Source organism: Lutimonas saemankumensis (genome assembly GCF_020171465.1).
GTDB classification, from domain to species: domain Bacteria; phylum Bacteroidota; class Bacteroidia; order Flavobacteriales; family Flavobacteriaceae; genus Lutimonas; species Lutimonas saemankumensis.
Genome location: NZ_JAIUZR010000001.1, coordinates 1 through 115,343 on the forward strand (window position 1 = coordinate 1; position 115,343 = coordinate 115,343).

General features: G+C 39.1%; 92 protein-coding genes and 1 tRNA gene (1 of these 93 running past the window's edge). 66 read left to right on the forward strand and 27 right to left on the reverse strand.

All coding sequences use genetic code 11. From position 1 onward, the window contains the following. The first annotated feature begins 382 nt into the window (after window positions 1-382). Together LCM02_RS00005 and LCM02_RS00010 are read left to right on the forward strand one after the other, a co-directional pair. Window positions 383-1,789: an MATE family efflux transporter gene (locus LCM02_RS00005; protein WP_224926253.1), complete on the forward strand. Its 1,407-nt coding sequence runs from the start codon at window positions 383-385 to the stop codon at window positions 1,787-1,789. A gap of 41 nt (window positions 1,790-1,830) precedes the next feature. Further along, a complete protein-coding gene (locus tag LCM02_RS00010) occupies window positions 1,831-2,949 on the forward strand; it encodes an amidohydrolase family protein (protein WP_224926254.1) in 1,119 nt (372 codons plus the stop codon). A 17-nt stretch (window positions 2,950-2,966) separates the two neighbouring features. Here the strand turns inward: LCM02_RS00010 and LCM02_RS00015 are convergent, their stop codons facing one another. Beyond that, window positions 2,967-3,545, reverse strand: a complete 579-nt coding sequence (locus LCM02_RS00015; protein ID WP_224926255.1) for a hypothetical protein — start codon at window positions 3,543-3,545, stop codon at window positions 2,967-2,969. Between the two features lie 110 nt (window positions 3,546-3,655). Here LCM02_RS00015 and LCM02_RS00020 point away from each other — a divergent pair, with 110 nt between their 5' ends. Genes LCM02_RS00020 through LCM02_RS00030 form a run of 3 tightly spaced genes read left to right on the forward strand, consistent with a single transcriptional unit; the run spans window position 3,656 to window position 5,727 of the window. Beyond that, window positions 3,656-4,597, forward strand: coding sequence for an NAD-dependent epimerase/dehydratase family protein (locus LCM02_RS00020; RefSeq protein WP_224926256.1), 942 nt, complete (start codon window positions 3,656-3,658; stop codon window positions 4,595-4,597). A gap of 52 nt (window positions 4,598-4,649) precedes the next feature. Then, on the forward strand, window positions 4,650-5,255 hold the full coding sequence (locus LCM02_RS00025) for a thioredoxin family protein (protein ID WP_224926257.1): 606 nt from the start codon (window positions 4,650-4,652) through the stop codon (window positions 5,253-5,255). Window position 5,256: 1 nt separating this feature from the next. Next, entirely contained in the window at window positions 5,257-5,727 is a 471-nt protein-coding gene (locus tag LCM02_RS00030; protein ID WP_224926258.1) for an ABC transporter ATPase, read from the forward strand. Here the strand turns inward: LCM02_RS00030 and truB are convergent. The 5 genes from truB to mce all read right to left on the reverse strand — a co-directional run bounded on the left by truB (window position 5,720) and on the right by mce (window position 8,875). Further along, on the reverse strand, window positions 5,720-6,421 hold the full coding sequence (gene truB / locus LCM02_RS00035; protein ID WP_224926259.1) for a tRNA pseudouridine(55) synthase TruB: 702 nt from the start codon (window positions 6,419-6,421) through the stop codon (window positions 5,720-5,722). The two genes, LCM02_RS00030 and truB, sit on opposite strands and share 8 nt — an antisense overlap. Next, complete coding sequence (uppP, locus tag LCM02_RS00040; RefSeq protein ID WP_224926260.1) at window positions 6,418-7,218, reverse strand: undecaprenyl-diphosphatase UppP; 801 nt, start codon at window positions 7,216-7,218, stop codon at window positions 6,418-6,420. The genes truB and uppP overlap by 4 nt, the downstream gene beginning before the upstream one ends. A gap of 30 nt (window positions 7,219-7,248) precedes the next feature. After that, window positions 7,249-7,512, reverse strand: coding sequence for a DUF3098 domain-containing protein (locus LCM02_RS00045; protein WP_224926261.1), 264 nt, complete (start codon window positions 7,510-7,512; stop codon window positions 7,249-7,251). A gap of 1 nt (window position 7,513) precedes the next feature. After that, window positions 7,514-8,392 carry a cell division protein FtsX gene (locus tag LCM02_RS00050; protein WP_224926262.1) on the reverse strand — a complete coding sequence of 293 codons (879 nt, stop codon included), beginning with the start codon at window positions 8,390-8,392 and terminating at the stop codon, window positions 7,514-7,516. A 69-nt stretch (window positions 8,393-8,461) separates the two neighbouring features. Continuing rightward, window positions 8,462-8,875 carry a methylmalonyl-CoA epimerase gene (gene mce, locus LCM02_RS00055; protein ID WP_224926263.1) on the reverse strand — a complete coding sequence of 138 codons (414 nt, stop codon included), beginning with the start codon at window positions 8,873-8,875 and terminating at the stop codon, window positions 8,462-8,464. 88 nt (window positions 8,876-8,963) lie between these two features. Here mce and rbfA point away from each other — a divergent pair, with 88 nt between their 5' ends. Next, complete coding sequence (gene rbfA, locus LCM02_RS00060) at window positions 8,964-9,353, forward strand: 30S ribosome-binding factor RbfA (RefSeq protein WP_224926482.1); 390 nt, start codon at window positions 8,964-8,966, stop codon at window positions 9,351-9,353. A 1-nt stretch (window position 9,354) separates the two neighbouring features. After that, a complete protein-coding gene (locus LCM02_RS00065; RefSeq protein WP_224926264.1) occupies window positions 9,355-10,557 on the forward strand; it encodes an ABC transporter permease in 1,203 nt (400 codons plus the stop codon). 16 nt (window positions 10,558-10,573) lie between these two features. Here LCM02_RS00065 and dusB read toward each other — a convergent pair whose 3' ends face one another. Continuing rightward, a complete protein-coding gene (gene dusB, locus LCM02_RS00070; protein ID WP_224926265.1) occupies window positions 10,574-11,554 on the reverse strand; it encodes a tRNA dihydrouridine synthase DusB in 981 nt (326 codons plus the stop codon). Between the two features lie 160 nt (window positions 11,555-11,714). Between dusB and LCM02_RS00075 the strand changes: the two genes are divergently transcribed. The 3 genes from LCM02_RS00075 (at window position 11,715) to lepA (ending at window position 15,686) form a co-directional block, all read left to right on the forward strand. Beyond that, window positions 11,715-12,821: a TolB family protein gene (locus LCM02_RS00075; protein WP_224926266.1), complete on the forward strand. Its 1,107-nt coding sequence runs from the start codon at window positions 11,715-11,717 to the stop codon at window positions 12,819-12,821. A 14-nt stretch (window positions 12,822-12,835) separates the two neighbouring features. After that, the gene (locus LCM02_RS00080) at window positions 12,836-13,822 is read left to right on the forward strand and encodes a Gfo/Idh/MocA family protein (RefSeq protein WP_224926267.1); all 987 of its coding nucleotides are present in this window, start codon (window positions 12,836-12,838) and stop codon (window positions 13,820-13,822) included. A 67-nt stretch (window positions 13,823-13,889) separates the two neighbouring features. Continuing rightward, window positions 13,890-15,686 (forward strand): translation elongation factor 4, encoded by a 1,797-nt coding sequence (gene lepA, locus LCM02_RS00085; RefSeq protein WP_224926268.1) that lies wholly within the window; start codon window positions 13,890-13,892, stop codon window positions 15,684-15,686. Between the two features lie 3 nt (window positions 15,687-15,689). Here the strand turns inward: lepA and LCM02_RS00090 are convergent, their stop codons facing one another. The 4 genes from LCM02_RS00090 to LCM02_RS00105 all read right to left on the reverse strand — a co-directional run bounded on the left by LCM02_RS00090 (window position 15,690) and on the right by LCM02_RS00105 (window position 22,132). Further along, complete coding sequence (locus LCM02_RS00090) at window positions 15,690-17,459, reverse strand: mechanosensitive ion channel domain-containing protein (RefSeq protein WP_224926269.1); 1,770 nt, start codon at window positions 17,457-17,459, stop codon at window positions 15,690-15,692. 129 nt (window positions 17,460-17,588) lie between these two features. Next, a complete protein-coding gene (locus LCM02_RS00095) occupies window positions 17,589-18,002 on the reverse strand; it encodes a HEPN domain-containing protein (RefSeq protein WP_224926270.1) in 414 nt (137 codons plus the stop codon). A gap of 18 nt (window positions 18,003-18,020) precedes the next feature. Then, window positions 18,021-21,551 carry a pyruvate:ferredoxin (flavodoxin) oxidoreductase gene (gene nifJ / locus LCM02_RS00100; RefSeq protein WP_224926271.1) on the reverse strand — a complete coding sequence of 1,177 codons (3,531 nt, stop codon included), beginning with the start codon at window positions 21,549-21,551 and terminating at the stop codon, window positions 18,021-18,023. A 230-nt stretch (window positions 21,552-21,781) separates the two neighbouring features. Continuing rightward, window positions 21,782-22,132, reverse strand: coding sequence for a 4Fe-4S dicluster domain-containing protein (locus tag LCM02_RS00105; protein WP_224926272.1), 351 nt, complete (start codon window positions 22,130-22,132; stop codon window positions 21,782-21,784). Between the two features lie 230 nt (window positions 22,133-22,362). Between LCM02_RS00105 and LCM02_RS00110 the strand changes: the two genes are divergently transcribed. From LCM02_RS00110 to LCM02_RS00215, 22 genes are all read left to right on the forward strand, one after another. Then, entirely contained in the window at window positions 22,363-24,228 is a 1,866-nt protein-coding gene (locus LCM02_RS00110; RefSeq protein ID WP_224926273.1) for a 2-oxoacid:acceptor oxidoreductase subunit alpha, read from the forward strand. A gap of 1 nt (window position 24,229) precedes the next feature. Then, window positions 24,230-25,243: a 2-oxoacid:ferredoxin oxidoreductase subunit beta gene (locus tag LCM02_RS00115; protein ID WP_224926274.1), complete on the forward strand. Its 1,014-nt coding sequence runs from the start codon at window positions 24,230-24,232 to the stop codon at window positions 25,241-25,243. Window positions 25,244-25,330: 87 nt separating this feature from the next. Next, window positions 25,331-25,681, forward strand: a complete 351-nt coding sequence (locus LCM02_RS00120) for an NADH-quinone oxidoreductase subunit A (protein ID WP_224926275.1) — start codon at window positions 25,331-25,333, stop codon at window positions 25,679-25,681. Continuing rightward, a complete protein-coding gene (locus LCM02_RS00125) occupies window positions 25,672-26,271 on the forward strand; it encodes an NADH-quinone oxidoreductase subunit B (protein WP_224926276.1) in 600 nt (199 codons plus the stop codon). The genes LCM02_RS00120 and LCM02_RS00125 overlap by 10 nt, the downstream gene beginning before the upstream one ends. Before the next feature lie 20 nt (window positions 26,272-26,291). Then, a complete protein-coding gene (locus LCM02_RS00130) occupies window positions 26,292-26,753 on the forward strand; it encodes an NADH-quinone oxidoreductase subunit C (protein WP_224926277.1) in 462 nt (153 codons plus the stop codon). An 8-nt stretch (window positions 26,754-26,761) separates the two neighbouring features. Then, a complete protein-coding gene (locus LCM02_RS00135; RefSeq protein WP_224926278.1) occupies window positions 26,762-27,883 on the forward strand; it encodes an NADH-quinone oxidoreductase subunit D in 1,122 nt (373 codons plus the stop codon). Between the two features lie 19 nt (window positions 27,884-27,902). Next, window positions 27,903-28,967, forward strand: a complete 1,065-nt coding sequence (nuoH, locus tag LCM02_RS00140) for an NADH-quinone oxidoreductase subunit NuoH (RefSeq protein WP_224926279.1) — start codon at window positions 27,903-27,905, stop codon at window positions 28,965-28,967. A gap of 20 nt (window positions 28,968-28,987) precedes the next feature. Continuing rightward, complete coding sequence (locus LCM02_RS00145; protein WP_224926280.1) at window positions 28,988-29,464, forward strand: 4Fe-4S binding protein; 477 nt, start codon at window positions 28,988-28,990, stop codon at window positions 29,462-29,464. A 4-nt stretch (window positions 29,465-29,468) separates the two neighbouring features. After that, window positions 29,469-29,975 (forward strand): NADH-quinone oxidoreductase subunit J family protein, encoded by a 507-nt coding sequence (locus tag LCM02_RS00150; protein ID WP_224926281.1) that lies wholly within the window; start codon window positions 29,469-29,471, stop codon window positions 29,973-29,975. 12 nt (window positions 29,976-29,987) lie between these two features. After that, the gene (gene nuoK / locus LCM02_RS00155; protein ID WP_224926282.1) at window positions 29,988-30,305 is read left to right on the forward strand and encodes an NADH-quinone oxidoreductase subunit NuoK; all 318 of its coding nucleotides are present in this window, start codon (window positions 29,988-29,990) and stop codon (window positions 30,303-30,305) included. 20 nt (window positions 30,306-30,325) lie between these two features. Continuing rightward, window positions 30,326-32,245 carry an NADH-quinone oxidoreductase subunit L gene (nuoL, locus tag LCM02_RS00160; RefSeq protein WP_224926283.1) on the forward strand — a complete coding sequence of 640 codons (1,920 nt, stop codon included), beginning with the start codon at window positions 30,326-30,328 and terminating at the stop codon, window positions 32,243-32,245. Between the two features lie 7 nt (window positions 32,246-32,252). Then, a complete protein-coding gene (locus LCM02_RS00165; RefSeq protein WP_224926284.1) occupies window positions 32,253-33,740 on the forward strand; it encodes a complex I subunit 4 family protein in 1,488 nt (495 codons plus the stop codon). Between the two features lie 76 nt (window positions 33,741-33,816). Next, window positions 33,817-35,232, forward strand: coding sequence for an NADH-quinone oxidoreductase subunit N (locus LCM02_RS00170; protein ID WP_224926285.1), 1,416 nt, complete (start codon window positions 33,817-33,819; stop codon window positions 35,230-35,232). 4 nt (window positions 35,233-35,236) lie between these two features. After that, entirely contained in the window at window positions 35,237-35,563 is a 327-nt protein-coding gene (locus tag LCM02_RS00175; RefSeq protein ID WP_224926286.1) for a hypothetical protein, read from the forward strand. Between the two features lie 225 nt (window positions 35,564-35,788). Further along, window positions 35,789-36,592 (forward strand): glycogen synthase, encoded by an 804-nt coding sequence (locus LCM02_RS00180; protein WP_224926287.1) that lies wholly within the window; start codon window positions 35,789-35,791, stop codon window positions 36,590-36,592. Beyond that, window positions 36,592-37,794, forward strand: a complete 1,203-nt coding sequence (glgA, locus tag LCM02_RS00185) for a glycogen synthase (protein WP_224926288.1) — start codon at window positions 36,592-36,594, stop codon at window positions 37,792-37,794. The genes LCM02_RS00180 and glgA overlap by 1 nt, the downstream gene beginning before the upstream one ends. Beyond that, window positions 37,794-38,447: a glycogen synthase gene (locus LCM02_RS00190; RefSeq protein WP_224926289.1), complete on the forward strand. Its 654-nt coding sequence runs from the start codon at window positions 37,794-37,796 to the stop codon at window positions 38,445-38,447. The genes glgA and LCM02_RS00190 overlap by 1 nt, the downstream gene beginning before the upstream one ends. Before the next feature lie 2 nt (window positions 38,448-38,449). Continuing rightward, the gene (locus LCM02_RS00195) at window positions 38,450-39,715 is read left to right on the forward strand and encodes a glucose-1-phosphate adenylyltransferase (RefSeq protein WP_224926290.1); all 1,266 of its coding nucleotides are present in this window, start codon (window positions 38,450-38,452) and stop codon (window positions 39,713-39,715) included. 10 nt (window positions 39,716-39,725) lie between these two features. Further along, window positions 39,726-41,663, forward strand: a complete 1,938-nt coding sequence (locus tag LCM02_RS00200) for an alpha-1,4-glucan--maltose-1-phosphate maltosyltransferase (protein WP_224926291.1) — start codon at window positions 39,726-39,728, stop codon at window positions 41,661-41,663. Between the two features lie 3 nt (window positions 41,664-41,666). Continuing rightward, complete coding sequence (locus LCM02_RS00205) at window positions 41,667-43,295, forward strand: trehalose synthase (RefSeq protein ID WP_224926292.1); 1,629 nt, start codon at window positions 41,667-41,669, stop codon at window positions 43,293-43,295. A 4-nt stretch (window positions 43,296-43,299) separates the two neighbouring features. Beyond that, the gene (gene glgB, locus LCM02_RS00210) at window positions 43,300-45,210 is read left to right on the forward strand and encodes a 1,4-alpha-glucan branching protein GlgB (protein ID WP_224926293.1); all 1,911 of its coding nucleotides are present in this window, start codon (window positions 43,300-43,302) and stop codon (window positions 45,208-45,210) included. Window positions 45,211-45,371: 161 nt separating this feature from the next. Beyond that, window positions 45,372-47,777, forward strand: a complete 2,406-nt coding sequence (locus tag LCM02_RS00215; protein WP_224926294.1) for a glycoside hydrolase family 31 protein — start codon at window positions 45,372-45,374, stop codon at window positions 47,775-47,777. A gap of 68 nt (window positions 47,778-47,845) precedes the next feature. On the opposite strand, the gene LCM02_RS00220 is transcribed toward LCM02_RS00215, so the two are convergent. Continuing rightward, window positions 47,846-48,181 (reverse strand): DUF6249 domain-containing protein, encoded by a 336-nt coding sequence (locus LCM02_RS00220; protein WP_224926295.1) that lies wholly within the window; start codon window positions 48,179-48,181, stop codon window positions 47,846-47,848. A gap of 137 nt (window positions 48,182-48,318) precedes the next feature. Between LCM02_RS00220 and LCM02_RS00225 the strand changes: the two genes are divergently transcribed. The 8 genes from LCM02_RS00225 to LCM02_RS00260 all read left to right on the forward strand — a co-directional run bounded on the left by LCM02_RS00225 (window position 48,319) and on the right by LCM02_RS00260 (window position 54,512). After that, a complete protein-coding gene (locus tag LCM02_RS00225) occupies window positions 48,319-48,894 on the forward strand; it encodes an RNA polymerase sigma factor (RefSeq protein WP_224926296.1) in 576 nt (191 codons plus the stop codon). Beyond that, the gene (locus tag LCM02_RS00230) at window positions 48,891-49,394 is read left to right on the forward strand and encodes a hypothetical protein (protein WP_224926297.1); all 504 of its coding nucleotides are present in this window, start codon (window positions 48,891-48,893) and stop codon (window positions 49,392-49,394) included. Before LCM02_RS00225 ends, LCM02_RS00230 begins: the two co-directional genes overlap by 4 nt. A 146-nt stretch (window positions 49,395-49,540) precedes the next feature. Beyond that, window positions 49,541-49,614: transfer RNA gene (locus LCM02_RS00235), tRNA-Asn, on the forward strand. 227 nt (window positions 49,615-49,841) lie between these two features. Continuing rightward, window positions 49,842-50,075, forward strand: coding sequence for a hypothetical protein (locus LCM02_RS00240; RefSeq protein WP_224926298.1), 234 nt, complete (start codon window positions 49,842-49,844; stop codon window positions 50,073-50,075). A 152-nt stretch (window positions 50,076-50,227) separates the two neighbouring features. Next, on the forward strand, window positions 50,228-51,256 hold the full coding sequence (locus LCM02_RS00245; RefSeq protein ID WP_224926299.1) for a sugar phosphate isomerase/epimerase family protein: 1,029 nt from the start codon (window positions 50,228-50,230) through the stop codon (window positions 51,254-51,256). A gap of 156 nt (window positions 51,257-51,412) precedes the next feature. Further along, complete coding sequence (locus tag LCM02_RS00250) at window positions 51,413-52,189, forward strand: DUF6174 domain-containing protein (RefSeq protein WP_224926300.1); 777 nt, start codon at window positions 51,413-51,415, stop codon at window positions 52,187-52,189. 132 nt (window positions 52,190-52,321) lie between these two features. After that, on the forward strand, window positions 52,322-53,419 hold the full coding sequence (locus tag LCM02_RS00255) for an alpha/beta hydrolase (RefSeq protein WP_224926301.1): 1,098 nt from the start codon (window positions 52,322-52,324) through the stop codon (window positions 53,417-53,419). 238 nt (window positions 53,420-53,657) lie between these two features. Then, on the forward strand, window positions 53,658-54,512 hold the full coding sequence (locus LCM02_RS00260; protein ID WP_224926302.1) for a glycoside hydrolase family 16 protein: 855 nt from the start codon (window positions 53,658-53,660) through the stop codon (window positions 54,510-54,512). Between the two features lie 27 nt (window positions 54,513-54,539). Here LCM02_RS00260 and LCM02_RS00265 read toward each other — a convergent pair whose 3' ends face one another. Genes LCM02_RS00265 through LCM02_RS00275 form a run of 3 tightly spaced genes read right to left on the reverse strand, consistent with a single transcriptional unit; the run spans window position 54,540 to window position 60,224 of the window. After that, on the reverse strand, window positions 54,540-54,878 hold the full coding sequence (locus LCM02_RS00265; protein ID WP_224926303.1) for an STAS domain-containing protein: 339 nt from the start codon (window positions 54,876-54,878) through the stop codon (window positions 54,540-54,542). Further along, window positions 54,875-58,963, reverse strand: coding sequence for a SpoIIE family protein phosphatase (locus LCM02_RS00270; protein WP_224926304.1), 4,089 nt, complete (start codon window positions 58,961-58,963; stop codon window positions 54,875-54,877). Before LCM02_RS00270 ends, LCM02_RS00265 begins: the two co-directional genes overlap by 4 nt. 19 nt (window positions 58,964-58,982) lie before the next feature. Further along, window positions 58,983-60,224, reverse strand: a complete 1,242-nt coding sequence (locus tag LCM02_RS00275) for an OprO/OprP family phosphate-selective porin (RefSeq protein ID WP_224926305.1) — start codon at window positions 60,222-60,224, stop codon at window positions 58,983-58,985. Window positions 60,225-60,680: 456 nt separating this feature from the next. Here LCM02_RS00275 and LCM02_RS00280 point away from each other — a divergent pair, with 456 nt between their 5' ends. From LCM02_RS00280 to LCM02_RS00300, 5 genes are read left to right on the forward strand one after another with little or no spacing between them, the layout of a single operon-like run. Further along, window positions 60,681-65,912 (forward strand): ATP-binding protein, encoded by a 5,232-nt coding sequence (locus tag LCM02_RS00280; protein ID WP_224926306.1) that lies wholly within the window; start codon window positions 60,681-60,683, stop codon window positions 65,910-65,912. Between the two features lie 21 nt (window positions 65,913-65,933). After that, complete coding sequence (locus tag LCM02_RS00285; RefSeq protein WP_224926307.1) at window positions 65,934-69,629, forward strand: sensor histidine kinase; 3,696 nt, start codon at window positions 65,934-65,936, stop codon at window positions 69,627-69,629. A 3-nt stretch (window positions 69,630-69,632) separates the two neighbouring features. Further along, window positions 69,633-72,110 (forward strand): ATP-binding protein, encoded by a 2,478-nt coding sequence (locus LCM02_RS00290; protein WP_224926308.1) that lies wholly within the window; start codon window positions 69,633-69,635, stop codon window positions 72,108-72,110. Between the two features lie 26 nt (window positions 72,111-72,136). Then, a complete protein-coding gene (locus LCM02_RS00295; RefSeq protein WP_224926309.1) occupies window positions 72,137-72,508 on the forward strand; it encodes a response regulator in 372 nt (123 codons plus the stop codon). Between the two features lie 2 nt (window positions 72,509-72,510). Beyond that, on the forward strand, window positions 72,511-73,551 hold the full coding sequence (locus LCM02_RS00300; protein WP_224926310.1) for an adenylate/guanylate cyclase domain-containing protein: 1,041 nt from the start codon (window positions 72,511-72,513) through the stop codon (window positions 73,549-73,551). 54 nt (window positions 73,552-73,605) lie between these two features. Here the strand turns inward: LCM02_RS00300 and LCM02_RS00305 are convergent, their stop codons facing one another. Next, on the reverse strand, window positions 73,606-74,310 hold the full coding sequence (locus tag LCM02_RS00305) for a fasciclin domain-containing protein (protein WP_224926311.1): 705 nt from the start codon (window positions 74,308-74,310) through the stop codon (window positions 73,606-73,608). A gap of 186 nt (window positions 74,311-74,496) precedes the next feature. Here LCM02_RS00305 and LCM02_RS00310 point away from each other — a divergent pair, with 186 nt between their 5' ends. Genes LCM02_RS00310 through LCM02_RS00330 form a run of 5 tightly spaced genes read left to right on the forward strand, consistent with a single transcriptional unit; the run spans window position 74,497 to window position 79,024 of the window. Further along, window positions 74,497-75,636: an MFS transporter gene (locus LCM02_RS00310; RefSeq protein WP_224926312.1), complete on the forward strand. Its 1,140-nt coding sequence runs from the start codon at window positions 74,497-74,499 to the stop codon at window positions 75,634-75,636. A 55-nt stretch (window positions 75,637-75,691) separates the two neighbouring features. Continuing rightward, window positions 75,692-76,468, forward strand: a complete 777-nt coding sequence (locus LCM02_RS00315; protein WP_224926313.1) for a DUF1295 domain-containing protein — start codon at window positions 75,692-75,694, stop codon at window positions 76,466-76,468. Then, window positions 76,465-76,737 carry a hypothetical protein gene (locus LCM02_RS00320; protein ID WP_224926314.1) on the forward strand — a complete coding sequence of 91 codons (273 nt, stop codon included), beginning with the start codon at window positions 76,465-76,467 and terminating at the stop codon, window positions 76,735-76,737. The genes LCM02_RS00315 and LCM02_RS00320 overlap by 4 nt, the downstream gene beginning before the upstream one ends. A gap of 39 nt (window positions 76,738-76,776) precedes the next feature. Continuing rightward, entirely contained in the window at window positions 76,777-77,328 is a 552-nt protein-coding gene (locus tag LCM02_RS00325; RefSeq protein WP_224926315.1) for a gluconate 2-dehydrogenase subunit 3 family protein, read from the forward strand. A gap of 13 nt (window positions 77,329-77,341) precedes the next feature. Next, window positions 77,342-79,024, forward strand: a complete 1,683-nt coding sequence (locus LCM02_RS00330; protein ID WP_224926316.1) for a GMC oxidoreductase — start codon at window positions 77,342-77,344, stop codon at window positions 79,022-79,024. A 91-nt stretch (window positions 79,025-79,115) separates the two neighbouring features. Here LCM02_RS00330 and LCM02_RS00335 read toward each other — a convergent pair whose 3' ends face one another. Genes LCM02_RS00335 through LCM02_RS00360 form a run of 6 tightly spaced genes read right to left on the reverse strand, consistent with a single transcriptional unit; the run spans window position 79,116 to window position 85,616 of the window. Beyond that, on the reverse strand, window positions 79,116-80,483 hold the full coding sequence (locus LCM02_RS00335) for a hypothetical protein (RefSeq protein ID WP_224926317.1): 1,368 nt from the start codon (window positions 80,481-80,483) through the stop codon (window positions 79,116-79,118). Further along, window positions 80,477-82,198 carry a VWA domain-containing protein gene (locus LCM02_RS00340; RefSeq protein WP_224926318.1) on the reverse strand — a complete coding sequence of 574 codons (1,722 nt, stop codon included), beginning with the start codon at window positions 82,196-82,198 and terminating at the stop codon, window positions 80,477-80,479. Before LCM02_RS00340 ends, LCM02_RS00335 begins: the two co-directional genes overlap by 7 nt. Continuing rightward, entirely contained in the window at window positions 82,198-83,190 is a 993-nt protein-coding gene (locus tag LCM02_RS00345) for a VWA domain-containing protein (protein ID WP_224926319.1), read from the reverse strand. Before LCM02_RS00345 ends, LCM02_RS00340 begins: the two co-directional genes overlap by 1 nt. Beyond that, entirely contained in the window at window positions 83,183-83,722 is a 540-nt protein-coding gene (locus LCM02_RS00350; RefSeq protein WP_224926320.1) for a DUF4381 domain-containing protein, read from the reverse strand. The genes LCM02_RS00345 and LCM02_RS00350 overlap by 8 nt, the downstream gene beginning before the upstream one ends. After that, window positions 83,719-84,648: a DUF58 domain-containing protein gene (locus LCM02_RS00355; protein ID WP_224926321.1), complete on the reverse strand. Its 930-nt coding sequence runs from the start codon at window positions 84,646-84,648 to the stop codon at window positions 83,719-83,721. The genes LCM02_RS00350 and LCM02_RS00355 overlap by 4 nt, the downstream gene beginning before the upstream one ends. Before the next feature lie 5 nt (window positions 84,649-84,653). After that, entirely contained in the window at window positions 84,654-85,616 is a 963-nt protein-coding gene (locus tag LCM02_RS00360) for an AAA family ATPase (protein ID WP_224926322.1), read from the reverse strand. 154 nt (window positions 85,617-85,770) lie between these two features. On the opposite strand from LCM02_RS00360, the gene LCM02_RS00365 reads away from it, so the two are divergent. The 3 genes from LCM02_RS00365 (at window position 85,771) to LCM02_RS00375 (ending at window position 88,363) form a co-directional block, all read left to right on the forward strand. After that, on the forward strand, window positions 85,771-86,937 hold the full coding sequence (locus LCM02_RS00365) for a glycoside hydrolase family 53 protein (RefSeq protein WP_224926323.1): 1,167 nt from the start codon (window positions 85,771-85,773) through the stop codon (window positions 86,935-86,937). 69 nt (window positions 86,938-87,006) lie between these two features. Continuing rightward, on the forward strand, window positions 87,007-87,588 hold the full coding sequence (locus LCM02_RS00370; protein ID WP_224926324.1) for a hypothetical protein: 582 nt from the start codon (window positions 87,007-87,009) through the stop codon (window positions 87,586-87,588). 10 nt (window positions 87,589-87,598) lie between these two features. Continuing rightward, window positions 87,599-88,363: a creatininase family protein gene (locus tag LCM02_RS00375; RefSeq protein ID WP_224926325.1), complete on the forward strand. Its 765-nt coding sequence runs from the start codon at window positions 87,599-87,601 to the stop codon at window positions 88,361-88,363. 91 nt (window positions 88,364-88,454) lie between these two features. Here LCM02_RS00375 and LCM02_RS00380 read toward each other — a convergent pair whose 3' ends face one another. Then, complete coding sequence (locus LCM02_RS00380; RefSeq protein WP_224926326.1) at window positions 88,455-89,177, reverse strand: hypothetical protein; 723 nt, start codon at window positions 89,175-89,177, stop codon at window positions 88,455-88,457. A 173-nt stretch (window positions 89,178-89,350) separates the two neighbouring features. On the opposite strand from LCM02_RS00380, the gene LCM02_RS00385 reads away from it, so the two are divergent. Then, complete coding sequence (locus LCM02_RS00385; protein ID WP_224926327.1) at window positions 89,351-90,931, forward strand: L-serine ammonia-lyase, iron-sulfur-dependent, subunit alpha; 1,581 nt, start codon at window positions 89,351-89,353, stop codon at window positions 90,929-90,931. Between the two features lie 88 nt (window positions 90,932-91,019). Here the strand turns inward: LCM02_RS00385 and LCM02_RS00390 are convergent, their stop codons facing one another. Further along, window positions 91,020-92,165 (reverse strand): saccharopine dehydrogenase family protein, encoded by a 1,146-nt coding sequence (locus tag LCM02_RS00390; RefSeq protein WP_224926328.1) that lies wholly within the window; start codon window positions 92,163-92,165, stop codon window positions 91,020-91,022. Between the two features lie 258 nt (window positions 92,166-92,423). Here LCM02_RS00390 and LCM02_RS00395 point away from each other — a divergent pair, with 258 nt between their 5' ends. Beyond that, the gene (locus LCM02_RS00395; protein WP_224926329.1) at window positions 92,424-93,380 is read left to right on the forward strand and encodes a hypothetical protein; all 957 of its coding nucleotides are present in this window, start codon (window positions 92,424-92,426) and stop codon (window positions 93,378-93,380) included. A 16-nt stretch (window positions 93,381-93,396) separates the two neighbouring features. Here the strand turns inward: LCM02_RS00395 and LCM02_RS00400 are convergent, their stop codons facing one another. After that, window positions 93,397-96,729 carry a VCBS repeat-containing protein gene (locus LCM02_RS00400; RefSeq protein WP_224926330.1) on the reverse strand — a complete coding sequence of 1,111 codons (3,333 nt, stop codon included), beginning with the start codon at window positions 96,727-96,729 and terminating at the stop codon, window positions 93,397-93,399. A 381-nt stretch (window positions 96,730-97,110) separates the two neighbouring features. Between LCM02_RS00400 and LCM02_RS00405 the strand changes: the two genes are divergently transcribed. From LCM02_RS00405 to LCM02_RS00455, 11 genes are all read left to right on the forward strand, one after another. Continuing rightward, the gene (locus LCM02_RS00405; RefSeq protein ID WP_224926331.1) at window positions 97,111-98,757 is read left to right on the forward strand and encodes a CRTAC1 family protein; all 1,647 of its coding nucleotides are present in this window, start codon (window positions 97,111-97,113) and stop codon (window positions 98,755-98,757) included. A 10-nt stretch (window positions 98,758-98,767) separates the two neighbouring features. Next, window positions 98,768-100,171 carry an HzsA-related protein gene (locus tag LCM02_RS00410; protein ID WP_224926332.1) on the forward strand — a complete coding sequence of 468 codons (1,404 nt, stop codon included), beginning with the start codon at window positions 98,768-98,770 and terminating at the stop codon, window positions 100,169-100,171. 4 nt (window positions 100,172-100,175) lie between these two features. Then, entirely contained in the window at window positions 100,176-102,209 is a 2,034-nt protein-coding gene (locus tag LCM02_RS00415) for a YncE family protein (protein WP_224926333.1), read from the forward strand. 10 nt (window positions 102,210-102,219) lie between these two features. Beyond that, entirely contained in the window at window positions 102,220-103,374 is a 1,155-nt protein-coding gene (locus tag LCM02_RS00420) for a ligand-binding sensor domain-containing protein (RefSeq protein ID WP_224926334.1), read from the forward strand. A gap of 32 nt (window positions 103,375-103,406) precedes the next feature. After that, window positions 103,407-104,000, forward strand: coding sequence for a Rid family hydrolase (locus tag LCM02_RS00425; RefSeq protein ID WP_224926335.1), 594 nt, complete (start codon window positions 103,407-103,409; stop codon window positions 103,998-104,000). A 10-nt stretch (window positions 104,001-104,010) separates the two neighbouring features. Further along, window positions 104,011-105,321, forward strand: coding sequence for an ABC transporter substrate-binding protein (locus LCM02_RS00430; RefSeq protein ID WP_224926336.1), 1,311 nt, complete (start codon window positions 104,011-104,013; stop codon window positions 105,319-105,321). Between the two features lie 33 nt (window positions 105,322-105,354). After that, window positions 105,355-106,422 carry an ABC transporter substrate-binding protein gene (locus LCM02_RS00435; RefSeq protein ID WP_224926337.1) on the forward strand — a complete coding sequence of 356 codons (1,068 nt, stop codon included), beginning with the start codon at window positions 105,355-105,357 and terminating at the stop codon, window positions 106,420-106,422. A 44-nt stretch (window positions 106,423-106,466) separates the two neighbouring features. Further along, complete coding sequence (locus LCM02_RS00440; protein WP_224926338.1) at window positions 106,467-110,027, forward strand: CRTAC1 family protein; 3,561 nt, start codon at window positions 106,467-106,469, stop codon at window positions 110,025-110,027. Then, the gene (locus tag LCM02_RS00445; RefSeq protein WP_224926339.1) at window positions 110,017-111,672 is read left to right on the forward strand and encodes a CRTAC1 family protein; all 1,656 of its coding nucleotides are present in this window, start codon (window positions 110,017-110,019) and stop codon (window positions 111,670-111,672) included. Before LCM02_RS00440 ends, LCM02_RS00445 begins: the two co-directional genes overlap by 11 nt. A 71-nt stretch (window positions 111,673-111,743) precedes the next feature. Then, on the forward strand, window positions 111,744-113,075 hold the full coding sequence (locus LCM02_RS00450; protein WP_224926340.1) for an asparagine synthase-related protein: 1,332 nt from the start codon (window positions 111,744-111,746) through the stop codon (window positions 113,073-113,075). Then, window positions 113,065-114,006 carry a radical SAM protein gene (locus tag LCM02_RS00455; protein WP_224926341.1) on the forward strand — a complete coding sequence of 314 codons (942 nt, stop codon included), beginning with the start codon at window positions 113,065-113,067 and terminating at the stop codon, window positions 114,004-114,006. Before LCM02_RS00450 ends, LCM02_RS00455 begins: the two co-directional genes overlap by 11 nt. On the opposite strand, the gene LCM02_RS00460 is transcribed toward LCM02_RS00455, so the two are convergent. Both LCM02_RS00460 and LCM02_RS00465 read right to left on the reverse strand, forming a co-directional pair. After that, on the reverse strand, window positions 114,003-115,043 hold the full coding sequence (locus LCM02_RS00460; protein ID WP_224926342.1) for a DUF481 domain-containing protein: 1,041 nt from the start codon (window positions 115,041-115,043) through the stop codon (window positions 114,003-114,005). The genes LCM02_RS00455 and LCM02_RS00460 overlap by 4 nt on opposite strands. A gap of 90 nt (window positions 115,044-115,133) precedes the next feature. Beyond that, window positions 115,134-115,343 carry the 3' end of an ABC transporter permease gene (locus LCM02_RS00465; RefSeq protein ID WP_224926483.1) on the reverse strand. It continues 2,289 nt past the right edge of the window, so 210 of the gene's 2,499 nt are visible here — the last part of the coding sequence; the start codon falls outside the window, past its right edge — the gene reads right to left on this strand; the stop codon is at window positions 115,134-115,136.

The following is a 115,343-nucleotide window of genomic DNA, read 5'->3' on the forward strand; positions in this document are numbered from 1 at the left end:
CCGAACAGAGAAGTTAAACCTATCAGCGCTGATGGTACTGCCACTGGTGGGAGAGTAAGTCGTTGCCTTTCTTTTAAAACCTCTGATACAATCGTATCGGAGGTTTTTTTTTGGTAAAAAACAGGATGTCATAGCCAGTATCTTCCCCTAAGAAAAATTTCAACACCTGGTATCTTCATGACTATATCCTTTTAAAGATTGGGATTCAAGAATATTTTAGAAATAATAAATGGTTTGGCAAAATATTTTGAACATGTTCAAAATAAATTGTAACATTGCAACTATGATTGTATAAATATTCATTTTCTAAATTTTTAGATTCTTCTGTTGAATCCAGGGACAAATTTTAGTTTGTCTAATCCTACAATCAAATACCTCTATCATGCAATCATTTAGCACCAAGCTTAAAAAATTATTTTATTATTTAAAACTAGCCGTCTCCGGTAAGGAGAAAGAATTCACGTCAGGAAGTATCAACAAAGCAATTTTTTTACTTTCAATACCGATGATTCTCGAAATGCTCATGGAATCCATTTTTGCGATCGTTGACATTTATTATGTTTCAAGAGTTAGCGTAAATGCTGTGGCAACCATAGGACTGACAGAATCCATGATCACCCTGGTCTATGCTGTGGCCATAGGCTTAAGTATGGCAGCAACTGCAATTGTAGCCAGAAGAATCGGTGAAAAAGATGCTGAAGGAGCCTCGAAAGCTGCAGTTCAGGTCATTTTTCTTGGAATTGCGGTTGCCTTTATAATAATGATCATCGGAATCCTGTATTCAAAGGAGTTATTAGCTTTGATGGGGGCTGAACCTGACCTGATTGAAGAGGGTTATGGCTATACAAAGGTATTAATGGGTGGTAATATGACGATCATGCTCCTTTTTTTGATCAATGCCATTTTTAGAGGTGCAGGTAATGCTTCTATTGCTATGTGGACCTTGATTTTATCTAATGGGTTAAATATTATTCTCGATCCGATTTTTATTTTCGGATTTGGTCCAATCCCTGCCTTTGGGGTTGAAGGAGCGGCAATTGCCACAACTATTGGAAGGGGCACAGCAGTGTTTTTTCAGCTGTTCATTCTTTTTAAGGGCTATGGAATTATAAAAATTCGATTCAGGAATTTGATCTTAGACCTAAAGGTTATGCTCAATTTAATAAAGGTATCCCTGGGAGGAATTAGTCAGTTTCTGATAGGTACTTCAAGCTGGGTATTTTTAATGCGTATCATGAGTGAGTTTGGTAGTGAGGTACTCGCCGGCTACACAATTGCTATCAGGGTGATGATGTTTACCTTGATGCCTGCATGGGGATTGAGTAATGCGGCAGCAACTTTGGTAGGACAAAACCTTGGGGCTAATGAACCAGGGAGGGCGGAAATTTCAGTTTGGAAAACAGGAAAGTATAATGCATGGTTTATGGCCATGGTTTCAATTATCTATCTGGTATTTGGAGCTGAAATAATTTCTCTTTTTAACGATACGCCACGTGTAGTAGAATACGGGAGTCTTTGTCTGAGAATTATCGCAGCAGGTTACGTATTTTATGGATATGGTATGGTGATCATACAATCCTTTAACGGAGCCGGAGATACGAAAACCCCAACGTATATTAACTTTGTATGTTTTTGGTTAATTCAGTTACCCTTTGCATATTTAGTTGGATTAAATTTGAATGCTGGACCAATTGGTGTATTTTGGGCAATAACATTGGCTGAGATTTTGATTGCTGTTATTGGGGTGATCTGGTTCAGGCAAGGGAAATGGAAAATGGTTAAAGTATAATCAATCGGGAACACTTATACTGAATTAAATAAAAAAAATTTATGAATCATTTAATAAAGTTTTTTGTAATGAAATCAGGTTATATTTCCTTGATGCTGGCATTATTGCTGGTTGTCACTATTCATGCACAAAAGGATATTAGTTTTGAAGCGTACGACCCAATTTCTACACTTGTGGTGCCGGAAAACCCTGTAATCAAGGCTAAATTTCCTTTTATAGACATTCACGGGCACCAGTACAGGATGCCCGAACAGGACTTAGGGCCTGTAATTGAGGCCATGGATACATTAAATATGGGTATCATGGTCAATCTGAGCGGACGATCAGGAGAAAAGTTAATCAAGTCGGTTCAGAATATCAAGGAACATTACCCTAACCGATTTGTGGTTTTTGCCAATATTGATTTTGAAGGAGTTGGATCAGATAACTGGACGGCCAATGCGGTTAGACAGTTTGAAACCGATGTTAAGAATGGTGCCAGGGGGTTGAAAATATACAAAAGCCTTGGGATGAGATATAAGGATAGTGAAGGGAATAGACTTGCCATTGATGATGAAAGGCTGGATCCGATCTGGGCCAAATGCGCCGAACTGGGTGTCCCGGTATTAATTCATGCGGCTGATCCAAGATCATTTTGGGATGATTTTGATGGAGATAATGAACGCTGGCTGGAGTTAAAAACACATCCCAGAAGAAAGAGAAGTGATACTGATCCCGCTCCTTGGGAGCAGATCATTGGAGAACAACACAATATTTTTCGGAAACACCCAAATACTACCTTTATCAACGCGCATATGGGGTGGTATGCCAATGACCTGGGAACTTTGAGTGATCTTATGAATGAAATGCCAAACATGTATGTTGAAATAGGTGCTATAATAGCTGAGTTGGGAAGACAACCCAGAAACGCAAGAAAATTTTTCGACAGATATCAGGACCGAATACTTTTTGGAAAAGACAGCTGGAAGCCCGAGGAGTTTCCTACTTACTTCAGGGTTCTTGAGTCAGATGATGAATATTTTCCTTATCACAAGAAATATCATGCATTTTGGGCCATGTACGGCTTAAACCTTTCAGATGAGATTCTAAAAAAGGTATATTATAAGAATGCACTTAGAATTGTTCCGGGTCTGGATAAATCTTTGTTTCCCGATGAATAGAAAGATAAAAGGAGTCTTTAATTCTCCTTATTCTCAACCTCAGTATCCAGGGAGTCATTTTTATTTTCTTCAGCGACCTCATCGATGAATTCACTCAATTCTTGATTGATTTCTTCACGTAAATTCATGTTATTGATTTTAAGGTTCAGGGCAGAAAAAGCATTGATGATATTATTGTTTTCCTCTGCTACCAATTCTTCAGTAATCGTTGGAATGGTTGACATGTCAGCCAATCGAAGTGTCTCACTGTACAAAACGTTTAATCGAATTTTTACTTCGGGAATATTTAATTTTTCCACTCTGACCGAGTCCCTTAGCTGTAAGGCAAGTTCAGATAATTCCACGCTGTTTAACAGGGCTTCACTCATTGAAATCTCCTGATAGTCAATGATGAGATCATGGAATTTTTTATACTCGGGCCAGCTGGATACCAAAGAATCTGCTTTGGTATTGAGTTGTGCGATGGGTTGATCTGATTTAATGATACTTGAAGATCCAATCTGCGTGATTTCCTCCTTTTTGGGAGTACTCTTTTCTTTTTTGCAGGATATTAGAACTGATGCCAATAATATTAAAACGATAAAATTTTTAAACATTAGACTCATATTGAAGGTCAAAAATAAGAATTAAAATCAAGCTATTCGAGAATGTGTGAAGTGATTTTAAGCTCGAAACCGTTATCTTTGGTTTATCAAATTATGTGTATATGGCTTCCAAAATTCTGGTCATTGGTTCAAGCGGACAAATAGGTACCGAACTGGTATTAAAATTAAGGGAAATTTACGGGAACAAGAATGTGATAGCTTCGGATATTCGAAAAGGAAATTACGAAGTTATGGAATCAGGACCCTTTGAGTATCTGGATGTGATGAATAAAAATGAAGTTAAAGGGGTGTTGGAAAAACATGAGGTCACAGATGTTTATATGATGGTAGCGATTCTTTCTGTGATTGCGGAGCAAAACCCGCTTAAAGCCTGGGAACTTAATATGAATTCCCTGTTCAATATCCTGGAACTGGCTAAAAACGGTCATATAAAACGTTTGTTCTGGCCTAGTTCCATTGCTGTTTTTGGCCCAGACACTCCTAAAGAAATGACTCCTCAGGATACGGTGATGAAACCTTCAACGGTCTATGGAATAAGTAAACTGGCAGGAGAAAACTGGTGTTCTTATTACAGCAATAATTACGGGGTGGATGTAAGAAGCATTAGGTATCCGGGGCTGATAAGCTATAAAACCACTCCGGGAGGTGGCACCACCGATTATGCCGTAGAGATTTTTTACGAAGCTATAAAAAGAAGGTCTTATACCTGTTTTCTTGAGAAAGACACTGTGCTTCCAATGATGTATATGGATGACGCTATCAATGCTACGATAGGTGTCATGCAACCAGAGTCTCTCCCTTCCTATGTATCCTACAACCTCGGTGCTTTTAGTTTTTCACCTGAAGAGCTTGCAGAGGCGATTAAAAAGAAGATTCCCGAATTCAAAATTAGTTATAAACCCGATTCCAGACAGGGAATTGCCAAAACCTGGCCTCAAAGTATAGATGACTCTGAAGCCCGTAAGGACTGGGGATGGAAACCCAAAGTAGGTCTCGAGGAAATGGTAAAAACAATGTTACAGGGGTTACACTTCACTATTTAGTTAGTTTTTATTTTTGTTACGTCTAAAAGGTATCAAAGAAACAAACTTTATCATGAAAAACATATTAGAGAAAAGCTTACAGACAGCTAAAAGTTATACAGAATATAAAGCGTTGATCCTTGATCTTTTAAAACAAGGGAAGTCAACCGGACCAAATCAAAATGAGTCTTTGTTTCATTTTAGCAAATTGAATAATCAAAGAATGAAGCGTTTGGATAAACAAACCAGACTTGAAGACAAAACCTTGAGCAAAACTCAAAAAATTAACAGAGATTTTACATGGCTCGTTTTAACGGAGGGCTGGTGTGGTGATGCGGCGCAAACCCTTCCTGTTATTAATAAAATTGCTGAAAGCAATAAAAAGATTGACTTAAAAGTTGTTTTAAGGGATGAAAATGAGGAGTTGATGAATCAATTTCTTACCAATGGAAATAAGTCAATTCCAAAGTTGATAGTAGTTGATAAGGCATCAAATGAAGTGGTTGGTTCCTGGGGTCCAAGATCGGAAAAGGCTTCAAAAATGGTGAGTGATTACAAGGAAAAACACGGTAAAGTCGATGCTAAACTTAAAACCGATCTTCAGAACTGGTATAACCAGGACAAGGGTAAAAACATTGAATTCGAGATGGTCGAATTAATTGACGAGTTACTAGTTTAAAATGATCTTATCTTTAGAGGGCATGGGCCCCGAATCGAAAGTATATATCTTTCCTTCAAGCAGGAAATTTTATAGGGATGAACTTCCTGTTTTAAATAAGAAAATCTTAAATTTTTGTGAGGAGTTTAAAGGAGTCGATATCTTTTTTGAAATACGTTATGGCCGGTTTCTGGTTTTCGTGGTATCAGAAGGAACTTCCTTGGACCTGGACCAACACAATGAATTAATAGCATTTATTCAAGGCCTGGAAGAGGGTTTTAAGCTTGTTTTGCTCGACAAAGTCAATGTATCCTTCAAGCAAGGGGAATACATCCAAATGAAGGAAATCCCTGAATTCAAGAAACTGATTAAGAACAGAGGGGTATCTCCTAAAACGGTGGTTTTTGACCATATGATAAATACCAAATACGAGTATGAAAATGTCTGGGAATTGCCTGCGGGACAAAGCTGGCTATCCCATTTTTTTAATTAGAAGCTTTTTTGTTGAGCTTCTCTACGAAAGATTCAGGGGTTTCTGCACCCGAAAGATCAAAATTACCACTTTTAGTCCTGCGAAGCGATGAAAGATGAGCCCCGCTGTTGAGCCTTATTCCAAAATCACTTGCAATTGACCTTATGTAAGTTCCTTTGCTGCACTTAATTCTGAAATAAACTACAGGAAACTCAATCTTTTCGATTTCAAATTCAAAAATTTCTATTTTTCTTGATTTAATTTCTGTCTGCTCACCTTTTCGAGCCAATTCATAAAGCCTGACTCCGTCCTTTTTGATTGCAGAGTAAAGTGGTGGTTTCTGTTCAGAAATTCCTAAAAACGAAGCAGCAGTTTCTTTAATGGCTGGGTCCGTTATATGATCCGTTGGAAATTCTTTATCAATCTCAGTTTCGAGATCAAAAGAAGGAGTGGTCTGACCCAGGGTTATAGTGCCTTTATATTCCTTTGCTTCTGCTTGAAACTGATCGATTTTTTTTGTCATTTTCCCTGTACATATCACGAGCAAACCTGTTGCGAGGGGATCGAGGGTGCCTGCATGTCCCACCTTAATTTTTTTAAGGTTGAACTTTTTTCGAATTGCCCAGCGAATTTTATTGACCGCCTGGAAAGAGGTCCAATGCAGGGGTTTGTCTATGATGAGTATCTTTCCTTCTTTAAAATCTTCAACTTTCATCGCATGTAAAAATAGGCGTAACCAATTGCAAAACTTCCAACGATAAAACAGTAAACAGAAAAATAATATAGTTTACTGTTTTTTACAAGTGATATCATCCACTGGCAGGCTAAAAGGCCTGATACAAATGCCGCTATAAAACCAACCGACATGATACCAAAATTTTCATTAGCAAAACTGATCTCTCCCCCCATGAAATCCTTCGCTACTTTTCCAAAGATCAAAGGGACCACCATGAGAAACGAAAAGCGAGCGGCCTTGGTTCTGTCGATTCCAAGTAAAACAGAAGTAGAAATCGTTGCTCCGGATCTTGATATTCCCGGAAGCATAGCAATGGCTTGTGAAATTCCGATAATAAAAGAAGTCTTATAGGATACACTCTTTTTTGTGTTTTTAGCTTTATCTGCCAGAAAAAGCAATAATCCTGTTATCAAAAGCATAAAACCCACAAGTAAAACGTTTCGATTGAAAAATGCCTCAAGCTCTTTTTCAAACATCAGACCAATAATAACGGCAGGGATCATTGAGATAATAATCTTTATCGAAAAGAGAAACTCTTCATTTTTTTTAAACTGAAATAATCCTTTAAGAATTTCAAATACTTCCTTTCGAAAAATGACTATGGTGCTTAAAGCTGTTGCGAAATGTAAAACAACTGTAAATGTAAGGCTTTCTTTTGGTAAAGATTGATCGCCAAACAGGACTTTGGCCAATTCTAAATGCCCGCTTGATGATACCGGTAAAAATTCTGTAAGGCCCTGGACTATACCAAGGATAATCGCTTCTAGATAATTCATTTTTTCGCTTTAAATAAGATCAGAAAATTCTTATTTTTTTTCTCCCGGGTTCGCCACAATGGCATAAACTTCAATGGCCAGTCCTAGCAGTACAATTGCGGGAGCCAGCCTGATCCTTCTAAAGCTGTATATTTCCTCATTGAAAACTGCAGGATCCTCACTTCCTCCTCCCATCATCAAGGCAAATCCGATCAGAATGACAATGACGCCAAGGATCATAATCATATAATTTTTTTTGCCAAAGAGAAATTCTCCTTCCCTTTTCTGCTGCAGATCTTTATTTTTTTTTGCCATATTAATAATATAATTCTTCTGTACGTAAATTCAGGAATCTTTGAGTTGCTAAAAATGTACTCATCCATGTTATTAGAATTCCCAAACAAAAAACAATGGCAAATAAACCAGCCATTTCAACTCTGTTATCGATCATTCCAAATTCAGGAAAGGTACTGTTCAGATAATAGAGAAGTACCCCAAGTTCTATAACGGCGAGAAAGGCACCTATAATACCAAGTTTGACACTATTCCATATGAAGGGTCTTCTGATAAAGCGTTTGGTTGCACCAACCATCTGCATGGTCTTGATAGTAAATCTCTTTGAATAGACTGAAAGCCTTATGGAGCTGTTAATCAGAACCACCACTACTAAAGTGGCTAATCCGGAAAATACAAGTATGAAAATACTTATCCGTTTCACGTTTTTGGTTAACAGATCAACAAGTGGTTTGTCATAAGAAACCGTTGAAACAAACTGATTGTTTTTATATATCGCCTCAATTTCTTCCATTTTTTCAGGAGAAACAAAATCGGCTTTAACGTATATGTCTATTGAATTTTCCAGAGGATTATACCCAAGGAAATCCATGAAGTCTTCTCCATTCTCTTCTTTGTAAATCTCAGCAGCCTCTTCCTTGGACACATATTTGGTCCTTTTGGTAAATTCCTGTTCATCAATTGATACCTGAAGGTTTAGAATCTGATCCTTTTCAACTGAATTTTTCAGATAAAGAGTAATGGCAGCACTCTCCTTGAAATAATTTGAAAGTTTCTTTGTATTCAGAACTAATAGCCCGAGAATTCCAAGTAAAAATAATACTAAAGAGATACTGATTACCACCGATACGTATGAGGAACGCAAGCGTCTTTTCTGGTATTTTTCAAAAGATTTACTCATTGGTTTTCTCAGCTTTTTGAGATTTGCAAGGTAATTATTTCTACCTAAAAGGCAAACTAAAATTACATGTCATATAGATCGTTTTTCTGAGTCCTGACAGAGTTCGATTAAAACCCCGTTGCTACTTCGGGGATGTAAAAACGCAATGATTTTATTGTCAGCACCTTTTTTGGGTTTCTCGTGAATCATTCTAAATCCTTCCTTTTTTAATCGGTCGATCTCAGCATAGATGTCATCAACATCTATGGCAATATGATGAACCCCTTCACCGCGTTTCAAAATAAATTTTGAAACAGGACTTTCATCGTTCAGGCCTTCAAGAAGTTCAATTTTGTTAGGGCCAACCTGAAAAAAAGAAGTCGAAACGCCCTCACTTTCCACGGTTTCGGTTTTGTAGGGAGGCCCCCCAAGCAATTTAGAAAACAATTCGTTGGATTCCTTAAGGTTTTTAACCGCAATCCCAATATGTTCTATTTTATTCATTTCCTCGATCTTTGGAATCAAAAATAAAGATTTTAGACAAACTGAATTTTGACGCCCTGTTAACATGAATAATACTATTTTTGTAGACATGGAAACAAACAGACAAAAAAAGATCGCCGGAGTTATTCAGAAAGATCTTGTTGATATTCTTCAGGGTGCCGCAAGAGATGGAATGAAGGGGGTTGTCATTTCGGTTACCAAGGTTCATGTAACAACTGATCTTGGACAGGCCAAAGCGTATTTAAGCATCTTTCCATCAGATAAGAAGGATGAAATTATGGAAGGTATTGCGGCCAATAGCGGAATGATCAGACATGCCTTGGCGTTAAGAACAAAGAATCAGTTAAGAAGGATGCCTGAGCTTATATTTTTTATTGATGATTCGCTTGATTACATTGATGACATTGATCAGGCACTAAAAGGCGAAGATGATCCTATCAAAAATTTTGATTCTTTAAAACAAAAGAAAAAGAGATAGCTTGAATTTTCCTTTGTACATAGCAAAACGTTACTTAAGGTCGAAAAGCAGCAACAACGCCATCAATATTATCACTCTTATTGCTACTTTAGGGGTTATTGTCAGCGCCATTGCATTATTTATCGTCTTATCCGTTTTTTCGGGATTGAAGGATTTCAGCCTGAGTTTTATCAGAACCGCTGATCCGGACCTGAAGATCACCACCGCAGAGGGCAAGTCGTTCTATTTTGATCAGGATCTTGAAAAAAAGCTTATGGGTGATAAAATCAAAGCCTACACAAGGGTTATTGAAGAACGTGTATTTCTGAGCTACGGTGAAAAATCCCATATTGCAAGTATAAAAGGAGTTGATTCAAATTACCTCAATGTAAACCGGCTGGATACAGCCGTCTATTTTGGAAACTGGGTCAATTATGACGCCAAGTATACCGTAGTGGTTGGTAGTGCAATTTCTTCTTCGTTGTCTATTGGCACGTATGATTTTTTGGACTATTTAAAGATTTACGTTCCAAAACCGGGCAAGGGATACATAACAAATCCAAAAACGGCATTTAATCAGGTTGCAGCCCAAACCATTGGGATCTATCGTCTTACGGATGACATTGATAAGAAATTTGTTTACAGTAATTTGGTACTTGCCCAGGATCTGTTGAATTACGAAGAAAATCAGGTATCGGCTGTAGAAATTAAAGTGGCTGAAGGGTTTGATTCAAGGGAGGTGCAGCATGAACTGAAGCAAAGTCTTGGAAGCGATTATAAGATAAGGACAAGGCAGCAGCTTAATTCTGTTTTCTATAAAATGCTCAATACGGAAAATCTGGTTTCTTACCTGGTATTCACCCTAATTCTTGTCATTGCCCTGTTTAATGTGATCGGGGCAATAGTGATGATGATCATTGACAAAAGAGAGAATTTAAAAACGCTTTTTCATCTGGGAGCAACGGTTAGGGAAATCAGAAGGGTATTTGTTTTACAGGGCTTTCTATTGACTTTGTTCGGTTTGTCCGTGGGCCTTTTTCTGGCAATTCCTTTTGTGTTGCTTCAAAAGAAATATGGATTTATCATGATCACTCAATCCCTGGCTTATCCGGTGGAGTTCCGGCTAACTAATGTGCTTGTTGTTGTTTTAACCATAGTTGTTCTGGGCTATCTGGCTTCAAAAATCGCGAGTGCCCGGATATCCAGAAAGCTTGTTGCGGACTAATAGAACAGCGAATAAATTAATCTCCGAATTTGTCCAGAACTTCGTCGAAAACCTGAAAAACTTCTTCCTTGGTATCAGAGGTCACCATACGAAGCCTGTATTCTTTGAAGTGAGGAATCCCTTTGAAATAATTGGTATAATGTCTGCGGGTTTCAAAAAGTCCGGCCCTTTCCCCATTCCAGCCAATAGCCATTTCAAGATGTCGTTTTGCAGTTTTGGTCCTCTCTCGGATTCCGGGAGATTCAAGATGCTTACCCGTGCTGAAATAATGCTTTACCTGATTAAAGAACCACGGGTTGCCTATGCTTGCCCTTCCAATCATAGCGCCATCCAATCCGAATTTATCTCTCATTAACATTGCTTTTTCAGGGGAGTCAACGTCGCCATTGCCAAATACGGGAATATGCATTCTTTGATTGTTTTTCACATCTGCAATTGGTTCCCAGTTTGCCACACCTTTATACATCTGGGCTCTTGTCCTTCCATGGATGGCTATGGCCTGTATTCCCACATCCTGCAATCTTTCTGCTACATCCTGAATGTAAATTGAATCATGATCCCAGCCTAAACGCGTTTTAACCGTAACAGGCAGATGTGTATGTTTTACCATGGCCTCACTTAATTTGACCATTAGTGGAATGTCTTTAAGGATCCCGGCACCAGCTCCTTTACTCACCACCTTTTTCACGGGGCAGCCAAAATTAATATCGATAAAATCAGGGTTCGATCTTTCAACGATCTCAACCGTTTTGAGCATCGAGTCCAGGTTAGCGCCGAATATCTGAATTCCAACGGGTCGTTCCTTGTCGTAGATGTCAAGTTTCTGAACGCTCTTGGCGGCGTCTCGGATCAATCCTTCGGAAGATATGAATTCTGTATATACAACATCAGCACCATTTTCCTTACACAAGGCACGAAATGGCGGGTCACTCACATCCTCCATAGGAGCGAGCAATAAAGGAAAATCTCCAAGATCTATGTTACCTATTTTTGCCAAACCTTCTGTTTTGGCTGCAAAATTACATAAATTTTAAACATTAAATTTCATGCGAAAAGCGGTTTAAAATGATTTTTAGTTTGAGCAATGAATCCACCTGGTTTTATAGGCCTGTATAATTGCAAAAAGTGTATTTTTGATTTCAGAATTAAATCAAACTATGAAATTAAAATTATATACCTTAATTATCTTTATTGTGTTTGCAGCTTGTAAATCTTCAAAAAGCAAACATGGATATGACGGATATTCAGGAGCTACAAAAATTGAAAATGTATTGCATTACCCTAAGGAAAAGCACCTTAAAAATGTGAGGCAGTTAACCTTTGGAGGTGATAATGCAGAGGCCTACTGGAGTTTTGACAGTTCAAAACTGGTTTTTCAGGCCAACAATAAAGCCTGGGGCCTTGAATGCGATCAGATCTTTATGATGGACGCCTCCAAACCCCTTGACAGCAGTGAGATTCCCCAAATGATAAGTACAGGAAAAGGAAGGACGACCTGCAGTTATTTTTTACCTGGCAACGAAACAATTGTTTATTCCTCTACACATCTGGCTGATGATGCATGCCCCCCGGTTCCAAAAAAGGAAGATTACGGGAATAAATACATATGGCCGGTTTATCAAGGATATGATATATTTATAGCAGATACAAAAGGAAACCAGCTCAAGCAGCTCACATTTGAGGATGGATATGATGCTGAACCCACTGTATCCCCTAAAGGAGATCGAATCGTTTTTACTTCAACACGAACCGGAGATCTTGAGTTGTTTACCATGGCTATTGACGGCAGTGATGTAAAACAGGTCACCCATGAACTCGGGTATGACGGAGGAGCATTTTTCTCACCGGATGGTACCAAATTGATATTCAGATCCTCCAGACCAAAAACCGACGAGGAAATTAAGGAATACAAGGACCTTTTGTCAAAAGGCCTTGTGCAGCCCACCAACATGGAACTTTATGTTTGTAATGTTGACGGGAGCGACCTGAAAAAGATCACAGATCTTGGCAGTGCCAACTGGGCTCCTTTTTTTCATCCTTCTGGGAAAAAAGTGTTGTTTTCCAGTAATCATGTTTCAAAAAGAAGTTTTAATCTTTTTATGATCAATATTGATGGAACAGGATTGGAACAGGTTACTTATGATACCGTGTTCGACGCTTTTCCAATGTTCTCGCCTGATGGTAAAAAATTAGTATTCTCTTCGAACAGAAATAACAACGGAACACGTGATACGAATTTATTTGTAGCTGACTGGGTTGAGTAAAAATTAAAAAAAAAATGGGTAAAACATATAATTGGGCCATACTGGGGTGTGGTAAAATTGCAAGAAAATTTGTCAATGATCTTAAACTTTTAAAAAATGCAAATCTTTATGCGGCGGCTTCGAGAAGTATTGAGAACGCCGAAAATTTTGCCGAAGAACTGGGTTTTGAAAAGGCCTATGGCTCTTACCTGGAAATGGTAAAGGATCCTGAGGTTGATGTGGTGTATATTGCAACTCCACATGCAATGCACATGGAACACAGTATTCTTTGTCTTGAACATAAAAAGGCTGTTTTGTGTGAAAAGGCATTTGCCATGAACGTTAAGGAAGTTGATCAGATGATTACTGCATCAAAAGATAATGACACCTTTCTTATGGAGGCGTTCTGGACAATTTTTCAACCAAAATTCAATAAAGTTCTTGAGCTGGCAAAGGACCCTGAACTGGGGCGATTGAAATTTATAAAATCGGATTTTATGTTCAATGCCGATTTTGATCCCGACAAGAGGTTATACAACATTGACCTCGGGGCGGGTTCCTTACTCGATATAGGAATCTATCCTATCTTCAGGTCCATGATGTTTTTGGGAAAGCCTGAAAAAATTAAAACCATGGCAAATATCAGGGAGACTGGTGTGGAAGACAGTATCTGTATGCTTTTTGATTATGAAGGAGGGGAAAAAGCGGTTCTTACATCAAGTTTTGAAAGTTCCAGCATCAATGAGACAGAACTTTGCTTTGAACATGGTTTTATAAAATTCGAAAGAGATCCTGCTTATCCTATTATATTTGGAAAAAATGGAAAAAGAGAGGAGATCGGATTTGAATTGTCAAGGGGAGAAGGCTATGAACTTGAAGCTGCTCATGTCATGGAATGTATGGATCAGGGGATCACTGAGAGTCCGGTTTTAACCTTTCAATTTAGCCGTGATCTGATGGAAATTATGGATAGGGTGAGAAAAGAGGCCGGAATTGTCTTCCCGAAGCATGATTTAACATAAAGAATTCGGTTTTCCGAACGAACTAATTGGTTATATTTGCGCAAATATTGAAGACAGGACGAAACGGATGAAGAATATCAGAAACTTTTGCATTATAGCCCATATTGATCATGGTAAAAGTACCCTGGCAGACAGGTTGCTGGAGTATACCAATACGATTTCTGACAGAGAAAAACAGGATCAGTTACTGGATAGCATGGATTTGGAGAGAGAACGAGGTATTACGATAAAAAGTCATGCCATTCAAATGGATTACAAGTATCAGGGTGAAGACTATGTGCTTAATTTGATTGATACGCCGGGCCATGTTGACTTCTCTTATGAAGTTTCAAGGTCAATAGCGGCTTGTGAAGGTGCTTTATTAATAGTCGATGCCGCCCAAAGTATCCAGGCTCAGACGATATCTAATCTGTATTTGGCCCTGGATAATGATCTTGAGATCATTCCGGTTTTGAATAAGGTAGATCTTCCAAGTGCTAACCCGGAAGAAGTTACCGATGATATCGTGGATCTGTTGGGATGCGATCCTGAGGAAGTAATACATGCCAGTGGTAAAACCGGATTTGGGGTGGAAAACATTCTTGAAGCTATCATTGAAAGAATTCCGGCACCGGAGGGTGACCCAAAAAAACCCTTACAGGCACTTATTTTCGATTCTGTCTACAATTCCTACAGAGGGGTAGAGACTTATTTCAGGGTCATTGACGGTGAGATCAGGAAGGGCCAGAAGATTAAATTCATGGCCACAAATAAAGAGTACTACGCTGATGAAGTTGGGACCCTGAAGCTGGATCAGGAGCCCAAAAAGGTGATTTCGGCAGGAGATGTGGGCTATTTGATCACGGGGATCAAAACAGCGAGTGAGGTAAAAGTGGGTGATACCGTAACAGATGCCATAAATCCAACCCAGAATCGAATTGATGGATTTGAGGATGTTAAACCAATGGTATTTGCAGGGATTTATCCTGTTGACACAGAAGATTATGAGGAGCTAAGGTCCTCGATGGAAAAGCTTCAGTTAAATGATGCCTCCCTGGTTTTTGTGCCGGAAAGTTCAGCTGCCCTTGGCTTCGGATTCCGATGTGGGTTTTTAGGGATGCTGCATCTTGAAATTATTCAGGAAAGGCTTGAAAGGGAGTTCGATATGACCGTGATTACCACTGTCCCTAACGTTTCTTACCATGCCTACACCAATAAGAAACCCGATGAAATGATTCTGGTTAATAATCCTTCTGATTTACCGGAACCTTCAACATTAAACAGGGTAGAGGAGCCTTACATCAAGGCGAGCATAATTACCAAAGCTGATTTTGTGGGCCCGGTAATGAGTTTATGCATAGAAAAGAGGGGTGAGATTACAAATCAGACTTACTTAACTACTGAAAGGGTTGAATTAAGTTTTGATATGCCGTTGTCAGAAATTGTATTTGATTTTTATGACCGGCTTAAAACGGTTTCAAAGGGCTATGCCTCATTTGATTATCATCCAATTGGTTTCAGGTCTTCAAAGTTGGTTCGAGTAGATATTTTGCTTAATGCTCAGCCCGTAGATGCCTTGTCTTCCTTGCTTCATGAATCTACAGCTTACGCTATTGGCAAGAAGATGTGCGAGAAACTCAGACAGCTGATCCCAAGACAACAGTTCGACATACCGGTCCAGGCTGCCATCGGTGCAAAGATCATTGCCAGAGAAACGATCAAAGCCTTAAGAAAGGATGTTACGGCCAAATGTTACGGGGGTGATATTTCGAGAAAGCGAAAACTTCTTGAAAAACAGAAGAAAGGTAAAAAGCGTATGAGACAAGTGGGTAATGTAGAAATTCCACAGCAGGCTTTTATGGCAGTTCTTAAATTGAATGATTAATCATCATTCAGAAAACAGATCTCGGCCTTTTTCATTTCCCTTCTCCGGTTTGGTTTTTTTAACAGGACTTTTAGTCACTTTTACGTTTTGGTTCTTTCCTGTAAGATGATCTACCAGCTTGTCAAAAGGACTTCTCGAATCCGTAGGAATTTTACTCGGAACCGTTGTGAGATTTCCATCCCTGGCGGCAATATAAGACGGAGACAGAATTTCAATTCCAGCTTCATTGAAGACTTCTAATATGTTTTTGTGTATATCGGAATAGATCAATGCCATCTTTTTGGGTTCTTTACTGTAAGCGTTCAATTCATAGGAGACATAATTGTCATCAAGGCTGGTTTGCAAAACAAAAGGGGAAGGTTCTGCTTCAATATGAAGGCTCCTTTTACCCGCATCTATCAATAATTTTTCAACTGTTTTCCAGGGGATATCATAGCCGATGGTCACAGAGGTATGAAGCAGGAGGCCGTTTTTGTCAACATTTGCGGAATAATTAACCAGATGATTGATTATAATGTTTGCATTGGGTATCGTTACATCCTCATTTTTTACCGTCCTTATCCGGGTGACTAAAAGTGTCTTTTCTATCACATCACCAACTGTGTCCTGAATCCGGACTCGATCCCCAATTTGATAGGGTCTCATATAGGTAATTACTACACCGGCAACAATGTTTGCAACCGCGGAGGTAGAGCCAAAAGAGACCAAGGCTCCTATAAAAATGGATACCCCTTTAAATGCAGGAGATGTGGAGCCCGGTAAATGAGGATAGATCAATACGAGAGCGAAGGCCCAGATCAAAAGGCTAATGATCTTTTGCGTAGTGCTGGCCCAGTCTTTTGGAAAATTCTTAATAATGAATTTTTCAGCCTCAATATCTTCAACGATGTCTTTTTGAACCCGAATAATATATCGGGTGATCATAATGATTACGATTATAAATATCAGATTTGGTAAAAAATCGACAAATCCATAGAATACAAATTTTACGGGCCTTGCCAGGTAGCTGTAAAAATTACTTACGATTTCTTCTGCCCAGGGAAAAAAACTAAACATAAAAGGCAGGTAGGTAAATAGTACGAAAAGGATTGTAATGATGCGGAGTACATTTGATAGAAAAACAAATATATTGGCCGTGTTCTTCGGAATAAAATACTTGAAAATATTCTTTTTATTCTTCAGGAATCGTTTTTCAAATTTTGAAAGGTAGATATTGAGTTTTCTAAATAGCCAGTTGATGACCTTGATGACTGCGATCAAGATGACGAGTGAGATGAGGAAATAACCGATTCTTATTAGCCATTCCTGAGTGGACAGGTTATATTGATCTTGCTTATTAACAGATTCTTTAAACTTCTGGACCTGCATCTCAGCAAGTTCGTTTAAAGACATTTTATTTGTGATGGCATCGTTTTCGGTGATGATAAAGGCAATTTCATCATTGTACATAATACTGGCAAACTGGTTTCCTTCCTTTACAAAGATGGTGTCAACACCTTTCTGGTATTTTTCATACAGGTCATGAAGCCTTTTGGAGATCTGTTTTGCCCTGTAAGTTACAGGGTATTCATTTGCGGAATATCTTATAAAGTAAATCGTATCCCTTTTAAAGATAACAGGTGCCACATTATTCTGAAAAGCGGGTTGTTCTGTTTGAAGTGGTGACTGCTGCGAAACATTGTTTTTCAGACTATCCTGACCGGAAATCTGAGCAGATAAGGAAAAGCACAAAAGGCCCAATAAAAAGACCAAGGTGGTTTGAGGGGGACGCATAGGTTAAGGGTTTGTTGAGCTAATATAATGGAAATAATTCTAATAACCTCATTATGACCTCTTTGAAGTAGTTGTAAAAAAAAAGGCCGATCCCATAGAGATCAGCCCGAGATATGATTTATTTTGATGTTAAATTATTTTTTTACTAATAAGGAAGTTTTCAAGCTGATCAGCTGTTTGAAAACATGCACTCACTTTATCTACATCCTCGCAGTACCTGTTGTGATCTGGATTGTTGCTGCAATCGATCAGGTTCAGGTCAATCTGGCGAAATTTTTTATCCAGTAATCGACATCTTTCCAAGAGTTGATCCAAAGATTCAGTTGGTTTGGTTTCAAAACCTCTTTTGGTAAGATATCCTTTTAAGTAATTTTCAATTGAAAGAAGCGAGTTTTTACAAACCTGGAATGTCACAACATCTTCTTTGGGCCTGAACAATCCCTCATTGGCTTCCTGTAATTGCTGTTTTGCTTTTTTAAAGTGATCTTGTGCTTTTTTATCCATGGCTGATAAATAAAAATCCCACGCAGTAATGAATACCACGTGGGATTGGTTTATAGATTAAAGGCTTTTAAACAATTCCAAACGCTCCCATTTAGAATCTACCTCTTCCTGAGCTTCATTCAGTAATTCAGAAGCCAGCTCCGCATTCTCTTTTACAACCCTTGTAAAACGAGATTCATTGTACATGAATTCTTCTAAAGGAGCAGAGGGTTCTTTTGAATCAAGTCTGAACTTTTTGCCTTTTGGTTTAGAAGGATCAAATCTGAATAATGGCCAGTATCCCGTATCAACTGCTTTTGCCTGTTGAGTTGCTCCATGTTTCAGGTCATACCCGTGCTCACCGCAGTGTGAATAGGCAACGATCAATGATGGTCCGTTGTATTCAGCTGCTTCTTTAATAGCTTTCAGGGTCTGAACATCTTTAGCTCCCATTGCAATTTGAGCAACATAAACGTTTCCGTAAGAAATTGCCTGCATTGAAAGACTCTTTTTAGGAGTTTTCTTACCTGCAATTGAGAACTTGGCACTTGCACCGATAGGAGTCGCTTTAGAAGTCTGGCCTCCGGTGTTGGAATAAACTTCCGTATCCATCACAAGTATATTGATGTTTTCACCTGAGGCGAGAACGTGGTCTACACCGCCGTAACCTATGTCATAGGCCCAACCGTCTCCACCAAATATCCATACGGCTTTCTTGCGCAGATATTCAGTCAACTGATTCAGTTTTTTAGCCTCTTCATTATTGTCAAGGATATCTAAAGTTTTTTTCAATCTGTCAATATCCTCAAACTTCTTGGCTTTCTCTTTTTCGTCCGATTCAGGGTTGTTCAAGATAGCACTTACCAGTTCGCTACCAACGAGTAGTTCAAGAGATTTTAGAAGATTCACTGCAATTTCCTGTTTTTTGGTCAGGGCAAGTTGCATACCTAATCCAAATTCAGCGTTGTCTTCAAACAGTGAGTTTGCCCAGGCCGGCCCTCTTCCAAATTCATTGGTTCTGTAAGGCGTTGTTGGCAGGTTACCACCATAAATTGAACTACATCCCGTTGCATTGGCAATCATCATGCTGTCACCATATAATTGGGTAATCAGCTTGATATAAGGAGTTTCACCACATCCTGAGCAAGCACCTGAATATTCAAATAATGGCTGAAGGAATTGTGCTCCTTTTACGTTGGAAGTACTCAATTCAGTTCTGTCGTAATCAGGAAGATTGATAAAGTAATCCCAGTTGAGGTTTTCAACGGTGTCATGATCGAGCTTTTTACGCATATTAATCGATTTGAAATCAGGGATTTCCTTGCTTTCTGCAGGACAGACTTCAACACAAAGATCACAACCTGTACAATCTTCAGGTGAGACCTGAAGTACGTAAGCATCCTCTTTGCCAAATGGTCGACCCTTGGCAGGAACACTTTTCATTGTCAATGGCGCTTCGAACAATTCTTCCTTCGGAACAACTTTGGCTCGGATCGCTGCATGAGGACAGATGGCGACACACTTGTTACATTGTGTACACAGGTTCTCATCATCCCAGATTGGAATAAAGTGAGCAATACCACTTTTTTCATATTGAGTTGTTCCGGTTGGGAAAGTTCCGTCAACAGGGAAGGCACTTACAGGAAGTTCGTCTCCGCGTCCACCAAGTATGGTTTCAAGCACCTCGGAAACAAATCCATCCGGCGCATTGGTCATTGCCGACACGAATTGCTTCTTACTCGTTACTTTTTTCGGATATTCCACTTTTTGAAGGTTTTCAAGAGACTTATCTACCGCCTCGAAGTTCATCTGAACTACTTTCTCACCTTTATGCGAGTAAGACTTGACGATAGCATCCTTGATTTTCTGAATGGCTTCATCTTTTGGAAGTATACCTGAAATGGCAAAGAAACACGTTTGCAATACAGTGTTGGTTCTTTTTCCAAGTTTTGCATCCTGAGCCACTTTTGAGGCATCTATGATATAGAAATTCACTTCGTGTTCGATCAAATGCTTCTGCATCTTTTCAGGAAGCTTGTCCCATATTTCATCTTTTGAGTAAGGCGAGTTCAGCAAGAAAGTACCTCCTTGTTTTAAATCGTCAATCATATCATATTTTTCAATGAAATTGAATTGATGACTTGCGATGAAATCGGCTTTTTCGATAAGATACGTAGAATGAATTGGTTCAGGGCCAAATCTTAGATGCGAAATTGTCTGTGCACCCGCTTTTTTAGAGTCATAAACAAAATATCCCTGTACAAAATTGTTTGTGGTTTCACCAATAATCTTGATCGAGTTCTTGTTACCACCTACCGTACCATCAGAACCTAATCCATAGAACATACAGTTAAAAGTGGATCTCTTTAGTTCAAAGGTAGGATCAGCCATCAGGCTGGTATGAGTTACATCGTCAATAATACCTACTGTGAAATGATTTTTAGGATTTTCTTTTAAAAGTTCATCGTAAATACCTTTCACCATTTTTGGAGTAAATTCTTTGGAAGAAAGACCATATCTACCTCCCACGATTGAAGGAATAGTTTCTGAACTCTCCATATATGCGCTTAACACATCCATGTAAAGAGGTTCTCCTATACTTCCTGGTTCTTTCGTTCTGTCAAGAACAGCAATTTTCTTGACTGTTTTTGGCATTTTTTCAATGAAATCGGCAACAGAGAAAGGTCTGTAAAGTCTTACAAACAGTGCTCCCACCTTTTCACCATCAGCAACCATTTTTTCAAGAGATTCGTAAACTGGTCCTTCTCCGGATCCCATGATCACTGTTACTCTTTCAGCTTCAGGATGCCCTACATAATTGAACAGGTCATATCTTCTTCCAGTATGATCGTAAAATTCATCCATCACTTCCTGAACGATTCCAGGTACAGCTGCATAATAGTTGTTCGCCGCTTCTCTGGCCTGGAAGAAAACATCGGGGTTCTGAGAGGTTCCCCTGATAACCGGATTATCCGGGTCAAGCGAATTCTTTTTGTGGGCCATGATCTTATCTTCTGGCATCATTGCCTTGATAATATCATCAGGAATAGAGTCAATTTTAGAGATTTCATGAGAAGTTCTGAATCCGTCAAAAATGTTCATAAACGGAACCCTCGATCTTAAGGTAGCCACCTGCGAAATCAAGGCGAAATCCTGAGCTTCCTGAACCGATCCGGCAAATAGCATTGAAAACCCGGTCTGTCTTGCAGACATCACATCACTGTGATCTCCAAAAATTGACAAGGCATGGGTCGCAACAGTTCTCGCTGCAACATGTATAACGGTAGGAAGTAATTCTCCTGCCATTTTATACATATTGGGGATCATTAGCAATAACCCCTGAGAAGCTGTAAATGTCGTTGTAAGTGCTCCGGCCTGAAGTGATCCGTGTACTGCTCCAGCTGCTCCACCTTCACTCTGCATTTCAACAATCCTTGGAATGTTGTTCCAGATATTCTTCTGTTCCTTTGCACTGAAAAGATCAACGTGCTCCCCCATAGGAGAAGCCGGAGTGATCGGATAGATGGCACATACTTCATTTGTTTTATGTGCTACTCTGGCGACGGCCTCATTTGCATCACATATAATTTTATCAAATTGTTTTTTCATTTTAAAGAAAGTTTATAAGTATGAGATAAGTTTATAAATGTCTAATTCATTCAAGATGACATATCTAATTCATTGTGTAAAATTATGGCTATAAAAACACTTAAATTATGATATAAGTCATAGGGCCCTGTGTAAGTGGAGTAAAGGGGGTAACACTTGTTACCGAAATGCATAAAAAAAAAGAGTATTTGGCAACAAATACTCTTTTGAAATTGTTTTGCGAATATTAACTACTCACCATGAAGCCAGGCTTTTTTCTCTAATAAGGCCTCTTCAGTTTCAACATTATCTTCATCAGGAACACAACAATCCACCGGGCATACCGAAGCACATTGAGGTTCTTCGTGAAATCCTTTACATTCAGTACATTTATCAGTTACAATATAATAGAATTCATCGCTGATTGCTTCGTTTTCAGCATCGGCATCTACAGTTCTGCCGTCTGGCGTTGTAACCTCTCCGGTAAGTGAAGTTTCATCAGAGTATGACCATTCACTATCTGGTTCATATATCGCGTTATTTGGACATTCTGCCACGCAAGCATCACAATTGATACATTCGTCTGTTATAATTATAGCCATTTTTATTTGTTTTAAAATTCTTCAACAAAGTTACAGAATTAAAATTTGAATAATTTCAGCTTATTTGAAATTTAGAATTATTCCAAATAAGAGAGTGTCAGGTCTTTAATTGTAATAAAAATTACAGATTGATAAATGTCATGTTCTGATTGAATTGAGCTCGTTACTTTTAGCTGCCAAATGACAAGAGTAATCTAAATTTTACTAAATTTATAAAAAATATATTCGCAATGACTGTTAATAAAATGGATACTGCACAGCAAGAGGTAGAATCTTTAAGTGCTGTGGTCATAAGATTTGTCGGGGATTCAGGAGATGGAATGCAACTCACTGGAACTCAATTCACTGATACTTCGGCCATGTTTGGTAATGACGTGGCGACTTTTCCTAATTATCCCGCCGAAATCAGAGCTCCTCAGGGAAGTCTCTACGGAGTTTCGGGTTATCAGGTTCATATTGGAAGCATTGAAGTCAGTACCCCGGGGGATGACCTTGATTTGTTGGTGGCCATGAATCCGGCAGGATTGAAAACCAATCTTCACGCCTTAAAGCCGGGACATACGGTAATTATCGACATCGACTCTTTTTCAAAAAAGAATTTACAGAAAGCAGAATATGATTCAAATCCTCTTGAAGATGGTTCCCTGGAGAATTATCGCGTAATTGAAGTCAATATGACGTCTATGACAAAAGAGGCGCTCAAGGATATGGGTCTTGATAATAAGAGTATTACCAGAAGTAAGAATATGTTTGCCTTGGGAATGGTATACTGGATGTACGACCGTGATATGAATCACACCTTGAACTTTTTTGAACAGAAATTTAAGTATAAGCCATTGATTGCCCAGGCAAATGCCAAAGTTTTAAAAGCTGGTTATTTCTATGCTGAAACCCTGGAGCTGATACCAAATGCGTACAAAATATTGCCTTCGGAAATGCCTAAAGGTACTTACAGAATACTTAATGGCAATACAGCTACTGCCTGGGGTTTCCTCGCAGCTGCAGAAAAATCAGGATTAGAGTTATTTTTGGGCTCATATCCCATCACACCAGCCACAGATATTCTTCATGAATTGGTGAAGCATAAGAACTTTGGGGTAAAAGCGTTTCAGGCTGAAGATGAAATTGCCGGAGTTACTTCGGCTATTGGGGCCTCATTTGCCGGTGATCTTGCGATAACAACAACCTCCGGGCCGGGACTTGCCTTAAAGGGTGAAGCCATTGGTCTGGCAATGATGACGGAATTACCTTTGGTAGTTGTAAATGTTCAGCGCGGAGGGCCATCAACAGGTTTGCCAACTAAAACTGAGCAGTCGGATCTGTTACAGGCGCTTTACGGAAGAAACGGTGAATCCCCGGTTATAGTAATCGCCGCAAGTACACCTGCCAACTGTTTTGACTACGCATTTGAAGCGGCCAAATTGACTTTGGAACACATGACTCCTGTTATTTTACTCACTGATGGCTATATTGCCAATGGCTCAGAACCCTGGCGCATAAAATCGATCAAAGATATGCCAGAAATAAAGACTCATGTTATTGATGAGAGATCAGAAACCTGGCATCCATATGATCGTGACAATGATACCCTGTCGAGAAACTGGGCGATTCCCGGAACTCCGGGTCTTGAACACAGAGTGGGAGGTCTTGAAAAAGATAAAATTACAGGAAATGTTTCTTATGTTCCAGATAATCATCAATACATGACCGATATAAGGGCAGAAAAAGTTAAACGGGTTGAAAACTTTATTCCTGATCTTGAAGCTGAATATAATGAGGAAGGAGATTTGTTGCTGATTGGCTGGGGAGGTACCTATGGAAGTTTACATTCTGCAGTTAGAAAACTTGACGCAAAAGGCTATAAAGTTGGGCACGCACATTTTCATTATCTGAACCCTTTCCCAAAGAATACTACTGAGGTATTGTCTAAATTCAAAAAAATTATTGTCTGTGAATTGAATAAGGGGCAGCTTTCCAAAGTATTGAAGTCAAGGTTCCCTGAATTTGAGTATATCCAGTACAATAAGGTAATGGGCTTGCCATTTTCAGTAACCGATCTGGTTGCAAAAGCGAAAAATATAATTAAAGAAAATTGATATGCAAGATACTGTAGAAAAAAAATATACTTTCAAGGATTTTGCCAGTGACCAGGAGGTCAGATGGTGCCCTGGTTGCGATGATTACGTGATTCTTAGATCGATGCAGAAGGCTTTGCCGGAGATGGGGGTTAAAAAGGAAGATGTGGTTTTTATTTCGGGTATAGGATGCTCTTCAAGGTTTCCTTACTACATTGATTCTTATGGGATGCACAGTATTCACGGACGTGCAGCCGCAATATCAAGTGGTGTTAAACTGGCTAATCCGGATCTGAGTGTCTGGATGATCACGGGTGATGGAGACAGCCTGGCTATAGGTGGAAATCATTTTATTCATGTTCTGAGAAGGAACCTGGACCTAAATATAATTTTGTTCAACAATGAAATATACGGATTGACCAAAGGGCAGTTTTCGCCTACTTCTCTTATCGGACAGAAGACGAAATCCTCTCCTTATGGAAACACACAGCCTCCTTTTCATCCGGGAGAATTAGCCCTTGGAGCCCAGGCAAGATTTTTTGCCAGGCTTGGAGGTAACAGCCCAAAGGAAATGACGGCTCTTTTTGTGGAAGCCGAAAAATTCAAAGGGACTTCACTGATCGAAATCCTTCAGAACTGTGTTATTTTCAACGATGGCTGTTTTACACAGTTTACCGATAAAAAGATCAAAGAGGATAAACAGATTTTCCTAGAACATGGTAAACCTATGGTTTTTGGAAAAGAACGGGACAAGGGTTTGATATTGAACGGATTAAAACTTGAGGTTGTCACGATTGGTGAAAATGGTGTAACTGAGGAAGATATTCTGGTTCACGATGCTAAATGTGAAGATAATACGCTTCATCAGATGCTGGTTAAACTTCAATATCCTTTGGCAACGGGAATAATCAGGAGTTATGAAGACTCGACTTTTGAAGAACGGGAAGCCGAAATCAACGAAAAAGTATTGTCAAAGTCAGTTTTTTCAAAAGTTGATGATTTATTTTTCTCGGGAGAAACCTATGAAGTGAAATAATATAAATTATTGTTTAAAGGGTGACAATGGTCATCCTTTTTTTTTAAAACGCAGAATACATTTGTGTACTAATTAAGAAAATCAATTATGGGGTACGAAGCGATTTTAGTATTTTTTATTGCGGGCGTGTTTTTGGTAGTGCTTGCGAATTTCTTATCAAATCTGATTTCTCATAAATCCGAGAATCCAGCAAAAAAAGAACCTTATGAATGTGGAATTGAAACAATAGGACCAACTTGGGTACAATTCAAGGTGGGGTATTATTTATTCGCCATCCTTTTTTTATTGTTTGATATTGAGATTGCATTTTTGGTGCCTTGGGCAGTGGTTTTTAAAGAAATAGGAACGGTTGCCCTTGTTGAAATACTGATATTCTTGTTCATTCTGGGATTGGGCTTGGCGTACGCATGGAAAAAAAGAGCATTAAAATGGGAGTAGAAAAGAAAAGATATTTAAGTCAGTTAGAAGCCGAAGGATTAAAAGAGGTTGTTCCGGATAGTTTTCCTGGAAAAGTAATCCCGGCAGGAAATGGAGCCAATATTGTGGTTACCACGCTGGATTCTGTTGTGAACTGGGGTCGATCCAATTCTTTGTGGCCCTTATATTTTGGTACCAGTTGTTGTGCCATAGAGATGATGCAGACAGGAGCTCCGAAGCACGATTTCTCACGTTTTGGCTTTGAAGTAGCAAGACCCTCTGCCCGACAAGCTGATCTGATCATCATTGCCGGAACCATAGTAAATAAAATGGGGCCTGTTTTAAGAAGATTGTACGATCAAATGGCCGAGCCTAAATATGTTATTGCCATGGGGGCATGTGCCATTTCAGGGGGGCCATTCTACTATAATTCATATTCTGTCATTAAAGGTGCGGATCATGTAATACCCGTGGATGTTTATGTACCGGGGTGCCCGCCCAGGCCAGAATCCTTATTGGAAGGGATGATCATGTTACAAGATAAAATAAAGAACGAGAACATGAAGCATAAGACCAATCCCATTGACGGTTTTGACGAAGGAAATATTTAGCATCTAAGCATAGAGATACCATGAAAAACGAAGAACTACAACATATTATTGATGGCTTGGGGGAAAATCTGGAATTCACAGAAGAAGGATCAGAATATTTAACGCTGACGGTTCCTAAGGAACAACTTCACGCGGTTTGCCGTAAGTTAAAATCAGATCCCAAACTAAAATTTGATTTTGCTTTTTGTATCACAGGGATGGACTGGGGTAAAGAGTTAGGTGTAATTTATCACCTGGAATCTACAGAGCTTAAACACGCTATTGTGGTAAAAGTGAAAACTGAAGACAGGGAGAATCCAACACTTGATTCTGTTTGTGATATTTGGAGGACAGCCGAATTTCACGAAATGGAAGTCTATGATTTTTTTGGTATAACATTCAATAATCATCCAAATTTAAAACGGCTTTTCTTAACACCGGACTGGGATGGCTGGCCATTGAGAAAAGATTATGAAGATGAAACCAATATGATTATTAAATAGGGATTTATATGGCCAATCAAGACTTAAAAACCAAAATTAAAACGGAAGAATATTTCGTTAATATGGGGCCTCAGCACCCGGCAGCTCATGGTGTTTTACGTTTGTTATTAACCATTGACGGAGAGATAATCAAAAATGTTGAGCCCGATCTGGGATATATACATCGCTCTATCGAAAAAATGTGCGAAAGGGATAGTTATCAGCAAATCGTTCATCTCACAGACAGGATGGATTATTTGTCTTCTCACATCAATAATGAGGCTGTTTGCCTGGCGGTAGAAAAAGGACTTGAAATAGAAGTTTCTGACCGTGTCAAAGTGATTCGTACCATTCTGGGTGAACTTACCCGAATCGCATCTCATTGTTTATGGTGGGGCGTAATGGGAATGGACCTCGGAGCATTAACTACCTATTTCTATGCTTTTAGGGATCGCGAGATGATCAACGATATTTTTGAAGAAACCTGTGGTGCCAGGCTGACTATGAACTACAATGTTCCTGGTGGACTCATGTTTGATATTCATCCGAATTTTGTCAATCGAACCAAAGAGTTTATCAAGCATTTTAAAACTAAAATTCCTGAATACGATCGTCTGCTGACTGGAAATGTAATTTTTCAGAAAAGAACAAAAGGAGTAGGGATTCTCACTAAAGAGGATGCTATTTCATTTGGTGTGACGGGCCCGGTTGCAAGAGGTTCTGGTTTTTCAAGTGATGTGAGAATACATCATCCTTACAGCGCCTATGACCGCGTAGAATTTAAGGAAGCCTTATTAACAGAAGGAGATACTTTCGCGAGATATAAAGTAAGAATAATGGAAATGTGGGAGTCCATGTCAATTATTGAGCAATTGATCGATAATATTCCGGAAGGAGAAACCAAAACGACAACAAAAGCAGTAATCAAATTACCAAAAGGTGAATTTTACCAACGCGTTGAAACGGCAAGAGGGGAATTAGGGGTTTATATAAACAGCACCGGAACCAAAAATCCATACAGGCTAAAATTCCGCTCACCGGGATTTTCGAATTTGTCCGTTTTAAACCATATTTCAAAAGGAAGTAAAATAGCCGATTTGGTAGCTACTATGGCTTCCTTTGATTTTGTAATTCCAGATATAGACCGCTAATAAGACTAATTTTTTAATGATGAATTTAACATTAAGCATAACAAAAACAATAGGTGATTGGATTTACTCGATCATGCCTGAAAGTGCTGCTACGGTTACAATTTGGGTTTTAATTGCAGCAGCTTATCTCGCTCTATTTGCGGTAGCAGGATTGTATTTAGTATTGTTAGAACGCAAAGTGGCCGCTTGGTTTCAGCTGAGGTTAGGGCCAAACAGAGTAGGGCCCGGAGGAATGTTTCAAACTATGGCAGATGCCTTAAAACTGGTTTCCAAAGAATTGACAAGTACGGAAAGAGTGGACATTTTTTTGTTCAATTTAGCTCCTTTTTTTGTAATTGTTTCTGCATTAATAGCGATTAGCGTTTTACCTTTTTCAAGACAATTTCAGGCCTTTGATATCAATATAGGTGTGTTCTTTTTATTGGCAGTTTCTTCTATAGGTGTGATTGGGATTTTATTGGGAGGATGGGCCAGTAACAATAAGTTTGCCTTGATAGGTGCCATGCGAAGCGGATTACAGACGATTAGTTATGAATTGTCCGTTGGGCTGTCCATCTTAACTATGGTATTGTTGACAGGAACATTGCAACTGTCTGAAATCATTGAAATACAAAGAACCGGGGGCTGGTTGATCGTACAGGGACATATTCCTGCAATTATTGCCTTTATGATTTTTATGATAGCAGGAACAGCAGAAACCAATAGAGCACCTTTTGATTTGGTAGAAGCAGAGTCTGAATTAGGGGCAGGTTTCCACACCGAATATTCAGGGATGAAATTTGCCTATTTCTTTTTAGCGGAATTTATCAATATGTTTATTATTGCCTCCATAGCTGTGGTATTATTTTTTGGAGGATGGTTATCTCCCTTTGGAATCACCGATGATATTACATGGTTCCCTGAATCGATCTGGTTTTTGATTAAAGTACTGATCATTATCTTTTTGATGATGTGGTTCAGGTGGACTTTCCCTAGATTGAGGGTAGATCAGTTATTAACCCTGGAATGGAAGTATTTATTGCCAATAAACTTGGTAAATATCGTAATAATGGCAATTGTAATTTGGTTGAATTGGATAATTTAATAAATGATTAAAGAACGATAATGAGTTACTTTTCAGATATATATCACGGAATAAAAACCTTATTCACAGGAATGAGTGTTACCGGTGGATATTTTATTCGCGCTCGAAAGGGCAGTATAACACAACAATATCCGGATAACAGAGATAGTTTAAAAATGTTCGATCGGTTTCGAGGAGAAGTTGTAATGCCTCATGATGAAAATAATGAACACCATTGTACCGGATGTCAGAAATGTGAAATAGCCTGTCCTAATGGTACCATTGAGATCGTCTGGGACAGACAGGTAGATCCGGCAACCGGAAAAAAGAAAAAAATGATCGATAAGCATATTTACCATTTATCTATGTGTACCATGTGCGGTTTATGTATCGAAGCTTGCCCAACCGATGCCATTGTCTGGGCCCAGAATTATGAAAATTCTGTATATGACAGAAGCGCCCTAACTAAAGTATTGAATCAACCTGGCTCTAAGGTAAAAGCAGGAATAGAAGATTAATAGTATGGAAAGAATTGTATTTTATATTATTGCTTTGATCATGATCGTTTTCGCGATTAAAGCGGTTTCAAGTAGAAAAATGCTAAGAGCAGTGATTTACCTTTTATTCGTTTTGATAGGAATTGCAGGTATCTATTTTCTGGTTGATTATGCCTTTATGGCTGCTATTCAATTGGCCGTTTATGGAGGTGGGGTGATCGTTTTGATCATTTTTTCTGTATTGCTGGTGCATCACATTGAGCTCAGGCTCGAAGTTTCAAAAATGTCTCAGCGGATATTTGCAGGTTTACTCAGTGTGCTGGGACTTTCGGTTACTTTATATGCCCTATTTTCCTATGAGTTTCAGTCGGTTGAAAATTACCGGGCTGTTGAGATAGCTGAAATTGGTAGAGGAATGTTGAGTTATGGCCCCGGAGGATTTATCCTTCCTTTTGAGGTGATCAGTGTATTGTTGGTTGCCGTAATGATAGGTGCCATTGTAATTGCAAAAGGTAAACGTTTAGAACAATAAAATTAGAACCTAATGATACAGGGAATTAGCATATATGAGATCTTGACCTTGACTTCCATACTTTTTTTTGTCGGGGTTTACGGATTTTTAACAAGAAAGAATTTGATCACGATGTTGTTATCAATTGAGCTGATACTGAATGCCTCGGCCATCAACTTTGTTGTGATCAACACTTATTTGTTTCCGGAAAATCTTCAGGGGGTATTCTTTTCGGTTTTTATAGTTGCCATAGCGGCGGCGGAAACGGCACTTGCCGTTGCGATCGTCATCAACTTGTATAAACTGATAACATCGGTCGAAGTCAAGGATACAGAAATAATGAAATTTTGAATCAGTGAAATAATCTAATTATGGATTTTAGTTATACGATTTTAATTCCGCTTATCCCTTTAGCAGTATTCCTTTTGCTGGGGATCAATTACAACCGCATCAAACCTGCCGTGTCCGGGTGGATTGGTTCTTTAGGACTTCTTGCAACCTTGGTTTTATCTTATTATACGGCTTATCAGTATTTCTTTGTAGCAGGCCAGCTGGATGGGGTTTATCAGTCATTCACGCATCAATGGAGATGGATGACTTTTAACGAATCGCTCTATATTGATATGGGAGTTCTCATTGACCAGATATCAGTAATGATGCTTATTGTAGTGTCGACAATTTCGTTTATGGTTCATCTATACAGTAGAGGCTATATGAAAGGAGATCCGGGTTACACAAAGTTTTTTGCTTACCTGTCTCTGTTCACGTTTTCCATGATGGGTCTGGTACTGGCAGTCAATTTATTTCAGATCTATATATTCTGGGAACTTGTGGGAGTATCATCATTTTTACTGATCGGTTATTATTACACAAAACCTTCAGCCGTCTCCGCGGCAAAAAAAGCTTTTATAGTGACGCGATTTGCTGATCTCGGATTTTTGATCGGGATATTGATTATTGGTTATTATGGAGGATCTTTTGATTTTGCTATATTAAATGATCTGGATGGCAGCGTAATAGCAAATTGGGCATCTCTTTCTTTTATGGGGCTTTCCGTTATTACCTGGGGGCTATTACTGATTTTTATTGGAGGTGCCGGGAAATCAGCCATGTTTCCATTGCACATCTGGTTACCTGATGCCATGGAAGGGCCAACACCGGTATCGGCTCTGATACATGCTGCAACCATGGTTGTGGCGGGGGTATATCTGGTTGCCCGACTGTTTCCGCTATTCTATTTTGTGGAAGGCGGATATGCATTAAACGTTGTAGCCTGGGTTGGGGCTTTCTCTGCACTTTTTGCGGCAATCATAGCGCTAACACAAAACGATATAAAAAGGGTTCTGGCTTTTTCAACCATGTCTCAGATAGGTTATATGATGCTAGCCCTTGGTGTTTCCGGTTATTCAGGTCATGACGGGTTAGGTTATATGGCTTCCATGTTCCACCTGTTCACTCATGCCATGTTTAAAGGCCTTCTCTTCCTAGGCGCCGGTTCAATAATCCATGCCATTCACAGCAATAATTTACAGGAGATGGGAGGCCTGAGGAAATACATGCCGATTACCCATATCACTTTTTTAATAGCTGCCTTATCAATTGCAGGATTTCCGGGATTTGCAGGTTTTTTCAGTAAAGATGAAATTCTGGTAGCCGCCTTTGAGCATAATCGACTCATCTATGTCATAGGTGTTCTTGTAGCCGGCCTTACCGCTTTTTACATGTTCAGATTGTATTTTGGAATTTTCTGGGGACCGAACAGGCAATACAAACACGCGCCTCATGAGTCTCCTGTTTCCATGACCGGGCCCATGATATTTTTGGCCTTCATGAGTGTTGCCGCAGGTTATGTGCATTTTAGCGAGTATGTTACTGCCGACAGGCAGCCCTTCGAGGCCCACCTGAATTATCCGCTTGCTGCAATAGCCGTGAGTGTGGGACTTTTTGGGATTATTCTGGCTTATTTGTTTTACAAAAAGCCAAGTAGTTTGCCCGATAAAACAGCAAAATCTTTTGGGCAATTGTACAAATGGGCGTTTGACAAGTTTTATTTTGATGAACTGTATTTATTTGTAACCAAACAGATCATCTTTAAGAGGATTTCTGCTCCATTTGCCTGGTTTGACAAGAATGTAGTGGACGGAACCATGAATCTTATCGGAAATTCCACAGTATCGGGCTCGGAAAAAATCAAGAAAATTCAATCAGGACGGGTTCAGGATTATGCTTTTGCATTTATTGCAGGTGCCGTTATTCTGGCCATGATATTTATTTATAAATGGATTATTTAGTAATAGGATGGATATACTAAGCTTATTTGTTGTCGTACCGGTCATAACTATTTTGGTTTTGATATTTTCAAAGAATTTGAAACAATCCAGAGTGATCGCCGCTGTTGGAATGATGGTACAATTTTTAATGTCATTGAACCTGATATATGCCTATGTTCAGGAAAGAAAAGTGAATGACGATATCATGGTTTTCATGAAAGATTATATGTGGTTTGAAAGGTTTAATATCCATTATACCATAGGGGTAGACGGGATATCTGTTGCCATGATCGTACTGGCCTCCATTGTGGTGCTGGCAGGTGTTTTTATTTCCTGGAAAATGGAAGATTTGCATAAAGAGTTTTTTATTGCACTAATTGTATTGGCAACCGGGGTATTTGGATTTTTTATCTCAATAGACCTGTTTACCATGTTCCTGTTCTATGAAATTGCTGTGATTCCGATGTTTTTACTTATTGGGATCTGGGGTTCCGGACCAAAGGAATATTCAGCCATGAAACTTACACTGATGCTTATGGGAGCCTCCGCTCTTTTACTGGTCGGAATTTTAGGGATCTATTTTAATTCTAATCCGGAAGGTGGAGCATTAACGTATAATATTCTTGAAATAGCTCAGGTCAATATTCCTTATGAAGCTCAAAATCTTTTTTTTCCATTAACTTTTATCGGATTTGCGGTTTTAGGTGCCCTGTTTCCTTTCCATACCTGGTCTCCTGACGGTCACGCTTCGGCTCCAACGGCTGTATCTATGTTGCACGCTGGCGTATTGATGAAACTTGGTGGATATGGCGTATTTCGTGTAGCTATGTACCTCCTACCTGCAGGAGCAATTTCCTGGTCAAACTTTTTTATTGTTTTATCAGTGATAGGTGTTTTTTATGGTGCCCTGGCAGCCATTAAACAAACCGATTTAAAATATATCAATGCGTACTCCTCTGTAAGTCACTTGGGAATGGTATTATTTGCCCTGCTGATGGTCAACAAAACCGCATGGAACGGAGCAATTTTGCAATCTTTATCCCATGGGTTTATGACAGCTTTATTTTTTGCTTTGATTGGAATGATCTATGGTAGGACGCATACGCGTGACGTGAGAAAAATGAGTGGTCTTTTAAAAGTAATCCCCTTTATTTCAGCCATGTATGTAATTGCAGGCCTGGCTTCTCTTGGATTGCCGGGATTCAGCGGTTTTATGGCAGAAATGCAAATATTTGTGGGTGCATTTGAGCATCCTGATATGTTCCACAGGGTGGCAACAATAATTACAGTTTCCGCAATTGTAGTGACAGCGGTTTATATTTTACGCGTTGTTGGGATGATGTTGATGGGCCCCGTAAAAAATGAAGAGTTTAACCAGTTTGAAAAGGCAACCTGGTATGAAAGGGTAGGGGTCATCCTCTTGCTCATTCCTATTGTTTTTATGGGTGTCACTCCTATCTGGTTGAGCGACATGATCAGAGAGAGTTTAACCCCGTTTATTGAGCGACTGGTTTAAAAATTGGTTTTTGCCTCAGAAGTTGAGGTGATTGATAAAAAGGATAATAATTAGAATACAAGTAATAATTGAAGATATGGATTTAGGAGGGTTTTTATTAATGAGACAAGAGCTGATCTTGCTGGCAGTACTCCTGCTTCTTGTGATTATGGAAATTTTCATGAGCAATAAACAAACACTGGTTAATGTGGGGATAGGATTGTTTGGCCTTCATACAGTGATTGGGTTCATGCACCTGGATGACGGGTCTTTATTTGGAGGAATGTTTCATACAACACAACTGATTCATCTTTTTAAAAATGTATTGAATGTTGGGGTGCTGATCATATTGTTACAGTCTTCGGGATGGATAAAAGAGGTACTGGTTAAAGAACATAAATCAACCGAGTTTTTTATGATGATGTTTTCATCCTTACTCGGAATGTATTTTATGATTTCTTCGGGTGATTTCCTCATGTTTTATCTGGGTCTGGAGCTTTCTGCGCTCCCTATTGCGGCACTGGTGGCATTTGAGACCAATAAAAGGGTTTCTGCAGAGGCCGGTATCAAATTTATATTGTCATCCGCGTTGGCTTCAGGAACTTCGGTTTTTGGAGTATCATTGATCTATGCTACAACAGGAAGCATATATTTTGCAGAAATAGTCTCGCTTTTAACCTATTCAAATCTAAGTCTGCTCGGGTTCATATTTTTCTTTTCTGGGCTCGCTTTTAAAATTTCTCTTGTACCCTTCCATTTCTGGACAGCGGATGTTTATCAGGGAGCACCCATTGGGGTTACTTCCTATTTATCAGTAATTTCAAAAGGATCGGCCGTTTTGATTTTGATGATTATCGTTTTCACGGTGATGAAGCCATTTGATATAATAAGCACCAATTTGCTCTACATGGTCTCCATAGCCACCATGTTCATAGGTAACCTATTTGCTTTGAGGCAGCAGAATATGAAACGATTTCTTGCTTTTTCATCGATAGCCCAGGCAGGGTTTATTTTGTTGGGAATGCTGTCAAATGATCAGCTGGGGGTATCTACTGTTGTTTACTTTGTTTCTATTTATGTATTTACCAATCTGGCTGCATTTGGTGTTATTCAGGCCATTTCATCTCAAACCGGAAAAGAAAACATGAGTGATTACGAAGGCCTTTACAGAACAAATCCAAAACTGAGCCTGGTGATGATGCTGGCACTTTTCTCTCTGGCAGGAATTCCTCCTGTTGCAGGATTTTTTGGAAAGTTCTTTTTATTCACTGCTGCGGCCAGTCAGGGAATGTACCTGCTTGTGTTTATAGCCGTTGTGAATGTAACCATCTCGTTATACTATTATTTATTGGTAGTAAGGGCCATTTTTCTCAGAAAAAGCGATACGCCAATACCCTATTTCAAAAGTAGTGTAAGTATGAAACTGGGTATTTTGATAGCGGTTGTTGGTGTCCTCTTTATAGGTGTTTACAGCCCGGTGTATGATTATATTTATCAACTAAGTATTTTTTAAACTTATGGCTTTAGAAGGAAAACATATGTTTGGTGCAATTGGTGATACTCGGGTCACCTTTGTCGAGAAAAAAATTGACCAGGATCGAATGGAATTTTTGAAGAAACTTCTTGAAGTTAATGATTTCGAGGTCCTAGTTCAAGAAGAAAAACGAAAAAGTGAAGAGGAACCACAGCTTTACACCATCGGAGTTACTGATATGGTATTTAACCCTACTGTATATGTTTTTCAAAGGCGTTTAAAAACACTTGATGGAAACCATATTGTGAATCAGGAATACTGGAATCAATTATCTGAGGATACCAAGCCGCAGTACTGGAAAAATTCTTGACATTCACGATTTTTTGAATGGATTTATTGATACAATTAAGAATCAATGATTTCTATACTTAATTGATTGATTTTTGAAAAAATTATTCTTGAATCTTTAAGTGGTATTTATATTCGGAGACAATATTTTTAGAATACCATAATTATTTATATATTAAAAAATTCAAACTAATAATGTTATACCGTTGTTTATCAGTGGTATAACTTTTTTTGTCAGTTAATTATTATGGAAATTCTACACGTAAGCGCCGAGTGTTTCCCTGTAGCCAAGGTTGGTGGGTTAGCAGATGTCCTGGGGGCATTGCCAAAATATCAGAATAAAAATGGTGTTGACTCAAAGGTAATTATGCCATTTTATGACAATGAGTTTAAAGATTCAAATGATTTCAATTCAATATTTCAGGCTCATTTGAAGCTTGGAAAGCTGCATTATGACTTTGAGATTTTAACCCCTGTTGAACCATTGGATTTTCCGGTTTTTCTGGTTGATATCCATGGGTTGTTTGACAGGCCTAAAGTGTATTCCTATGAAGATGACGTGGAACGTTTTCTTGCTTTCCAACTTGCTGTTCTGGAATGGGTGCTCAGTCTTGAAGAGAAACCAGACATCATTCATGCCCATGACCATCAGACCGGTTTTTTGGCTTTTTTAATGTCCCATGGCAGAGCATATAAGTCATTAAAGGAAATTCCAACTGTTTTTACCATTCACAATGCCCAATATCAGGGTCAGTTTGGCTATGATAAATTGAGGTATTTTCCTGAATTTGACCTGAAGAAGATGGGTATAATTGACTGGGATGGTTCCATAAACCCTTTGGCCACAGCCATAAAATGTTCCTGGAGGGTAACCACTGTTTCGAAAGGATATCTCGAGGAATTAAAATCAAATGCGAATGGTCTGGAAAAACTTATAAGCGATGAGAGTGAAAAGTTTTCCGGGATCCTCAATGGTATCGACACAGAGCTTTGGAACCCTGAACTGGATTCCAACCTGGTGAAAAATTATTCAATAAAAGCCACAAAATAATGAAAGCACTTTTTTTTACAAGAGAATTTCCACCATATGTTTACGGCGGAGCCGGAGTTCATGTTGAATACCTAGCGGGAGAACTGGCAAAATTGATGGAGATGGATGTGCGATGTTTTGGGGATCAGGATGAGAAGGATGGAAATTTATCTGTTAAAGGTTTCCCTTATGACAATGTGGTTTTTGACGGATCCAATGATAAACTGAAAGCGGTTTTTAAAACATTGAGTACCTGCATACATATGAATGCCGAAGAGATCGATGCGGATGTAGTTCATTGTCACACCTGGTATGCACAGTTTGCCGGTATTGTGGCCAAACTCTGTTATGGAATACCTCTTGTTATAACAACACATTCTCTCGAACCCCTGAGGCCATGGAAAAGGGAACAGTTGGGGCGAGGTTATGACGCCTCTTCATGGGTTGAAAAAACGGCTATTGAAATGGCCGATGCCATAATCGCTGTTTCAGAAGAAACCAAGGTGGATGTTTTAAAGAATTTTAATGTAGATCCGGATAAAGTTAAGGTTATTTACAATGGGATTAATCTTCAGGAATATGTAGTTACCCAAACGGATAAGACCTTGGTGAAATATGGAGTTGATACAAGTAAACCATTTGTGTTGTTCGTGGGTCGGATTACCAGGCAAAAAGGGATTATCCATCTGGTCAATGCCATTAAATATATTGATCCTGATACTCAGGTGGTATTATGTGCCGGGGCCCCGGATACGCCAGAGATCGCAAAGGAAATGGAGGATAGTGTAAACGAGGTTAAAAGAGAAAGGGATAATGTCATCTGGATCGATGTCATGTTGGAAAAAGAGGAGGTCATTGAATTGTATTCTCATGCAGATGTGTTTTGCTGCCCTTCAATTTATGAGCCTTTTGGAATTATTAATATTGAGGCTATGGCATGTGAAACAGCTGTTGTAGCAAGTGCGGTAGGAGGAATTAAGGAGGTAGTTGTTGATGGGGAAACTGGTATATTGGTTTCTTTAGAGCAACAGGATGTGGCGCCTTTTGAACCGGTTGATCCGGATAAGTTTTCAAGAGATATGGCGGCTGGAATCAACAAACTGATCAATGATAAGGAGCTGGCCAGGGATATGGCCCTTAAGGGAAGAAAGAGAGTGGAAGATTATTTTGACTGGATCGCTATTGCAAAACAAGTGGAAGGATTGTACAAATCATTACTGTAATGAAGGATAAGCCACTGAGCTCATCTGTTGTTGGAACTGATCTCACATCAGGGAAGGAGGTAAATAAGGTTGACTTATGCAGGAGGTTTTCTCTGGACCCTAAAAAACCATTGTTTTCGTTTATCGGACGGCTGGTGGTTGAAAAGGGGGCTGATTTACTGCCGGGAATTGTGTACAAAGCTTTGCTCCGGAAGGATATAAGCATTTTAATCTTAGGTGAGGGAAAAGCAGAAATCTCCGCCGAATTAAGTTCATTGACTGTTCATTTTAAATCAGATTTAGCTTGTATTACAGGTTTTGATGAGGTTCTTGCGCATCAAATATATGCAGGGTCCGATTTTCTTTTAATGCCTTCAAGAACAGAACCCTGCGGTTTGAATCAAATGTACGCCATGAGATATGGTACCATACCCATTGTGAGAAGAACAGGAGGACTGAACGATACAGTAAAGGATATTGGAGACGATGGTTTTGGAATATGTCATGTTCAGGCTTCTGTCAAAGATGTAACGGATTCAATTTACAGAGCCATAGAATTGTATGTAAACAAGAAAAAACTGCTTGAAATAAGAAAAAAATGTATGCGAATTGATCATTCATGGAATAATTCAGCGCTAGAATATTTAAATTTATACAAATCTTTAACCCATTAAATATGTTCACTAAAAAAGTTTTAGGAATTATCCTCGGAGGAGGACAGGGATCTCGACTTTACCCCCTTACAGAAAGTCGTTCAAAACCTGCTGTACCGATAGCGGGTAAATACAGATTGGTCGATATTCCAATTTCGAATTGTATCAACTCAGAGATCAAACGAATGTATGTGTTGACACAGTTTAATTCTGCCTCCCTCAACAGACATATAAAGAATACCTATCATTTTAGTTTTTTCAGCCAGGCATTTGTGGATGTTCTGGCCGCTGAACAAACCCCTATGAGCGATACCTGGTTTCAGGGTACCGCGGATGCCGTCAGGCAAAGTATGCATCATTTCCTAAGACATGAATTTGAATATGCTTTGATTTTATCAGGAGACCAGTTGTATCAGATGGATTATAACCTGATGGTGGAGCAACACATAAAAAGTAAAGCGAAGATTTCAATAGCTACAATTCCTGTAAATGCAAAAGAGGCCACTTCGTTCGGGATTCTTAAATCTGATGAAAAAAACAAAATAACCTCTTTTATTGAAAAACCCGATTCAAGTTTACTTCCAGACTGGACTTCGGAGGTTAGTGACGATATGAAGGCAGCCGGACGTAATTATCTCGCATCCATGGGAATCTACATCTTTAACAGGGATTTACTGATCGAGTTGATGAATGATCCCGACACCAACGATTTTGGAAAAGAAATTATTCCACAGTCCATCGATAAGCACAAGGTGGTCAGCTATCAATACGAAGGGTACTGGACCGATATAGGAAATATAGATTCCTTTTTTGAAGCAAATCTGGGATTGACGGATGATATTCCAGCCTTTGATCTTTACGATCGAAACAAACGAATCTATACCAGAGCAAGAATGCTTCCCACTTCAAAAATTTCAGGAACGACTTTGAACAGGAGCGTAATTGGAGAGGGATGTATCGTCCATGCTGCAAAAATTGACAGGTCGGTCATTGGAATACGTTCCAGAATTGGAAACGAATCCACCGTGATCAACACCTACATGATGGGTAATGACTGGTATGAGACCCTGGATGATATTGAAAAGAAAAAAACCCAGATTTTGATGGGTATTGGAGAACGATGTTTTATAAAGAATGCAATTATTGACAAAAATTGTCGTATCGGAGATGATGTGAGGATTAATGGAGGGCCTCATCAAAAAGACAGAGAAACTGAAACGTACTGTGTTAAAGATGGAATTGTCGTAATAAAGAAAGGAGCTGTCATTGAAAAAGGATATGTAATTTAGAATTATTGACATGCAAAAGCAGCAAAGAGTAGTAATTGACCGTGTGTCTCCTCAAATTAACGGTGGAGCTTATTACATAAAAAGAGTTGTGGGCCAGTTGGTGCATGTTTCGGCAGATGTGCTTGCTGACGGACATGATGTACTGGGGGTTTCCATACTTTACAAGCATCAAGGTGACAGAAGGTGGAAAGAGGCAAGGATGCATCCCGGACATAATGATGAATGGTTTGGTTCCTTCAAAGTTGAGAAACAAGGCTATTATTCCTACAAAATTGAAGGCTGGGTAGATTACGCCCTAAACTGGCAACATGGGATCAGCAGAAAGATTCAAGACGGGCAGCATGTAAGTTCAGAGTTATCTGAAGGGATCCTTTATCTCAAAGAGGTTGTAAAAAAGTCGAATGCTGATGAAAAGAAGTATCTAAGGGGTCTTATTTCATTGTTTGGTAACGAAAGCGATTATAAAGAAGCCATTATAGAATCTGAATCGAAAAGGCTCAAAGAAATTTTCGAAAAGTATCCGGCAAAAATATTGGTAAATTCCTCTGAGGAACTCCCTGTTTATGTGGATCGGAAAAAAGCGCTGTTTAGTACCTGGTACGAATTCTTCCCAAGATCTTCCTCAAAAGAAGAGAACAGGCATGGAACCTTCAAGGAATGTATTCCGCTGCTTGGCAGGGTAGCTGAGATGGGTTTTGACACCCTTTATTTCCCTCCCATTCATCCCATAGGGGAAGTCAATCGGAAGGGAAAAAATAATACAACCGATGCCTTGGAAGGAGATGTAGGGTCTTGTTGGGGAATTGGTTCCAAATTTGGAGGTCATAAGGATATTCACCCGGAGTTGGGGAGTGTGGATGATTTTAAGGAATTAATCAAGGAAGCAGATGCACTTGGAGTTGAAATTGCGATGGACTATGCGCTGCAGGCTGCCCCTGATCATCCTTGGGTTAAGGATCATCCATCCTGGTTCAAATGGAGGCCTGACGGAACTGTTCAATATGCTGAGAACCCCCCAAAGAAGTATCAGGACATACTGCCTATTTATTTTGAATCTGACGACTTTAAAGGATTGTGGAAGGAGTGCCTGGATATTTTATTTTACTGGATCGATTGCGGTATAAAAATATTCAGGGTTGACAATCCGCATACCAAACCGTTTTATTTTTGGAACTGGATCATTAATGAGGTCAAAAAAAAATATCCCGATGTTATTTTTCTCGCTGAAGCCTTTACAAGGCCTAAAATAATGCAGCAACTGGCTAAGCAGGGCTATTCCCAATCGTATACCTATTTTACCTGGCGTGACAATAAGCATGAATTGATCAGCTATCTTGAAGAACTGACCAAGACGGAACAAAGGGAATATATGAGGCCTAATTTCTGGCCCAACACCCCGGATATTAATCCTTATCATTTACAGGGAGCCAATGAGTCCAAACATATTCAGCGCTATGTCCTTGCGGCAACTTTGAGCTCTAATTTAGGGATTTACGGACCGGTTTTTGAACAAATGATCAGTGCACCTTTACCCGGTAGAGAGGAATATTTGGACTCTGAGAAATTTCAAGTCCAGCATTATGACTGGTCAGTTGAAAACTGGTTGATAAAACTTATATCAGGGATCAACCAGGCCAGAAAAGACCACGAGGCGCTGCAACAAACAAATAATATTAAATTCTGTCATATTGATAATGATCAAATAATTGCCTTTTACAAATGGAACGATGAGAGAACCAGTGAGGTATTTGTTGTGGTCAGTTTAGATCATCATCACGCCCAGCGGGGAACGGTTCAACTTCCGACCCAGGACCTTGGAATTGGCCATGATCAGGATTTGCAGATCAGAGATATTGTACCAGATGTAAGCTATACATGGAAAGGAGAATGGAATTTTGTTGAATTACATCCAAACATGCCTTTTCATATTTTTGAAATAATTAAGTAAATCATGGCAGAGAAAGCCTTAAAGAACAAATTACAGTCTGCCTTTGAATTTGAAGGGGTATGGGAAGAGCTTCTCGATAATAAGGATTTTATTGAAATATTTTTATCGGAAGTTTTAGAAGACTATATCCTGAAGCAAAGATGGTATGGTGGTAAATCCAGCAAACTGAAATATATAGAACTCAGTGAATATTTTAGGATTCAGCAGCATGGAGAGGTTTATTTTGGCTTGCTTCTGGAAATCGATTTTTTTGAAGGCTTTTATCATCATTATTTTCTGCCCATAGCCTTTGTCACTGACGCCAGTTTTGCCAAAAGCGACAGAATACTTCCCATTAAGATCCAGGGCCAGCAGGGATATATTATTGATGCCATCAACCTGGAGGCCTTTAGAAAGCTTGTTTTTGAACGAATTTTAGGAGCCGTTCCGATAGACAGAACCAAGGTCCAGTACCATCGCAGTGAATCATTTTGTAATGTTGTATATGAGTCATCAAGGTTTATGGGGATGGAACAGAGTAATACCTCAATTATTTATAATGACAGGTATGTCCTAAAATTTTTTAGAAGGATTTTTGCGGACAAGAATCCTGATTATGAGATGAGCAGGTTTTTAACAGAGGTCAAGGATTTTAAAAACACTCCTGCCTATCAGGGGAGTTTGAATATTATTGATTCGGATAATGTTAATGTGACCATTGCCTTAATGCAGGAGCTTGTTCCAAATAACGGAGACGCCTGGGATTATATGCTTCAGGAATTGCACCAGGTCTTTCTAAATCTCGATCATAAACATATTGAGATCAGTTCTCTTCCCAAAATTGATATGTTCGAGCGAATGGACATTAACCAGGTAAGCCCTGAAATAATTGATTGGATCGGCTTGAACCTTTTTGTAAAGGTCAGAAAGCTTGCTGTGAGAACAGCCGAGATGCATATTGTTTTAGGCTCGGAGTTTGAAGACAATTCTTTTACTCCGAATCATTTTAATGGTGATTATGAAGTATGGTTGAAGAACAGATTGATCTATCAGTTTCAAAATCGTCTTAACACCGTGGAGAACCAGATGCATAAGCTGGATGGAATGGCTATGGATCTGGCAAAAGAATTCCTTGAAAAAAAGAATATCATCCGAAAAAAGATTACAAATTTCGACTGGACAAAACTCAAAGGCGAACGGATCAGGGTTCACGGAGATTATCACCTTGGGCAGGTTCTGGTAACAGAAGATGATTTTTATATACTCGATTTTGAGGGAGAGCCTGAAAGTACCATTCGAGACAGGAAAGTAAAGCAGCCTCCTTTAAAAGATGTGGCAGGATTGTTCAGATCATTTCATTATGCAATTTATGCAAGCGTCTTTAACAATTCAGAGGCCTATAATAGATCCCAGGAAGCGCTTTTTGAAGCGGCGGAAATTATATATTCGTATTTAACTAGCGTATTTCTGGAGACTTATGTTGAACAGGTCCAGGATGCCAATTTGAATATTGGTTACAACCAGGAGCGCATTTTTATATTAAAATATTGTTTACTGGAAAAAGCTGTTTATGAGATAGGATATGAGCTTAACTCCAGGCCCCGATGGGCACTGATTCCTTTAAAAGGAATCTCTAATATTATAAATCATTAATTACATGGCAGAAGTAATAAATCATAGTCTTTTTACCGAATTTGACATCAATTTATTTAAATCAGGAAAGCATTATCGACTTTATGAAAAGTTTGGTTCGCATCCAATTACTGTTGACGGAGTTTCAGGAACTTATTTTGCGGTTTGGGCCCCTTCGGCAGAATCGGTATCGGTGATCGGAGATTTTAACTTCTGGAACGAAAAACAGCACAGGCTTAATGTGCGCTGGGACGGATCAGGTGTATGGGAAGGATTTATACCCGAGGCAAAAGAAGGTATGCGGTATAAATATAAAATCAAGTCGCATCATAACAATATAGTGACCGAGAAAGCGGATCCTTACGCTTTTTCCTATGAAAAACCACCTAATACGGCATCCATTATAACCAGTATTGACGGCTACAAATGGAAGGATAAGGACTGGATGGGCTACAGAAAGGAAAAAAATGGCCTAGACAAGCCCTATGCAGTATACGAAGTCCATTTGGGATCCTGGATGAGAAATGCTTCGGATAATACTTTTTTTAGTTATGATCAATTTGCCGATAAACTGGTGGATTATTTAAAGAAAATGAATTTTACCCATGTGGAATTTATGCCGATCATGGAATATCCTTTTGATCCCTCCTGGGGGTATCAGCTCATAGGATACTATGCACCAACATCCAGATTCGGGTCAGCCAAGGATTTCATGAAATTATGCGATCGTTTACATCAAAATGATATAGGGGTCATACTGGACTGGGTTCCATCTCATTTTCCTTCAGATGATCACGGGCTTGGCTTTTTTGACGGAAGTCATTTGTATGAACACCCAGATCCAAGAAAAGGATATCATCAGGACTGGAAAAGTCTGATCTTTAATTACGGCAGAAATGAAGTGAAATCATTTTTGATAAGTAATGCGTTTTACTGGCTTGATAAATATCATGTTGACGGACTCAGAGTTGATGCGGTTGCTTCCATGCTGTATCTTGATTATTCACGTGAAGACGGGGAATGGGAGCCGAATATCTATGGAGGCAGGGAGAATCTTGAGGCAATTGATTTTCTGAAAGAATTTAACAGAGAGGTCTACTCGAATTTTGATGGCATTCAAACCATTGCAGAAGAGTCCACGGCATTTACGGGAGTTACCAATGATGTTGAATTTGGAGGGCTGGGTTTTGGTATGAAATGGATGATGGGATGGATGCATGATACGCTGGAGTATTTTGGAAGAGACCCTATTTACAGAAAGCATCATCAAAATGAAATTACCTTTAGTCTTGCGTATGCTTTTTCAGAAAAATTCATGCTTCCCTTATCCCATGATGAGGTGGTCTACGGAAAAAATTCACTTTTAGGAAGAATGCCAGGCGATGAATGGCAACGTTTTGCGAATTTAAGACTACTTTATGCTTATATGTATACGCATCCAGGTACGAAATTGATTTTCCAGGGTGGAGAATTTGGTCAGTCCGAAGAGTGGAATTTCTCTCAAAGTCTGGATTGGCATTTACTGGAATACAAGCCCCATAAAGGGCTTCAGTCATTTGTGAAGGATCTGAATACATTTTATAAAAATACTCCTGCGCTTTATGAAAAGGCGTTTTCAGGTGAAGGATTTGAATGGATCAATTACAAGGACCATGAAAATTCTGTTATTTCCTATATCAGGAAAGGCCATGATGAGAAGAATGATATCATCGTGCTTTGTAATTTTACCTCCGTGATTCGAAAAAACTATGAAATAGGCCTGCCAAGAAAAGGGAAATTAAAACAAGTTCTCAACAGCGACTTTAAGAAATATTTTGGTAGTGGAGTAAGTAACTCCAAAGCGATCGAAATTAAGAAATCTTCGAGGGATGGAAGGCCATTTTCCGCAGCTGTAACGCTTCCTCCGTTGAGTTTAGTGGCTTTTGAGATAAAATAGTATATAATATTACTATTCTTCATGATTTCTCTAATTTGATTGAATAGTTCGTAAAAATCGGGTACTATTTTTAGTATATCCTTATAGTTTGTACTATGTAATTTTATTAGGTTTGTAAGCTATGAAATGTTCTGCCATTTTAGCGGACAAAATGAAGATTTATGATTTTAAATACAGAGCTGGAACACAAAGGGAATTTGTTTCCTTCCAAAGTAGTATCCTATAGAAAAGATGTAGATACTTTTTATTTTACCACTGATAACTATGTGGTTTTACAAGTAACCGTGAGACGTGACAGTGTGATTCGTTTCAGATATAGTACGAAGACAATTTTTGACAATGATTTTTCGTATGCCATTACCAAATATGCCAGTGAAGGATACAATCACCTTGAACTGACTGAGGATGAAACGCATTATATCATTACCACTGCAAAATTGATATGTAAGATTTCAAAGACGGACCTTAGAAAGTCCATTTACGATGCGAAGGATGATAAATTAATTTGTGAAGATGAGCTTGGATTTCACTGGGAGGAAAGCTACGAATTTGGAGGCGATATTGTAAAGATGTCAAAAGTTTCTCAGGACAGTGAAGCTTTTTACGGACTTGGAGATAAACCGGTACATATCAATTTAAAAGGCAAGAGGTTTGAGAACTGGGTAACTGATTCTTACGCTTACGGAAGGGATACCGATCCAATTTATAAAACCATTCCTTTTTACGTTGGGCTTCACCATGAGAAGGCCTATGGAATATTTTTTGATAACACCTTCCGGTCTTATTTTGATTTTTGCAGCGAAAGAAGAAATATTACAAGTTTCTGGGCCGAAGGTGGTGAAATGAATTATTATTTTATTTATGGACCTGCCATGACAGATGTGGTTGCTTCCTATACCGATCTTACGGGAAAACCTCATGAATTGCCCCCTTTATGGGCACTGGGCTACCATCAATGTAAATGGAGCTATTACCCGGAGTCAAATGTAAGAGCCATAACGAGCAAGTTTCGCGAATTGGAAATTCCATGCGATGCTATTTATCTCGATATCGATTATATGGATGGATTCAGATGTTTCACCTGGAATAAAGAACATTTTCCTGACCCGAAAAAGATGGTTAAAGACTTTGAAAAAGAAGGCTTTAAAACCATTGCCATAATTGATCCAGGTATTAAAATCGATATGAATTATTCGGTTTTTCGTGAAGCTCTTGAGAAGGATTATTTTTGTAAAAGGGCAGACGGACCTTATATGAAAGGAAAAGTATGGCCGGGAGAATGTTTCTTCCCTGACTTTACCGATCCAGAGGTTCGTGACTGGTGGTCAGGACTCTACAAGGAACTAATTGAAGAAATCGGTGTAAAAGGAGTCTGGAATGATATGAACGAGCCAGCCGTAATGGAAGTTCCCGGGAAAACCTTTCCGAATGATGTAAGACATAACTATGATGGAAACAGGTGTAGTCACAGAAAGGCTCATAATATCTATGGTATGCAAATGGCCAGGGCCACCTATCAAGGCTTAAAAAAGTTTTCTTATCCAAAGCGTCCCTTTGTGATTACCAGGGCGGCTTATTCAGGAACACAGCGTTATACTTCTACCTGGACAGGTGATAATGTTGCTACCTGGGACCATTTGAACATTGCCAATATACAGGCTCAAAGGCTTAGTATGTCAGGGTTTTCGTTTGTTGGATCAGATATTGGCGGTTTTGCCGAACAACCTAACGGAGAACTTTATGCAAGATGGATCCAGCTTGGAATGTTTCATCCTTTTTTCAGAACACATTCTTCAGGTGATCATGGAGATCAGGAGCCTTGGGCGTTTGGATCAAACATTACGGATATCGTCCGTAAATTTATTGAGATCAGGTATCAGTTGCTTCCTTATTTATATACTGCCTTCTGGAGATATGCTGAAGAAGGTATTCCCATTTTAAAGTCTCTTGTGTTGTTCGATCAGGAAGACCAGCATACGCATTACAGGAACGATGAATTTATTTTTGGAGAAAAAATACTTGCCTGCCCTATAGCAGAACCAAATGCCAAGGGGAGAAGGATGTTCATTCCTCGCGGAGACTGGTATAATTTCTGGGATAATGAAGTTTGGAAAGGAGGAGAAGAAGTCTGGGTGGATGCAGATTTGGATTCCATGCCGATATTTGTAAAAGCAGGAGCCATTATTCCGAAATACCCTGTTCAGCAATATGTAGGTGAAAAAGAGATCAAAGAGCTGGAGCTGGATGTGTATTATAAGGAGGGTAAGGAAACCTCACAGGTTTATGAAGATGCCCATGATGGTTATGACTATAAAAAAGGAAGGTTTAGTTTAAGAGATTTTAAGTTGATTGGTAAAAAGAAGTCGCTTACCATCCAGCAGTTTAAGGCCGGTAAGTATATTACCCCGTATGAAACCTTTAAAATAAATATTAAGGGACTTCCTTTTAAAATTACCAAAATTGATATTGACCATGATCTCCTCGATTTGAAAAAGGTGAAAGTCAATGGCGATAACTCCTTTGTGATTGAAAAAGAATTCAACAGGCTGCATATTACAGGAAAATAATAAATGGTTTGCAAAAAAAAACTGTCCGGAAGGACAGTTTTTTTTGTAGACTCTTTTCATTCTTTTTCTTATTCCTCAATCTTGTCTTTCTTTTCGATCATGGCGTTTGCTACAAGGAACAAACCACCAAACAAGAAGATCATTGAAGGATAAGCTACTTCCTCATCCATAACCGTATAGGTTTCAATTAGTGAGGCAATGAGGATTCCTATTCCTATACCAACCGCCAGCATACCAAATTTCAAAGTAAGATTGGACCTGTGGGTTTTTTTGGTTTGGAAAAGCGAGGCATCTGCACCTTTTTCAATTAATGCCATTCTTTCCTTGTTTCTTGTGCTAAGGAAAATATAAAAGACACCAAAAATTGATGCGAATACTATTAACGGGATCAATACTGCTTCCATGATAAAATGTTTTTTAGTTTAAATTAATTTCTTTCTAACTATGACGACAGGTTTAAAATTGTGGTTACACTTTTTTCTAAAAATTTTTTTTGACGTAACTTGTAACCTCATCTCCTAATAAAGTGTCTTATAAGTATATGGATAAAAATGCTGATCAGGTCTATATCGAAAAGGTGTTAAAGGGTGACACGAATTCATTCGCATACTTAATCAACAAGTATAAGGATATGACGTATACCCTCGCCATGAAGATTGTTAAGAATCATGAGGATGCTGAAGAAGTGGCTCAGGATAGTTTCTTAAAGGCTTATGAGAAACTCGATAGTTTTAAAGGAGATTCAAAGTTCTCAACCTGGTTGTATACAATTGTGTATCGAAATTCGATTACAAAAATCAGAAAGAAGAAAGTGGCTACTTCAGATATCGACGACTATGTAGTGGACAACTATTCAGAAGGAAGTGAATCTCCCCAGATAGATGCCATAAAAGGAGAGGAACGGAAGAAATATGTGAAGGAAGCCATTGACAGATTACCTGAAAAAGATGCCTATCTGGTAACACTTTTTTACATGAATGACAGTTCCATTGAAGAGATAGAAAAGATTACGGGCCTTACCCAGAGTAACATTAAGGTAAAACTCTTCAGGGCCAGAAAAAAACTGAATACAGAATTATCCTTTTTATTAAAGGAGGAAGTAAAGACAATATTATGAAGGAAGAAAACAAAATAGATAAGTTGATTAGAGAGAGTTTGAAGGCTGAAAAACCCTCATTGGACTTTACGGATAAGATCATGAATCATATTGAAGCGAAAAACAGTAAAGAGGAATTAGCTCTTGGGTCATTGTTGAAAAGAACCTCAATGGAATCTCCTTCATTGAATTTTACAGACAGAGTGATGGCTCAAATAGAAAAGGCAAGCTCTTTAGTAGTTGAAAAACCCCTTATCAGCAAAAAGATATGGATACTTATAAGTGTTATTGTAGGATCGATTTTTACATATGTGTTATTGACAGGTGAAAAGAATGCTGCAGCTTCTGAAGCCATAGATGGAGCCGTACAAAAAGTAGGCGGGGCCTTTTCAAATTCATTGTCATTTGAGCTGCCGGCTTTACTTACCTCTCCAATCTTCGGGCTTAGTATATTCGCTTTGAGTTCCTTGTTGTTTTTCGATTATTTTATGAGAAACAGGAAGGTATCGGTTAAGATTTAATAAATAGATTCACACAAACGACCCCTCTTTTGAAGGCTGATTTTAAACAGTTAAAAAGAGGGTGTTTTTTTTGAAATATTTTTTAAAAAACGTTTGTGATAATTCTAAAAACATTTATATTTGCACACCTCAAAACAAAATGAGATTCCTCCTTAGCTCAGTTGGTTAGAGCATCTGACTGTTAATCAGAGGGTCCTTGGTTCGAGCCCAAGAGGAGGAGCTTTAAACACCGACAAATGTCGGTGTTTTTTTTTTGGACTTAGGTCTCTCCCAAGTCAAAGCGCCGGCCCACCCTCTTCACCAATAACATCAACAAGATTTTTTCTTAACACTTGCTTGGAGTCGAACACATGATGTATATATTTTTCATTTGTGAATTCAATTTTAGGGTTTTTTAACTAGAAAAACCCAGGTATAGATGTAGAGTAATCTTATAAAATTAGAATCATGAAAACAAAAATCAAAAGTATTGTCGTATCATTAGTTTTAATATCGTTCTTTTTATCAAGCTGTGGAAGTAGTAATTCAACTTCTTCAAGTTCTCACAGAAGTGTCAATCACTACCATCATGGACATCCAAGGTATCTGGCCAATCCTTATTACGGAAGAGATGTTATAATTATCGATGATGGAATTGACGTCGATGAACCTATTGCAGTTCCATATAACGAGGAAGATTAAACAGGTTTAACCAAAAATCACTACTATAAAAGACACCGTGATCAAATGATCATGGTGTTTTTTTTATGGATCAGCTTTTAATTTTTATACCTTTAGGGTCGGATTCATTTATTGGAATTCGATAATAAAATAGATAATTAATAATCCTTACCATGACACATTCAATTCAAATGTTAAAAACCATAATGATGGTTTTTGTAATGGCCTTTTTCCTAAGTTGCAATTCGGGCCCAAAATCTTCAGATAAAGAAAAAACAGACAAAGATATTGTTGAAAAATCTGATGAAAAGGAATCTGATTTTAAGATATCTCTTGCACAATGGTCCCTTCACAAGACATACTTTGGCGGGCCCATAACAGATTGGAGAGAATTTGCAAGGTTGATCAAGGAATCACCTGATTCGGTTTTAAAGGGAGAGGCAGACCCAATGGATTTTCCGGAGTTGGCAGCTGGCTATGGAATTAAATCCATAGAGTTAGTCAACACCTTTTATTTTACGAAGGTAGAAGACATGGAGTACTGGTCAGAATTTAAACAGAAATGTGAAGATTCAGGCGTGTCGGTTGGATTGATCATGTGTGACCTGGTTGGTAACCTGGCGGACGCCGATCCACAGGTTCGGTTAAAAGCCGTTGAGGACCATTATAAATGGGTTGATCTGGCAGCATTTTTGGGTGCTAGATCCATTCGTGTCAATGCCGGAGGAGAAGGTACGGCCGAAGAAGTAGCCGCGAATGCTGTTGACGGGCTTTCAAAACTGGGTGTTTATGGCGCATCTAAAGGTATCAATATCATTGTTGAAAACCATGGGGGATATTCTTCTGATGGTTCATGGCTTTCAGGTGTAATGAAAAAGATAGATATGGAAAACGTAGGGACCCTTCCCGATTTTGGAAACTTTTGTGTTAAATATGGCACGGACGGATGTGAGGAATCCTATGACAAGTACAAGGGAATGGCTGAAATCATACCGTTTGCAAAAGGTGTCAGTGCCAAATCGAATCAATTTGATGAAAACGGTAACGAGGTTAATTCTGATTATCTGAGGATTATGAAAATTGTAAAAGAGTCAGGATTCAAAGGTTATGTTGGTATTGAATACGAAGGTGTTGAACTTTCTGAAGATGAGGGGATAAAAGCAACCAAGGCCTTACTTGAGAAAGTTTTTAATGAAATTTAGAAACAAAAAAAAGCACCTGATTTAGCAGGTGTTTTTTTTTGTTTATTTGCTAAGTATTTAAAACTAATTTTGATTTGTTCTTCAGGGACTTAAATTTTGCTAGTTGGCATGATTCGTGTATCTGATAGGCAGATGATCAATTTAATTAGGTATAAAATGGTGAATTATAAATTAATCTTGTTTTTTCTCGGATTCTTTGTATTCCTGTCATGTGATGATAATGGAAGTAATTTGACTGAACGTCAGGTTCAGTTGAATTTATTAAACAAAAACAAAGACGTTTGGGAAGCTCAAAATATAGATCACTATAAGCTCGATCAGTCCAAAGTTTGTTATTGCTATTTTGGAGATGTAGGGAATAACTGGAGCATTGAAATTAAGAATGCTCCGGATCAATTTATGATGTTCAATAACGATCTTGTTGATGAGCTGCCGGAATTCGCTTTATCTGTGGACCAACTATTTAATCAGATAGAGAGGGAGATAAATCGTGATCCTTTTCCATATAAACTGGAAGTTCGATATAATGAGGATTATGGATATCCTGAAATGTTCTCTGTAGACATAGATAAAAATATAGCTGATGAAGAATATAGTTTTATAAATACGAATTTCAAGACTCTCGAATGTGAATCCGGATCATTGACAGGAAAACTTGTTTTGAAGGGCATATGTATGAATTATGTTATCGAAGTAGTTCGTGGCGATGTGGATCCCGAATTAATTGAAGAGACCTGGATCAATCCCTCAACAAATGATTCTTACAACAATGTTTTTGCCTTGGGAAGTTTGTGTGATTTTCCCGAATCCATAGAAGAAGGTGATGTATTTCAGTTTGATATAGTTACTGATAATTCACCTCAGTCCTGTGCCGTGTGCCAGGCTTACAGTCCTGTTCCTGAAAAGTCTTTACGAATAAAAGTATGTCAATAAAGGGATTCATAAATGCTCTGAATTATTAGTCAAAAAGCTTTGATGATTAGAATCATTTACTTCCTTGATTCGTATCATTTCTTATAAATCTTACTGTAGTTAATTTTATTATCTAACTATAAACAGATTAATATGAAAAGTCTTTTAAACATTGCAGGAATAATTACCGTTGTGTTGTTCCTGTGGACATGCCAGGATGATGAAAATGAACCTATATCTGAAAGTAAACTGGAATTTAGAGAGTTTACGAGTTTGTCCCTGAAGGATAACCCGATTGGAAACACTGATTTAAGAAAGATTCAAATTTACTTACCCCGAGGTTATGAGAATAATCCTTCAAAAAAATACCCGGTTATCTATTTACTACATGGTCTTCCATTTACCAGCGAGTCATTTACTGACATTACGGAATGGGACCCGTATATTGGTGGCAACAGCCCGTTCCAGATTTATCCCGATTTTCCTGATGAAGGATTCAGATCCTGGGTTGACGGTTTGATTTTGAGTGGCAAAATGAAATCCTCCATTCTAGTCATGCCCGATGCAGGTAGTGCCTATGGTTTTAGTTTTTATTCGAATTCAATTCTAAATGGAGGGTTTGAAGATTTTATCGTAAAAGATGTAGTTAATTACATTGATGCAAATTACAGAACAGTATCCAATAAAGACGGAAGAGCCCTAATCGGGTTCTCACAGGGAGGATATGGCGCGGTGAAATTAGGTATGAAGCATTCAGATGTCTTTAGTGTTGTTGCAGGTCATAGCGGAGCCTTGTATCTGGATGGATTTTTTGGGATGGGGGCTTTGATTATAGCTGAAAACCCTGACGGCTTAAAGGGCCCGGATCCCAACAAATTCTTTACCAGTGCAGCCTATGCGATGAGTTCTGCCTGGTCACCCAATATAGGTAATCCTCCCTTTATGGTTGATTTTCCATTTGAATATCCATCAGGAGATGTAGTCCCTGCAGTGAGAGAGCGCTGGTTAAAAAACTGTGCATTTAATTTGCTGGATGATTATCTTGATGGAATAAATTCTTTGAACGGTGTTTATTTGGATTGTGGCACCCTCGATGAACTTCAAATGACTGCTATGGTTGAGGCTTTTGTTGCCAAATTAGATGTTGCCGGAGTAGATTATAACTATGAAACTTTTGAGGGAGGGCATTTTGATAAGATGTTTTCAAGACTTGAAAGATCTCTGACTTTTGCTTCTTCAAATTTGAATTGAAAATTTGACATTTTCAGTTATTGCAATCAAAAAAGGCACTTGTAAAAACAGGTGCTTTTTTATTGGATTAAAAGATGAAAAATATCCTAATTTAAAACGATTCTACTTTTGTGAGCGTGACAGGTTTTTTATCTTTACGCTTTATGTTTCATAGCCTGTTTTGATTTGTAAAATCAACAGGGTTCAAACAAGATTTATCGTCCAAAAAAATCAATAGTAATCAATTATAACATAAGCAATGAAATACTTTTTAACGATCGCGATAGCATTTGTCCTTTTGGCAATGGGGCTCGAAATAAATAACAAAGATGAGAAATTATCCGAAACGGAACCTGCAGTGTGGGAAGTTGATTTTTTTGATGATTTTGAGACTTTCAATACAGATAACTGGCAGGATCAAAGAATCTGGGTAAACAATGAAAAACAATGTTATGTGCCTGATGGTGAATTCGGAACCAGGGAAGTCAGTAACGGTACCTTAAAAATCAAAGTGATTAATATAGGTGAAAAACGTCCATGTGATAACCTTGATAAATTTGGTAAACAACAGGATGATACCCAGTATGTAGCAGGGCGAATCGCCTCCAAAAACAGAAAGGAATTTATCAAGGGAAGATGGACTGCAAGACTGCGTTTAGTTGGTAAGAGCGAACCAAGTATGTTTCCCGCCTGGTGGATCCTTGGAGCTCAGAACAACGAATCACCTGTTCAGGAGGAAAATGAAAATATTTGCTGGCCAATGACAGGATCAGGTGAAATCGATATTTTTGAGCATCATGGAGATGGAGACAAGAATCATTATACTACCGGGGCGATCAAAAATCTGGGAGAATGTGACAAAGGGGATTGGTGGTCGTTGCGATCAGGCGTTGAGACAACTTTGGACGAATATCATGAATACGCAGTGGAGTGGGAAGGAAGCGATCTTGTTTATCTTTTGGATGGTAAAGAAGTTTACCGTAATGTTGGTGAAGGCGATAAGTATCCGGAACCCATGTTTGCCATTTTAAATTATGCAAAAATTACGGACTCAGCTATGGAAGGGGAATGGGTAATGGAAGTTGACTGGGTCAAACATGAATATTTAAAATAAGGACTTCAATGTTTTGCTGATCCAAAGTTAGTGATCGTTCAAAGCATCCTTTACGGTTGGACTCACATCAATGATGGTATTAAATCCTGAAACCGTGAGGATGTCTTTTACTATTTCATTAGGGTGGCACAGAGTCAAAGTGCCAGAATTGGCCATGATCCTCTTAGCCGTTGCCAAAAAGACTCTGAGTCCGGCACTACTTACGTACCTGGTTTGTTCGAGATCAATCAACATTTTTTTTGTTCCTTTATCCAGTAATTCAAGAATTGCATCCTCCGCCACAGGGGAAGTATTGGTATCAAGAGTTCCAATAAAGGCAATGACGATCTTATCCTGTATTTCTTTCAATTTGATTTCTAAACTCATATTGAATTGGTATTAACATTGTACTTGATTAAATTTATAATGTTCTTGTTAGACTGTCTAATGTAATGATATTCATCTACAAGATTTTTGACTATATGAACTCCCAAACCTCCAATATTCCGTTCGGATATAGATAGTTTAATGTCAGGAGCTTCGTTTCTAAAAGGATTGAACGGAATTCCGTCATCTTCTATGGTAATGATCAATCGTAAATACTTGAGCTGAAATTTTATCTTAATGATATGTTCTTCATAGTCGTTGTATGCGTAAGAAATGATATTATTTAATAGCTCATCCAGTACGATATTAAATTTTTGTATGGCTTTTGGTGTGAGATCATTGTGTGACGCAAATGCTTCAAAATGAGCTATTACCTTTGGCATTTCACTAATTTTATTAAAAATTTTAATTGCAGTATGTTCACTGGAATCTCTTTCTTTGTCCTGAAGGTATTGAATGGCAAGAACTGTTATGTCATCGAACTGTTCTGTTCCATCTTCAAATTGTTTAACATTTTCTACAATCAGGTCGATAAGACTTCGCGTTGAGTCGTACTCACCTGTCTTTATTAAGTTGGTCAATCTGGAAACGGTATAAAATTCCTCATTTATATTCTGGGCCTCTGAAACACCATCTGTATAGGCAAGGACGATATCATCTTTTTCAAGATATAATGTACTTTCATTATAGGTCATTTCCTCCAAAGCACCTATCACAGGCCCATGTAGCTCGTCCAATATGGTAATATCACGGTTTTTACCGATAATATAGGATGGATTATGACCGGCATTTGAATAGACGAGTTTACCATTATCTGTATTTAGAATAGCTATAAAAACCGTAATAAACATGTAAGCCTCATTATCTTTTGCTATTTCATTATTTACCTGTGTGAGTATACTGGCCGTTGATCTGTCATTTGCGGCGTTTGATTTTAACAGAGTCTTTGCCACGGCCATTTCCAATGCAGCAGGAACTCCTTTCCCCGAAACATCACCAACAGCAAAGCAAATATGATTTTCATCCAAAAAATTAAAATCATAAAAGTCTCCTCCAACTTCGCGAGCAGGGATTAAATGCGCAAAGATGTCAATTTCCTTTCTGTTGGGAAACGCAGGAAAAGTCAAAGGAAGCATACTCATTTGAATATCCTTGCCAACATTTAATTCACCTTCCATTCGCTTGTTCGCCTGCATCATTAAGGCTTCATTTTTCTTTCTTTTGGTAATATCCCGAATGATGCCGCTGAAATTCATTTGATGAATGCCTTCCCACATCGAAAGAGCAAGAGTTACGGGAAAAATAGTATTATCCTTTTTCTTACCCTCCATCTCAACGATGTGACCTATTGCTCTTTTTTCTCCTCCGCTCAATACGCGCTTCATCCCTTCATGATGACCTTTATGATACTTTTCGGGAATGATTATATCGAGATTTTGACCCAAAGCTTCCTCTTCAGTGTATCCAAAGATCCTCGTGGCTGCAGGATTCCATGATTCTATTATTCCGTGCCTATTGGCGGAGATGATCGCATCAATTGCTGTGGAAGTGATCGAGCGAAATCTGTTTTCAGAGGCTCTGATCTTTTCTTCTGTTTCTTTTCTTTCTGTAATATCACGGCCAATTCCAATCAACCCTGCTAACTGCCCATCTTCTGAAAAATAGGGCGTTTTTAAAGTTTCAACAACAATTCGTTTCCCATTGGGCAGTATCGTTACAGACTCGAAAAGCTCGGAAGTTCCTTTTTTCAAAACCACTTCATCTGAATTCAAATGTTTTTCGGCTCGTTCTTTTTCAAGAATCTGTAAATCCGTTTTCCCTGTCAGATCGTGAATGTTCATTCCCATATGCCTTTCAAAAGCCAAATTTGCGCCTAGGTACCTTTTGCTGGTGTCTTTATAAAAAATAATGTCCGGTATGGCATTGATCAGGATTTTTAAAAAAGCTTTTTCCTTGTTCAATTCTTTGGTTCTCGAAATAACCCGGTCTTCAAGTTCATCTTTAGCATTGATCAACGCTAAATTTGCCTTTTCACCTAATTCAAGCGAAAAAAGAATGGCCAGTATCATAAGAATTATGACTCCGCCAAAGACCCCAAGTACAGTGAACCGCATTGTGGTATAGGTAGAATTACCTTCCGTCATATCTATTTCTGAGGCCATACCCATACTCATTTTTTTATCCCAAAGCCAGGACCCATAAACCATTACACCCCGATAATCTCTATAACCGGTCATATTAGTTCCCGATCTCCCTTTTATGGCGTCAGCGGCCATTAAGGTTAAAGGTTGATCGCTTCTCTGTAATTCGGGAATAAAGCCTGTCGTCATATCCCCCCCGGGGTTTCTGATTTCCAATTGCAGTATATCCCCTTCGTCATAGGAAATCAAACCTAAATTTCTTAAATCAGTTTTGAACCTGCTCTCAGACAAAAGTCTTCCTTTTTCCCCGAAAACATAACATTCACCAGTTTTACCGATTCTGGTAAGTTGCATGACTTTTGAAAACCCTTTTGACGGATCTAGTCTAATTGCTAAAGCAGCCAATATTTTTCCCTCAGCATTTTCTACAGGAGAAACGAAAAAGATACTTGCTGGTTTGATTTCTTTTCTGATGTTTCCATTCAAATACACATCAGACTCTACCGGTGGAACAAAAACAGAATTACCCTCAAATACCATTTCCAAAAGTTCGGGCCTTTGTTTATAGATTAAATTTTCCACTCCAATATTTTCATCCCTTGATGAAGCAAGATTCATGTAATTATTATCAATAATGAAAAATCCAACGCTCTGAAGTTCATCCTTATGAACTACATAAAAATTCCTGAGGTTTTTAAGTGCTTCTGAGCTAATTAATGACTTCTTATCTAAGGGAATACTCAAAATTTCATTAGTAGCTTTCACAAGAATCGGATCTCGGCCAAACTCCTGAACAATTAGTTTGTGATGATCAATCCAGAGCTTTAATCTTTCATGAGTATTTTCAAGTGTAGTTTCAAGGTTTATTTCTAAATCATTAAGAATTTTATTCTTGTTATGTTCCATAGCCATGTAACCAAAAAAGGAGATAACAAGTAATATGATAAGAGTTCCGATTATTGTAATAATTCGAAATCTTCTAGAACCTATTTCGAGGACGATCTCTTCCTTGACAACTTTTTTGAAAAAATACTTAATAGAATAGTGCCCGATTATAAACAAAAGTGCAATAACGGCGATACTTTTAAAAATGAGATATGAAAAGTTAAAAGATTCATCCTCATCCATTGATTCAGAAGTTATCCATTTTTCTCTTAAGGCTTTCATTTCATCCTGAGAGATGCTTTCAAGTCCTTTTTGAAGTATACCGTGTAGAATAGTGTTTTTCTGGTGGACAGCTATGTATAATGGAGGAGATTCCATCTTCTCCAACGGAACATCGGTGGATATTTTTAGGTTTGGTATATAGTTTTCTTCAAGATAGTAGGAAACCACACCGATACTTTCCACGAATCCATCCAGCTCACCGGTTGAAACCTTAAGAAGGCCATCTTTTACAGATTTTACCTGAACAGCATTGATCTCGGGATAATTACTTTCGAGCTCAGTAGTGATAGCGAATCCTTTAATAACTGCAATATTCTTATTTGTAAGATCATGGATTGAGTTAATCGTATCATTGATGTTAGTTACTAAAATTGAAGGTTGTATGTAATAACTTGAGGTAAAGATCATGTATTCACTACGTTCATCATCTTTAAAAACAGCAGGAAGAACTTGAACTTCATCTCTTTTAAATCGTTCGAGTAAATTGTTCCATGTATCCGTGACGAATTCAACATTCATTCCCGCTTTTTGACCGATCAATGAGATCAGATCGATTGAATAACCGGCAGGCTGTCCCTGAGCTATAAAATCAAACGGAGGCCAATCTGTTTCATTGGCCACATAAACGGTTGGATGAGCCTCAATCCATGATAACTCCTCATCGGTCAATTCGAGAAAATTTTTTTGTGCCCAAGATCCTGTGACCAAAAAGATGATCAGAAAGATTGAAAAAAAATCAATTCTCAATGTTCTTAAAAGTTTCATCTCTGTCATCATTAGTTTCGTTTTAAACCCATCAGAAATAGTATCCTAAATTTATGTTCAACCTCGAATTCCAGTTCTGATCCTCAGGATGTGATAATCCAATACCGGGACCTCCTGAAAACCACATATTTTGGCCAAAGATGTAGTCAAAATAGGCATAAAGACCTCTTTTTATTAATGTGGTTCCAACAACGATTTGCTTCGATGCACTACCAAAATCTCTTTTTGGCTGAACCATACTTGTATCGAGATATAGTTTCATATTGTCGAGGTATTTTCCTTTTATATCAATCTGTTTGGCAATATTAAATGAATAGACATTGGCTTTTGAGCTTACGAGAAAAGGAAACATAAAGGCGCCAAATTGTACCGTTTTCTCACTTATGCCCTCTGGATTTTTGGGATTGAATTCATAATTGATCCATTGCAACTGAAAATTCCATTTTTTATAGAACATGTTGCTATGAAAAGAAAATGCACGTCGATTGCCTTTTTTTTCTGTTGTTTTATTATAGATCTGTCCTGTTTCTGCCGAAGCGCCCAGATTCATTAAAAAATGATTATTCAGACGCCATTTATAAACTGCTCTTAGATTAAACTGATTGATTTCTTCATTTGTTTGAACCTCATCGGTGACCAGGTCAAAGGAGTACCTTCCATAGCGCTCGGAATCCGTGTATTCGGGATTCTTGTAAAATGCGGCCTGTAGGTTCCATTTTTCATTGTCATGAATCAATTTAACACCTGTGTCATAGTCATCTTCAAAGCCCAGGTAGTAGGTTGCATTAAACCAAAAGCTATGCGAGGCATAAGGCAACATTCCAAAGGGAACCTGGTGTATACCAATTTGAAAAGAAGTGTTATCCGTAACATGATAACCAAAGTAACCCTGACGAATCGCATTGAAATCAGTATACCAGCGAAATTCTACAAGAAAAAAAATATCCTTATACGTTATGTCTGCGTCAATCCTGAACATTTCAAAACCAAAATCCCCCAACCTGTCTTTATTCTCGTCGTCGTAATCTTTATAAGCATAATTCAGCCTGAGTGCACCTCCAAGATTCAGTTCAGGAATTTGTCTGAGGCTGTCCTGTTTGTTTTGATTCTTGGATTTTAAAAGATCTTTTAAAAAATTAGTCTTCACTTCATTTGAAGGCTCGTAAAATTGAATATCCTTATGGGTTGATTCGATTTGAGCATAGATCTTTCCAACTCCAGGCCACATTAATGCCAATTGAAAACAGAAAATTTTAAACAATGACCATCTCATCAATCCAGATTATTTAGGATGCGGAGTTATGGATTTACCGTATCTGTGATTTCCATTTTAATCCATAAATTATCTATTTTAGAACTGACTTTTTGTTGGATGAAAATGTGACTACGAAACCCTGATCAATTACAATTAAAACCGACTTGAGAATTGAAGTCCATAATAAGTATATCAATTTTTATGTTACAAAACCACTAAACAAGGACGTAGCTATCAGAATACTTTTCAAAAACCATGTTTTTGTTATCGAGTGAATTTTATGGGTTCATTCTTTCGAAGATTGAAAGATCCATAAAACGTTAAAAATGTTGCTCACAAGAGAGTTTAACGGAACTTTGGAATTTATTTCCGATATTGGTAGTGAGATTGTTATAAAGAAATCTTTTTGAGGAGTATTGAATAAGAATTTTTATTCATCATTTTCAGAAATATCCTTTTTACCAAGAAATCAACATGAAACCTACCCCCTCACAAGAGAAAGAAATTTTCAAGGTATACGATACCTGGCTTCACAGTTATTTGAACGGGGATATAGAAACTTATGATTCCTTTTTGGATGACAGCTATCATTTCATCGGTTCTACCAATAACGAAGAATTTTTAAACCGAAAAGATGCCACGGATTTCTTCCGTAAGACGGCCCATCAGTTTTCGGGTAAAACAGATTTGAGAAATGAGAAGAGAATCGTTGAGAAGTTTGGAGAACTCGTCATTCTTACCCATGTTTTTGATGCCTGGTTTTTGAATCATAAGGACTGGACCTATTACGGAAGGTTCAGATTCACTTCTACACTTCAGGAAAAGAAAGAGGGATGGCGCTTTATCTACCAGCATTTTTCAACTACCGATTCTAAAACGGATGAAGGGGAAACCATTGGCTATGATAAAGTGAATGCCGAAAATCAGGAGTTAAGAGAAGCGATAAAAAGAAGAACCCTTGAACTTGAAGAAAAGAATCGAAAACTTGAAATTGAATCGGCCCTTGAAAGGATTCGTTCTCAGGTAACCGCTATGAAGAAGTCTTCGGATTTACTTGATATCGTTGTTTCGATGCGAGAAGAATTTACTCAGCTTGGTCACAGGGCAGATTATTTCTGGCATATGATGTGGCTCCCGGATAAGTTTGAAAAAGCAATGACTTCTGGTGATGGCAGCAAGATAGGGATGATCATGGAATTACCAAGAGATTTCCATAGCCATTATAAGGGAATGGATGAATGGGAAGCTAATGATGAACCAAGTATGATCTTAGCCTTAGAAGTTGAAGAGGCAGTGGATTATATTGATAAGATGATCACTTTGGGAAATTTCCAGCAGGTAGATCCTAATGCTCCAACTCTGGACGATATCAGGCATATTGGAGGGATAACCTTTGTCATGGCACGTACCACACACGGTGAAATAGGGTATAGTTTACCAGGTGTTGTAAGGAACCCTCCAGAGAAGGACATTCAGATTTTGGAGCGTTTTGCAAGCGTTTTCGATCTTGCACACAGAAGATTTCTTGATTTGCAAAATGCAGAAAGACAGGCTCGAGAAGTTGAGATTGAATTGGCCTTAGAGCGCGTAAGGGCAAGGACTATGGCCATGCAAAAAAGTGAAGAACTGGGTGAAACGGCAGAATTGTTATTTCAACAAGTCGAAGAATTAGGAATTGAGACCTGGACCACCGGGTTTAATATATGGAATAAGGATAATAATTCTTTTGTTGACAGGGTCAGTCTTAAATATGGTTTTATTGAACCCTACGAAGTTGACTGTAAGGCCCATCCATTTTTTGCTGATTTAGCCAAAGCCAGGAACAGTGGAGAAGATTTTCATGTTTTTGAATTGGAAGGAACTTATCTTGAAGAGATTTATGCGATCATGGCGGGTATGGCCAGGCTAAATTTTGAGAAAATAAAGGAATCAGGAATGACATTGCCATCTCGTCAATTCAACCATTATGTGTTTGGTGAAGAGGTCAGTCTCATGTTCATTACTTTTGAACCCTGTCCTGAATCCTGGGACATCTTTAAGCGATTTGGAAAGGTGTTTGAACAAACTTATACTCGTTTTCTTGATCTCCTAAAAGCAGAGGCTCAGACAAGAGAGGCCCAGATCGAAGCAGCATTGGAACGAGTTCGCTCAAAGACTATGTCCATGCATAATAGCAAGGACATGGAGGGTATCGTCATTACCTTATTTGAAGAAGTATTGAATTTGGGCCTTGACAGTTCCATGCGATGCGGGCTTGGAATTCTGGAAGGTCATGAAAGAATGGAAACCCGATCTGTGAACGCGAGCCCTGACGGAAAAGTAGAGCTGAGAGTCGGAATGCTGAATATGACAATTCATCCGATGCTGGTAGGCCTTAAAAAAGCCTGGGAAAGAGGAGATGATGAATATTCGTATTACTATTCAAAAAAAGATGTTAGAAAGTATTACGAGGCATTAAACAAAGAACCTGAATATCCTTTTAATGCAAATTTAGAAGCCCTTCCTGAACAGGAATATCATCAAAGTTACTTTTATTCTTCAGGAATTCTATTTGCTTTTTCAGAGAATCCTATTACAAAGGAATCATCTGGAATTCTATCCAGATTTGCAGCAGTTTTTGGTCAGACGTACAGAAGGTATTTGGACCTTCAGAAAGCCGAGGAACAATCCAGAGAGGCACAAATAGAACTTGCGCTGGAACGTGTCAGGAACAGAGCAATGACCATGATGAACTCAGATGAACTTGGTGATCTTATCATCACGGTTTTTAAGGAATTACAAGGACTTGATATGGAGTTGACCCGTTGTCTTTTATGGATTTTCAATAAAGAGGATGAATCTGCAGTGGCATGGATGACAAATTCAGAAGACCCTGATCGTGCGGATCATTATCACGTACCTTATCATAATCATCCTGCTTATAAAAATTACATCAAAAGCTGGAAACTTCAGTTGGCCGAATGGGAATACGATCTAAAGGGAAAGAACAAAGATAACTGGGATGAAATTCTGGTTGAAGGGTTTTTCAAAAAATTGCCAAGAAAAGTGAAGAATGCCATGAAGGCTCCTAAGCAGATTATCCTTTCGGGTTCCTTTAATAAATACGGATTGATACAAACGGCTGGTCTGGAGCCCTTGTCCACAGAAAACAAAGGAATTTTAAAGCGTTTCAGCCAGGTCTTTGAACAAAATTACAATCGTTTTCTTGACCTTAAAAAAGCGGAAAAACAAGCGCGTGAGGCACAGATTGAAGCGGCGCTGGAAAAAGTTAGAGCTCGAACCATGGCTATGCAGTCAAGTCAAGAGCTCCAGGATGCGGCTAATTTATTGTTTTTGGAAGTACAAGGTTTAGGAATTAATGCATGGAGCGCCGGATATAATATTGTTAATGAACGTAAAACTCAAAGCGAGTGCTGGATGAGCAGCGAAGGGGAGTTGCAAGATCCTTTTCCTCTGTATTTTACTAAAGAGGCTTCATTTCAAGCCATGGGGAAATTCTTAAAAAGTGAAGATACTTTTTTTGTTCAGGAATTAAAGGGCAAGGCATTGGAGAGGCATTATAATTATATGAGATCTTTACCGGAACTAAAGGAGACCTTTCAGCACCTGGATGATGCTGGCCTTTCTTTGCCAACCTATCAGATCAATCATCTCTGTAAATTCAGCAAAGGCTTTTTATTGTTTATCACATATGAAAAAGACCCTGATGCCCATGAAATATTTAGGCGTTTTACCAATGTTTTTGAACAGACCTACACAAGGTTCCAGGATCTTCAAAAAGCGGAGAATCAGTCAAAAGAGGCACAGATAGAACTGGCCCTTGAAAGAGTCAGGGCGAGTACCATGGCAATGCATGAAAGTAAACAACTCGCTGAGACCGCACAGGTTTTGTTTGAGCAATTTGATCTCTTGGGAGTTATTCCTGATCGTATTAGTATTGCCATCTATAACGAGGACAAAAGATTGTTTGAATTATGGGCTACAGACCAAAACGGAATCCTTGTAGATCATGTACATGATTTTTCAATTGACGAACCTACTTGTATGTCTAAAACTTACAAGGCATGGAAAAAAGGGGAGGAGTCATTCGTGGTAGACCTTCAGGGAAAAGAATTAGAAGAATGGGTGCAATTTGTCAGAGAAGATACTCAGATGGAAATAGATGCATCTCAGTTCCGGGGAAGAAGGGTACAACATTCGGCCTTTTTCTCAAATGGCTACTTAATGTTGAGCTCTCATGAGCCAATTCCCGAGGAAATGATGAAACTATTGCTACGCTTTGCAAAAGTTTTTGAGCAAACCTACACACGTTTCCTTGATCTGCAAAAAGCCGAATTACAGGCACGGGAGGCTATTAAACATGCCTCAGTTGACAGGGTCAGGGCAGAAATTGCCTCTATGCGGACCACAAAGGATCTGAAAAGGATAACACCTTTGATCTGGAATGAATTAAATACTCTCAATGTTCCTTTTATCCGATGTGGCGTTTTTATCATGAACGAAGAAGAGCAAATGGTTCAAACGTATTTATCTACTCCTGACGGAAAGGCTATCGCCTCTTTCGATCTGCCATTTGATGATACAAAACCTCTTACTGAATTGTTACCTCACTGGAGGAAGAAAGAAATGTATACAGATTTTTGGGATGAATCAGCCTTTATTGAATCGACAAAAATTTTAATGAATCGAGGAGCTATATCATCCAAAGAAAATTATACCACAGAAAATCGACCTACAAACTTACATCTCCATTTCCTTCCTTTTCTGCAAGGGATGTTGTATGTGGGGAGTGAAGTACCTTTAAACAAGGATGAATTAAATTTGGCACATAACCTTGCAGACGCCTTTTCAACAGCCTATTCCCGATATGATGACTTTAAGAAACTCGAGTTGGCGAATAAAAAAATAGAAAAAACACTGGTCGATCTTAAACAGACACAAGCACAGTTGATTCAGTCCGAAAAAATGGCCTCTTTAGGTGAGTTGACTGCTGGAATTGCACATGAGATCCAAAATCCATTGAACTTTGTCAATAATTTCTCGGAGGTAAGTCATGAACTTTTGACTGAAATGATAGAGGAACTTGATAATGGAGATTTGGAAGAGGTTCGGGAAATCACGAAGGATATCGAGCAAAATCTGGAAAAGATAAATCATCATGGACATCGGGCCAGTGATATTGTGAAGGGAATGCTTCAGCATAGCAGGAGTAGCAGCGGAGAAAAGGAACTCATTGATATCAATGCCCTGGCTGATGAATATTTAAGGCTGGCTTATCACGGATTGAGAGCAAAGGACAAATCTTTTAATTCGAGAATGGAAACCGATTTAGAGGAAAATCTGGAGAAAATTAAAGTTGTTCCTCAGGAGATTGGCAGGGTAATTCTTAACCTGATTACAAATGCATTTCATACTGTTTCTGAGAAGAAAAAAGCATCTGCTGAACCATATGACCCAATCGTCAGAGTAAGCACTAAAAAGGTGGGTAAAGCTATTGAGATTGTTGTGAAAGACAATGGAAATGGGATACCAAAGAAAGTGCAGGATAAAATATTTCAACCCTTTTTTACGACGAAACCCACCGGACAGGGAACAGGTTTGGGCCTGTCTTTAAGTTATGATATTGTGAAAGCTCACGGGGGAGAATTAAAGGTTGAATCAAGCGAGAAAGAAGGAACTGAATTAAAAATAATTTTACCGATCTAAACTGAACCTAAAAGAAAATTAATGAGACAGAAAGAACAGTCATTTAAATCAGCATTAACCATTCTTGTGGTGTTCTTATTGGTCCCTATAGGCATAATGGCTCAAAAAGAGAAAATTGCTTTCGAAAAATATGGGGTGGAAGAAGGACTTCCCGAAGAATATGTTACTTCTATGATTCAGGATGATCAAGGTTTTATTTGGGCCACTACGCAAAATGGACTGGTAAAATTTGACGGTTATGATATCAAGGTGATAAGAGGAGATAGAAACATTAATGATTCGACCAAACTTAAGTTTAGACATTTAGGTGGAGGAATTATAAAATCCAGGGATGGAAAACTATGGCTCGGAGGATTACATCAAGGAGGCATAGCATCATATGATCCAAAAACAGAAAGATTTAATAATTTTCTTCGGAACTCTAAAGATCCAACAGGAATCCCTTTTGAAATGAATAGATTGCAATTTGAGGATTCAAATGATAATATTTGGTTCGTGAGCCGCTCATTGGATGGAGACACAGCTGTCGTTGCAAGAATAAATACAAAGACGAATTCGATTAAGACTTATCCATACATAATTCAAGGATTCAAGTATAACGAAATAGTATTAAACTTTAGGATTTTAGAAGCTGATATAGATAAAAGTATTTGGCTTCTTGAAGATAAGGGTCAATTAAGAGTGTTTAATAGAGAAAAAGATACTTTTGAAATAGTTATCCCTACAGGTTCTGTCATTCCCGGAACGGGAGTCAAGGATACCCTGAAGGGTATTGTCAATGGTAAAAAACATTTTGTTTTAAATGGAATCAAAGGATTTTATATTTGGGATCCCGTAAAAAATGAAGCAAATAAGAGTTATACAAATATTGTAGGGAATGGTCAATTGCTGTCTTCTGATCCTTTGATATTTGCTTTCGGGGATTCAGAAGGTCAGTTCTGGTTACTTCAGGATGGAGGGAACATAACGGTGGTAAATCCTTATAATCAAAAGGTCTCAAAATATACTTGGGGTAAGGAATCCTTGGATTTCATAAAGGGTATAGATAATTGTTGGTTATTATTTCCGCTTATTCAAGATTCAAAAGGAATTTGGTTCCAAGCCTATTGCGAAGAAAGAGACTATGCCTTTGTTTATTATGAGCATTCAACACATTCTTTTAAATACTATAATAATCAGTTTTTTGATTTTAAAAATCAATTACCTTCCAGAGGTAACCCTATCAAAGTACTTGAAGATAAAACAGGCCTTAAATGGCTTGCTACTCGTCCTTATTTTTATAAACAATCTCCAAAGGCAAGAAGGATAGACTTATATCTTCAAAATGCACAAGATGAATTCTGGATACCTTCAGATACAATATACCATTTAGTTGAAGATACTAAGAACAGGCTTTGGGTCGGAACGGAATCAGGTATCGCTCTAAAACTTCCAAATAATAATTTCCATCAGTATTGCTTTAATGATTCCGATGGCCGTAAAAAAGATTTGGGTCCAATAAGCTCTATACATGAGGATACCAAAGGTAGAATATGGGTGGGAAACTCGCACAGTGGCCTTTTCCTATTCAATGAAAAAAAACAGGTATTTGACAGGATTAAGATTTTTGAAACTGTTTCTGACAGAAATGAGGTTCAGGTTAGTGAAGACAGACTTGGGAATATTTGGGCATCTATTAGAAATAGGGGGGTTTACGTATTGAATAGTGAATCGTTCACAATTGAAGCAAAATTCGAACCTCGAAACAAAGATGAACATGGATTGATGAGTGATAGAATCAGTTATCTGTTTAAAGATTCTGAAGGAGATATGTGGTTAGGAGATCCCGGAAATAATGATTTCGGACTTTATAAATATTTGGAGGAACAAAATAGATTTAAGAATTATCAATACAGTGCAAACGATACTTTAACTTTAATAAATAATGAAATTCGAGGTATCTATGAAGATGATATGAGCAGAATGTGGGTTGGAACAGATGGAGGGTTGTGTTTATATGATCGCGAGTCAGATGTTTTTTTTAGAAACAATAGAGAATTTGATCTACCTAGTGTTCAGTTGCATGAAAAGGCAGGAAATGGAAGGGTATGGGTGATAGCCTACAGTGGAGGAGGATTAGCACTGGTGGGTCCCGGAGTGAATGATGTAGAGCTATTTGGTGAGGAAAAAGGTCTGCTGCATAATGATGCCAATAATGCTGTCATGGATGATCAGGGACGGTTATGGATTCCAACACAAAGGGGCTTGTCGGTTTTTGACACCTTGTCTAAAACTTATACAAGTTACTTTGAGAAAGATGGATATCAAAAAAATGGTAGGTGGAACCCTGCCGTAAAAACGAGTAACGGAGATATCTGGATTGGTGGTGCGAATGGCTTAAACAGGATTGTTCCAAATTATTTGTTTAAAAAGGATTCAACCCAGCCGGCTGTTTTAATAACTTCTGTTGGAATTTTAGATTCGTTATATTCAGCTCCGGATGGTTCTATTTTTAAGGAAGCTGTCTCTTATACCACTGAAATCAAATTGAAGCATTGGCAAAAGGATTTGAGTTTTGAGTTTGTGGCCTTACATTATCTAAGATCAGAAGAAAATCTCTATTCCTGGAAACTGGAAAATTATGACAATAAATGGTCATCTCCCTCAAAACAAAGGGAAGCGTCTTATACAAATTTATCTCCAGGAAATTATGTGTTTCGAGTTAGGGGCTCCAATGCAGATGGCATCTGGAATGAAGAGGGTGCTAGTATCCGGATAATTATCGCTCCGCCGTGGTGGTTTACTTGGTGGGCCTATGTTGTTTATGCTCTGTTTGCAGGATTAATTGCGCTTCAGGTTCATAAATTTCAGAAGGCAAGAACGTTGAGAATTGAGAGGCAAAATGCCCAGGAAAAAGAATTGGCTCAGGCCAGGGAAATTGAAAAAGCCTATGCAGAACTCAAAAGCACCCAGGCTCAACTGATTCAATCAGAAAAAATGGCCTCGCTTGGTGAGCTCACCGCAGGTATTGCTCATGAGATTCAGAATCCATTGAACTTTGTCAATAATTTTTCGGAAGTCAGTAACGAACTTTTGGATGAGTTGAATGAAGAAATAGAGAAGGGGGATCTTGGAGAAGTGAAAGGTATATCGGAAGATCTAAAGCTGAATCTGGAAAAAATAAACCATCATGGGAAAAGAGCGGACTCTATAGTGAAAGGAATGTTGCATCATAGCAGGGGGAGCGATGGAGAAAAGGAACTTACTGATATCAATGCCCTGGCTGATGAATATTTGAGGTTGGCCTACCACGGATTAAGAGCAAAGGACAAATCGTTTAATGTTACCATGAAAACAGATTTCGATAAGCGTATTGGCGAAATAAAATTAGTTGCTCAGGATGTTGGCAGGGTGGTGCTCAACTTGATCACGAATGCCTTTTATGCAGTAGATGAAAAAAAGAAATCCGGTATTGAAAATTATGAACCGACAGTGACTGTTGGAACCAAAAAAGTAGGGAAAAATATTGAAATAAAGGTTGTTGATAACGGAAATGGTATTCCCGAAAAGGTCCTTGATAAAATATTTCAACCCTTTTTTACAACCAAACCCACCGGGCAGGGAACAGGACTAGGCTTATCTTTAAGCTATGATATTGTAACGGCCCATGGAGGAGAGCTGAGCGTTGAAACTAAAGAGAATACAGGAACGGAGTTTAAAATTATTTTACCAATATAGAATATGAGATCAGTTAAGTTAGTAGTTGTATTGATTTGCATTTATTTTTCCCCTTGCCGGGCTCAAGATACACTCTATGTGGATCCTGTTAAAATAGATAGTTTAAAAACTTTGTTGAAAGAGAGTTCTAAAGAGGATACTGAGAGAGTCAGACTTCTTAATGAATTCGCACGACTTAGTTTTTACAACAGAGAGCTAATACAGGGATTCGAAGCAACAATAAAAGCTATACAATTATCAAAAAAAATAGGATATAAAGAAGGGGAGGTTCTGTATCATGAAACTCTGGCCGCTTTTTTGGGTGATGGGGACATGGTAGCCTTTCATCATCAAAAGGCGAGAATGTTAAATGCCCAACTCAGTAAAAGTGACTCATTTGCTGAAGTGCAGGTTCCTGAAGGATATCCCGACCCAATAACCGATGCATACAGTAAAAAGTTGATAGACGCTCTGGAGCATTTCAAGGATGTGGACCAAAGAGAAATATTAGCGACCATTTATACTCATTTGGGATACTATTATTTTGGAAATGAAAGATTTATTGAGTTAAAATCTGTACATGCTGAAGCGATCGATATTTACAAAGAACTTGAAGAACTTTATCCGATTTTTCTATATTATTCCTACGGAACCTATCTTGCCTATAGGATGGGAGATAATGATGAAATGCAGAGGATCGATAATGAAATACAAAAACTTGTGGCTTCCATTCAGGACAATTCTGAAACCGGCCCTTTAAATTTTATTCTTGCCAATTATTATGCGAGAAATAATAAGCAGACTGTTGCCATAGAGCACTATTTAAAATGTATTGATTTTTTTGAATCCATCGAGGATTATTTGTTGCTGGCAAGTGTTTATTCAGAGATGACCAACCTTTATACTAATTTGGAGATGTTTTCCAAAGCTGCGGAAGCTATGGAGAACAGGATCAGAATTATCGAAACACATGGTCTGAAATTGAACAATTTTGCAGAGTATAACAGGGCAATGTGGACAATGTATGATTCTAAAAATTATATCAAGGCCTATTATTACCGAGATCGAATGGAGGAATTGATTACCGAGCAAAACAAGGAGCATTTTCTGGCAGATAACTACAGTGTTGAAGGTCATATACTTTTGGATCAAAAAAAATTCGAAGATGCCATTCCCCTCTTGAAAAATGCCTTGGAAATATCCTTGAGAATAAACAGGTTTCAAAGTGATGAGTGGGAGGCCTTTCGTCTCGCGGATTGTTATTATCAGATTAAGGACTATAACAATGCCTTGAAGTATGCGTTGAAAAGTGAAGAACTCCTGGATGGCGGCAATCTGAGATTGAATAGAAATTTGAATTTATTGTTGTCTGATATATATGACGCAAGAAATAATGAGATTCTCGCCTATAAACATTTAAAAAATTATGCCAACCTGATCAAGGAATCTCAAGAGGCCGAGGTTGCGAGCCTGATCATGCGTAATGAAGTAAGGTCAGTTCTTGAAAAAAAGGAAAAGGAAATTGACTTGCTGGAACAGGAACAAGAATTGAGGGAGCAGGAAAATAAGGCTCAGCGATTATGGATCATCAGTATCGCAGGAGCTCTTTTAACTGCTCTGCTTTTAAGTTTGATTTTGTATCGAAATAATAAAAACAGACAAAAGGCGAATCGAATTCTTCAAAAACAAAAAGAAAGAATTCAGGAAACCTTAACAGAGTTAAAGGCGACACAGTCCCAACTCATTCAATCTGAGAAGATGGCTTCTTTAGGGGAACTAACTGCGGGGATCGCCCATGAGATTCAAAACCCGCTGAACTTTGTCAACAACTTTTCTGAAGTAAATTCTGAGTTAATTGAAGAGATGCTGGAAGAACTCGAAAAGGGTAATCTGAATGAGGTCAAATCACTATCCAAAGATATTGATGAGAATGAACAGAAGATTATCTTCCACGGAAAAAGAGCTGATTCGATCGTTAAGGGGATGTTGCAGCATAGCAGGAGCAGTGATGGTAAAAAGGAGCCTGTAGATATAAACATTCTGTGCGATGAATATTTAAGGTTGTCATACCATGGATTAAGAGCCAAAGACAAGTCTTTCAATGCTACAATGAAAACTGAATTTGATGAGCAAATAGGCAAAATAAATATAGTTGCTCAGGATATTGGCCGGGTTGTACTCAATCTGATCACCAATGCTTTTCATGCGGTTGATGAAAAAAAGAAAGGTGGAGCCAAAGATTACGAACCGAGGGTGACAGTTCGTACTGAAAAATTAGCGAAGAATATAAAAATTATGGTAAAAGATAATGCCAACGGGGTTCCAAAAGAAATACTGGATAAAATTTTTCAACCCTTTTTTACCACGAAACCCACAGGGCAGGGTACAGGGCTAGGCTTGTCATTAAGCTATGATATTGTAAAAGCCCATGGTGGAGAATTACAAGTTGAAACGAAAAAAGATAAAGGGACAACCTTTAGCATTTTGCTTCCGATTGGTTAAAATAGAAATGAATAAAATATAGAAAGATGAAAATATTAGTAGTAGATGACGAAAGGGACGTCAAGATATTGTTCGAGCAGCGATTCAGAAAGGAAATCAGAAAAGGAGATGTTACTTTTGTATTTGCGTTCTCTGGTGAGGAAGCCGTCGAAACCCTGGACAAACTCAATCAGGAAGCTGTTTTGATTTTATCGGATATCAACATGCCTGGAATGAGTGGACTGGAACTTTTGGAGCATATTAAGAAAAACTTGTATAAACCTCCTCCTGTGGTCATGATGATCACTGCTTATGGAGATGAACAGAACAGAAAAGCGGCTGAAAGATTAGGCGCTGACGCCTTTTTAACGAAACCCCTGGATTTTAAACTTTTGAAAAACGAACTTTTAAATATTTAGTTATGGCGAAAATTTTGGTTGTTGATGACGAAACAGATCTTGAAATACTGATCAAACAAAAGTTTCGTAAGGAAATCAGAAAAAAAGAATATGAATTTCTTTTTGCTGTAAACGGCCTGGATGCGTTGGAGAAAATCCTGCAGGATCCTGAAGTTGATATTGTGTTAAGTGATATCAATATGCCTGAGATGGATGGGCTTACTTTATTGACGAAATTAAACGAAATGAGCCCATTGATTCAAGCGGTGATTGTTTCTGCATATGGAGATATGGAAAATATCAGGACAGCCATGAACCGAGGGGCTTTTGATTTTATAACTAAGCCCATTAATTTCAAGGATCTCACCCTTACCATGGAAAAGACTTTGAAGCATGCCAGACAGCTCAGGGAAACTTTGAAAGCGGTAAAAGAAAACAATATCTTAAAGATGTATGTTGATCAGAACGTGCTCAATTTCATGGGAAGTCGAGAATATGAGTCGGCCATAATGGTTAACGAATCCGTGGAAGGTACCGTCGTTTTTATCGATATATGTGGTTTTACCCGTATAAGCGAAAAGGAACCTGCGGATAAGGTTGTAAAAATGTTAAACGCATACTTTGACATCATGGTGAAGGAGATTATCAAACAAGACGGTAATGTAGATAAGTTTTTGGGTGATGCCGTGATGGCCTTTTTTAGTGGTGACTTTCATCTGGACAGGGCTATCGAAGCTTGTGTTGATATACGAACGGCAATAGAAAACGCTGACATTGGTATTGGAATTGAATCTTTCAAACCCGAAGTTTCCATTGGTATTAACAGCGGGGACATGGTTTGGGGAAATATTGGATCTTCAACCTTAAAGCGACTTGATCATACGGTAATAGGGGATGCAGTGAATCTTGCTGCTCGATTACAATCAGCTGCTCAAAACGGTCAAATTCTGATCACAGAAGAAAGTTACGAGAAAGTCAAGGAATCCTTTAAATGTGAGAAAATTGGGCCGATCCAAATGAAGAATAGATCGGAACCGGTTATCGTATACCAGGTGATCAGCTAAAAAAAGGCCGCATATAGCGGCCAAAACGGATTTTTCTAGTTAGTAAGAAGTTTCCTAGGGATTCGCTCCCTGACATGCAAGATCAATGGGTAAAAGTACTTCACTAATGACATGTACGATACCATTCTTTGCTATTTTATCTGCATCATTCGGTCCGATGATGGCTATACTGCCAACACTTTGAACTGTTCTGTCATTTTTTACGGTTAGAGCTTTTCCAAATAAAGTTTCCACTTCTCTTTCGTTTTCGCTTGGTATAATGGTGTTGGCATCTTGTCTTCCTTTTGCTACGTGGTATAATAATATATCACGTATTAACCCAGGGTCTCCTATTTCAGAAATGTCCTGTGTTTTCATTCCAAGGCAATTATACAATTTAAAAAAAGCTTCATTATTCGGTGCAAAAACCGTGTGCTGTACGTTTTGAGAAGCAAATAACTCAATCAATTGAGTATAAATTTCGGCATTGACATATTCGAGTGCTTCGATCAATTCAGTGTGCCCGTTATCGAGAAGAATGGCGGTTATTGATTCTTTCAACTCATCATTTGCTGAATTGTTGTTAACGTTATTAACTGGTGTGCTTTGGTAACCTGAGTTTCTTACACCTTCGTCAACTACATCCATATTGTCTGAACCGCAGGACAATGAAACCAAAACCATAAATACGAGGAGGCCAAACCAAGAAATTTGATTGGATAATTTTGTCCTTTTCAGGTCATTGATCTTGTTTTTATGTCGATTATTATTTCTTTTCATTTTTCAAAGGGTTCCTTCTGTCAATTAAAATGTCTAAGAATATAGTAAAAAACTTAGACAAAAATATATCATTTCTATGAGAAAAACAAATAGTAACACCATAATTGTTTAAGTTTTTCACTTTTTAAAGGATTCTGCTTGCTACTTTTTGACAAACAGTTAAGATATTTGCATTTTGATTTTGACATGGATAAAGTTTCAAGTCAACGTGTGTCGTTGAGTATCTATTTCTTTCTTCTGGGTTTTGGTTTTTCGACCTGGGCTTCTCGCATTCCTTCGATAAAAACAAATTTTAATTTTGATGAAGCGGAACTCGGGAATTTACTGCTGGTAATGCCAATCAGTTCCATGATAGGATTACCCATATCCGGCTGGCTCGTATCCAAATTTAACAGCAGAATTCCCCTTTTGGTATCCTTTATTGTTTTGTGCCTTTCATTGATTCTTATCGGTTATGCAGAAGATCTGACCGCTTTGATATCGGGAGTAGCTCTTTTCGCATTTTGCACACGAATAGCCAATATTGCCGTCAACACCCAGTCATTGACCTTGCAAAAACAAAGAGAAAAAAAGATCATTGGTTCCTTTCACGGCCTTTGGAGTTTAGGGGGGCTGGGAGGTGCCCTATTCTCAACAATCATGGTGAAGGCTGGAATATCCATGAAGGATCATTTTTTGTACATAGCTATTCTTAGTTTGATCATTTCGGTTGTTTCTTTCACCTTCCTTATTCCGAAAGACAGATCCGAAATTGGGAACAAACTTATTTTAGGAAAACCGGATAAGTACATTCTTTACCTCGGGCTCATGGTTTTCTTTGGCGCCCTCTGTGAAGGAGGAATGTTTGACTGGAGTGGTGTGTATTTTAAAGAAGTTGTAGGAGAGGAGGTATTTACCCTTGGTTATTTGATCTTTATGGCTTTTATGGCATTATCACGTTTCTATTCCGACAAGCTTGTTGATCGAATAGGAATGAGAAAAACCTATATCCTTGGAGCCTCGATTGTTGGAGCGGGTATGTCCATTGTAATTCTGTTTCCATTTTTCTGGCCGGTTCTGATTGGATTTTCCCTGGTTGGAATTGGGGTGGCTTCTGTGTTTCCCATGACCTTTGCCCTTGCAGGTAGCTCCAAGAAATATTCACCGGGAATGGCAATATCAATAATCTCTACCTACGGAATTGTAGGGATGCTCATAGGACCTCCATTAGTGGGTTATGTTGCCCATATCACAGGGTTGAGGTATGCCTTTATACTTTTTATACTTTCAGGTTTAATGTTGATTCCACTGTCTTACTCGTTTTTTAGGCTGAACCAGCAAGAATGATATTTGTTTTCAAAAATCGTAACTTACAGTTCAAACAAACCTTAATGATCTATCCATGATTATGATTCTGCCTGTTATTGGAGTTTTTGCCATGATGACGCTATTGTGGTTATTCAGTATATATCTAAAAAATGTCAGCATCGTTGATAATTTTTGGGGTATGGGTTTTGTTTTGGTTGTCTGGACCCTTGCCTTGCAGTCAGAGGTTTTGTTTACTCGAAATTATCTTTTGATTCTCCTCGTAACTTTATGGGGGATCAGGCTTTCATTTTACCTGATGCATCGTAATTACGGTAAGGAGGAAGACTACAGATATCAGGAGTTTAGAGAGCGTTACGGAAGGGAGCGTTATTGGTGGTTTAGTTATTTTCAGGTGTTTCTTTTACAGGGGGGTCTGATCCTTATCATCGCTCTACCTTTTTTAGGGGTCTTTAAAAAGACAATATCCGATGAGTTAAATTTCATTGATTATACAGGAGTTTTGATTTGGGTGATCGGATTTGTATTTGAGTCTGTTGGTGATTATCAATTGGCATCCTTTAAAAAGAATCCGGCAAATAAGGGAAAACTGCTTACTCATGGTTTATGGCGTTATACAAGACATCCAAATTACTTTGGTGACGCTGCCGTATGGTGGGGCTACGGTTTGATTGCAATAGCGTCCGGGGCTTACTGGTATAGTCTGGGAGCAGTATTGATGACCTATTTGATTTTGAAGATTTCCGGTGTGTCATTACTGGAAAAGTCTCTTTCGGTAAACAAACCAGGATACGAAGATTATATCAAAAGGACTAGTTCTTTTATTCCCTGGTTTCCAAAAAGAAAGTCATGATTACCTTTCTAAGAGAACACATATGGCTTATACTTTTTGTTATCTGGGGCCTGCCACTAACTTACTATCGCAGCCGATTCAGGAAAATGGTTTACCAAACCGATCACTGGGTCATAAACATTCAACCAAAGTTTGTCAAAGAAACCAAAGCGCTTTTTGGGTTTTACAGTCCACCCGGCCAAGGTTTTTTAAAGCTCAGGAACTTTTATCGTTTTTATCTGATCGTTTATCTGATACTATTCTTGTTGTATTTGTCCTTCGGCAAGTAGTTTAAATTTTTTATTTTTAGGGCTTTTATTTGCTACACTATGAACAGACGCCAATTGTTAAAGAATTCGGTTTTTACAGCTATCGGCCTGGGCCTGAGTCCCGGGATCATCCTGTCCCTGGAAAGTTGTGCCAAGGAAAGGCCAACCTCGGATAGCCCTCTTTATTTCAATGAAGAAGAGTTTGATACGCTTTGGTATATGTCAGATTTAATTCTTCCTAAAACACAAACGCCCGGAGCGATTGAAGCAGGTGTTCCTTTATTTATCGACAAACTTTATGGCGAGTTCCTGGAAGATGAAGAAAAAAACAAGTTTCAGGCTGGATTAAAAAGTTTTATGGAAACCTGTGCAGAAGAAAATGGGAAACCCTTTTTGGATCTTGATCAGTCTCTAAAGATTTCCTATCTGGAAAAGCTGGACAATGCCGGTGCTGAGGAAGCGTTTTTTAAATCCTCGAAACAAATCATTCTCTGGGCTTACTTTACTTCTGAGCCCGGTATGAAGAGTATGAATTATTTACCTGTCCCGGGACGATATAATGGCTGCATAACAATTGATAATGAGGAAAAAAACATAGTGGGTAATCGATAAGGATTTTATAAGTATGAGAGAAAGCGAATTTGATGTCATCGTGATTGGTTCGGGTATGTCTGGTGGATGGGCGGCCAAAGAATTTACTGAAAAAGGAATGAAAACCCTGGTACTTGAACGAGGAAGGATGGTTGAACACATCAAGGATTATCCAACCACAAACATGGCCCCCTGGGAATTTGAATTCCGAAAAAGGCCAACAAAGGAAACAAAGGAAGAATATCATATCCAGAAGGGAGTATACGCCTTTAATGAGGCCACCAAGCATTTTTTTGCAAGTGACAAGAAACATCCTTATTCCACACCCCCTGACAAACCGTTCAGATGGATCAAAGGATTCCAGACCGGTGGAAAAAGTCTGTTATGGTGGAGGCAGACCTACAGGATGAGCGAAATGGATTTTGAAGCAAATGCAAAGGATGGCCACGGGGTGGACTGGCCGGTTCGTTACAAAGACATTGAGCCATGGTATGATTATGTAGAACAATACATTGGGGTCAGCGGACAAAATGAGGGCCTTGAGCAGTTGCCCGATGGGAAATTTTTAAAGCCCATGGAGCTGAATTGTGTTGAAGAACACCTGAAGGAATCCTTAGAGAAAAATTATGATAACCGGACGCTGACTATAGGAAGGACTGCTCATCTAACAGAGAGGCATAATGAGAGAGGACCATGTCAATACAGAAATATGTGCGAGACGGGTTGTCCCTTCAACGGATATTTTAACAGTGTAAGTGTAACCCTTCCGGATGCCCATAAAACGGGAAATATGACCTTTAGGTCCAATTCCATAGTTCACTCAATTATCTATGATAAAGAAAAGGGAAAAGCGAGTGGAGTCAAAGTAATTGACGCCGAAACCAAGGAGGTCACGGAATATTTTGCAAGAGTCATTTTCCTGTGTGCCTCAACCTTGCCCAGTACCCAGATCATGTTGAACAGTACTTCGGAGCGTTTTCCAAATGGGATAGCTAATTCAAGCGGTATGCTTGGGCGCAACTTGATGGATCATTATACCATAGATACCCGTGGCGTATATCAGGGCTTCGAAGACGGCTATTATAACGGTCACAGACCCAACGGAATATATCTTCCACGATTTAAAAATTTGAATGGACAGGAGGAGGATTACGTCAGGGGCTTTGCCTATCAGGGGAGTGCAAGCAGGCTCGGCTGGGAATTAGGTAATTATATCAGCGGTATAGGGGGAGAATTTAAGGACCAACTTCAAAAACCCGGCCCATGGGTCATGGGATTGGGCGGCTATGGAGAATGCCTTCCCTATTATGACAATCAGGTCACCCTTCATCCCGAAAAAAAGGATGAATGGGGAATGCCAATTCTCCATATCAGTTGTGAATTAAAGGAAAATGAGAAGAAAATTATGGAAGCCATGAAGGTGCACGCGAGAGAGATTCTTGAAAAGGCTGGATTTACGAATATTGAGCATTCGAGTCCGGAAGACTGGATCTTTGGAGATGGCATTCATGAAATGGGGACGGCGCGCATGGGTAAAGATCCAAAGACTTCCGTTTTAGATAAATGGAATGCCTGTCATGATGTTCCTAATCTTTTTGTTACCGACGGATCTTTTATGGCCTCCTCGGCATGTCAGAACCCATCCCTGTCGTACATGGCTTTTACCGCCCGCGCGGCAAATTATGCCATTGAAAAAATGAAAAAAGGAGAACTGTAATTTTTTTAGTTTGTATGTCCTGGGAAGTTTCTTTCTTTCTTTCTTTCTTTCTTTCTTTCTTCGATTGGATGATTTAAATACTAAGACAGCTTCAAGGGTTGATCCATTGAAATGGATTCTTACCTTGAATTTTTTGTTTAGCTGAGTTATCGACTAAGCCTTTTAAATAATTCTTTCTTGCCTCTTTAATCCCATGAAGGTTATTTAAAATGATAGCGTTTTTGTCACCATCGGTTAAATCCAATGCTGACCGGAACTCCCTGGAGCCATATTGATGTGCAAAAAAGACTAGTGTTGGTTCTTTCAATTCCAGATGATCGATCCACTTGTACAGGGCATTCAAGGAAGATTTATTGTCCTTTTTTCCTACCTGTTTTAAGAAAAGTTGGAAATAATATTTTTCGGATTTAAGGTAGGCTTCCCTCTTGTTTTTGATTCGGGCCAAAAGCCCCTTAGAGACCAGCAGCCATTTTAAGATTCTATAAAGAATGAGGAGAACTAAAACTCCGACGCTTAAAAGGGTCAAAAATTCTTTTAAAGTGAGTCCGAAGATTTTTTCTTCCGATTTGTCAATTTTATCATCCTCTAAGGCGGGTGAAGCTATAAGCAAAGAATCCCGGACACTATCCAGCATTCCAAGATCAGGATTTGGAAGTACTTCTATGGTTTTTCCGGGAATTGTTTTTTTATAAAGTTTTTGCTGCCTGGAATTCCACCAGGTAACGGTTATTTCAGGAAGGATTACGGTACCCTCTTTCTCAAATAAATAGCGAACGCCTTCAGATCTTGAGGAGCTAATTGCAGTTTTTGACTTATTTGTGTTTATCGCTGGCCTTGTTGGATATAAACTCACATTATTAATGCTATCCCATACAATGGGAGGGATCAATTCAGCCACGGTTCCTGAGGCCTTTCTTAAAATTTCGCGTTCAACAACATCTCCCACTTTTACAGATGTCAGGTTTCCTTGCCAAGTTTCATTGACATAGACATTGGATGAAACCAGCCAGTTGTCTTTGTCAAATCCTTTTGGAATATCTTTGACATCAATTTCTCTTTCTTTTGTGATTACCTTTCTTTTTATTCCCTTGTAATCGCCTTCGTTTGGGGTTTCAACGATTAGTTCCAATGAAGGAAAAACAAGATCTTTATCGTCATAAGGGAAGACATTGTAGATAGCTTCAACACCTGCATAGTTTTTACCATTGACCTGCTTGTTGACTGATACTGATCTGAAATAAACAGTAAAAGCCCCGTTGACCTTGATGTTACCAAAATTAACACCTGATGTAAACCAGGTAGAGGTATAAATTCCGACGCTAACCTGAATGGGTTCTCCCACATAGGCGGAATTTTTATTCACTTTTATTTCACTGAAAACCCTGCTTTGTCCATACATATAAACTGAAACAAAGAACAGTAAGATGCAAATGATGCTATTTTTGACCTTTCCTACCATGTTATTTCCTTGTTTCTTGGTTGTATCCTGTGGGTTTTCACCTGATGATTGAATTTCCTCTTTAAAAATAAGGAAGGATCGTCATCAACTTTGCGCATCAAAACTTTCTGGGAGTTTTCACTTTTACCTGATTCAAAATCAGGCGGGACTTCATCCATCTCCTTCCCTGTCCTCATATCGGTTCCTACGGTTTCTTCTTTTCGCTCCTGTTTCATGTCTTCCTCTGTGGCTTCCTGTCCGCCGCCACCCAGATCTTCCATGTCTTTATTTTCAATATTTTCCGTATTGGGTTCATCCTTCACTTCCTCAGCCTCTTCCGGGTCCACTGGACTTTCACCCTCCAGCATTCGCTGAGATCTCTCCTTATTTTTACCGGCACTCTCCAGATCCGGATTTAACTGAACCGCCTGGTCAAATGCTATGGCAGCTTCGGCATAATCACCATTTTCATAGTAAGCGAGACCCAGATTGTATGCTCCCATGGCGCTTGTATCTTTTTGAAAGGCTTCAATGGCTTTCTTATAATCTCCAGATTTATACCATGCTATTCCTTCTCTTAATGGATCCTGATATAATTCCGCGGCCTTAAGGAATTCTTCTTTATCATATTCCTGTTGTGCCTGATAATCTTTGGTCTTCCAAAGATCAGCAAAGGTTGATTCCTTAGAGCAGGAGCTTAAGCTAAATACCATGAGTAGTCCGTAAAGCACCCACCCCTTCCTAAACCATGCCAAAACAATGATGGCAAAAGGAACGGCCAGCCAGAGGCCCTCATCTTTCCAGTTATCTTCTTTTTCCTCCTGGTCCTCCTTGAATTCAAGATTTTGGCTAATGTTTTTTGCAAGAAATTGCATATCACTATTATCAAGGGTAAGCGGGCTAATGGTCACTTGTTCAAGCGAGCTGATTTTATTCAGGATCTCTTGATTCAGAGAAGAGAAAACTTCTTTTCCCTGCTTATCCTTAAAGGCCCTGTTTCCACTTCTGGCCGGCACTACAGCACCAACTTTTGTATTCATAGGGAGTACAGTCAGGGAATTATTATTAGAATTCACAAACTTCTGTATGGTGATAAAGCTTTCTTCACTAAAATCATCAGAAATCAGGAGCACATGGCCCGGGGCACTGGACATTGAGGTGATGGAGTCTGCAAGTTCAAGACCCTTTTGCAAATCACTACCAGGAAAAGGCATGATGTCCGGAGAAAGTGTTTTAATATGACTATTGATGATTTTATAATCTCGGGTCAAGGGAACTATGGTATGTGCCGTACCCGCATATCCTATCAAGGCAATTCTTGCTCCTGGTTTTGAATCGAGAAAGTCTCTGATCTTGAATTTGGATCTTTCCAGCCTTGAAGGTTGAATATCTGTTGCCATCATGCTCTGAGACAAGTCGAGCAAAATAACCATAGGAGTTTCAAGGATCTTTTCCGGTTCCTGTATTTTTTGCCAGGTTGGCCCGGATACACCAATGACACCAAGTGAAAGGGTGATAAATAACGCGAGGTGCATCCATTTTTTTATGTTTTCACTTCCTTTTTTGATCATAAAAGGACGTAAATGAGAGGCGATTACCTCTTGCCATTTGATCGTTTCCCGGAGTCCTGAAACAGCTATTATAAAAGATAGGATCACAGGGATCAACAACCACAAAAGATGAGGCCTCAAAAAATGGAATTCTTCCCAGTTGATATGTAACAGCCCCTCGTTCATTAAGATGCTTTTTTATTTTTTATTAATTTTTGAAATCCTCTGATCAAGGATAAAATAATAGTCAGCCCTATCGCCGCAAGCAGGGGGTAGGGGTATAATAATGTGGCTGGAACATAACTTTCTTCTTCATATTCTATGGGTTCGAGTTTGTCCAGTTCATCGTAAATCTCTGAGAGTGCTTCTGTATCGATAGCCCTGAAATAACGAGCCCCAGTCATTTCTGCTATTTCGGTCAAGGTATTTTCATCAAGATCAGATGAGGCGCTTTCAGGATTTCCGATGCCTAATGTATAGATATGGATGCTGTCTTTTCTTGCCAGATCGGCTGCATCAAGTGGCAAAATTTCCGTTCCGGAATCAACTCCGTCGGTCAACACCAGCATTACTTTTGTTTTAATCGTATCCTGATCAAACATTTCAATGCCTTTTACGATGGCTTTTCCAATATTTGTCATTTGCCCGGCCATACCAACATCAGCTTCTTCCAGTAACTGATCTACAGTTGACAGATCTGAGGTGAAGGGCGCCTGGATGTAGGAACTCGATCCAAAAAATATAAGTCCCATCCGATCTCCTGTACGCTTCTCGAAAAACTCATGCATAACGCTTTTAACAGCCTCCCAACGTGTCGTTCTTTTTCCATCGATCGTCCAGTCCGTATTGGCCATACTGAATGAAATGTCTGCTACGATGAGGAAATTTCTTGAGGTTTTGACCTTTAATTCAGGTTCACCAACCAATCTTGGCGACGCAAATGAAAATAGAAGCAGCAACCAGACGATAAAAAGTAAGACAGAAATCAATACATTTTTCTTACTGATTAACGCCGATTTTCTCGGTTTTAATCCGGTAATACTTGCCGCCTTTTCTAAATTGGGAACCTGTAAAGAGGCACTTTTAATTCTTAAAGGAGGTAATAGCCAGTAAACCAGCAAAGGAAGAGGTATAAGAAGTAAAACCCAGAGATTCGCTATTTCAAAGTTATCAGGCATGCGTTTTGATCCATTTTATTGAAAGATTCCTCAATTCGTTCAGTTCACTTTTGTCCGGAGCATGATTTTCATAGATAGATCTTGAAATCATAGACTCGTATTGACTGAAATGTGTATTTTTTGATTTTGATTCAAGGAAAATAAGCCAGGAATTTCCATGTAAGCTTGCCACAGCATTTCTTCCATATGCTTTAAGAGCCGCGTTTTTAAGAATTATCATTAATGCAGAAAGCTGAGACCCTGCATCATCCGAGTCTTGCGAATTGTTGAGTTCATTGACAGCTTTTATGGCGTCCCTTCTGTAAGCATTGGACCTGTATTTTTTCATCCATCTGTAAGATGCGTAAAGGATGCCCATAAGAAGAAGTGAACCAATCAAATACCAGCCTGGAGTGTTAAATGAATACCCTATGGGATCAGGTTCCAATAAAGGTCCCAGATCTTCAATTGCACCAATTTTCTCAGATTCCTGAATCACAATTTCGGAATCAACCTTGGGGAGGGCATTGAAAAATTTGATTATCCAGATCATTTTCCTTTTAGTATTTCTTTGATTTGAACATCTGTTTCCTTAATCGTATCAACCGATAGAACCGGTATTCGATGCTTTTTCATCTTCGCCTTGAATTGCTCAAATTCATTATCAAATACATTTTTAAATTCCTTTCGAAGTGCAGCCTTCTGACCATCAATTAGAAGCTGTTCCTCCTGGTTCCCAGCAACTAATTTCGCATCAGGTATAAACTGTTCCATCGGATCGTAAACTTTCGCTAAAATAACATCATTATGACGTGATATCCTGGTGATAAATTTTACTACTTCCGGTCTGTACCTGAAAAAATCAGAAATGATAATGACTAAAAAGTCGTGTGTCACAATATTCTTGACCTTAGCCATGGTTTCTGTCAAAGCCTTTTCAAACTCAACGGGCTTTGTATTGATTAATTCCCTGTTTCTCGTGACTATTTTTTCAAGGAAACGGAGAATGTTTTTTCTATCTCTTTTAGGGTAGATGATATCAATACCATTATCGGCAAATACGATACCACCAACTCGATCACCTTCTTTAAGAACCTTAAAAGCCGTTAGTGCTGCGAGTTCAGCTGCTACAACTGATTTAGTCTTATTACGTGAGCCAAAAAACATGGATTTGGACTGATCAACCACTATCAGTGCCGGCTTTTCCTTTTCTTCGCTATACACTCTGGAATGCGTCTTTTGTGTTCTGGCCGTAACCTTCCAGTCAATACTTCTGATATCATCTCCCGGAACGTAATTTCTAACTTCCTCAAAATCCAGTCCACGACCCCTCAGTTTAGAGGCATGTTTTCCACCCAAAATGCTCCTGACTTTCTGTTTACTGGCCAAAAAACTGAAACCCCTTGAAAAGTGTTCCATTTTTAAAAGATCATTCAGGGATACAAAGATGTTTTTTGGATATTTACCGGATTCAGTCATGGCGATCAGGCTATTACCGCAACTTGCTTTAAAATTTCGTCGATAACCTGGTCCGGGGTGATCCCGTCTGCATTTGCCTCATAACTTAGGATAAGCCTATGACGTAAACAGTCATGCACCACGGCTCTTATATTGTCAGGATCTACAAAGTTTTTACCATTCATCCAGGCATGGGTCCTACTCGAGCGGTCCATGGCAATACTTCCTCTTGGGCTCGCCCCAAAATCGATCCAGCTAGCCAGTTCTTCACTGTATTTACTTGGATATCTTGTGGCAGATACAAGATCAACAATGTATTTCTCCATATTTTCCGAAATAGCAACCTGATCAATTTCCTTTCTCGCTTCAAATACTACTTCCGGAGACAGTTTTTTCGCTTCTTTGACCTTGGCGAATTGCTCCTCCCTGTTTAACCTTAAAATCTCAAGTTCAGAGTCATCATCTGGATAATCGATCATGACATGCATCAGGAACCGATCCATTTGTGCTTCCGGAAGAGGATAGGTACCTTCCTGTTCTACAGGATTCTGGGTGGCCAATACCATAAAAAGAGGATCCATTTTATAGGTTTTTCCGGCTACCGAAACTTGGCGTTCCTCCATGGCTTCCAAAAGTGCCGACTGTACCTTTGCCGGAGATCTGTTTATCTCATCCGCCAGAATCAGATTGCTAAATATTGGGCCTTTTTGAAAAATGAACTTTTCTTTTGACTCAGGCTGATAAATTTCGGTTCCTGTTATATCCGAAGGAAGAAGGTCCGGGGTAAACTGAATTCTGCTCAAGCCGCAATCAAGTTCATTTGCCAAAGATTTAATAGCCCTGGTTTTTGCCAGTCCCGGCAATCCTTCCAAAAGCATATTACCATTGGAAAGTAAAACCAAAATAAGCCTTTCAATCAATTTTTGCTGGCCAATAATGGATTTTGACATATTCTTTTTGAGTAGTAATACCGATTCAAGTGCTGTCATAAGTGGGATCAATTAATTTTCTGTTAAAGATAATTATTCTCTGAGTTGTTTCATAAGATAAATATTTCATTAGGACAGCAGTAATTATAAAATTCACATTATTCATAAATCTTTCTTTTAAATGTTTTAAGTTTACTCGTTAAAGGGTTTTACCATGAAAATCATAATAATCATTCTTAGTTTCGTTTTTGGATTCATTGTTTTTATCTCTTGTGAAAAAAAGGAAACTTTGAGCGAATTCCCTACTGCTAATGGTGGCGATGATCAGATTATAAATGGAGAGTCAGATTCACAGGTAGGTTTCTATCTGGGTGCCGATCTATCCTATGTTAATGAAATGATTGATTGCGGGGCTGTCTTCAGAAATTCAAATAATGAAATAAAGAATCCGTATTCGATTTTTAAAAATGCAGGAGCCAATTTAATCCGGGTACGTCTATGGCATAACCCGGAGTGGACGGCATATTCTAATTTTGAAGATGTTACACTTACCATTAAAAGAGCGAGGGAGGAAAATATGAAAGTTTTGCTGGACTTTCATTATTCAGATACCTGGGCGGACCCACATAAACAGCAAATTCCCGAAGCCTGGAAAGAACATATCAACGACCGTGAGGTTTTGGGAAATTTACTTTATGATTATACATATTCCACATTAACCCGTTTGGCAGAGGTTGGATTACTGCCGGAAATGGTTCAGGTAGGAAATGAGATCAATCCGATGATCCTTCAGGACGGCGAATTGAAATGGCCTATAGATTGGGAAAGAAATTCCTATTTAATCAATAAGGGCATTGAAGCAGTAAGAACTGTTTCTAAGGAGCAGGATACTGAGCTTGAAGTTATGCTCCATATCGCACAGCCGGAAAACGGTATCTGGTGGTTTAAAGAAGCGACAGAGAGCGGAATATCTGATTTTGACTGGATTGGCCTGTCCTATTATCCCAAATGGTCGGAATATGATTTGAATGATGTTGAGAACGCTTTCAGGACTTTGATCCAAACCTATAAAAAAAGGCTTATGGTAGTTGAAACTGCCTATCCTTTTACCATGGAGAATGCCGATACTGCGAACAATATTTTGGGTAATGACGCACTTGTTCCTGGGTATCCTGCAACAGAACAGGGCCAGTTGGATTATTTGATTCGTTTGAAGAAAAGTGTAAAAGATGCCGGAGGTGAAGGACTCATATATTGGGAGCCCGCTTGGGTATCTACTGACTGCGAGACGCTTTGGGGAACAGGTTCTCACTGGGATAATACCACTCTATTTGATCATGATAACAGGGTTACCAAAGGAATTCAATTTTATATGGATTAAGCAAAAGAAAGTTAAGAATGCCTTATCTTAGCTATTGAAATATATGACAAACCTTAACCACCATTTACCATGAAATCATTCAAATCATGCATTCTTGCTACGGCTTTATTTTTTTTAACATCAGTTGACCTTCTCTCCCAGGAAAAAAGGCCATCTCGTGAAAAATGGGACCAGGTTAGTATGCAGGGAACTGTAACTGAAATCAATGCAGAAACCAGAGAAATCACTTTAATGGGTAACGATGGCGGATTAGTTACAATGACCGCTGGGGAAGAAGTAGAACGATTTGATGAAATTGCTGTTGACGATGTTATAAAATTTGAATATTACACCTATTTAAAGGCGGAATTCAGGGATCCGACTCCCGAAGAAATAGCAGAGCCGGTTCAGATGATTGCCGAAGCAGGTAAGGCTCCTGAAGGAGTTGATCCGGCAGCTGCAGTCGGAGCCTTGGTAAAGGCCGTAGTGACAATTGAAGCATTGAACAGGCCTTTTATGGTAGCAACAGTAAGTGGCCCCAATGGGAATTACGTAAGTATTCCAATGGAAGATGAGGAGTTGATGAAAGAACTTCGTATTGGTGAAGTGTTAATTCTCACCTATGCTGAGGCAATGGCCATTGGATTGGAAAAGGTTGAATTAGCCAAATAAATAATTTGTTATGAGACCCTATATCCTTGCCGAAACCAACTGGAAACATCTTAAAAATGAAAAAATAGAACTGGCCGTCTTGCCATGGGGAGCAACCGAAGCTCATAATTATCATTTACCGTATGGCACAGATAACATAGAATCAGAATATCTTGCCGCTGAATCTGCAAGACTGGCCTGGGAAAATGGCGCCAAATTAATTGTCCTGCCTACCATCCCGTTTGGAGTGAATACAGGTCAAAGTGATATTTATCTCGATATTAATTTAAACCCTTCAACTCAACTATCCATTCTAAGAGATATTATAACAGTTTTAAACCGGCAAGGCATTTATAAATTATTGATCTTTAACAGTCATGGCGGGAATGATTTTAAAACCATGCTCCGGGAATTAGGTTTGGAGTTTCCAAAAATGTTTTTGTGCAGTTCCAATTGGTTTCAGGCCTTGGATAGATTAAAATACTTCGAGCTGGATGGAGATCATGCCGAAGAGATGGAAACCAGTCTGATCATGTATTTTAAGCCTGAACTTGTCCTGCCAAAAGAGGAATGGGGTGAAGGGAAAGAAAAAAAGCACAAGATTACAGCCTTCTCAGAACAATGGCTCTGGACAGAGCGAAAATGGTCAGAAGTAAGTGAAGATACTGGTATAGGAAACCCAAAATTCGCTTCCAAAGAAAAAGGAGAACGTTTTTTTAAGGACGTTACAAAGAAAATTGGAAAAACCCTTGAGGAATTGTGCAAACTGGATCTTAAGGACAGCTATGAGAGTTGATCCAGATCGATTTCATGGTTTTAATTCCAGATATCTATGACATGAAAGCCAGTGATAAAATTTTAGGAAAAATCTGATATTCATTTCTGTTTTAGTCCGTGAATCCTATATCCTGAAAGTAGTCAGCCACCTCCAAAATAGAAGAAAAAACGGCTGCCAGGATCAGCTGTGTCTGGGGTTCTGTTTTTTCAGAGATCCATATAAATTTTTTATAGCTGAATGAGCCGCCGGAATAGTATTGCATGGCCCCGATAGGGTATTCATCAATAAAAGCTTCTATTCCCTTTGGTGCCGTATTTTCTGATTTGTTAGTTGGATCGCCTACGACATTTTTAAACAGAATTTCTTCTTCGCCATTTGTCAGGAAGATATCTTTTAGCGATAGGTCGGTGGCATCTTCTGGCTTATTGATAAGCAATACCCAAAGGTCTTCCTCATCCAGACTCGTAGTGATATAAATACTGATGTCATTCAGTCCTTGAGTTTCCTGAGCACTATTTGATCCTTTTTGATTTCCTGAAGCATCTATTTTGGCTAAATCCCCTTTGTTATTCTTAAGTTCGAAAGAAAAAAGAAGTTCATTGACATCATTTCCTTCTTTCTTACCCGCCCCCTTTCTGTTATCCGAACTGTAGACCCCAAATTTTAATTTAGCCGGTTTCGACTCCGTGATCATACCAATTTTTATCAGTTGTCTGACACTGGCTTTCTCTAGCACGGGATCAATCGGAATTTGATCCTTTTGAGCATGCATCAGAAACGGTGAGATTATGGCTATAATCGTAAATAAGGCTATGGAATATTTTTTTAGCATTTTTATTCTGTATTAGCTGAATGAAGGCATTCACGAAAATAAAGGTTTGTTTCCAAATTAAAAAATGAACCTAATAAGACTTTCAGCAGAATAATGATTTAAAAATTTATGTGTAATTTTAGTCGAATCAAGCGGTTTTCAGCGTTTGCAATAATTGTTTTAAGATCAGTATTATGAAAAACTTGCCGAGCATATTTAATGATGTAATTGGCCCTGTAATGAGGGGGCCGTCCAGTTCTCATACAGCTGCCTCCTGGAGAGTTGGGATGATGGCTGTTCAAATGATTGAGGGAAACCTAAGAAAAGCTTTGATCGAATTTGACAAAGACGGGGCTTGGGTAACGAATTATGAAGAACAGGGAACAGTGTTGGGTATGAATGGGGGCCTGTTAGGAATAGATATGTCAGATGATGCCATGAAACAAAATGAAAGAATTGCTTCAGAAAGAGGTGTGCAGATAAATTACAATATCAGCTCTTTTGAAAACTCACATGCCAACAGCATGCAGCTGACTCTTGGCTCAGATAAAAATGATCAAGTTAAAATACTGGCGGCCTCATTGGGTGGAGGTTCCTTTGAGATCCAGAAGATCGATGAATGCAGGGTGAAGATGAAAGGAGATCGTTATGGACTTCTTATCTGGTCTGAGGACAATTTAAATAATGAATTGGAAAAGTTGAAGCCGCAAGGATCTAATTTGAAGGTAGTTGAGATGCCTGATTTTAATTTGCATTTCATGGAGAATGCAGATCCTTTTAGAAAAGACCTTGAGGAACATATCAAAAATTGGAAGGAAGTCATGAAAGTATGCAATATAGTTCCAATCATGCCGGTAATCTCAGGAAGGGAGAAGGAACTCCCATTTTCTTCAATTGATTCACTCATTGAATTCAGTAGAAGTAAAAATATGTCTTTGGGGGAACTTGGTTTGATGTATGAAGGATATCGAAGCGGACTTTCTGAGAATGAGTTAAAAGATAAAATGACCGAGCTCATAGAGATTATAGAAGGAAGTATTTCCATTGGTCTGGCCGGAACTGACTTTCAAGACCGAATTCTGCCGCAGCAATCGCATCTTGTGGCTAAAGCTGAGAAAAAAGGAAATATCCTTCAAGGTTCCATTATCAATAAGATTGTGGCCAATGTTGCTGCAATAATGGAATCTAAAAGTGCTCTGGAGGTTATCGTTGCCAATCCCACTGCTGGTTCTTGCGGGACGGTTGGTGCGGCTTTAAAGGCGGTATCGGATGAGGTTGAAGCGAGTATGGATGAAAAAATTATGGCTTATTTTGCATCTGGTTTAGTAGGAGCCTATTTTGCCATGGGGCCGGGATTTTCAGCCGAAGAACATGGCTGTCAGGTAGAATGTGGTGCTTCTGCCGGAATGGCGGCAGCTGCAATAGTGGAACTGTTCGAGGGTAATGCCAGTCAGGCCCTCGGGGCAGCATCGATGGCAATTCAAAATATGATAGGTTTGGTGTGTGACCCCATTGCCGACAGAGTAGAAGCTCCGTGCCTGGGTAAGAACACAAGTGCTGCAGTTAATGCTTTATCTTCTGCTACCATGGCTCTCTCAGGTTTTGCCCATCTAATTCCTCTTGATCAGGTTCTTGATACCGTGGAAAGAGTCAGCGCCGACATGCCAACTTGTGTTAAATGTACGGGGTTAGGAGGATTGGCCATAACTCCTGCGGCAGTTAAATTGAAAAAACAACTTGAAAAGATCAAGGCTGACGGTGAAAGGATCTCTTGATTAAAACACAACTTTTAAACAAAAAACCCTCAGGTTCACCTGAGGGTTTTTTCTCTTTAGAGATTTATTTTGAGACCGTTATTTGAATTTATTTTTCCAGGATCCTTGATTTTTTTACATAATGAATATTCCGCTCTTTTAAATAATTCAGAAAATATTCAAAACAAGGTCTGTGTCTTCCCACTAACTCTGGAGGAAAGACTCCTTTTTCTGAAAATAATCCTTCAAGGAAAAGGTTTGCAGCTGCAGTGGCGGTGTATCCTGTGGTTCTTGACATTGATGAGGTCTTTGTTGAATGACAATATTCATCGTGAAGATCGTAGGTAACTTCTTCAATTTGTCCCAGACTGTTTTCACCCTTTAAGGTAATCCGCATCACAGTAATTTCTTCTTCCTCCTCGCCAAGTTTCCACTCTTTGAAAAGTATAGAGCTTGTCACATCAAGAGGACAGATTTTAGTTCCTTTAACCTCAATGTAATTCTTATCAAAAAAACCACTTTCTTTCAAAGCCTTGATATACTCAACATGCCCGGGATATCTAAGGGTTTTTTCCTTCATGTTTAAAATGTGGGGCATGGTATGAATAATCGACCTTAAGCCATCGGTATTAAAGGATTCCAAGGTACCTAACTTGTCAAAGTGAATGTATTCGCAGTCGGTAAGGGCCTCACGGACCACTTCATGGCCATTTTCTACATATCTTGCAGGTCGGATATATTCTTCAATTACATCGATAGGGGAAAAAGGAGCCTTATAACAGAACGGCCACTTTTTCTCCTTGGGAAGTCCTCCTACAAGGCACTCGAAATCCGTTAGCTTCATAATTTCATTATAGTGCCCAAGGATAATGTTATCCATACCCGGAGCAACTCCACAATCCACAATGGCCGTTACATTGTTCTCTTTTGCCAAAAGGTCAAGTTCAAGTGAATTTTCAGCAAAGAAAGAAATGTCGATAACATTCTTCTTGGCTTCAATTATGGATTTTAAGGTCTCAAAACCCAGAAATCCGGGAACTGCACAAATGACGAGATCAAAGGGTTGAATTTGATTTTGCAGTGATTCTTTATGGGTCACATCTAACTTTTGAATATGTATTTGAGGATGTGATTTTTTTATCTTTTCGAGCCTTGATGGACTGATGTCTGTTAAGGTTACTTCGTGATTTAGGGCCATGTCAACTGCCATTGCACTCCCAACCATACCGGCTCCGATAACGATTACTTTATTCATGTTTATTGTTTAAAAGTTAAAATAATTTTTAGGGTAAGTTCCGGGAATAAACCTACAATCCCGGTATTAAAATCCAGGGCATTTCATCCGGTTTTTTGATCAGAGAATACATTAAGACAAATATGCAATTTTTAGCTGACAATTTGTGATCATTTTTAAGGGGTAATCAGTTTTTTCCCATTTTGACAAGCCTTTCTCCGGGATTATTTTCCCTTTTTTGATTACTTTTAGTTATTGAGAACAAAAGCTATTTGCGTTATGACTAAAATAGAGAGCCCCTGGTTGCTTTTATTACTAATTACAGTTTTGATTTTTGGCTGTAGCGGAGATGATACTGAATCGGGAATGGAAGATGAGGTGTCTTTGGGTGAATTCATAGATGAAAGTACTTACAGGGTTTTTCCGCAGGCCTCTCAAAATTTTGAAGTTGCAGAGTTTAGGCTATGGCTTCCGGAAACAGATAAAGAGCTGAAAGCTGTAGCGGTTTTGCTACAAGGCCATAATTCAAATGGTATGGGCTTAACTAAATCTCCTCTTTGGCGGGATTTTGCCAGAAAAGAAAACCTTGCACTGCTAGGTATTCATTTCAAATCGGATGGTCAGGGCGGATATTATTCTCATTCTGAAGAGGGCAGCGGGCTGGCTTTATTGCTGGCTTTGGAAAAATTATCGGAAAAGGCCGGAAAGGAATACCTCAAGGATTTACCTTTTTTGTTAAGAGGCTTTTCTGCAGGAGGTTTGTTTAGCCATAGTTTTTCTGCATTCAGGCACGAAAGGGTTTTGGCATTTGGAAACATAAGAGGAGGAGGCTTAGATTTGACTCCTGATGTTAACAAGGGGGTCCCTGGAATTATGTTTTATGGAGAAAACGATTTTCAGCATAGAAACGACAGGATTATTGAAGTTGTTGAATTAAAGCGGAGTATTGGAGCAAACTGGAGCCTTGTAAAAGAACCCGTGGTGGATCATTTTGGACGTCTTGACCGAACGGATTCTCTTTTACAAAAATTGTTCACCAAGGTTTTGGCCAAAAGACTTAAAGGAGGCTCTATGGAACTTCAGCCCCTTGATGAATCAGAAGGCTGGCTGGGCAATCATAATAGTTTTGAAATCCAGGCTTATGAAAATTATTCAGGAGATAAGTCCAGGGCCTCCTGGTTGATCGATGAAGAATTTGCCAGAGAATGGCAGCGATTCCAACGTGAAAGAAACTGATTCTTCAGATCAAGAACTATGGCGTTGTAAAGATTTTTATTTTCTCGTTGTTCTGGGTAGCGATAATCAGTTTCTGATTGAAACGGTCCGTGATTTGAATCAAATGTTTTGATTGTCCCTGTACTTTAAATCCAGATTTTCTACTGGGAACAACTTCGAAGTCTTTACCGTTGGTTTTGACCATTAATCCTGTAAGCGCATCAAACTGGCCATAATTAGACTCAGCGCTAAAATCATTGCCGACCACCAGGAATTCCTTTTGTCCATCATTATCGAAGTCTTCGATAAGCATATCGTTGATCGGAGAAACCTGAAGGGCGTCATGAAAAGGATGGACCATAAAATTTCCATTCCCGAGATTTTCCATATAAGAGCTGGCGAACGTGGAAGCCTTTAAGGTTTCAGCCTCCAGATCCTCAATTTTAAGGATACTCTCGAAAGTGACACTTGCAAAATCCTCGAAAGAGTAAAACTGAACCATGGATTCTGGAAATTGTAATTTGATGTCCTCCCTTCCATGAACAGGATAAAGGATCTCTTTTCCTTCGTGTTCAAAATACTGGCCCAGCAGAGGATCCAGTTTTCCATTGCCATCGTAGTCTTTGTTGTACACATACAGAGGATAATTCTTTTTTGGTTTATAATAGGAATTTAAGCCCTGGTTCCCAGCAATGAAATCCAGATCTCCGTCCTGATCAAAGTCATGGGCCTGAATGCAATTCCACCATCCTTCTACCTCAATGGGTACATTTTCCTTATTGACCCATTTTAAATCTGATTTTTCAAGTTTACCCTTATTATTTTTATAGATTTTAACGGGCATAAATTCACCGGATACGATTAGATCCTCCCATTGATCGTTGTCAATATCAGTCCAGATAGCGTCCGTAATCATACCTGCATCCTGAATTACCGAATTTTCCTCAAGATGAAATGTTCCATTATCGTTTATCAATATGGAGCTTTCAGGTGTTTTGGGATAGTTGTAAGGTGTTATTCGTGCACCGATAAACAGGTCCATATCCTGATCATGGTCAATATCAACCGCCCTCACGCATCCGGTGCTGTTGAAAATTTCAGGTAGCGCCTTTTTATCTCTTGTAAAATGTCCTTTTCCGTCATTAATATACAGGCGATCCAGGAATCGTGGTGAGTTTTCAAAGAATTCATTTCCCCCACTGCCTACGTAAAGATCGAGGTCCTTGTCGTTATCCACATCAATAAAAACCGCATCAGTATCTTCAAAAACTGAATCGAGCACTTGTTTGGGATAAAATTTTCCGTTTTCATCCTGAAACCAAATTGAACCTGGTTCGTTGTAACTTCCGCCGATAAAAATTTCGTCTCCCTCGATCCCGTCAATATTTCCAGCAGCTATGCAAGGACCCGATTGGGAATACTGTCTCATCAATAAGGGTTGATCCGTATATTCATTGAATTTATTCTCCTTGTGTACAAAGGGCAGAATGGAATCCTGATTTGTAAACAAAAATTCATTTTTTGATTTTGGACGGTGGTTTTGTCTAGCCTCTTTTTGATTTAGTTCCAGGAGTTGATTTGGATCAGGGTTATTTATTTTTGTCACTGTTCCATCCGGCCAGATCACCTTTAAAGAGTCAATGGGTTCAGAACTTAATCCAAAGTGAATAATGGGCTCCACGGAAGACAGGTACCCCCTAATAACGGAATGAAACTGATGCTGTTCTTTTCCTTTTTGCCAGATTGAAACCTTGGATCCAATGGCTCCTGTGTTTTGTCCCTTACCAACTAATTTTACACGTAAGTAATTGTTTTTCAGCTGCTCCGAGCTCTGATTTTCCAACAGAAATGCCTTCCCGTTTATGTTGCTGACTACCAGGTCAAGATCCCCGTCGAGATCAAGGTCTGCATAGGCTACACCATTAGATAAAGACGGGACTGGTTCGGTCCAGTGTCCGGACACATCTGAAAACAGATTACCTTCCTTTTGCTCGTAGAAAAAATTAGGTTCCTCAATGGCCGGTAATTCCATTACGTATTTTTTCAACTTGTTTTTACTCGGGGTAAAGACAGTACTTTTTTGAGCCGTGAAATTGAGGTAATCCAAATCTATAATGTCTTTGATATAGCCATTACTTACATATATGTCCTTGTCTCCGTCATTGTCGAAATCAACCATCAGGCCGGCCCAGCTCCAGTCTGTACTGGAAATTCCTTTCTGAAAAGCAACCTCACTGCTTCTCACGGGTTCCCCGTTAAGATGGCCATTTCCCAGCTGAAGTGTGTTTCTCATATATTGGGCTGTATAATCATTTCCCGTGATCACCATATGAGCCATATAATTCATTCCTCCAAGGACCCTTTTCTGTCTGTTGTAGCTATTGGGAAGCATGTCAAGAACGTAAATGTCCCAGATACCGTCGTTATTAATATCTGCAATATCCATCCCCATGCCATTCGTGGTCATATGCCCAATATACTTTTTATTTGATTCGATAAATTCCGGATTGATGCTATCCCTGTGAGCCTTGTTCAAATAAAGAAGATCTTCTGTAATAAAGTCGTTGGAGACATAAACATCAACCAATTGATCATTGTTGAAGTCCGCAATCCCGACCCCAAGGCCGAAACCTTTATGCGTTATATTCAGTTCCTCGGACACATTTTTAAATACCGGGTGATCGACCCCTTCCTTGCTTTCATTTCTAAGCATGTAATCGGTAAGGTATTCGGGCCAGTACTTTTTAGGCCTTGGTGTATTCCGGTTGAAGTGGGTGTTGTTTTTATTATGGACGATGTATACGTCTAAGTCTCCATCCAGATCGTAGTCAAAAAACACCGATTGTGTGGAGTAATTTCCGTCATCCAGGCCGTATTCATGAGCCATTTCTTTAAAAACAGGAATTCCATTCTTATTTACCCCCTGATTGACAAATAAAAGGTTATTACAGTTATTTTCACATTTGACACCGGCAACATTTAAATATATATCATCGAGGCCATCAGCATTGATATCAACAACAGATACACCCGTGATCCAGCTTGATGTTTTAACATTCGCTTCTTCCGTAATATCCTGAAACCTAAGACTTCCTTTGTTGAGATACAAAGCTGAAGAAATCTGATTACCGGTAAAAACCACATCATAGAGCCCATCATTATTGAAATCTCCAATACCAACACCACCGCCATTGAAGCAATTGAGGCATTCACTTGGGTTTACACTGTCGTTTTCTATAATTACATTTGAAAAGTTGAGACCTGAAACTTCAGGGTCCACCATTTTGAACAAATCTTTTTTAGGGTCGCGGTTACAACTTATTAAAAGGGTGGTACATACTAGTGTAACAAAAAATAAATGTCTCCTCATAAACTTGGAATTGATTTCTCTGACTTTTCGGTTTATTCACTTCAGCCTTTAGACCTGGGAACTTCCGCTTCATATTATAATCAGCCCATTATCCGATTTTGTGCCAAATATACTTCTTTTAATCCATGGAAATTTCGGTAAAGAAATAGTAAAACAAGATTTTTTTTAATGATTTATATCATTTTTTTTCAGCCAAAACTATCCCAACTTTGGCATGGAAACAAAAATCAAGGATCGGGCTCCTTTACAAGACTTCAGAAACTTTTGTTTTCAGGATATTTTGAATATTAAAACAGGTAACTGAAAGTGAGTTCAAATCATACGTATCAACAAAATATTTTTAGAAACAAATGCAGGAATCGCTTTCCGTTAAAAGCGTTTATGTATTGGTTTCTGGTATTTATTATCTTTTCATGTAAAACTGACCCCAAAGCCAAAAAGGCGGAATTGAATGCCAAACCTGTGCCCATACCTGTGACTCAGGATTTTTATCAGGAAATTGCCAAGGATATTGGATTGGACTTTGTCCATTCCATAGGTGCAGCCGAGATGGAAAATATTGTTGAATCAGTAGGGGGTGGTGCTGCTTTTCTTGATTATGATCAGGATGGATTTATGGACATATTTACCTGCAGTGGTACCTGGGTTGAGGGTTTCAGCAAAACCAAGCCGAAGAATACAGAAGGGCACAACCATCTATATAAGAATCTTGGGAATGGAACCTTTGAGGATGTAAGTGAGGAAGCCGGAATAAATAAATCCTTTTACAGCATGGGTATAACTGTTGGGGATATTAACAATGATGATTTTCCAGACATTTTTTTAAGTAATCACGGGAAGAACACGCTGTACCTAAATCTGGGTGATGGCTCATTTAAGGATGTTAGTTCAAAGGCAGCTGTTGAAGGAGGTGAGCAGTGCAGTGTGGGGGCCGTCTGGTTCGATTATGATAATGACGGGTTTCTTGACCTGTACGTGGGGAATTACCTGAATTTTGATCCTGAATATACCTACTATTACGCTCCGGATGGTTTTCCGGGTCCGTTGGCCTATGACAGCCAAAAGGATGTTCTCTACAGAAATAACGGAGATAATACCTTTGAAGATGTGACCGAGGCCATGGGGATTGTGGATATTGATGGTCGTGCCATGGGAGTTGGTGCAGCAGATTACGATGATGATGGCTATGTTGATATATACGTTGCGAATGACCATACGGTGAATTTTTTATGGCACAATGATCAGGGCAAAGGATTCACCGACCTTGGAACCTTATCAGGGACGGGATTCAGCCAGGCTGGAGAGGCTACGGTAAGTATGTCAGTTGATTTTGCGGATTACAATCATGACGAGAAACTGGATATATTTATTTCCGACGACAACTATTGCTCACTATATGAGAATATAGGGGATGGGATATTTCAGGATAATTCCTATGCATCAGGAATATCAATGGCCTCCGGACAATTTGTGGGCTGGTCATCTTCATTTCTGGATCATGATAACGATGGAGACCCGGATATTTTCAAGGCTAATGGAGAGCTTAAGCATCTTTACGGCCAGGAAGATCAGCTATTTGAAAATGTGGGTGATGGAAAATTTGAGGATTCCTCTTTGGAACTAGGACCTTATTTTGAAGAAGAAAATGTTGGAAGAGGTGCCTGTATGGGGGATTACGATAATGACGGGGATATGGACATCTTAGTGATTAATTTAAACGGGGAAGCCAAATTTTTAAGAAACAACAAAGGAAATAAAAACAATTGGATCCTTCTTGACCTTAAAGGCTCAAAAAGTAATCGGGACGGAATTGGTTCAAGAATAAAGATTCAATGTGGAGAGGATATTCAGACGGGACAAAGGAAAAGTACTACAGGATACTTATCACAAAATGATCCTCGCATGCATTTTGGACTTTTAGAAAATGAAGTTATAGATCGAATTGAGATTCAATGGCCCTCAGGTTCATCACAGGTGCTTGAAAATATCCGGGCAAATCAAATTTTAAAAATAGAAGAACCTTTATAGATCATAATTTATGAAAGTAAAATTACATGGTTTATCGGTATTTAGGTTACTGTCGATTTTGTCGCTTGTATTTTTTATGTCCTGTAACAAAGATACCCGAAACAAGGAGGTTCTTTTTACTGAGGTCCAAAAGGGTTCAGTATCAGCCGAATCCTTATTATTAGAGGCATACGGACTTGTACCGCAGGCGAGAATATTACGCTATAGTTTAAAAGAAAAAGGGGGTTCTGTTCGTTCTTTGACCCAGGATTTTTACTCAGCTTCCAATCCAAATATCAATTTTAACGGAAGAAGTATGATTTTTTCAGGACAGAAAAAAGATACTGATATCTGGCAGATCTATGAAATGAACCTTGAGGATAGTGAGATAATTCAACTGACAAATTCAGTGACAAATTGTTTATCTCCCGTTTACCTTCCGGACGGAAGCATTGTATTCAGTAAAGAAATTTCGGCAGATAAGGTAAAGGAATATGCCTTATTTAAAATCAAAAGAGATAGACAGGATGAGGAGCGAATTACCTTTTCTCCGGGATCCTATTTTGTTCTTAACACACTTCAAGACGGAAGGATCATTTGCGCAAAAATAAGAGCGGGGCAAAATGACCAGTCTCAACGAAAATTATTGGTGATGCGACCTGACGGAAGCAAAGAGATGTTGTTTTCGGTATCTGATCTTGAGCTGGTAAGGTCTGGGTTTGAGTCAACAGATGGTACAATTTATTTGTTTGAAAGTGATCCGAATAAGAAAGGGTCTGTATACAGCTTGAATTATAGTGACCCTTTGTTTACGAAACATATATTATCAGACAAAGTCAAGGATAAAACCCTGTCAATGTCATATAGCGAACCAGGTCGGTTGCTTTTGAGTTTTGATGATTCTGAAAAGAATGAGTCAGGGGTATATGAATTCAATATCATAGACAATTCCCTGTCTGGTCCTGTTTACAGCAACGCTAATTCAAAAGTCATAAGTATTGCTGCCATTCAAAAACGGAAGGTTCCCAAGAAAATTCCGAGTGAAGTGAATCATGAAGAGAATACAGCTCTTTTACTTTGTCAGGACGCAGGTTTTTACGGATTTCAATCCGAGGATGCTGCTGCTGCGAAAGCTGTAAAATTAGAAGTTATAGGAAAAAAATCAAGCTTGGGTATTGTAGACCTTGAATCTGATGGGTCAGTTTATTTGAAACTTAAGGCTGATACTCCTTTTCGTCTGCAAACCCTGGATGCCGAGAATAATATTGTTAACGGGCCCAGCAGCTGGATAAATTTAAGGCCCAATGAAAGACGGGCCTGTACGGGTTGTCATCAGGGAAACGATAGGGTACCAGACAACAGGCAGCCCCTGGCGGTAACCAAGGAACCCATATCTATTCCAAGGGTAAATGAACTTCTTGCTAAACAAGAATGAATAAATGAGTAAATTAAAACTATATATGATCATTGTTGCCTTGACGGGGTTAGTCCTACTCATATTTTTCCCGGGTCGTCAACTTGCCAGGGAACATGTCAATGAGCGGACTGCCGTAACAGATCATCCTTTGCTGTGTACTTCCTGCCATATCCCAATCTCAAAGAACAAACTGATCACAAGGATCATCAATGCCGATTATTATTCTCCGTTTAACCTTGCTGTTGACGCGACGAATCAATGGATGTATGTAGTGGCCCAGGATACCGATGAACTTTTAAAGGTGGATATGCAAAATGAAAAAGTCTTTGAAAAAATCAAAGTAGGAAATCATCCTCATTCGGTGATCATTGATGAAAAGTCGCAAAAGGCATACGTGAGCAATGAATGGTCCGATACAGTGAGCATTATAGACCTGTTGACGTTTAAGATCATTAAAACTGTTAAAACTGGAAACGGGCCTGCAGGAATCATGCTGGATAAAGAAAGAAAACATCTCTATGTTGTCAATTCCTTCGGATCGGATGTTTCAGTTTTTGATCTTTCGACCCTGAATGAGGTTAAAAGGCTTTCCACCGGAATCAATCCTACAGGAATTGCCATATCCCCATCAGGTGATCAGATGCTTATAACGGGAAGACGCGCAAATCTCGCAGATTTTAACGAGACTTTAATTACGGAAATTACGTTGATTGAAACGGCCGGACAGCGCATCACAAAGCTGAATATTGAATCAGCGTATCTCATGGAAAACGCGGTTTACGTTCCTGAAGGGGACCTTGCTTTCGTCACGCTTATACGACCAAAGAATCAGATTCCTTCTGTACAGGTTGAAGGAGGATGGATGATGACTCATGGCATAGGAGTTATCGAGAGAGGACGGCAAAACAGGGTTACACAATTCCTCCTTGACGAGCCTAACGCCTATTATCCGGATCCCTTTGATATAGAAATAACACCAGATGGTAAACGTCTTTTTGTATCGAGTTCAGGGGTGGATAAAATTTCCGTCATTGAGGTAGATTCAATAAGAAAAATACTGAACAGGAGCGATCAAAAGGAACGAGATCTTTTTGCCAATACCCTGGGATTAAGCAGACAATTTGTTTCGAAGAGAATTCAAACGGGTCATAACCCGAAAGGGCTTGGCATTTCTTCAGACGGGTCCGAGCTTTATGTAGCTGAGCAGTTGAATGATGCAATAACCATTATTGATACAGAAACCCTGTCAAAAAAGGGTAGTGTAAAATTGGGTGGCCCGGAACGGATCACAGTGGCACGTCAGGGGCGGAGATTGTTCAATAATGCCGGACATACTTTTCAGAACCAATATTCTTGTTATACCTGCCACCCTGATAACCACGAAGACGGGTTGGTCTATAATATGGCTGGTAAACAAATGGGTCGTAATCTGACCAATACCCAGTCTTTAAGAGAAATAGGGGACACGGCCCCGTTTAAATGGAATGGAAAGAATCAAACGGTCTATAAACAAGACGGAATGCGCTTTTCCACGGTTCTGACAAGGACAGAACAATTCAGCTATGACGATCTGGATGCCATAACGGCTTATATCATGCGAGGTATAAAACAACCTCCTAATCTGATGTATAATCCTACAGGTGAATTGACAGACTCTCAAAAAAGAGGAAAGATTCTGTTTGAAAGAAAGAAAGATAATTTTGGAAATCCGATCCCGGAGAACAATCGTTGTGTTACCTGTCATCCGGCTCCCTTGTTCACTGACCAGAAACTTTCCGATGTCAGTACACTCGCTGATTCTGATGATCCAACTCTTTTTGATACACCGCATTTAACAAATGTTTTTGCATCCCCACCTTATTTACATGACGGTCGGGCCAAGACCCTGGAAGAGATATGGACCATTTACGGAACCGATGACAAACATGGTCTGGTCAATGATATGAGTAAAACGGATTTGAATGATCTTATCAATTATTTAAAATCATTGAGGAGCCCGCAATATGATCAATTACAAATTGAAGTACAACACGGGTCTTTGCTAATTTCAAATTAATATGATGCTTATGAAGATACTACCAACACATAATCGTTATTCAGGAACAGTAATAATCATAGTTTTATTTATCGTTTTTTCGCTCGGATTTGTTTCAGAGAAGAAGGAGGGTAGCTCAGATCTGTCTCCGGAGACAGGGGAGATGCCCCTCTATGGAGAATGGAAACATTTTACGGTTAAAGATGGACTGCCTTCTGATAAAACCTATTGTGTACTTGTAGATAATGAGCGAATCCTTGTAGGAACGCATGAGGGACTTGCTGTTTACCAGAACAAAGAATGGACAACCTATACAACCCGGGATGGCCTTGCGCATAATGGGGTTTTATCCTTGGCCAAAAATGAACTTACAGGAGATATCTGGATTGGTACCTTGGGAGGTTTATCCAGATGGTCGGCCGGGAAGTTTGAAAATTTCAATCAAATGAACAGTGGTATGCCAAATGACCTGATATATTCGGTGGCCTGCGACGGAAAGGACGTTTGGGTAGCAACAGGTGGAGGAGCAGGGAAATATGATTCCTATTCTAAAGAATGGGAAATATATACGGAGGAAAATGCCCCCATGCATGAGCCATGGACATATGGAATTTGCACCGGTGATGATAAAATATTTATCGCTGCATGGGGTGGTGGAATTGTTGAATACAACAAAAAAAACTCGCAATTCAGAGACTATACGGATCCGGACGGGAACATGGAAATTGATTTGTTTCCAGACGACGGTATCGTGCATGATATCACAACCGGAGCATCCTGGTCTGAAGGTATGCTTTGGGTAGGAACCTATTTTGGACTCAGCCGTTATGACGGAACTCGATGGAAAGGATACTTTGATCATGACAGTGGACTAGCCAGTAATTTCATCAATTTCGTGAAGGCCTCTGGAAAATACGTTTTCATTTGCACAGACAGGGGTTTAAGCAGCACGGATGGCGAGAATTGGGTTACTTACACCAGAAATGACCAAAACAGTGATGGAAAAGCCAGGATATTACAAAAGGGATCTGTAAGAGAAGTAAAGCTTAGCCCATCCTTGACACATAACTATGTGCTTGGTGTGGACCTGAAAGATGACATGATCTGGGTGGCCACTTCTAAAGGGTTAAGCAGAGGGAAATTAATAAACAGAGAAAATCTTGGTCTGGCATTGTCGGACAAATAACATTATAGAACATTAGAAAAAAAGCAGGAATTATGAGCAATACATTAGACATTCAGGAAAGAAGAATATTGATTGATTTGAATAAACTTACCGATGGTGAAAAAATTGAAATGAAAAAACTGGGTATCTTATCAGAAGATAATACCATTACACCTACGGTTTATCCATCAATTCACGAAGAACGGCCTCCGATAGAAAAGCATGTAGTACACGCACCTCATACTATAAATGAGGCCTATGATTATGAGAAGCCATCCTCTTTTTCAAGAGCTTTAAGACTCGATTTTGGGGATTATAAGGTTTTACTTATTTCAGGGACGGCAAGTGTTAACGAAGAAGGTAAACCAGAGCATATAGGTGATTTTAAGGCGCAGTTATGGAGAACCTATTTCAATATTACCAATTTGCTTGAAGCCGAAGGAATGACATGGCACGATGTGGTGAGAACTACAAATTATTTGAGAGATATTGAAAGAGACTATGATGAATTCAATAAAATCAGAACCTCATTCTATCAATGGATGAATTTAGACCCGCTTCCCGCTAGTACGGGAATTCAGGCAAGACTTTGCTGGGAGACCTTATTGGTTGAACTAGAAGTATATGCCGTTTGTAAAGTAAAATAAATACGTGGTTATGAAATTCAGGATCAGGAGATTTATTTGCTTTTTGGCACTGGTGGTATTGGGTTGTCAAATGGCTTTTGGACAGGAAAAGGGATTGAAATACGGGAAGACTCCGGATAAACTGTTTCCTTATCAGAATTTTCAAAAAGCTTACAAATACCATTTTGTAGAACCGGTTCAATTCTATGGAGCAGGCAGAGAGAAAAAGGCCCCTGAAGATCTGACTGAAGTGAGAATTGGTTTTCTTGGGCCTTTAGAGGGGTCCTCACTGGTTCCTATGGGAGAACAAATGCTCAATGGGGCCAAACTTGCTTTGGAGCAAGCCAATAGTAATGGAGGATACAATGGGCTTCCTTATCAACTGATGATCCATAATGATGTAGGGCTTTGGGGAGCCGCAGCCAATCAGGTAGTTAAAATGGACGAAGAAGGTGTTTGGGCTTGGTTGGGTTCTATTGATGATATCGTTTCTCATGTTGCCCTGAGGGCTACTTTGAAAATGGAGATCATGATGGTAAATACCGGTGATCCTGATCCTACTTTTACGGAAACCAATATTCCCTGGGCCATCCGTGTGATCAGTGATGACAGACAAAGTGGTTATGCTTTGGCGACTCATATCTTTGAGGAAAAGCAGCATGAAAGAGTGGCCGTTATCAGGGCAAATTCCAGGTATGGAAGAGTCGGGATCATGGAATATTCAGGGGCAGCTGTAAGGCTGGGACACCCAATGATGATCGAGGAGCGTTTTTCGGAAGGGGAAACAGATTTCAGTATGCAGTTGAAGAATATCAAAAGAGTTGAGCCAGACGCAATTCTGATCTGGGCAAATGCCAAAGAATCCGCGCTAATACTGAAACAGATCAGAGCCATGGGAATGCATCAACCCATCTATGCATCGGACAGAGTCGTGTCTCAGGAATTTCTGTCCCTGGCTGGGGAACTTGCTGAAGGCGTGGTAAGTACCTGCCAGTACAATCCCTCTTCAGGAAATGAAAAACTCAAAAAATTCAGGAATCAGTACAAGAAAAGATTTGGGATGGATCCTGATGTCTTTGCTGCTCACGCCTATGATGGAATGAATCTGATTGTAAAAGCCATTGAACAAGCCGGGCTCAACAGAGTCCTTATTCGAGATATTTTGACTGACCTTAAAACTTTTCAGGGTTATGAAGGAGTAACCGGCAAAATTGTTTTTGATGAAAGCTGGAACGATATTGGCGATATTTGGATGGCGGAAGTCAAAAATGGCAAATTTGAATTTAGTCCAAGCCCGGAATTGGGCGAACGGGCACATTCAGGCAGTATGCCGGGTTATTGAATCAAGGATCAATTCATTTAAACAATAAAAAGAATGCTGAGAATCCTGATCTTAAATTTACTATGGATAGGGTTTTTCATGGCCCTGCCGAATAAGGCTAGTGCCCAAAAAACAGGGCCCGCTGAAATGATTAGCATTGGTTTGCTGGTTAACGAAGTGAATGAAACACGAGCCATAAACTCGGCCAATAGTGTAGTTAAGAGGATCAATGATTCAGGAGGTATCAACGGTAAAAAAATAAAACTGGAATCCAGACTGGTCAAGGGAGCTTGGGGAGCAGGGTCGAGTCAGATTGTGGATCTTGTTTTTAAAGATAAAGTTATAGGTATCATTGGCGCCCTTGATGGAAGAAATTCTCATCTGGCCGAGCAGGTGATCGCTAAAACTCAGGTTTTGTTTGTGTCGGCATGGTCCAGTGACCCGAGTCTTTCGAAGGCTTATGTAAGCTGGTATTACTCTGTGATTCCGACGGATGATCAGCAGGCTAAGCTACTGGCAACTTCAATTGATCGCAAACATGAAGAGAGTTCAAAAATTCTTGTTATCCATGATGGCAGTTATGATGCAGGTCAATCGCTGAAAAGTTTTCGCGCTGCGATGACCAAACATCAAAATTTCAAGATCCAAACACTGGAAATCCTATCTTTTAACGAGGAATTGGAATGGCATAAAAAAATTTCAGAATCTGAATTGGATGTGGTTTTGTTTTTAGGAACCTCACTGCCTCTTGTTCAGATCCATGAATATATTCTGAAAAATTCCGGGAAAGTACCGGCTATGTATTTCAATTTGGCTGCGTCAGCTTCATTGGAATTTGATAACCTTTTGTCCCAGAAACCTCAAAATATCCGATATATATCAAATTCCCAGTCAAAGTATTCAAAGAATCCGGGAAAGGTAGAGGATTACGTTGAGGATGGAATGATGGCTTTGATTACTTCATTACAAAATACCAATAATGACTTTGAAAATATTCAAAAAGTAATGTCGGAAATTAATTTTCAGGGTGTTACGGGCCGGATAGAATTCGATGATTTGGGAAGGCTGAAAAATGCTGAAAGCCAATTGAAAATTATCACTCCTCAGGAGATTTTGAAATAAAATTTAAGTCCGCAAATATTTATTTATTACTTAACTTTGATCCAATGAAGAACATTGGAGTTTTAACCATACTTTTCGCATTGATTCTGGCTCTCACGGGTTGCAAAGACTCCGAAGAAGAGCGTAGAAAGAAATCCATAGAAATGATGACGGCCCAGACCCTGGGATTGGCTTATTTGGAAGAGTTCAAGCTTGAAGAGGCTGAAGGAGAGTTTCTGAGAATGATTGAGCTGGCTCCTGATGATAAACTGGGATACGCCAATCTTGGCTTGGTTTATTTGAGGATGGGAACTTACAATAAGGCCGAGGACCAGCTTTTGAAAGCTATGAAACTTGATATGGATGATGCCGATGTTAAGTTATTACTGGCAACTGTTTACAGAATGGATGGTAAATCGGAAAAAGCCATTGAACTACTTCAGGATGCTCTGCTCAAGGAACCCGGACATGTAAAAATTTTATACGAACTTTCTGAACTTTATTCGGCAGTTCAGGGAGATGAGGCTATGGAACTAAGAAGAGAGTATTTATCCAGGCTTACAACAGAGGCTCCTTCAAACCTAGTAGCTCAATTGCAACTGGTAGAGATTTTTATCAAATCGAACATGTCTGATAAAGCCATAGAGAGGCTTGAGATCATCCAAAAACAGAGTCCGGAATTTCCTAAGGAATCCCTGCAATATTTTGATCAGACTATGGATCTATTACGCATGCAGGAATTGGATAAGGCTCTCATTAGTTTTACCATTTTTCACAATTATTTAAAGGTTTCATTTCCTTATCAAGAGGGAATTAACGACCTGAAGGGGCCCGGAGGTTCTTTGATCGGATTTCCATTGATCAATTATAACCGACAAGTCAATAATGAATCGTTGGGCGACCGGTCCGTTCTGGAGGTAATCAGTTTTAAAGATGTTACTGAAGCCTCAGGACTTCATATTATGGATAGAAATATTAACGAAGATTCAGGTCCTGATCAGGGGATTAATGTTAAGACCGGAGATTATAACGGAGATGGGACAAAAGATATTTATTTCAGCTCATTTGACCCTTCTCATAAGACCTATGTTCCATTTCTTTTTACCAATGTCAACGGCAGGTTTGAAAATAACGCTTCAGAAGTGGGAGTAATGCATTCCGGAACTGAATCCAGGGCGGAATTTGCCGACTATGACAATGATGGCTTTTTTGACCTGTATATTACGCAACAGGAAGGGGTGATTCTATACAGAAATGAGGATAAAGGAATTCTTAGAAATATAACAGAAGAAACGGGCCTTTCAGGGAAAGGAATACAAAAAGCCTTGTTTTTTGATATGGATCAGGATGGTGACCTGGACCTTTTTCAGGCAGGGACTGAAGGGATTTCAGTTTTCAGGAATAACGGTGATGGAACCTTTACGAATAAATCAGAGGAGATGGGTTTTTCCATGCACAGTGAGCAAGGTATTAAAGATGCTGCCTTTGGAGATTTCGATGATGACGGAGATGTTGACTTGCTAACAGTTGGAGAATCGGGAAAAACCATGCTTTTTGACAATTTGCGGCAGGGAAAGTTTAAGAAGTTAGCTACACCTTTTTTTGACGGTTTCGAAGGAAACTCTGTCGAGGTAGGAGATTTGAATAATGATGGTTTTCTGGATGTCTTTTTGGGATCAGATAAAATTGGGAAAAGTTTACTTTTTTATAACGATGGCAATGGGAAATTTGACCCCGTTACGGATATGAATACTGTATTTGATGGCCTGGGGAGCCTTCAGTTACATGATGTCTTATTTCTTGATTTTGATAATGATGGATTCCAGGATCTTTTGACAACGGGAAACATGAATGACCCTGAGAAATCAGGTTTATTATTGTTCCATAATGATGGTTCCGGCGGATTTGAAAATATATCTCAGCTTTTCCCTGAAAACAGTTTTAAAGGGAATGATTTAGAGGTCATGGACTATGACGGAGATGGAGACCAGGATGTGCTGTTGGCCCTTTCAGGCGGTCAGGTAAAATTATTCCGCAATGATGGTGGAAATCTGAATCATTTTGTCAATATGAAATTGGTAGGGCTAAGAACGGGTAGCGCGAAGAATAATTTTTTTGGTATTGGAGCCAAGGTGGAGATGAGAGCCGGAGATTTGTATCAAAGTATGGTAGTAACCGACCCAAACATTTATTTTGGCCTGGGAGACCGTGCCAGAGCAGATATCATCAGAATCACCTGGACCAACGGGGTCCCGCAAAACATTTTGCTCCCGGATGCTGATCAGGCTTTGATCGAGGCACAGACATTAAAGGGATCCTGCCCGTTTCTTTATACCTGGAACGGCGAAGAATATGAGTTTGTAAAAGATATTACCTGGCGAAGTGCTCTGGGTATGCCTTTGGGAATAATGGGGGGAACAACACAGTATGCTTTTGCCAATGCTTCGGATGATTATATAAAAATTGAATCGGATCAACTGGCGGCCAAAGATGGGGCTTTTGAGCTCAAGGTGACTTCTGAATTGTGGGAGACCATCTATATGGATCAGATTGAACTGGTTGTCGTGGACCATCCCGAGGATATTGATATCTATGTACCTGAACAGTTTACCCCACCTCCTTTTCCTGGAATGAGTATCCTTCAGATCCGGGAGAAGATTTCACCTACTAGTGCCATCGATGACCTGAACCGAGATGTTTTGAATAAAATTACAGTAAGAGATGATAAGTATATTGATAATCTCACTCCCGGCAAGTTTCAGGGAATAACCAAGCAGCACGACTTGATTCTGGATCCGGGAAATACGGACAGGTTTGAGAACCTTCATTTATTCCTGAGAGGCTGGATATTTCCAACAGATGCCAGCATTAATGTCGCTATTTCTCAATCTGATGACATTAAAGTCCAGTTTCCAATTATTCAGATGATCAATCCACAGGGAAATTGGGAAACGGTCGATTCAGAAATGAGCTTTCCAATGGGCAAAGACAAACATGTTATTGTTAAACTGCAGGATAAATTCTTAAGCAAGGATCACAGGATCAGGATCAGGACCAATATGGAAATCTATTGGGACGAGATTTTCTTTGGAGATGTTGAGGTGAAGAACAAATTGAATACACACATCCTTTCGGCAGAAGTGGCTGACTTAAGGTATAGAGGGTTTTCAAAGTCTTACAGAAAAGGAGGCAGGTACGGGCCTCACTGGTTCAACTACAACGAAGTTGATACAAACAGTAAATGGAGGGATCTGACAGGAAATTATACCCGTTACGGAGATGTACTTCCTTTGTTGAATGAGGCTGATAATAAGTATATTATTACCAATGCCGGAGACGAAACCAGTATACGGTTTGATGCATCCTCTTTGCCGGTATTGAAAAACGGTTGGAAAAGAGACTATTTGATTCACAGTGTAGGTTGGGTGAAAGATGGTGACTTGAACACGGCTGCCGGAGACAGAGTAGATCCGTTGCCGTATCATAATATGTTGGAATATCCTCCGCTGGATGGTAAATATCCGGACAATAAAGACCTCCTCGAATATCGTAACAGTTACAATACGAGAATTGTTGGACAAAAAACCTATCGGAATTCAATTAAACCCAATGTAAGTGAAGAATAGATTAAATTTCCTTTTTGTCTTGGCTCTGTTTACAGCGCCATTTTTAATTTTAGCCCAATCCAATGTAGTTTTTAAGGATGTTTCAAAATCTTCAGGTTTTGATTTTAATTATACTTTTGGAGATACTCATTATGAAAATATTTTAGAAAGCAGTGGTTCAGGGATTACGGTTTTTGATTTTAATAATGACGGTTTTTATGATATTTATATGATGAACGGTACCTATCTTGAAGGTATTTCTGATGGTGATGGTAAACGATTTAAAAACAGCAGGGACAAATTTTTTAAAAACAATGGAGATGGATCTTTTTCGGAAGTCGGTGAGGAAGCCGGATTGAATGATCTGCAATGGAGCATGGCTGCGGGGGCAATTGATCTGGATGAGGATGGTTTTCAGGATCTCTTTTTACTGAATTACGGTTCTAATGTATTTTACCATAATAACGGTGACGGGACCTTTACCGATATAACAGACAAACTGGGTCTGGCGGGTCCTGAAACATTGAACGGATATACAAAATGGAGTATCGGGGTTTCTTACTGGGACTATAACAAAGATGGTTTACTGGACGCCATGGTGGGAAATTTTCTGGCCTTTGATCCGGCATATGTTTCTACTCAAACCCCTGGAATGATGCCGCACCCCTCAGAATACAAAGGACAGGCTTCCATTTTGTACGAGCAAAAAAAAGATGGTAGTTTTATCGATGTGACTAAGAAGCATAAATTGTACTATCCCGATTCCAAATGTATGGGACTGACGGTTGCCGATCTGGATCACGATGGAGATCTGGACATTTTTCAGGCAAATGACCATCATTTTAATTTCTTGTTTCGAAATGATAACGGGGTTTATAATGAAGTTGGAGTTGCAAGCGGTGTGGCAGCGAACAGCAAAGGTCAGGAAACAGGTTCGATGCATGCTACCCTGGGTGATGTTGACGGGGATGGGTTTATCGATATTTTCGTTTCGGATCTGAAATACGGGGCCCTATACAGAAATACCGGAAATGGAATCTTTGAAGATATAACTGAAAAGTCGGGAGTGGCGGGATTGATGGCAGGTAAAGGTGGTTGGGGAGCGGCGCTGTTTGATTATGATAATGACGGAGACCTGGATTTGATTACTGCCAATGGTACGGCAGAAGAATTGATTCTTCAGTATCCTCTTTTATTGGAGAATGATGGTAATGGAAACTTTAAAGATGTGGGCAAGGCCCGTGGAGAATATTTTAAAGAGAAAAGGTCAGGTCGAGGTCTGGTGGTGTGGGATTTTGACAATGACGGGGATCTTGATATAACGGTTTCGCATGTAGATTTAAAAGCTTCCGCCAGTATGCTTGAAAATCAGGGTGGAAATAGCAATAACTGGCTGGTTATAACCTTAACCGGACCGAAGGGTTTATCTTCGGGGATCGGAGCCATGGTGCATGTTAAAAGTGGAGGAAAAAGCCAGACCCTGGTCAATCAATGGACTATGGGATATTTATCAAACAAGGACCCTAGATTGCATGTCGGGCTTGGAAAGATGACTCAAATAGATGAAATAAAAATCGATTGGCCTGACGGATTCACTGAGGTTATTAAAGATGTTTCTGCTAATCAATATATTGATATTTCAAAAGGGAAAGGTATTCTTAAGTGAGTGAAATAGCTATGCCAAATAAAGGCAATTGCTTAAATTAGCAATTCAAAATTTAAAACAATTATTTTATAATGAATAGCCAATATATTAGCAAGGTGGTTGATCTGACGGATCCGTCAAAAAATGTGATTTACAATATGAGTCATGAGGAGGCTGTTGATATTGTCAAGTCGGGAGATGTGGAAGAAATTCGTAAAATTGATGGTCAGTTCTGCCTGATTTCGGTGGAAGGCAAAACCATAAGAATGGCGAGGTCAATTGGGCGTCCGATAAGGTATTTCATTGCCAAACAAGCCGTGGGTCCTCAACTGATCATTGCTGAACGTATTGATGTTATTTATGAGCATTTGAAAAAAGAAGGAATGGATGATCAGTTTCATCCTTCTTACACAAGAATGGCTCCCGCACATTATGTGACCAGAATAGAATTGCTGGGATGCCCTGACCCGAATCCTGTTTATGAAAGGTTTTTTACTCCCAAAAGAAACTCATATCGACCTGATGAAATTGAAAAAATTGGTCGGGAATATATAGGGACGGTATATCAGGAGATTAAAAAATGGTTAAAATACAGGGCACAAAAAGGGCCCATTGGGGTTACATTTTCAGCGGGTATAGACAGTGGATCCATTTTTGTTTTGATGTATCATGCACTTATAGAACTTGGAGAAAGCCCTTCAAGGCTCAAGGCTTTTACTTTATCAGTAGAAGGGGAGGGAGCAGACCTTTTACAAGCGCGTAAATTCATGGAAAAACTGGGACTGGAGTTGTTTTTGGAACCCGTTGAGCTTGACTATCAATCTCTTGACTGGAGAGAAGCCATCGATGTGGTAGAAGACTATAAACCTCTTGATATTCAGTCGGCGACCATGAATCTGGCTCTTCTGCAGGGAATCAGGTCAAGATATCCTGACTGGAAGTATATTATTGATGGAGACGGTGGAGACGAGAACCTGAAAGATTATCCAATAGAGGACAACCCCGAATTGACAATCAAAAGTGTATTAAACAATTTAATGCTTTATCACGAAGGCTGGGGAGTTGATTCAATCAAACACTCCTTAACCTATTCGGGAGGATTGAGCAGAGGCTATATGCGAACTTTTTCCCCTGCTGATCTACTCGGGTTTGAAGGTTTTAGCCCTTATACACTTCCCAATGTAATCGAAATTTCCGAAGGTATTCCTTATATTGATCTGACGGACTGGGATCATCAAAAGCTCTACGATCTTAAGGGGCAGATTGTTGCGGCGGGAGTGAAGGCGATTACCGGAATGGATATGCCTGTATTTGAAAAAAGACGTTTTCAACACGGGGCAGCTTCGATGAATAATTTTAACAAGCATTTTCCTGAAAGGGAAATTACCTATAGAAAAGAGTTTCTTTCAAAGTATGAGCAGTGATTCAGTATATTCGCTCGATACTGAATGGATTGTCTCAACTCGCCCTGAGAGAAATAAAACAGATCCACTGAAACCCTATGACTGGTTCGTTGAAAAAGAACTTTGTTTTGACCGAGTGGTAAAAAACACAGGAACTATTTTTTTGAGCAATAAAGAATGTTCCTTTAAATGCCTGATGTGTGATCTTTGGAAAAATACCCTAACGGGTCCCACCCCTTCAGGTGCAATTCCACATCAGATCGAATCAGTATTGCCTTACATGAAAGAGGCCAAACAATTGAAACTTTACAACAGCGGGAGTTTTTTTGATGAGAAATCAATTCCCCATCAAGAATACGAGGAAATCGCATCTTTGGTTTCCCGGTTTGAAACTGTTATTGTAGAGGGACACCCGAGTCTGATCAATAAGCGAAGCCTGTATTTTAATGATATGTTATCGGGAGAGCTGGAGGTAGCTATTGGCCTGGAAACCATTCATCCTGAAATTCTGAGAAAACTGAATAAGAAGATGACAGTTGAGGATTTTTCAAGGGCCGTTGACTTTTTAAATAATCATAAGATCCGGAGTCGTGCATTTATTCTTCTCAGACCGCCTTTTATGAATGAAGAAGAAGGGGTGTACTGGGCTAAAAGATCGATTGAATTTGCCTTTGAAAAGGGGGTGGAATGTTGTACGGTAATTCCGGTAAGGGCCGGTAACGGCGCCATGGATTTATTGATGGCCAAAGGGGAATTTAGTAAACCATCGTTAGAATCACTCGAGGAGGTGCTGGATTTTGGAATTTCTTTGAGAGCCGGAAGAGTTTTCGCAGATACCTGGGACCTGCATTTGTTTTCAAAGTGCGAGGCCTGTTTTGATAAAAGGAGGAGTAGATTGGATAAAACGAATCTAAATCAGGAAATTACTCAAAAAGTATCTTGCAGTTGTTAGTTAAGAGAATAGGTAAACTGCAAATTTAAACCATAATCATCATTGGCGGCATCGACGTTCTGAGGACGGCTGTCATAAGTGTAGTAAAAACTTAGCCCTATTTTAAAATTATTACTGAAGATACTGACCTTGGGGTTAAGGTTTACAGAGACCCTGTTCCTGGTGTCATTCGTAATATAAGGCAGATAAGTGATATCGGCGTCAAGCCAGACTTTTGCTCCGGTTAATTTATAGATCTTCCATTTGAGCTGGAACAATCCGGCCAGGTCTTCCTTTATGGCACCTTCTCCTACAGGAATTTCACGAGACATATTGAGACCCATCGAAAAGTAAAGCCTGTTCCATTCATTGTACATAAGGTCTTTTAAGGCTCCCAGGTTTAAATTCCACCTTAGATCGGTTCCCAGTTGGAGGTTCTGACTTACTCCAATGGAAACATCAGTTGCCCAGCCTTTACTGAGATTTCGTTGCCATCCCAAAACAACATCAGACTTACTTGAACTCAAACTATCCCCCTGATAGGTATCGTTGGTGTCCCAAAACAAACTAAAGATACTATTTCTTTTTCGGTAATCAAGATTCCCGGAAAACACGAGCGTGGCCACATTACTACCTTTTGCGTAATTGGCACCAAGGCTGAAGTTTCCGCTGAGGCGCCTGAAAAAACTGTTTCTAATCGGATATACTTCTACGATATCTTCAACCTTCACTGAAATTTTCTCATTGAGAAGGATAAGGTTTACTGTTCGAGGGTTCTCACTAGCCTCAAATGAACCGAAATAAATTCTTCCATTATCCATTTTTATTTCAAAGAGTTTATTAGAGATAATCGTCTGAATTTTTGGTTCCTCAAGGCTGATGGTCCCCATGCCATCCATTTTCCATGTCACCACACCGGAATTCAACCTTTTAAAATCACCGGTTAGGATATTTCCGTTGATATGAACTATGGTATCAGTCTTCTGAGCAAAGGAAACCAAAGAAGAAAAGCTTATCACTAAAAGAAGGAGAATCTTAAGGTATTTCGAATCTTTCAAGGATGAATAGGGTTAGTTCAAGACGTTCTAATAGGACATAAAAATACGTTTTTTGTGTTAGTTTAAAAACAACTAGCGTACTTAAAAAATTTAACTGATTCCTTCTCTTCTCAACACTTGAAGCGGGGGACTTTTTAAAACACTTCTGCTGTTGAGCAGGCCTATGGTTAAAACCAAAAGGCTTATCCCTGGGAATAAAACAACAAATGGGAACATCGAAGGTATAAATGACAGTTCAAAAAGAAAGTAGGCAAGAATCTGAGCGCAAATCAATGAAAGTAATATTCCGCTTAAGCTCCC

Bases quoted from the DNA above. Each gene is read 5' to 3' on its own strand.
- LCM02_RS00005 (WP_224926253.1), top strand. From the start codon at position 383: ATGCAATCATTTAGCACCAAGCTTAAAAAATTATTTTATTATTTAAAA.
- LCM02_RS00010 (WP_224926254.1), top strand. From the start codon at position 1,831: ATGAATCATTTAATAAAGTTTTTTGTAATGAAATCAGGTTATATTTCC.
- LCM02_RS00015 (WP_224926255.1), bottom strand. From the start codon at position 3,545: ATGTTTAAAAATTTTATCGTTTTAATATTATTGGCATCAGTTCTAATA.
- LCM02_RS00020 (WP_224926256.1), top strand. From the start codon at position 3,656: ATGGCTTCCAAAATTCTGGTCATTGGTTCAAGCGGACAAATAGGTACC.
- LCM02_RS00025 (WP_224926257.1), top strand. From the start codon at position 4,650: ATGAAAAACATATTAGAGAAAAGCTTACAGACAGCTAAAAGTTATACA.
- LCM02_RS00030 (WP_224926258.1), top strand. From the start codon at position 5,257: ATGATCTTATCTTTAGAGGGCATGGGCCCCGAATCGAAAGTATATATC.
- truB (WP_224926259.1), bottom strand. From the start codon at position 6,421: ATGAAAGTTGAAGATTTTAAAGAAGGAAAGATACTCATCATAGACAAA.
- uppP (WP_224926260.1), bottom strand. From the start codon at position 7,218: ATGAATTATCTAGAAGCGATTATCCTTGGTATAGTCCAGGGCCTTACA.
- LCM02_RS00045 (WP_224926261.1), bottom strand. From the start codon at position 7,512: ATGGCAAAAAAAAATAAAGATCTGCAGCAGAAAAGGGAAGGAGAATTT.
- LCM02_RS00050 (WP_224926262.1), bottom strand. From the start codon at position 8,392: ATGAGTAAATCTTTTGAAAAATACCAGAAAAGACGCTTGCGTTCCTCA.
- mce (WP_224926263.1), bottom strand. From the start codon at position 8,875: ATGAATAAAATAGAACATATTGGGATTGCGGTTAAAAACCTTAAGGAA.
- rbfA (WP_224926482.1), top strand. From the start codon at position 8,964: ATGGAAACAAACAGACAAAAAAAGATCGCCGGAGTTATTCAGAAAGAT.
- LCM02_RS00075 (WP_224926266.1), top strand. From the start codon at position 11,715: ATGAAATTAAAATTATATACCTTAATTATCTTTATTGTGTTTGCAGCT.
- LCM02_RS00080 (WP_224926267.1), top strand. From the start codon at position 12,836: ATGGGTAAAACATATAATTGGGCCATACTGGGGTGTGGTAAAATTGCA.
- lepA (WP_224926268.1), top strand. From the start codon at position 13,890: ATGAAGAATATCAGAAACTTTTGCATTATAGCCCATATTGATCATGGT.
- LCM02_RS00090 (WP_224926269.1), bottom strand. From the start codon at position 17,459: ATGCGTCCCCCTCAAACCACCTTGGTCTTTTTATTGGGCCTTTTGTGC.
- nifJ (WP_224926271.1), bottom strand. From the start codon at position 21,551: ATGAAAAAACAATTTGATAAAATTATATGTGATGCAAATGAGGCCGTC.
- LCM02_RS00105 (WP_224926272.1), bottom strand. From the start codon at position 22,132: ATGGCTATAATTATAACAGACGAATGTATCAATTGTGATGCTTGCGTG.
- LCM02_RS00110 (WP_224926273.1), top strand. From the start codon at position 22,363: ATGACTGTTAATAAAATGGATACTGCACAGCAAGAGGTAGAATCTTTA.
- LCM02_RS00115 (WP_224926274.1), top strand. From the start codon at position 24,230: ATGCAAGATACTGTAGAAAAAAAATATACTTTCAAGGATTTTGCCAGT.
- LCM02_RS00120 (WP_224926275.1), top strand. From the start codon at position 25,331: ATGGGGTACGAAGCGATTTTAGTATTTTTTATTGCGGGCGTGTTTTTG.
- LCM02_RS00125 (WP_224926276.1), top strand. From the start codon at position 25,672: ATGGGAGTAGAAAAGAAAAGATATTTAAGTCAGTTAGAAGCCGAAGGA.
- LCM02_RS00130 (WP_224926277.1), top strand. From the start codon at position 26,292: ATGAAAAACGAAGAACTACAACATATTATTGATGGCTTGGGGGAAAAT.
- LCM02_RS00135 (WP_224926278.1), top strand. From the start codon at position 26,762: ATGGCCAATCAAGACTTAAAAACCAAAATTAAAACGGAAGAATATTTC.
- nuoH (WP_224926279.1), top strand. From the start codon at position 27,903: ATGAATTTAACATTAAGCATAACAAAAACAATAGGTGATTGGATTTAC.
- LCM02_RS00145 (WP_224926280.1), top strand. From the start codon at position 28,988: ATGAGTTACTTTTCAGATATATATCACGGAATAAAAACCTTATTCACA.
- LCM02_RS00150 (WP_224926281.1), top strand. From the start codon at position 29,469: ATGGAAAGAATTGTATTTTATATTATTGCTTTGATCATGATCGTTTTC.
- nuoK (WP_224926282.1), top strand. From the start codon at position 29,988: ATGATACAGGGAATTAGCATATATGAGATCTTGACCTTGACTTCCATA.
- nuoL (WP_224926283.1), top strand. From the start codon at position 30,326: ATGGATTTTAGTTATACGATTTTAATTCCGCTTATCCCTTTAGCAGTA.
- LCM02_RS00165 (WP_224926284.1), top strand. From the start codon at position 32,253: ATGGATATACTAAGCTTATTTGTTGTCGTACCGGTCATAACTATTTTG.
- LCM02_RS00170 (WP_224926285.1), top strand. From the start codon at position 33,817: ATGGATTTAGGAGGGTTTTTATTAATGAGACAAGAGCTGATCTTGCTG.
- LCM02_RS00175 (WP_224926286.1), top strand. From the start codon at position 35,237: ATGGCTTTAGAAGGAAAACATATGTTTGGTGCAATTGGTGATACTCGG.
- LCM02_RS00180 (WP_224926287.1), top strand. From the start codon at position 35,789: ATGGAAATTCTACACGTAAGCGCCGAGTGTTTCCCTGTAGCCAAGGTT.
- glgA (WP_224926288.1), top strand. From the start codon at position 36,592: ATGAAAGCACTTTTTTTTACAAGAGAATTTCCACCATATGTTTACGGC.
- LCM02_RS00190 (WP_224926289.1), top strand. From the start codon at position 37,794: ATGAAGGATAAGCCACTGAGCTCATCTGTTGTTGGAACTGATCTCACA.
- LCM02_RS00195 (WP_224926290.1), top strand. From the start codon at position 38,450: ATGTTCACTAAAAAAGTTTTAGGAATTATCCTCGGAGGAGGACAGGGA.
- LCM02_RS00200 (WP_224926291.1), top strand. From the start codon at position 39,726: ATGCAAAAGCAGCAAAGAGTAGTAATTGACCGTGTGTCTCCTCAAATT.
- LCM02_RS00205 (WP_224926292.1), top strand. From the start codon at position 41,667: ATGGCAGAGAAAGCCTTAAAGAACAAATTACAGTCTGCCTTTGAATTT.
- glgB (WP_224926293.1), top strand. From the start codon at position 43,300: ATGGCAGAAGTAATAAATCATAGTCTTTTTACCGAATTTGACATCAAT.
- LCM02_RS00215 (WP_224926294.1), top strand. From the start codon at position 45,372: ATGATTTTAAATACAGAGCTGGAACACAAAGGGAATTTGTTTCCTTCC.
- LCM02_RS00220 (WP_224926295.1), bottom strand. From the start codon at position 48,181: ATGGAAGCAGTATTGATCCCGTTAATAGTATTCGCATCAATTTTTGGT.
- LCM02_RS00225 (WP_224926296.1), top strand. From the start codon at position 48,319: ATGGATAAAAATGCTGATCAGGTCTATATCGAAAAGGTGTTAAAGGGT.
- LCM02_RS00230 (WP_224926297.1), top strand. From the start codon at position 48,891: ATGAAGGAAGAAAACAAAATAGATAAGTTGATTAGAGAGAGTTTGAAG.
- LCM02_RS00240 (WP_224926298.1), top strand. From the start codon at position 49,842: ATGAAAACAAAAATCAAAAGTATTGTCGTATCATTAGTTTTAATATCG.
- LCM02_RS00245 (WP_224926299.1), top strand. From the start codon at position 50,228: ATGACACATTCAATTCAAATGTTAAAAACCATAATGATGGTTTTTGTA.
- LCM02_RS00250 (WP_224926300.1), top strand. From the start codon at position 51,413: ATGGTGAATTATAAATTAATCTTGTTTTTTCTCGGATTCTTTGTATTC.
- LCM02_RS00255 (WP_224926301.1), top strand. From the start codon at position 52,322: ATGAAAAGTCTTTTAAACATTGCAGGAATAATTACCGTTGTGTTGTTC.
- LCM02_RS00260 (WP_224926302.1), top strand. From the start codon at position 53,658: ATGAAATACTTTTTAACGATCGCGATAGCATTTGTCCTTTTGGCAATG.
- LCM02_RS00265 (WP_224926303.1), bottom strand. From the start codon at position 54,878: ATGAGTTTAGAAATCAAATTGAAAGAAATACAGGATAAGATCGTCATT.
- LCM02_RS00270 (WP_224926304.1), bottom strand. From the start codon at position 58,963: ATGATGACAGAGATGAAACTTTTAAGAACATTGAGAATTGATTTTTTT.
- LCM02_RS00275 (WP_224926305.1), bottom strand. From the start codon at position 60,224: ATGAGATGGTCATTGTTTAAAATTTTCTGTTTTCAATTGGCATTAATG.
- LCM02_RS00280 (WP_224926306.1), top strand. From the start codon at position 60,681: ATGAAACCTACCCCCTCACAAGAGAAAGAAATTTTCAAGGTATACGAT.
- LCM02_RS00285 (WP_224926307.1), top strand. From the start codon at position 65,934: ATGAGACAGAAAGAACAGTCATTTAAATCAGCATTAACCATTCTTGTG.
- LCM02_RS00290 (WP_224926308.1), top strand. From the start codon at position 69,633: ATGAGATCAGTTAAGTTAGTAGTTGTATTGATTTGCATTTATTTTTCC.
- LCM02_RS00295 (WP_224926309.1), top strand. From the start codon at position 72,137: ATGAAAATATTAGTAGTAGATGACGAAAGGGACGTCAAGATATTGTTC.
- LCM02_RS00300 (WP_224926310.1), top strand. From the start codon at position 72,511: ATGGCGAAAATTTTGGTTGTTGATGACGAAACAGATCTTGAAATACTG.
- LCM02_RS00305 (WP_224926311.1), bottom strand. From the start codon at position 74,310: ATGAAAAGAAATAATAATCGACATAAAAACAAGATCAATGACCTGAAA.
- LCM02_RS00310 (WP_224926312.1), top strand. From the start codon at position 74,497: ATGGATAAAGTTTCAAGTCAACGTGTGTCGTTGAGTATCTATTTCTTT.
- LCM02_RS00315 (WP_224926313.1), top strand. From the start codon at position 75,692: ATGATTATGATTCTGCCTGTTATTGGAGTTTTTGCCATGATGACGCTA.
- LCM02_RS00320 (WP_224926314.1), top strand. From the start codon at position 76,465: ATGATTACCTTTCTAAGAGAACACATATGGCTTATACTTTTTGTTATC.
- LCM02_RS00325 (WP_224926315.1), top strand. From the start codon at position 76,777: ATGAACAGACGCCAATTGTTAAAGAATTCGGTTTTTACAGCTATCGGC.
- LCM02_RS00330 (WP_224926316.1), top strand. From the start codon at position 77,342: ATGAGAGAAAGCGAATTTGATGTCATCGTGATTGGTTCGGGTATGTCT.
- LCM02_RS00335 (WP_224926317.1), bottom strand. From the start codon at position 80,483: ATGGTAGGAAAGGTCAAAAATAGCATCATTTGCATCTTACTGTTCTTT.
- LCM02_RS00340 (WP_224926318.1), bottom strand. From the start codon at position 82,198: ATGAACGAGGGGCTGTTACATATCAACTGGGAAGAATTCCATTTTTTG.
- LCM02_RS00345 (WP_224926319.1), bottom strand. From the start codon at position 83,190: ATGCCTGATAACTTTGAAATAGCGAATCTCTGGGTTTTACTTCTTATA.
- LCM02_RS00350 (WP_224926320.1), bottom strand. From the start codon at position 83,722: ATGATCTGGATAATCAAATTTTTCAATGCCCTCCCCAAGGTTGATTCC.
- LCM02_RS00355 (WP_224926321.1), bottom strand. From the start codon at position 84,648: ATGACTGAATCCGGTAAATATCCAAAAAACATCTTTGTATCCCTGAAT.
- LCM02_RS00360 (WP_224926322.1), bottom strand. From the start codon at position 85,616: ATGACAGCACTTGAATCGGTATTACTACTCAAAAAGAATATGTCAAAA.
- LCM02_RS00365 (WP_224926323.1), top strand. From the start codon at position 85,771: ATGAAAATCATAATAATCATTCTTAGTTTCGTTTTTGGATTCATTGTT.
- LCM02_RS00370 (WP_224926324.1), top strand. From the start codon at position 87,007: ATGAAATCATTCAAATCATGCATTCTTGCTACGGCTTTATTTTTTTTA.
- LCM02_RS00375 (WP_224926325.1), top strand. From the start codon at position 87,599: ATGAGACCCTATATCCTTGCCGAAACCAACTGGAAACATCTTAAAAAT.
- LCM02_RS00380 (WP_224926326.1), bottom strand. From the start codon at position 89,177: ATGCTAAAAAAATATTCCATAGCCTTATTTACGATTATAGCCATAATC.
- LCM02_RS00385 (WP_224926327.1), top strand. From the start codon at position 89,351: ATGAAAAACTTGCCGAGCATATTTAATGATGTAATTGGCCCTGTAATG.
- LCM02_RS00390 (WP_224926328.1), bottom strand. From the start codon at position 92,165: ATGAATAAAGTAATCGTTATCGGAGCCGGTATGGTTGGGAGTGCAATG.
- LCM02_RS00395 (WP_224926329.1), top strand. From the start codon at position 92,424: ATGACTAAAATAGAGAGCCCCTGGTTGCTTTTATTACTAATTACAGTT.
- LCM02_RS00400 (WP_224926330.1), bottom strand. From the start codon at position 96,729: ATGAGGAGACATTTATTTTTTGTTACACTAGTATGTACCACCCTTTTA.
- LCM02_RS00405 (WP_224926331.1), top strand. From the start codon at position 97,111: ATGTATTGGTTTCTGGTATTTATTATCTTTTCATGTAAAACTGACCCC.
- LCM02_RS00410 (WP_224926332.1), top strand. From the start codon at position 98,768: ATGAAAGTAAAATTACATGGTTTATCGGTATTTAGGTTACTGTCGATT.
- LCM02_RS00415 (WP_224926333.1), top strand. From the start codon at position 100,176: ATGAGTAAATTAAAACTATATATGATCATTGTTGCCTTGACGGGGTTA.
- LCM02_RS00420 (WP_224926334.1), top strand. From the start codon at position 102,220: ATGAAGATACTACCAACACATAATCGTTATTCAGGAACAGTAATAATC.
- LCM02_RS00425 (WP_224926335.1), top strand. From the start codon at position 103,407: ATGAGCAATACATTAGACATTCAGGAAAGAAGAATATTGATTGATTTG.
- LCM02_RS00430 (WP_224926336.1), top strand. From the start codon at position 104,011: ATGAAATTCAGGATCAGGAGATTTATTTGCTTTTTGGCACTGGTGGTA.
- LCM02_RS00435 (WP_224926337.1), top strand. From the start codon at position 105,355: ATGCTGAGAATCCTGATCTTAAATTTACTATGGATAGGGTTTTTCATG.
- LCM02_RS00440 (WP_224926338.1), top strand. From the start codon at position 106,467: ATGAAGAACATTGGAGTTTTAACCATACTTTTCGCATTGATTCTGGCT.
- LCM02_RS00450 (WP_224926340.1), top strand. From the start codon at position 111,744: ATGAATAGCCAATATATTAGCAAGGTGGTTGATCTGACGGATCCGTCA.
- LCM02_RS00455 (WP_224926341.1), top strand. From the start codon at position 113,065: ATGAGCAGTGATTCAGTATATTCGCTCGATACTGAATGGATTGTCTCA.